The sequence below is a fragment of the Streptomyces sp. NPDC036764 genome (assembly GCF_055609385.1).
In genome coordinates, this window is sequence record NZ_JBVJPT010000001.1 from 171975 (window position 1) to 286180 (window position 114206).

General features: G+C 70.9%; 97 protein-coding genes and 3 pseudogenes (2 of these 100 cut by a window edge). 57 read left to right on the forward strand and 43 right to left on the reverse strand.

Going from position 1 to position 114206, the window contains the following annotated elements:
• Together ACZ69Q_RS00715 and ACZ69Q_RS00720 are read left to right on the forward strand one after the other, a co-directional pair.
• A protein-coding gene (locus ACZ69Q_RS00715; RefSeq protein WP_471033959.1) for a class I SAM-dependent RNA methyltransferase crosses the window boundary here: on the forward strand, window positions 1-272 show its 3' portion. Its footprint begins 1057 nt before the window's first position; the window shows 272 of its 1329 coding nt (coding positions 1058-1329); its start codon lies off the left edge, out of view; the stop codon is at window positions 270-272.
• 24 nt (window positions 273-296) lie between these two features.
• Window positions 297-440: an RICIN domain-containing protein gene (locus ACZ69Q_RS00720; RefSeq protein WP_471039962.1), complete on the forward strand. Its 144-nt coding sequence runs from the start codon at window positions 297-299 to the stop codon at window positions 438-440.
• 104 nt (window positions 441-544) lie between these two features.
• On the opposite strand, the gene ACZ69Q_RS00725 is transcribed toward ACZ69Q_RS00720, so the two are convergent.
• Both ACZ69Q_RS00725 and ACZ69Q_RS00730 read right to left on the reverse strand, forming a co-directional pair.
• The gene (locus ACZ69Q_RS00725) at window positions 545-2278 is read right to left on the reverse strand and encodes a SpoIIE family protein phosphatase (protein WP_471033962.1); all 1734 of its coding nucleotides are present in this window, start codon (window positions 2276-2278) and stop codon (window positions 545-547) included.
• Between the two features lie 150 nt (window positions 2279-2428).
• Entirely contained in the window at window positions 2429-2701 is a 273-nt protein-coding gene (locus ACZ69Q_RS00730; RefSeq protein WP_471039963.1) for a hypothetical protein, read from the reverse strand.
• Window positions 2702-2970: 269 nt separating this feature from the next.
• Here ACZ69Q_RS00730 and ACZ69Q_RS00735 point away from each other — a divergent pair, with 269 nt between their 5' ends.
• Window positions 2971-3972, forward strand: a complete 1002-nt coding sequence (locus ACZ69Q_RS00735; RefSeq protein WP_471033963.1) for an acyl-CoA desaturase — start codon at window positions 2971-2973, stop codon at window positions 3970-3972.
• Between the two features lie 43 nt (window positions 3973-4015).
• On the forward strand, window positions 4016-4414 hold the full coding sequence (locus tag ACZ69Q_RS00740) for a DUF5994 family protein (RefSeq protein WP_471033965.1): 399 nt from the start codon (window positions 4016-4018) through the stop codon (window positions 4412-4414).
• A gap of 49 nt (window positions 4415-4463) precedes the next feature.
• On the opposite strand, the gene ACZ69Q_RS00745 is transcribed toward ACZ69Q_RS00740, so the two are convergent.
• On the reverse strand, window positions 4464-4946 hold the full coding sequence (locus tag ACZ69Q_RS00745) for a DUF5994 family protein (RefSeq protein WP_471033971.1): 483 nt from the start codon (window positions 4944-4946) through the stop codon (window positions 4464-4466).
• A 419-nt stretch (window positions 4947-5365) separates the two neighbouring features.
• On the opposite strand from ACZ69Q_RS00745, the gene ACZ69Q_RS00750 reads away from it, so the two are divergent.
• The 4 genes from ACZ69Q_RS00750 (at window position 5366) to ACZ69Q_RS00765 (ending at window position 7564) form a co-directional block, all read left to right on the forward strand.
• Window positions 5366-5965, forward strand: coding sequence for a DUF5994 family protein (locus ACZ69Q_RS00750; protein WP_471033973.1), 600 nt, complete (start codon window positions 5366-5368; stop codon window positions 5963-5965).
• Window positions 5966-5970: 5 nt separating this feature from the next.
• A complete protein-coding gene (locus ACZ69Q_RS00755; RefSeq protein WP_471033976.1) occupies window positions 5971-6228 on the forward strand; it encodes a hypothetical protein in 258 nt (85 codons plus the stop codon).
• Between the two features lie 287 nt (window positions 6229-6515).
• Window positions 6516-6887 carry an STAS domain-containing protein gene (locus ACZ69Q_RS00760; protein WP_471033981.1) on the forward strand — a complete coding sequence of 124 codons (372 nt, stop codon included), beginning with the start codon at window positions 6516-6518 and terminating at the stop codon, window positions 6885-6887.
• Entirely contained in the window at window positions 6884-7564 is a 681-nt protein-coding gene (locus ACZ69Q_RS00765; RefSeq protein WP_471033985.1) for a hypothetical protein, read from the forward strand. The genes ACZ69Q_RS00760 and ACZ69Q_RS00765 overlap by 4 nt, the downstream gene beginning before the upstream one ends.
• 74 nt (window positions 7565-7638) lie before the next feature.
• Here the strand turns inward: ACZ69Q_RS00765 and ACZ69Q_RS00770 are convergent, their stop codons facing one another.
• The 3 genes from ACZ69Q_RS00770 to ACZ69Q_RS00780 form a co-directional block, all read right to left on the reverse strand.
• Window positions 7639-8256, reverse strand: coding sequence for a VOC family protein (locus tag ACZ69Q_RS00770; protein ID WP_471033988.1), 618 nt, complete (start codon window positions 8254-8256; stop codon window positions 7639-7641).
• Window positions 8257-8327: 71 nt separating this feature from the next.
• A complete protein-coding gene (locus ACZ69Q_RS00775) occupies window positions 8328-9089 on the reverse strand; it encodes an SDR family oxidoreductase (protein ID WP_471033989.1) in 762 nt (253 codons plus the stop codon).
• Between the two features lie 191 nt (window positions 9090-9280).
• The gene (locus tag ACZ69Q_RS00780; RefSeq protein WP_471033992.1) at window positions 9281-12565 is read right to left on the reverse strand and encodes an AfsR/SARP family transcriptional regulator; all 3285 of its coding nucleotides are present in this window, start codon (window positions 12563-12565) and stop codon (window positions 9281-9283) included.
• 263 nt (window positions 12566-12828) lie between these two features.
• Here ACZ69Q_RS00780 and ACZ69Q_RS00785 point away from each other — a divergent pair, with 263 nt between their 5' ends.
• Together ACZ69Q_RS00785 and ACZ69Q_RS00790 are read left to right on the forward strand one after the other, a co-directional pair.
• Window positions 12829-13710: an NAD(P)-dependent oxidoreductase gene (locus ACZ69Q_RS00785; protein WP_471033995.1), complete on the forward strand. Its 882-nt coding sequence runs from the start codon at window positions 12829-12831 to the stop codon at window positions 13708-13710.
• A 213-nt stretch (window positions 13711-13923) separates the two neighbouring features.
• Window positions 13924-14130: pseudogene (locus tag ACZ69Q_RS00790) on the forward strand (hypothetical protein); the annotation flags it as partial.
• A gap of 202 nt (window positions 14131-14332) precedes the next feature.
• Here the strand turns inward: ACZ69Q_RS00790 and ACZ69Q_RS00795 are convergent.
• A complete protein-coding gene (locus tag ACZ69Q_RS00795) occupies window positions 14333-15316 on the reverse strand; it encodes an amidohydrolase family protein (RefSeq protein WP_471033998.1) in 984 nt (327 codons plus the stop codon).
• Between the two features lie 238 nt (window positions 15317-15554).
• Here ACZ69Q_RS00795 and ACZ69Q_RS00800 point away from each other — a divergent pair, with 238 nt between their 5' ends.
• The 3 genes from ACZ69Q_RS00800 to ACZ69Q_RS00810 all read left to right on the forward strand — a co-directional run bounded on the left by ACZ69Q_RS00800 (window position 15555) and on the right by ACZ69Q_RS00810 (window position 17723).
• The gene (locus ACZ69Q_RS00800) at window positions 15555-15842 is read left to right on the forward strand and encodes a hypothetical protein (protein WP_471034000.1); all 288 of its coding nucleotides are present in this window, start codon (window positions 15555-15557) and stop codon (window positions 15840-15842) included.
• A 488-nt stretch (window positions 15843-16330) separates the two neighbouring features.
• Window positions 16331-16528 carry a hypothetical protein gene (locus ACZ69Q_RS00805; RefSeq protein WP_471034002.1) on the forward strand — a complete coding sequence of 66 codons (198 nt, stop codon included), beginning with the start codon at window positions 16331-16333 and terminating at the stop codon, window positions 16526-16528.
• 190 nt (window positions 16529-16718) lie between these two features.
• Window positions 16719-17723: an RNA polymerase sigma factor gene (locus tag ACZ69Q_RS00810; protein ID WP_471034005.1), complete on the forward strand. Its 1005-nt coding sequence runs from the start codon at window positions 16719-16721 to the stop codon at window positions 17721-17723.
• 123 nt (window positions 17724-17846) lie between these two features.
• Here ACZ69Q_RS00810 and ACZ69Q_RS00815 read toward each other — a convergent pair whose 3' ends face one another.
• On the reverse strand, window positions 17847-18299 hold the full coding sequence (locus ACZ69Q_RS00815) for a DUF6174 domain-containing protein (RefSeq protein ID WP_471034008.1): 453 nt from the start codon (window positions 18297-18299) through the stop codon (window positions 17847-17849).
• A 103-nt stretch (window positions 18300-18402) separates the two neighbouring features.
• Complete coding sequence (locus ACZ69Q_RS00820; RefSeq protein ID WP_471034012.1) at window positions 18403-18885, reverse strand: MarR family winged helix-turn-helix transcriptional regulator; 483 nt, start codon at window positions 18883-18885, stop codon at window positions 18403-18405.
• A gap of 126 nt (window positions 18886-19011) precedes the next feature.
• Here ACZ69Q_RS00820 and ACZ69Q_RS00825 point away from each other — a divergent pair, with 126 nt between their 5' ends.
• Entirely contained in the window at window positions 19012-19530 is a 519-nt protein-coding gene (locus tag ACZ69Q_RS00825; RefSeq protein ID WP_471034015.1) for a YceI family protein, read from the forward strand.
• Here ACZ69Q_RS00825 and ACZ69Q_RS00830 read toward each other — a convergent pair.
• Together ACZ69Q_RS00830 and ACZ69Q_RS00835 are read right to left on the reverse strand one after the other, a co-directional pair.
• Window positions 19508-21202, reverse strand: a complete 1695-nt coding sequence (locus tag ACZ69Q_RS00830; RefSeq protein WP_471039965.1) for a hypothetical protein — start codon at window positions 21200-21202, stop codon at window positions 19508-19510. The genes ACZ69Q_RS00825 and ACZ69Q_RS00830 overlap by 23 nt on opposite strands.
• A 111-nt stretch (window positions 21203-21313) precedes the next feature.
• Window positions 21314-25327, reverse strand: coding sequence for a molybdopterin-dependent oxidoreductase (locus ACZ69Q_RS00835; protein ID WP_471034017.1), 4014 nt, complete (start codon window positions 25325-25327; stop codon window positions 21314-21316).
• Window positions 25328-25582: 255 nt separating this feature from the next.
• On the opposite strand from ACZ69Q_RS00835, the gene ACZ69Q_RS00840 reads away from it, so the two are divergent.
• The 4 genes from ACZ69Q_RS00840 to ACZ69Q_RS00855 all read left to right on the forward strand — a co-directional run bounded on the left by ACZ69Q_RS00840 (window position 25583) and on the right by ACZ69Q_RS00855 (window position 28360).
• On the forward strand, window positions 25583-25972 hold the full coding sequence (locus tag ACZ69Q_RS00840; RefSeq protein ID WP_471034020.1) for a cell division protein SepF: 390 nt from the start codon (window positions 25583-25585) through the stop codon (window positions 25970-25972).
• Window positions 25973-26057: 85 nt separating this feature from the next.
• Window positions 26058-27356: an AAA family ATPase gene (locus tag ACZ69Q_RS00845; protein WP_471034022.1), complete on the forward strand. Its 1299-nt coding sequence runs from the start codon at window positions 26058-26060 to the stop codon at window positions 27354-27356.
• Window positions 27353-27679, forward strand: a complete 327-nt coding sequence (locus ACZ69Q_RS00850; protein ID WP_471034025.1) for a nucleotide pyrophosphohydrolase — start codon at window positions 27353-27355, stop codon at window positions 27677-27679. The genes ACZ69Q_RS00845 and ACZ69Q_RS00850 overlap by 4 nt, the downstream gene beginning before the upstream one ends.
• Before the next feature lie 198 nt (window positions 27680-27877).
• Complete coding sequence (locus ACZ69Q_RS00855) at window positions 27878-28360, forward strand: DUF6099 family protein (protein WP_471034028.1); 483 nt, start codon at window positions 27878-27880, stop codon at window positions 28358-28360.
• A gap of 110 nt (window positions 28361-28470) precedes the next feature.
• Here ACZ69Q_RS00855 and ACZ69Q_RS00860 read toward each other — a convergent pair whose 3' ends face one another.
• Window positions 28471-28647, reverse strand: a complete 177-nt coding sequence (locus tag ACZ69Q_RS00860; RefSeq protein ID WP_471034030.1) for a hypothetical protein — start codon at window positions 28645-28647, stop codon at window positions 28471-28473.
• A 244-nt stretch (window positions 28648-28891) separates the two neighbouring features.
• Here ACZ69Q_RS00860 and ACZ69Q_RS00865 point away from each other — a divergent pair, with 244 nt between their 5' ends.
• From ACZ69Q_RS00865 to ACZ69Q_RS00875, 3 genes are all read left to right on the forward strand, one after another.
• Entirely contained in the window at window positions 28892-29812 is a 921-nt protein-coding gene (locus ACZ69Q_RS00865) for an LLM class F420-dependent oxidoreductase (RefSeq protein ID WP_471034033.1), read from the forward strand.
• Between the two features lie 199 nt (window positions 29813-30011).
• Window positions 30012-31496, forward strand: coding sequence for a 3' terminal RNA ribose 2'-O-methyltransferase Hen1 (locus ACZ69Q_RS00870; RefSeq protein WP_471034036.1), 1485 nt, complete (start codon window positions 30012-30014; stop codon window positions 31494-31496).
• Window positions 31493-34033 carry a polynucleotide kinase-phosphatase gene (locus ACZ69Q_RS00875; RefSeq protein ID WP_471034038.1) on the forward strand — a complete coding sequence of 847 codons (2541 nt, stop codon included), beginning with the start codon at window positions 31493-31495 and terminating at the stop codon, window positions 34031-34033. The genes ACZ69Q_RS00870 and ACZ69Q_RS00875 overlap by 4 nt, the downstream gene beginning before the upstream one ends.
• 3 nt (window positions 34034-34036) lie before the next feature.
• Here ACZ69Q_RS00875 and ACZ69Q_RS00880 read toward each other — a convergent pair whose 3' ends face one another.
• Both ACZ69Q_RS00880 and ACZ69Q_RS00885 read right to left on the reverse strand, forming a co-directional pair.
• Complete coding sequence (locus ACZ69Q_RS00880) at window positions 34037-34936, reverse strand: hypothetical protein (RefSeq protein ID WP_471034042.1); 900 nt, start codon at window positions 34934-34936, stop codon at window positions 34037-34039.
• Window positions 34933-35997 (reverse strand): SPFH domain-containing protein, encoded by a 1065-nt coding sequence (locus tag ACZ69Q_RS00885; protein ID WP_471039967.1) that lies wholly within the window; start codon window positions 35995-35997, stop codon window positions 34933-34935. Before ACZ69Q_RS00885 ends, ACZ69Q_RS00880 begins: the two co-directional genes overlap by 4 nt.
• 123 nt (window positions 35998-36120) lie before the next feature.
• On the opposite strand from ACZ69Q_RS00885, the gene ACZ69Q_RS00890 reads away from it, so the two are divergent.
• Both ACZ69Q_RS00890 and argF read left to right on the forward strand, forming a co-directional pair.
• Entirely contained in the window at window positions 36121-37344 is a 1224-nt protein-coding gene (locus ACZ69Q_RS00890; RefSeq protein ID WP_471034043.1) for an arginine deiminase, read from the forward strand.
• A gap of 96 nt (window positions 37345-37440) precedes the next feature.
• Window positions 37441-38451, forward strand: coding sequence for an ornithine carbamoyltransferase (gene argF / locus ACZ69Q_RS00895; protein ID WP_471034045.1), 1011 nt, complete (start codon window positions 37441-37443; stop codon window positions 38449-38451).
• Between the two features lie 24 nt (window positions 38452-38475).
• Here the strand turns inward: argF and ACZ69Q_RS00900 are convergent, their stop codons facing one another.
• Window positions 38476-38928 carry an ATP-binding protein gene (locus ACZ69Q_RS00900; protein WP_471034049.1) on the reverse strand — a complete coding sequence of 151 codons (453 nt, stop codon included), beginning with the start codon at window positions 38926-38928 and terminating at the stop codon, window positions 38476-38478.
• Between the two features lie 339 nt (window positions 38929-39267).
• On the opposite strand from ACZ69Q_RS00900, the gene ACZ69Q_RS00905 reads away from it, so the two are divergent.
• Window positions 39268-40095: an enoyl-CoA hydratase family protein gene (locus tag ACZ69Q_RS00905; RefSeq protein WP_471034052.1), complete on the forward strand. Its 828-nt coding sequence runs from the start codon at window positions 39268-39270 to the stop codon at window positions 40093-40095.
• Window positions 40096-40098: 3 nt separating this feature from the next.
• The gene (locus ACZ69Q_RS00910) at window positions 40099-42492 is read left to right on the forward strand and encodes a bifunctional salicylyl-CoA 5-hydroxylase/oxidoreductase (protein ID WP_471034054.1); all 2394 of its coding nucleotides are present in this window, start codon (window positions 40099-40101) and stop codon (window positions 42490-42492) included.
• Window positions 42493-42606: 114 nt separating this feature from the next.
• Here the strand turns inward: ACZ69Q_RS00910 and ACZ69Q_RS00915 are convergent, their stop codons facing one another.
• Together ACZ69Q_RS00915 and ACZ69Q_RS00920 are read right to left on the reverse strand one after the other, a co-directional pair.
• On the reverse strand, window positions 42607-43419 hold the full coding sequence (locus tag ACZ69Q_RS00915; protein WP_471034057.1) for a PaaX family transcriptional regulator: 813 nt from the start codon (window positions 43417-43419) through the stop codon (window positions 42607-42609).
• A 15-nt stretch (window positions 43420-43434) separates the two neighbouring features.
• Window positions 43435-45048 (reverse strand): AMP-binding protein, encoded by a 1614-nt coding sequence (locus ACZ69Q_RS00920; protein ID WP_471034060.1) that lies wholly within the window; start codon window positions 45046-45048, stop codon window positions 43435-43437.
• A gap of 219 nt (window positions 45049-45267) precedes the next feature.
• Here ACZ69Q_RS00920 and ACZ69Q_RS00925 point away from each other — a divergent pair, with 219 nt between their 5' ends.
• Together ACZ69Q_RS00925 and ACZ69Q_RS00930 are read left to right on the forward strand one after the other, a co-directional pair.
• Window positions 45268-46467: an acyl-CoA dehydrogenase family protein gene (locus ACZ69Q_RS00925; protein ID WP_471034064.1), complete on the forward strand. Its 1200-nt coding sequence runs from the start codon at window positions 45268-45270 to the stop codon at window positions 46465-46467.
• On the forward strand, window positions 46464-46862 hold the full coding sequence (locus ACZ69Q_RS00930) for a RidA family protein (RefSeq protein WP_471034068.1): 399 nt from the start codon (window positions 46464-46466) through the stop codon (window positions 46860-46862). Before ACZ69Q_RS00925 ends, ACZ69Q_RS00930 begins: the two co-directional genes overlap by 4 nt.
• 19 nt (window positions 46863-46881) lie before the next feature.
• Here the strand turns inward: ACZ69Q_RS00930 and ACZ69Q_RS00935 are convergent, their stop codons facing one another.
• A complete protein-coding gene (locus ACZ69Q_RS00935) occupies window positions 46882-47079 on the reverse strand; it encodes a DUF5999 family protein (protein WP_471034072.1) in 198 nt (65 codons plus the stop codon).
• Window positions 47080-47316: 237 nt separating this feature from the next.
• Here ACZ69Q_RS00935 and ACZ69Q_RS00940 point away from each other — a divergent pair, with 237 nt between their 5' ends.
• Window positions 47317-47781, forward strand: a complete 465-nt coding sequence (locus ACZ69Q_RS00940) for a DUF6299 family protein (protein WP_471034075.1) — start codon at window positions 47317-47319, stop codon at window positions 47779-47781.
• Between the two features lie 128 nt (window positions 47782-47909).
• Here ACZ69Q_RS00940 and dmpG read toward each other — a convergent pair whose 3' ends face one another.
• From dmpG to ACZ69Q_RS00955, 3 genes are read right to left on the reverse strand one after another with little or no spacing between them, the layout of a single operon-like run.
• Window positions 47910-48929, reverse strand: a complete 1020-nt coding sequence (gene dmpG, locus ACZ69Q_RS00945; protein ID WP_471034077.1) for a 4-hydroxy-2-oxovalerate aldolase — start codon at window positions 48927-48929, stop codon at window positions 47910-47912.
• Window positions 48926-49936 carry an acetaldehyde dehydrogenase (acetylating) gene (locus tag ACZ69Q_RS00950; RefSeq protein ID WP_471034080.1) on the reverse strand — a complete coding sequence of 337 codons (1011 nt, stop codon included), beginning with the start codon at window positions 49934-49936 and terminating at the stop codon, window positions 48926-48928. Before ACZ69Q_RS00950 ends, dmpG begins: the two co-directional genes overlap by 4 nt.
• Entirely contained in the window at window positions 49933-50775 is an 843-nt protein-coding gene (locus tag ACZ69Q_RS00955) for a 2-keto-4-pentenoate hydratase (RefSeq protein ID WP_471034084.1), read from the reverse strand. Before ACZ69Q_RS00955 ends, ACZ69Q_RS00950 begins: the two co-directional genes overlap by 4 nt.
• A gap of 156 nt (window positions 50776-50931) precedes the next feature.
• Here ACZ69Q_RS00955 and ACZ69Q_RS00960 point away from each other — a divergent pair, with 156 nt between their 5' ends.
• Both ACZ69Q_RS00960 and ACZ69Q_RS00965 read left to right on the forward strand, forming a co-directional pair.
• Window positions 50932-51654: an IclR family transcriptional regulator gene (locus ACZ69Q_RS00960; protein ID WP_471039970.1), complete on the forward strand. Its 723-nt coding sequence runs from the start codon at window positions 50932-50934 to the stop codon at window positions 51652-51654.
• A gap of 66 nt (window positions 51655-51720) precedes the next feature.
• The gene (locus ACZ69Q_RS00965) at window positions 51721-53913 is read left to right on the forward strand and encodes an ATP-binding SpoIIE family protein phosphatase (protein WP_471034087.1); all 2193 of its coding nucleotides are present in this window, start codon (window positions 51721-51723) and stop codon (window positions 53911-53913) included.
• A 135-nt stretch (window positions 53914-54048) separates the two neighbouring features.
• Here the strand turns inward: ACZ69Q_RS00965 and ACZ69Q_RS00970 are convergent, their stop codons facing one another.
• Both ACZ69Q_RS00970 and ACZ69Q_RS00975 read right to left on the reverse strand, forming a co-directional pair.
• Entirely contained in the window at window positions 54049-55098 is a 1050-nt protein-coding gene (locus tag ACZ69Q_RS00970; RefSeq protein ID WP_471034091.1) for an amidohydrolase family protein, read from the reverse strand.
• Between the two features lie 200 nt (window positions 55099-55298).
• Window positions 55299-55922: pseudogene (locus ACZ69Q_RS00975) on the reverse strand (TetR/AcrR family transcriptional regulator); the annotation flags it as partial.
• Between the two features lie 152 nt (window positions 55923-56074).
• On the opposite strand from ACZ69Q_RS00975, the gene ACZ69Q_RS00980 reads away from it, so the two are divergent.
• Genes ACZ69Q_RS00980 through ACZ69Q_RS00990 form a run of 3 tightly spaced genes read left to right on the forward strand, consistent with a single transcriptional unit; the run spans window position 56075 to window position 59765 of the window.
• The gene (locus tag ACZ69Q_RS00980; protein ID WP_471034094.1) at window positions 56075-57898 is read left to right on the forward strand and encodes a bifunctional 3-(3-hydroxy-phenyl)propionate/3-hydroxycinnamic acid hydroxylase; all 1824 of its coding nucleotides are present in this window, start codon (window positions 56075-56077) and stop codon (window positions 57896-57898) included.
• Window positions 57895-58767: an alpha/beta fold hydrolase gene (locus ACZ69Q_RS00985; RefSeq protein ID WP_471034098.1), complete on the forward strand. Its 873-nt coding sequence runs from the start codon at window positions 57895-57897 to the stop codon at window positions 58765-58767. Before ACZ69Q_RS00980 ends, ACZ69Q_RS00985 begins: the two co-directional genes overlap by 4 nt.
• Window positions 58764-59765, forward strand: coding sequence for a VOC family protein (locus ACZ69Q_RS00990; protein WP_471034101.1), 1002 nt, complete (start codon window positions 58764-58766; stop codon window positions 59763-59765). The genes ACZ69Q_RS00985 and ACZ69Q_RS00990 overlap by 4 nt, the downstream gene beginning before the upstream one ends.
• A gap of 249 nt (window positions 59766-60014) precedes the next feature.
• On the opposite strand, the gene ACZ69Q_RS00995 is transcribed toward ACZ69Q_RS00990, so the two are convergent.
• The 3 genes from ACZ69Q_RS00995 to argG all read right to left on the reverse strand — a co-directional run bounded on the left by ACZ69Q_RS00995 (window position 60015) and on the right by argG (window position 63406).
• Window positions 60015-61544 (reverse strand): helix-turn-helix domain-containing protein, encoded by a 1530-nt coding sequence (locus tag ACZ69Q_RS00995; protein ID WP_471034103.1) that lies wholly within the window; start codon window positions 61542-61544, stop codon window positions 60015-60017.
• A 65-nt stretch (window positions 61545-61609) separates the two neighbouring features.
• Entirely contained in the window at window positions 61610-61807 is a 198-nt protein-coding gene (locus ACZ69Q_RS01000; RefSeq protein WP_093747609.1) for a DUF4236 domain-containing protein, read from the reverse strand.
• A gap of 144 nt (window positions 61808-61951) precedes the next feature.
• Window positions 61952-63406, reverse strand: a complete 1455-nt coding sequence (argG, locus tag ACZ69Q_RS01005; protein WP_471034106.1) for an argininosuccinate synthase — start codon at window positions 63404-63406, stop codon at window positions 61952-61954.
• Window positions 63407-63773: 367 nt separating this feature from the next.
• Here argG and acnA point away from each other — a divergent pair, with 367 nt between their 5' ends.
• From acnA to ACZ69Q_RS01020, 3 genes are all read left to right on the forward strand, one after another.
• Complete coding sequence (gene acnA / locus ACZ69Q_RS01010) at window positions 63774-66488, forward strand: aconitate hydratase AcnA (RefSeq protein WP_471034108.1); 2715 nt, start codon at window positions 63774-63776, stop codon at window positions 66486-66488.
• A gap of 146 nt (window positions 66489-66634) precedes the next feature.
• A complete protein-coding gene (locus ACZ69Q_RS01015; protein ID WP_471034112.1) occupies window positions 66635-66814 on the forward strand; it encodes a hypothetical protein in 180 nt (59 codons plus the stop codon).
• Window positions 66811-68307 carry a HAMP domain-containing sensor histidine kinase gene (locus tag ACZ69Q_RS01020; RefSeq protein ID WP_471034116.1) on the forward strand — a complete coding sequence of 499 codons (1497 nt, stop codon included), beginning with the start codon at window positions 66811-66813 and terminating at the stop codon, window positions 68305-68307. Before ACZ69Q_RS01015 ends, ACZ69Q_RS01020 begins: the two co-directional genes overlap by 4 nt.
• Window positions 68308-68398: 91 nt before the next feature.
• Here ACZ69Q_RS01020 and ACZ69Q_RS01025 read toward each other — a convergent pair whose 3' ends face one another.
• Complete coding sequence (locus ACZ69Q_RS01025) at window positions 68399-68890, reverse strand: GNAT family N-acetyltransferase (RefSeq protein ID WP_471034119.1); 492 nt, start codon at window positions 68888-68890, stop codon at window positions 68399-68401.
• Window positions 68891-69046: 156 nt separating this feature from the next.
• Here ACZ69Q_RS01025 and ACZ69Q_RS01030 point away from each other — a divergent pair, with 156 nt between their 5' ends.
• Together ACZ69Q_RS01030 and ACZ69Q_RS01035 are read left to right on the forward strand one after the other, a co-directional pair.
• Window positions 69047-69421 (forward strand): VOC family protein, encoded by a 375-nt coding sequence (locus ACZ69Q_RS01030; RefSeq protein WP_471034122.1) that lies wholly within the window; start codon window positions 69047-69049, stop codon window positions 69419-69421.
• 104 nt (window positions 69422-69525) lie between these two features.
• The gene (locus ACZ69Q_RS01035) at window positions 69526-70068 is read left to right on the forward strand and encodes a GNAT family N-acetyltransferase (protein ID WP_471034125.1); all 543 of its coding nucleotides are present in this window, start codon (window positions 69526-69528) and stop codon (window positions 70066-70068) included.
• Between the two features lie 33 nt (window positions 70069-70101).
• Here the strand turns inward: ACZ69Q_RS01035 and ACZ69Q_RS01040 are convergent, their stop codons facing one another.
• Complete coding sequence (locus tag ACZ69Q_RS01040; protein WP_471034128.1) at window positions 70102-70578, reverse strand: DUF1453 domain-containing protein; 477 nt, start codon at window positions 70576-70578, stop codon at window positions 70102-70104.
• Between the two features lie 71 nt (window positions 70579-70649).
• On the opposite strand from ACZ69Q_RS01040, the gene ACZ69Q_RS01045 reads away from it, so the two are divergent.
• Complete coding sequence (locus ACZ69Q_RS01045; RefSeq protein ID WP_471034130.1) at window positions 70650-71267, forward strand: TetR/AcrR family transcriptional regulator; 618 nt, start codon at window positions 70650-70652, stop codon at window positions 71265-71267.
• Between the two features lie 23 nt (window positions 71268-71290).
• Here ACZ69Q_RS01045 and ACZ69Q_RS01050 read toward each other — a convergent pair whose 3' ends face one another.
• Window positions 71291-71770, reverse strand: coding sequence for a nuclear transport factor 2 family protein (locus ACZ69Q_RS01050; RefSeq protein ID WP_471034132.1), 480 nt, complete (start codon window positions 71768-71770; stop codon window positions 71291-71293).
• A gap of 462 nt (window positions 71771-72232) precedes the next feature.
• On the opposite strand from ACZ69Q_RS01050, the gene ACZ69Q_RS01055 reads away from it, so the two are divergent.
• Together ACZ69Q_RS01055 and ACZ69Q_RS01060 are read left to right on the forward strand one after the other, a co-directional pair.
• On the forward strand, window positions 72233-73300 hold the full coding sequence (locus tag ACZ69Q_RS01055; RefSeq protein WP_471034135.1) for a lytic polysaccharide monooxygenase auxiliary activity family 9 protein: 1068 nt from the start codon (window positions 72233-72235) through the stop codon (window positions 73298-73300).
• A gap of 372 nt (window positions 73301-73672) precedes the next feature.
• Window positions 73673-76939 carry a GH92 family glycosyl hydrolase gene (locus ACZ69Q_RS01060; protein ID WP_471034138.1) on the forward strand — a complete coding sequence of 1089 codons (3267 nt, stop codon included), beginning with the start codon at window positions 73673-73675 and terminating at the stop codon, window positions 76937-76939.
• A 235-nt stretch (window positions 76940-77174) separates the two neighbouring features.
• On the opposite strand, the gene ACZ69Q_RS01065 is transcribed toward ACZ69Q_RS01060, so the two are convergent.
• Window positions 77175-80975: a GH92 family glycosyl hydrolase gene (locus tag ACZ69Q_RS01065; RefSeq protein ID WP_471034141.1), complete on the reverse strand. Its 3801-nt coding sequence runs from the start codon at window positions 80973-80975 to the stop codon at window positions 77175-77177.
• Window positions 80976-81329: 354 nt separating this feature from the next.
• Between ACZ69Q_RS01065 and ngcE the strand changes: the two genes are divergently transcribed.
• The 9 genes from ngcE to ACZ69Q_RS01110 all read left to right on the forward strand — a co-directional run bounded on the left by ngcE (window position 81330) and on the right by ACZ69Q_RS01110 (window position 93458).
• Entirely contained in the window at window positions 81330-82793 is a 1464-nt protein-coding gene (ngcE, locus tag ACZ69Q_RS01070; protein WP_471034143.1) for an N-acetylglucosamine/diacetylchitobiose ABC transporter substrate-binding protein, read from the forward strand.
• A gap of 57 nt (window positions 82794-82850) precedes the next feature.
• On the forward strand, window positions 82851-83777 hold the full coding sequence (locus ACZ69Q_RS01075; protein WP_030945807.1) for a carbohydrate ABC transporter permease: 927 nt from the start codon (window positions 82851-82853) through the stop codon (window positions 83775-83777).
• A 3-nt stretch (window positions 83778-83780) separates the two neighbouring features.
• Complete coding sequence (locus tag ACZ69Q_RS01080) at window positions 83781-84704, forward strand: carbohydrate ABC transporter permease (protein WP_471034146.1); 924 nt, start codon at window positions 83781-83783, stop codon at window positions 84702-84704.
• Between the two features lie 216 nt (window positions 84705-84920).
• Complete coding sequence (locus ACZ69Q_RS01085; protein WP_471039972.1) at window positions 84921-86120, forward strand: ROK family transcriptional regulator; 1200 nt, start codon at window positions 84921-84923, stop codon at window positions 86118-86120.
• Window positions 86121-86253: 133 nt separating this feature from the next.
• Window positions 86254-87357, forward strand: coding sequence for a substrate-binding domain-containing protein (locus ACZ69Q_RS01090; protein ID WP_471039974.1), 1104 nt, complete (start codon window positions 86254-86256; stop codon window positions 87355-87357).
• A 198-nt stretch (window positions 87358-87555) separates the two neighbouring features.
• Window positions 87556-88347, forward strand: coding sequence for an ATP-binding cassette domain-containing protein (locus tag ACZ69Q_RS01095; protein ID WP_471034149.1), 792 nt, complete (start codon window positions 87556-87558; stop codon window positions 88345-88347).
• Window positions 88344-89636 carry a sugar ABC transporter permease gene (locus ACZ69Q_RS01100; protein WP_471034152.1) on the forward strand — a complete coding sequence of 431 codons (1293 nt, stop codon included), beginning with the start codon at window positions 88344-88346 and terminating at the stop codon, window positions 89634-89636. Before ACZ69Q_RS01095 ends, ACZ69Q_RS01100 begins: the two co-directional genes overlap by 4 nt.
• A 227-nt stretch (window positions 89637-89863) precedes the next feature.
• Window positions 89864-91792 (forward strand): 1-deoxy-D-xylulose-5-phosphate synthase, encoded by a 1929-nt coding sequence (gene dxs, locus ACZ69Q_RS01105; RefSeq protein WP_471034155.1) that lies wholly within the window; start codon window positions 89864-89866, stop codon window positions 91790-91792.
• Between the two features lie 142 nt (window positions 91793-91934).
• A complete protein-coding gene (locus tag ACZ69Q_RS01110) occupies window positions 91935-93458 on the forward strand; it encodes an amino acid permease (RefSeq protein WP_471034159.1) in 1524 nt (507 codons plus the stop codon).
• Window positions 93459-93495: 37 nt separating this feature from the next.
• Here ACZ69Q_RS01110 and ACZ69Q_RS01115 read toward each other — a convergent pair whose 3' ends face one another.
• Both ACZ69Q_RS01115 and ACZ69Q_RS01120 read right to left on the reverse strand, forming a co-directional pair.
• Window positions 93496-93867 (reverse strand): PIN domain-containing protein, encoded by a 372-nt coding sequence (locus ACZ69Q_RS01115; RefSeq protein WP_471034163.1) that lies wholly within the window; start codon window positions 93865-93867, stop codon window positions 93496-93498.
• 109 nt (window positions 93868-93976) lie between these two features.
• Window positions 93977-94927: an NAD(P)-dependent oxidoreductase gene (locus tag ACZ69Q_RS01120; RefSeq protein ID WP_471039977.1), complete on the reverse strand. Its 951-nt coding sequence runs from the start codon at window positions 94925-94927 to the stop codon at window positions 93977-93979.
• A gap of 212 nt (window positions 94928-95139) precedes the next feature.
• Here ACZ69Q_RS01120 and ACZ69Q_RS01125 point away from each other — a divergent pair, with 212 nt between their 5' ends.
• Together ACZ69Q_RS01125 and ACZ69Q_RS01130 are read left to right on the forward strand one after the other, a co-directional pair.
• Window positions 95140-96156 carry a hypothetical protein gene (locus ACZ69Q_RS01125; RefSeq protein WP_471034166.1) on the forward strand — a complete coding sequence of 339 codons (1017 nt, stop codon included), beginning with the start codon at window positions 95140-95142 and terminating at the stop codon, window positions 96154-96156.
• 43 nt (window positions 96157-96199) lie between these two features.
• Entirely contained in the window at window positions 96200-96592 is a 393-nt protein-coding gene (locus ACZ69Q_RS01130) for a hypothetical protein (protein ID WP_471034169.1), read from the forward strand.
• 59 nt (window positions 96593-96651) lie between these two features.
• Here the strand turns inward: ACZ69Q_RS01130 and ACZ69Q_RS01135 are convergent, their stop codons facing one another.
• Entirely contained in the window at window positions 96652-98781 is a 2130-nt protein-coding gene (locus ACZ69Q_RS01135) for a 3-hydroxyacyl-CoA dehydrogenase NAD-binding domain-containing protein (protein ID WP_471034173.1), read from the reverse strand.
• Window positions 98778-99998 carry a thiolase family protein gene (locus tag ACZ69Q_RS01140; protein WP_471034176.1) on the reverse strand — a complete coding sequence of 407 codons (1221 nt, stop codon included), beginning with the start codon at window positions 99996-99998 and terminating at the stop codon, window positions 98778-98780. The genes ACZ69Q_RS01135 and ACZ69Q_RS01140 overlap by 4 nt, the downstream gene beginning before the upstream one ends.
• 271 nt (window positions 99999-100269) lie before the next feature.
• On the opposite strand from ACZ69Q_RS01140, the pseudogene ACZ69Q_RS01145 reads away from it, so the two are divergent.
• Window positions 100270-100365: pseudogene (locus tag ACZ69Q_RS01145) on the forward strand (carbohydrate ABC transporter permease); the annotation flags it as partial.
• Between the two features lie 42 nt (window positions 100366-100407).
• Here the strand turns inward: ACZ69Q_RS01145 and ACZ69Q_RS01150 are convergent.
• From ACZ69Q_RS01150 to ACZ69Q_RS01160, 3 genes are all read right to left on the reverse strand, one after another.
• Complete coding sequence (locus ACZ69Q_RS01150) at window positions 100408-101691, reverse strand: ribonuclease D (RefSeq protein ID WP_471034180.1); 1284 nt, start codon at window positions 101689-101691, stop codon at window positions 100408-100410.
• 218 nt (window positions 101692-101909) lie between these two features.
• Window positions 101910-102572 (reverse strand): response regulator transcription factor, encoded by a 663-nt coding sequence (locus ACZ69Q_RS01155; RefSeq protein ID WP_030967662.1) that lies wholly within the window; start codon window positions 102570-102572, stop codon window positions 101910-101912.
• Between the two features lie 231 nt (window positions 102573-102803).
• The gene (locus ACZ69Q_RS01160) at window positions 102804-103481 is read right to left on the reverse strand and encodes a DUF3000 domain-containing protein (RefSeq protein ID WP_471034187.1); all 678 of its coding nucleotides are present in this window, start codon (window positions 103479-103481) and stop codon (window positions 102804-102806) included.
• Between the two features lie 104 nt (window positions 103482-103585).
• On the opposite strand from ACZ69Q_RS01160, the gene hemE reads away from it, so the two are divergent.
• Window positions 103586-104641, forward strand: a complete 1056-nt coding sequence (gene hemE, locus ACZ69Q_RS01165; RefSeq protein ID WP_471034191.1) for a uroporphyrinogen decarboxylase — start codon at window positions 103586-103588, stop codon at window positions 104639-104641.
• Between the two features lie 6 nt (window positions 104642-104647).
• Here the strand turns inward: hemE and ACZ69Q_RS01170 are convergent, their stop codons facing one another.
• Entirely contained in the window at window positions 104648-105472 is an 825-nt protein-coding gene (locus ACZ69Q_RS01170) for a rhomboid family intramembrane serine protease (RefSeq protein WP_471034195.1), read from the reverse strand.
• Window positions 105473-105606: 134 nt separating this feature from the next.
• Between ACZ69Q_RS01170 and ACZ69Q_RS01175 the strand changes: the two genes are divergently transcribed.
• Window positions 105607-105939 carry a hypothetical protein gene (locus ACZ69Q_RS01175; protein ID WP_471034201.1) on the forward strand — a complete coding sequence of 111 codons (333 nt, stop codon included), beginning with the start codon at window positions 105607-105609 and terminating at the stop codon, window positions 105937-105939.
• Window positions 105940-106011: 72 nt separating this feature from the next.
• Here the strand turns inward: ACZ69Q_RS01175 and ACZ69Q_RS01180 are convergent, their stop codons facing one another.
• Complete coding sequence (locus ACZ69Q_RS01180; protein ID WP_471034204.1) at window positions 106012-107418, reverse strand: FAD-dependent oxidoreductase; 1407 nt, start codon at window positions 107416-107418, stop codon at window positions 106012-106014.
• Between the two features lie 27 nt (window positions 107419-107445).
• Window positions 107446-108438 (reverse strand): DUF4349 domain-containing protein, encoded by a 993-nt coding sequence (locus ACZ69Q_RS01185; protein ID WP_471034206.1) that lies wholly within the window; start codon window positions 108436-108438, stop codon window positions 107446-107448.
• Between the two features lie 161 nt (window positions 108439-108599).
• Here ACZ69Q_RS01185 and hemG point away from each other — a divergent pair, with 161 nt between their 5' ends.
• Window positions 108600-110060: a protoporphyrinogen oxidase gene (hemG, locus tag ACZ69Q_RS01190; protein WP_471034208.1), complete on the forward strand. Its 1461-nt coding sequence runs from the start codon at window positions 108600-108602 to the stop codon at window positions 110058-110060.
• Between the two features lie 4 nt (window positions 110061-110064).
• On the forward strand, window positions 110065-110796 hold the full coding sequence (gene hemQ / locus ACZ69Q_RS01195; protein WP_471034210.1) for a hydrogen peroxide-dependent heme synthase: 732 nt from the start codon (window positions 110065-110067) through the stop codon (window positions 110794-110796).
• A gap of 66 nt (window positions 110797-110862) precedes the next feature.
• Here the strand turns inward: hemQ and ACZ69Q_RS01200 are convergent, their stop codons facing one another.
• The 3 genes from ACZ69Q_RS01200 to ACZ69Q_RS01210 form a co-directional block, all read right to left on the reverse strand.
• Window positions 110863-112509 carry an alpha/beta hydrolase gene (locus tag ACZ69Q_RS01200; RefSeq protein WP_471034213.1) on the reverse strand — a complete coding sequence of 549 codons (1647 nt, stop codon included), beginning with the start codon at window positions 112507-112509 and terminating at the stop codon, window positions 110863-110865.
• A 123-nt stretch (window positions 112510-112632) separates the two neighbouring features.
• Window positions 112633-113430, reverse strand: a complete 798-nt coding sequence (locus ACZ69Q_RS01205) for a TIGR04222 domain-containing membrane protein (RefSeq protein ID WP_471034216.1) — start codon at window positions 113428-113430, stop codon at window positions 112633-112635.
• Window positions 113431-113532: 102 nt separating this feature from the next.
• Window positions 113533-114206: the 3' portion of a DUF4142 domain-containing protein gene (locus tag ACZ69Q_RS01210; protein ID WP_471034217.1), read on the reverse strand. Its footprint extends 130 nt past the window's final position; 674 of the gene's 804 nt are visible here — the last part of the coding sequence; its start codon lies beyond the right edge, outside the window; its stop codon occupies window positions 113533-113535.

Genomic DNA, 114206 nt, shown 5'->3' on the forward strand with positions numbered 1-114206 from the left:
TGCTGCCGCGCACCGGCATCACCGAGGTCGACCTGATCGTCCTGGACCCGCCGCGGGCGGGAGCGGGCCGCAAGACGGTCGAGCACCTGGCGTCGCTGGGCGCGCGCAGGATCGCGTACGTGGCGTGTGATCCGGCGGCGTTGGCGCGGGATTTGGGGTACTTCCGGGATGGGGGGTATCGGGTGCGGATGCTGCGGGCGTTCGATCTGTTTCCGATGACTCATCACGTGGAGTGCGTGGCGATCCTGGAGCCTGCTGCCAAGGGCTCCTGACCTGCAGTTTTGCTCGTGCGCATTATGTGGGGCGCGTACCGGCTCGTCCACCGGCACAGCGGCAAGGTGCTGGACAACGGCAACCTGGACGCGGACGGGGCCACGGTCATCCAGTGGTCCGCCAACGGCGGCTCCCCGCAGCAGCGGAACATGACGAAGATCGGATGAGTGCACCGGGGGGCGTGCCCTTCGGGTCGCCCCCCACGCCCTCGCCGGCCGCTCGCCTGCCTGTGGACGCCGACCATGCACGACGACTGGTCGGGCCCCCTCCGTCACAGCTCCGGCAGGCGCAGGGCGAGCAGGGCCACGTCGTCGGTGCTGCCGGGCGGCATACGGGCGAGCAGTTGGTCGCACAGCGTGTCCAGCGGTGCGTCGGCGAGCGCGAGGGCGTGGTGACGCAGCCGGTCCAGGCCGGTGTCGAGGTCGCTGCCGGGGATTTCGATCAGGCCGTCGGTGTAGAGCAACAGGGTGGAACCCGGCGGCAGCGGGTGCGTGGCGTCCGGCCGGCCCACGGGGGTGTCCACGGGGGCGCCGAGGACGAGTCCCTGTCCGGCTTCGAGGTACTGCGCGTGTCCGCCGGGAGGCAGGAGGAGCGGCGGCGGATGTCCGGCGCTGGTCCACCGCAGCGTCCATGGGCCGGTGTGCGGGTCTCCCTCGACCTGTGCGAGGACGAGGGTGGCCATGGGGACGGTGGTGATGGCGGGCATGGCGTCGTCGAGGCGGTCGACGACGGCGCCGGGCGGTCCGGTGTGGTCCCAGGCCAGGGACCGCAGGATGCCGTGCAGTTGGGCCATCCCGGCGGCCGCGGTCAGGTCGTGGCCCACGACGTCGCCGATGACCAGCGCGAGCGTGCCGTCCTTCAGCTCGAACGCGTCGTACCAGTCGCCGCCGACCTGGGAGCCGGCGGGGGCGGGCTGGTAGCGGGCGGCCAGCCGCAGACGGCCGGGCTGGGGCAGTGGGGCGAGCAGGTTGCGCTGCATGGCCTCGGCGACGGCGCGCTGGCGGCCGAACCGCCGTGCGTTGTCGATGACCAGACCGACCCGGCGGCCGATGTCGCTCACCACCTCCAGGTCGGCGGCGTCGAAGGGGTGCTTCGCAACGGTGCGCACCACCGTCAGGGCGCCGGTGATCTGCCGACTGGATCCCAGCGGGACCGTGATGGCGGACGTCGCGCCCACCGTCCGCAGGAAGTCGCTGTGGGCGGCGGCCAGGGGCGAGCCGGGCGCTGCGGTCGTCTCCGCCTCGTTCTGCGTGTCCTGCTCGTTCTGCAGCACGGGATCACCTCCGTGCAGCACCCGGACAAGAGCCGAGCCGTCCGCCTCCCCGGCCTCGGGTAGGCGCTCGCGCCCGCCCTCCAGCCCGGTGTTCCGTCCCGTGGGGCCGGTCACCGCCACCCGGTGGACCTGCCCGGAACCGGTCCGGAGGTCCACCGCCGCCCAGTCGGCGAGGCGAGGAACCAGCAGGCGGCCCAGCCGGACGAGGGCATCGTCGGTCTCCAGTGTCTGCCCCAGGACGTCGGTGATCTCCGCGACCAGCGTCAGCCGCTCGTTGAGGTCCTCCAGAGCACTCGTATAGTCCGCACGCTCCCGGCGCACGCTGCGGTCGCCGGTGATGTCGGTGAACAGCACGGCCATGCCCTTGACCGCGCCGCCGTCCGTCAGGGGAGAAGCGGACCACGAGATCGTGACCAGGCGACCGTCACCGCGCACGTAGCTGTCGCCCTCCCCGCGCGCGGCGGTCCCCTCGGTCAGCGCCCTGAGCAGCGGGCACTGCTCGCGCAGGAGCGTGCCGCCGTCCGTGTCCCGGTGCAGCAGCTCGTGCGCGTCCTTCCCGCGTATCGCGTGGGTGGCTCGGCCCAGCAGCCGTTCGGCGGCGGAGTTGACGGCGAGGATCCGGCCGGCCGGATCCACCACCATCAGGGCTGTGCTCAGTTGCTCGACGACCTGCCGCCAGAAGTCCGGCCCGGCCGCCGGCCACGACCGCCCCTCACCTCCCGCACCGGGCACCGCATCCTCCACCACGCCGCCCTCCGGCCATGGCAGCCTCCACCGAAGACCGCGGGCGCATCAGGGGAACCGACACATCAGTATCGATGGTCCCCTGACGGGTGCCCGCTCGCACGGCCGACACGAGATCCTGCCTTGGTCCCCGACGGGTCAGCCGTGTTCCTCCTCCTCGGCCTCCATGAGCCGTATCCCCTGATGTGTCAGCGTGACCGTCGCGGGTGTGTCTCCATGGGCCCAGCGGACCGTGACGAGTCCTTCGCCCACCAGATAAGTGCAGGCCGCGGCCAGATCCTGCTCAGGGATCGCCAGATCGTCACGCAGCTCGGCGCCGGCGACATCAGGAAGGCCCCTGCCCTCCATACGCTCGTACAGGATCTTCATGATCGCTTCGCGGTAGTTCTTCCGCTGCTGCAGTGTTGCCATGGTTGCCACCGCCCGTCCCTGTCCGTGTGAACGCGATGCCGCTTCCGAAACAGCCGTGGTTGTCGCCCGGGGGAGTACGGTGGACGGGACGCGGACTTTTCGTATGCCGGAATTCCGATGCCGGATTGCGACCGGTCCTGGACCGTCGTCTGTCGTCGTGTGTTCCGTGGTGATCCGGTCCATGTGCCTTCCACGGCACGCCACCGTCCTTCACATGGGCAGCCCGTGACCCCGGCCGCGCCATCCGCATCCAGGCCGAGGAGCCAGGAATGCCATTCAGTCCGAGCACGTCCACGACGGTCAAACGGTCGGATTCCGCCCCGCCGCCCCAGGGCTACGACGGGACGTCCCCCTTCCCGCCGGACGGCCCGGCGCCCGCCCGCGACCGCGGTGAGCGGCTGTACGTCACGGTGACGGCGGTGATCGTCGTCCTGCCGTTCGTGGCGATCGGTCTCGCCGGCTGGCTGCTGTGGGGGAGTCTCATCCATCCCGCCGACATCGTGATCGCCGCCGTCCTCTACACGATCACCGGCCTCGGCGTCACGGTCGGCTTCCACCGCGGCCTCACCCACGGCGGCTACCGGGCCGTCCGCCCCGTGCGCATCGCGCTCGCGGTCGCCGGTTCGATGAGTTTCCAGGGCGACGTCATCGGCTGGGTCGCCACCCACCGCCGCCACCACGCCTTCACCGACCGGCCGGGGGACCCGCACTCCCCCTACCGCTACGGCACGCATCTGCGCGGCCAGTTGCGCGGGCTGCTGCACGCGCACGTCGGCTGGCTGTTCCGCAACGACCGTACGCCGCCGGAGCGCTACGCCCCCGACCTCCTCGCCGACCGCGACATCCGTGCCGTCGCCCGCGCCTTCCCGGCGCTGTGCGTCCTCACGCTCGCTCTGCCGTTCGCGGTGGGCTGGGTCATCGGCGGTACGTGGCTGTACGGCGTAACCGCTCTGCTGTGGGCGGGACTTGTGCGCATCGCGCTGCTCCATCACGTCACCTGGAGCGTGAACTCCCTCTGTCACCTGATCGGTGAGCGCCCGTTCCGCACCCGGCGCCACGACCGGGCCACCAATCTGTGGCCCCTCGCCCTGCTCTCGTTCGGCGAGAGCTGGCACAACCTCCACCACGCCGACCCCACCAGCGCCCGTCACGGCGTCGACCGCGGCCAGCTCGACCCCTCCGCCGCCGTCATCCGGCTCCTCGAACGCCTCGGCTGGGTGCACGACGTGCACTGGCCGACTGCGGAACGGGTCGCGGCCCGCCGCGCCTGACGCCGGCCATTCAGTCCCTCACGGCAGTTGGCAGGAGCCTTTCATGACGACCGCACTGCAGCCCCCGCCTCCCTCCCACCCCCTCCTCCGGCTGCGTCTCGCATCCCGCAACGGCATGCCCCGGCCCATCGACGGAGCGTGGTGGCCCCGTTCGTACGACCTGCTCGCCGAACTCCCCGGGCTGCTCGCCGGGTTGCCGCGCGCGTGGGGTCACGTCACCAGCGTCACCGTCAACGGGGCGACGTGGTCCGCGGTGCCGGGCCGGATGCTCGTCTTCAACGAGTTCGTACGACTGCGCAGGACCGTGGCGGTATCCGCCCCGCACACGATCGTCCTGCTCGCCCCCGGCCGGGGGCGCTGGGACCTGCTGGTCGTGCCGCCGGATACGACCGAGGAGGCCGCGGAACCGCTCATGGCAGCCGCCGCAGGCGATCACCTGTGACGGGACCCGCCCCTGCGCTGCCCGGCTGCGGCGGGCGACGCGCGTGCCATCACATCCCGACAGTGCGTTGCTTACTCCGGCCGTGCGACGAGAGGGCACCGCCGCTCCCGTCCTTCCCGGCGCGCGCCCTGCTTCCGTGGTGGGCCCGTTCCGCCGTCATGAGCGTGGTCGCGGTCCTGGGCGGACCGGAGTCCGCGCTCGCGGCGGCCATCAGCCGGGCGGCCGAGGAGGCGCCGGTCTCCGGGGGGATCACCAGGAGGTCCCAGCGGCCCGCGGTGTAGGACAGCAGAGTGATCCCGTGCGGATCCAGCTCAGAGGTGAACCAACCGATCTTCACCACATGGCCGTTGACGAAGATCCTGGGCGGGAGGATCGGCCAGTGGCGGGGGCTGACCGCGATGCGGGTGATCCGCCCCCACAGCGGATCCAGCACGTCCGCCAAGGCGGAGAGCTCGCTTGACAGGTCACGTGAACGGGGCCACCAGGCGCCGTCCAAATCGGCCGGTCCTCCGCAAGAGCTCTCGGATCTCAACGCCAGGCGCGCGGTCGGCGACCTGAACGGAACGGACCGTAGCGGGGGGTGAGAGGTGGTCGCGGACATCGCGCAAACCCGTCTCCGGACTCCTGCGCGGGAACAGCGGCCCGGTGTCGTCGCTCACCGGGAACGGCACCGGCATCGGAGCCGATGTGCGAAATGCTCCCGATGACTTCACGCTACTCCCCGAAGGAGCCGGGCGGACCGGACGGCGTGAGGCGTTGCCTCTGGGGCGTAGGCCCAGTGCAGGGACGCATGGGGCCGTTTCTCCATTGGCCGTACGGTCCGTTGGGTCTTTCCGAGGAGTAGGCTGAAATCACCGAGGATATTTCGCGCACAGGCTTCCAGGCTCGTGTCGTTTTCGGCGATTGAATACGCCGGGCCGGTCATGACCGGCCCGGGGCAGGGTTCGCGTCATGACTGCGACCATTTCCCTCCCGCCGACAGCCGAAGCCGATGAACCTGCGTTCTCCTCGCCCTCTCTCCGTCTGTCGCTCGCTCCCACCGGCCCCGCACCGGCTCTGCTGGACGGCGCATGGTGGCCCCGCTCCCGCGATCTCGGGGCCGAACTCCCCTCCCTCACGGCCGTGTTGGATCCGTTGTGGGGGCGGATCACCCGGGTCACGGTGAATCCCACCCACTGGCCGGTCGTTCCGCGCAAGGTGCCCGTCGCCGGGCACGTGGTGAAGGTGGGCTGGTTCGCGGCCGAGCAGGACCCGCACGAACTGCTCTTGCTCTCGTACCGCACGGGCCGCTGGAACCTCTTGGTCGTCCCGCCGCAGACGACTCCCGTCTCGGCCGCCTGGCTGATGGCCGCCGCGAGCGACCCACTGGGCAAGTCGACCGCGAGCCGGTTGATGCAGGAGGCGGCGCGCCTGCGGACGGTGTCCGAGACGGACCGGGCCGTGGAAGCGGTCTGGGACTCCGAAGGAGGCCATGAGGCCCACGATCCGGCCGCACGTCCCCGGATCCCGACCGTGACCGCCGCGCTGCCGCATCAGCCGATGGGGAGGTGAGGACCGTGCAGACATTCGTGACCGTGGTCGTGATCCTCGCGATGATCGCCTTCGGAGTCCTCCTCATCCACTTGCTCAACTTGCAGCACAGTGAGCGCATCCCCGCCTTCCACTACGGCCGTTCCGGGATACCGGTCCCGGGACCTGACCCGTTGGCTCCGCGGAAGGCCCACGGCCGGGTGGGAGCGAGCGGCACCGCACGCCGCAGCGCCCCTCGTGCGGACGGCCCGAGCCGACCGAACACACCGAGCCGACAGAGCTGACAGCACCGAGTGAACTGACGGCACCGACCGAACTGAAAGCACCCACCGCAGCCCAAGACCCCGGCCGCCGCACCGCACATGACGGGCCGGGGTCTTCTCGTGTCCTGTGCCTCCGACCCTTTCAGGACACGATGCCCGCCGGGCGTGGACCTTCCGTTCGATCCCATGGCACGCATCCCGGACGACCGGTCCGCCATCCGCCGGCGCGCTCGCCGGCCCCCGTTGCCGGACCGGCCCTGCCACGCGGCACTCTCCGACAGGTACTTCGTACGTCGAACCGAGGAGCCATGTCCCACCCACAACTGAACGTCCACCGGCACGACCGCGCCACTCGCGCGCTGATCACCCTCGCAGGAGAGATCGACCTGGCCACCGCCCCGCTCGTGCGCGCCGCACTGGCCGCTTGCCTGCGCGACGGCATCCGCACCGCCGACGTCGATCTCACGGCGGTCACCTTCTGCGACGCCAGCGGACTCAACGCCTTCCTCATGGCATCCCAGCTCGCCACGGAGGCCGGCATGACCCTCCAACTGCACTATCCGCCACCGGCCTTGGCCCGCATCATCGAGATCACCGGCTCCGGCTTCCTGCTCCATGAGCTCCATGCGGTTCGACCACCGTCACGCCGGGTTCCCGCTGCATCGGGCGGTGCACCGTGAAGGGGCCGCTCCGCCGGGAGCCGACAGGGGTCGGGGCAAGCACATCGACTCCCGACCACGCGGTGCGTCTGCGCCGGCTGAACCGCTGGCAGGCCGAGACCCTGCGGGAGGACCTGGCCGACCTGTACGTGGAGTCCTCGCGCGTGCGGGCAGGCCAGGAATACCGAGGCCGGGAGGCGTTTCTGCGGCGGCTCACCGGCGACATCCGGCGGGCCGGATTCGCCCTGCTGATCGCGGAGGACACGGCCTTCGCCGGGTGTGCCTACGGATTCCCCGTACCGCGTGAGGGGACCTGGTGGAGGGGGTTCGACGGGCCCGTTCCGCAGGGCGTCGAACAGCTCACCGCGTCCGGCCACGTCTTCGCGATCACCGAGATCGTGGTGCATCCCCATACGGACGACCACGGCCTCGCCCGCAGGCTCCAGGAACGGCTGCTCGCCGACCACCACGCCTCGCTCGGGGCGACACTGGTCGACCAAGCCGACGCTGCGGCCCTGGGTGCCTTCCTGTCGTGGGGATGGCACGACATCGGGGCGATCCGGCGGCCGTCGGATTCCATGGTCCACCGCCCGTCGACCCCTGTGCTGCTGCGGGCCCTGGTCCTTCCTCTCGGCCCACGCACGCCTGCCCGCCCGGACGGCCTGGCTCACGAGAACCGCACCCAACGGCCCGACTGACGACCAACGCGCGGCCGGGCCGGGGGACGGCAGGGTTGTCGTGCGCGTGGGGGCCGGCTGTGAGCTTCAGGGGCTCACTGCGGCGGTTCTGTTCCCGCCTGCTCGCTGACCATGTACCGCGCGTACCAGTCCGGCCAGTTGGGGTCCTCCGCGCCGGTGCGGGCCTCGTGTTCGCCATGGGCCGCCGCGGCCCGGCGCAGGGCGCTCGCCAGGTCCTCGGCGGAGGCGAACGCCGTGGTGGCGGGGTCCAGCCGTCCAGGGAGCCTGTTGGTGATCTCCTGCAGCAGCCAGCCGTTGCCGTCCGGGTCGCTGAACGACAGGAACGAGCCGTAGCTGTTGCGCTTCGGGTCGGGTCCGGGGACCCGAGCGTCGGTGCCGCCGTGGTGGAAGACGCCGCCGGCGTCGTGGAACACATCGCTCGGGTCGGCGCCGTTGCGCTTCAGCTCGGCGTGGGCGGCCTCGATGTCGTCGACCACCAGGTGCAGGCCGCGAGCCGAGCCGGGCGCCTGCTCCGTGACGGACGTGCCGAAGATGACCGATGCCGGTGAGCCCGCAGGGGTCATCTGGACCACCCGGAAACCGGCATCCGGGGCGACGTCCGCGTCGAGCCTCCAGCCCAGCGCCGTGTAGAAGTCCTTGGCCCGGTCGACGTCGGCCACCGGTACCACGACGACCTCCAGTTTCATGTCCATGGGTGTGGCTCCTCGTCCAGGAGGGTGGCTCAGGAGGCGGATGGCAGCGTCCTCGGCCGGTCGTCGGGCGATCAGTGCGCGACGAGCTGCTGGCCGCCGTCGATGTCGTAGGTGGCGCCGGTCAGGGCGCCGTTGGCCATGATGTGCAGTGCCAGGGCGGCGATGTCCGCCGGACCGACCACGCGGCCGATGGGCAGAGTGCTCCGCAACTGCTCCCGGCGAGCGTCGAGTCGGTCGCCGAGGAGGGAGGCCGACAAGGGTGTGTCCACGAAGCCGGCCGCGATGAGGTTGACCCTGACCGGGGCCAGCTCGAGGGCCAGGTTGGCGGTCAGCGCCGGCAGTGCCGCGGTGAGAGCGCCCGTGACGGCCATTCCGAGGGCGGGTCGTCGGGCGCCGGTTCCGCCGATGAACAGCAGTGTTCCTCCGGCCCTGACCTTGTTCCGGCTCGCCCGCGCCGCCGCAAGCAGCATCGCGAGACGCCCGCCGAAGTCCCGTCCGCCTGCGGTCAGGTCGAGGCCGGCCAGGGGCGTGTACTGCGGGCTGCCCGCCGTTACCAGCACATGGTCGATCTGTCCGGGAAGGTCGAGCAGAAAGCGCTCCAGGCGATCGGGGTCCATGGCGTCGAACGCGGCCGTGCTCAGCGGGCTCAGCTCGTCCGCCGCCTGCTTCAGACGCTCGGCGTTCCGCGCCGTGAGCACCACCTCGCCACCGGCGCCACGCACCTGTCGCGCGGTCTCCAGACCGATTCCCGAACTGCCGCCCACGACCACGACCGTCTGCCCGGCCAGTCCTGCGGATGCCGGAGGGGCGCCACCCTCTTCGCTCGCGGTCACAGGAGGTCACCACCGTCCGAACGTGGTTTGTGGGCGTACTTGCGTGCCCCCTCGGCTGCGGCGCGAGACAGTCCCGCATCCTCCGCCACGGGCCGCCGCCCCCGCCCGAGACCTCAGTCTGTCACCCGTCCGGGCGAGGCGCACCCGGGCTCGGCGCGCCCCGCCGGGGCGACCCCGTGGCCCGCAAGGGATCACGGCGCTCCCTGGTGCGGCGACCCCGGCGACCCCGGCGACTCCGGCGACTCCGGCGACTCCGGGAGCTCCTCTGCGACCCGGGACTCGTGGTCCGTCTCGGTGCCGAGGGCGAACTCGCGCGCGTAGCCGCCCTCGTCGATCGTGTCGCGCAGGCGAGTGGAGATGCGCTCCACGTCGCCCTGCTCCGCAGGAGGGTGCGGAGCGCCCGCGCGCTCCCTGGTCGCCGCCGCCGTGCCGAGCAGGCCGATCGCCCGCTGCGGGGACCCGGCCAGGGAGTACGCGCCCGCCAGGCCTTCGAGGGCCAGGGCGACCGAGCGGGGGTCCTTCGTCGTCGCGGCGGCCTTGAGTCCGTCGCGGTGGTGGGCGAGGGCGCGGTCGGCGTCGCCGCGCTGTTCGGCGATGAAGCCCAGCTCGGCCAGGACCAGCGCGAGGCCCGGGCCGTCGCCCCGTCGGCGGTTCCAGGCGAGCCAGGGCCGCAGCCACTCCTCGGCGGCGGCGAGCCGGCCCTGGCGTCGGGCGCTCAGCGCCAGGCCCAGCGCGGCGAACTGCTCGGCGGGCTGGTTGCCCTGTTCGGCCGCGATCCGCAGGGCACGCGTGTGCAGGTCGTCGGCCTCGTCACCGCGCTGGGTGAGCAGGGCGATCCTGCCGAGACCCGACAGCTTCGCCGACATCTCGGGCCACATCTCCAGGGCCTGGGTGATCCGCAGGCTCTCCCGGTGCAACTGGGCCGCCAGGTCGTAGTCGCCGTTGATCTCGGCGAGCCTGCCGAGCAGGTCGGCCGTCTTCAACCGGCCCCACAGGTCGCCCAGTTCGGCGAAGTGGGCGCGGGCCTCCTCGGCGTTGCCGCGCAGCCCCTCCAGGTCGCCGCGCGCCAGGGCGAGGCAGGCGCGCGTGGTCAGCGAGGCGGCCATTCCCCACGCGTCGCGCAGGGTGCGGAAGCGGACCAGGACATGCTCGACCCGCCGTTCGCCCTCGGCCAGCGCCCCCACCGTCCACTGCGCGTGCGCCAGGAACCACTGGGCCCTGGTCGACTCCGGGCTGGACTCGGGTGGGTACTCCTCCAGCGCGTCGCACTCCCGGTCGTGCTCGCCGAGCAGCAGGCGGATGCCCGCGTACCAGAAGACCGCCTCCACGCGCTCCTCGGGCGCGGCGTCGCCCGGCGTGTCCAGTGCCGTCGCCAGCGCTCTGCCGGCCTCGCCGAGCCGGCCCCGGACGTACCAGTACCAGGTCAGCGAGTTGACCAGGCGCAACGCTTCCCGCGCTGCCCCGGCCCGGGCCGCCTCGGCCAGCGCGCGCTGCACATTGGCCGCCTCCGGATCGAGGTACTGGAACCAGCGGGCCTGCTCCCGCTCGTGCAGATGCGGCCGGGCGCGCTCGGCGAGGCGGACGTAGTGGCGCAGATGCCGGGCGGCGGTCCCGGCGTACTCACCGGACTCCGCGAGCCTGTCACGCGCGTAGACCGCGACCGACTCCAGCAGCCGGTAGCGCGGACCACGGGGTCCCTCGGTGCGGAGGGCCAGAGAGCGCTCTACGAGCAGGCTCAAGGCGTCCAGGACGTCCGCGGGGGACACCCCGCCACCGGAGCACACCTCCTCGGCGGCCTTGAGTCCGCATCCCTCGCCGAACACCGACAGCCTGCGCAGCACGGTCTGTTCCCGGACGTCGAGCAGGTCCCAGCTCCAGTCGAGCGTGGCCTGGAGCGTCCGGTGCCGTGAAGGGGCGTCCCGGTAGCCCCTGTTGAGCACTCTGAACCGGTCGTCGAGGCGGTCGTGCAGCTCCCCGATGCCCAGCGTCCGCACGCGGGTGGCGGCCAGTTCCAGCGCGAGCGGAATCCCGTCCAGGCGGCGGCACACCTCCGCGACGAGCGGGGCCGTGGTGGCGTCGAGCACGAAGTCGGGGTCCGTCGCGGTGGCCCGGTCCATGAAGAGACGTACGGCGCCCGCACTCGCCAGCGCTTCGAGGTCCGGCCCGTCCACCGGGGGCAGCGCCAGCGGAGCCACCGGGTACACCGTCTCGTCCCGGGTGCGCAGCGGTTCCCGGCTGGTCGTCAGGATGTGCAGATACGTCGCCCGGCTCAGCAGCAGACCGGCCAACCGGGCGACGGCCTCCACGACATGCTCGCAGTTGTCCAGCACGAGCAGCAGCCGCCGGCCTGCCAGCGCTTTCGCGAGGCGGTCCGCCGGGCCCTTGCGGTCGTCGTCCGGGATGTTCTGCCGGATCCCCAGCGTCGCCATGACCTGCTCGGCCAGCGCCTCCACGCCGGCGAACCGCTCCAGGCCCCCGGTGTCCGCGAGCTCCACCAGATGGGTGCCCTCGGCGAACGAGCCCGTCATGCTCTGCGCCGTGGCCTGCGCGAGACGGGTCTTGCCGACCCCTCCCGGGCCGGTGAGCGTCACCAGACGGCGCCGGGAGAGCAGCGTCCGGATCGCCCGTACGTCGTCGTCGCGGCCCACCAAGGGGGAGGCCGAACCGGTCGGTTCCGGCGCCACCGCCACCGCCGCCATCGGCTGCGCGGACGGCTCCGGGCGGGCCAGGACCGGGTCGTGACGCAGGATGGCCTGTTGCAGCGCCGCCAGCGGCGGGTCGGGCGTGAGGCCGAGCTCCTCGTCGAGCCGGCGCCGCACATCGTTGAAGTGGTCGAGCGCGTCGGACGAGCGGCCCGCCTGGTACAGCGCCCGCATCAGCGCGCCCCGCAGCCCCTCGCGCAACGGGTGCTGCTCCACCAGCTCGGTCAGCTCCCCGACCAGCAGGCTGTGCTCACCCAACTCCAGCCGCACCCCGGCGTGTTCCTCCACCGCGGTCAGGCGCTCCTCCTCCAGGCTCGCCGCCGTCGGCCGCACGCACGGCTGATCCGCGAACTCGGCGAAGGCGGGGCCGCGCCACAACGCCAGCGCCTCGGTGTACAGCGCCGCCCGCTTCACGGGGTCCACGACGGCCCTGGCCCGGGCGACCAGTTCGCGGAACCGCCCGGCGTCCAGCGCGCCGGCGGGGATGTCCAGCACATATCCGGGCGGCCGGTGCGCGACCAGTTCGCGGGCACCCGGCTCGGCGTCCTCCAGGGCGCGACGGAGCTGGGACACCTTGGCCTGGAGCGAGGCGGTGGGCCGGGCGGTGAACGTCGAGCCGCCCCACAGGTCCTCGATGAGCCGGCCCGCGGGGACGACCTGCCCCTGGTGGGCGAGCAGGTCCGCGAGGAGCATGCGGACCTTGGCTTCGGGAACCCGCACGAGACGGGCCTCGTCCGTGCGCACCTCCAGCGGCCCCAGCACCCCGAATTCCATGATCTCAGCGTAACCGGCCGCCGGACGGCGCGACTTGTGACGAAAAAGGGCTCGGCCATCCCCTCCGAAGTGCGTTCCCGCAGCATTTCCGAAGTCGCCCGAAGCGAATCCGAAGCGGCGTACGCCAGCCTTCCCGGAGGAATGCGGTTCGGCGGCGGTGCGGAAGGCGGGGGCAGGCAGCCCGCTCAGGACCGTTTTCCCACCGGCGCGTCCCGCGTGCCGGTCCGTGCAGCACAACACTTCCGTACTGGAGGAACTGATTCATGGGTGACAACCACACCTCGGTGCTCGGCCTCGGCCTGATGGGGCAGGCCCTGGCCGCCGCCTTCCTGAAGGCGGGTCACGCCACCACCGTGTGGAACCGTTCGGCGGACAAGGCCGACGGCCTCGTCGTGGACGGCGCGGTCCGAGCCGCGAACCCCGCCGACGCCGTCGCCGCGAGCGACCTCGTGGTCGTGTGCGTGTCGACGTACGACGTGGTGCACGACGTCATCGGCTCGCTGGGCGACACCCTGCGCGGCAAGACCGTCGTCAACCTGACCACGGGCTCCTCCGAGCAGGCCCGGCGGACCGCCGAGTGGGCGCAGAAGAACGGCGCCGAGTACCTCGACGGCGCCATCATGATCACCCCGCCCGGCATCGGCGCCGAGACCTCCGTCCTCTTCTACGCCGGTGACAAGGCCGTCTTCGACGCCCACGAGCCCGTGCTGAAGCTCCTCGGCGGCGGCACCACCTACCTCGGCACCGACCACGGCAAGCCCGCCCTGTTCGACGTGTCGCTGCTCGGCCTGATGTGGGGCGCCCTCAACAGCTTCCTGCACGGCGTCGCCATCGTGGAGACCGGCGATGTGAAGGCGCAGGAGTTCCTGCCCTGGGCGCACATGTGGCTCGACGCCATCAAGATGTTCACGGCCGACTACGCCGCGCAGATCGACGCCGGCGACGAGAAGTTCCCGGCCAACGACGCCACCCTGGAGACCCACCTCGGCGCGCTCAGGCACCTCGTCGAGGAGAGCGAGGCGCTCGGCGTCGACGCCGAACTGCCCAAGTACTCCGAGGCGCTGATGGAGGGCATCATCGCCCAGGGCCACGCCAAGAACAGCTACGCCAGTGTCGTGAAGGCATACCGCCGCCCGAAGAAGTGACCGCGTCCGGTATTCGCGTCACCCCCTGACGAAGGGGCCGGTTCCGAATCCCCCTTCGGAACCGGCCCCTTCCACATGCCCGGACACCGGAGTCAGGTGGGAGACCGTCGACGAGCGCCCCGCGACTACGAGCTGCTGCGCATCGACCCCTGGCGCGTTCAGGTCCTGCGCGGTTCGGTCCCGAGCAGCCGTATTTGGGCGGTCGATCCCCGGCTGTTTCTCAACGCCTTCGCGATCCCGCCGGCGGGCACCCTCACCTGGGCCGGATCTCGCGACACCTTCTGGCTCGCGTGCCTGCTCACCGCGAGCCTTCTCGGCACGGGGCCGGCGAGGATCGTCCATGCCCGCGCCGCCTACCGCCGCATCACCGCAGGCGCAGCGCGGCCGACGGCAGGGTCGGGCGACTGGCGCGACACCTGAACGAGCGGCCGGTCGTGAGCCGGTGCGCGTTCATCGAAACGCCGATAGGCCGGCCGCCTTCGCCGCTTCCGCCGGCGCGGGGAAGGGCTGCTGACCTTGTACTCGGTCAACCACGTGGGACGACATCGCCCGGCTGCTGCATGAACTGACGCCCCTGCCGGTGGCGTTGAGGGACGCCCTGAGGACGGCCGCCACTCCGCGGTCACGGCACGGGCGTCCGGGCCAGGCGGGGGATGAGGAGTTCGGCGTTGCCGCGGTTCACGGCGTGGAGCCGGCCGGGCTCCCAGTGCGGGTAGGCGCCCAGCGCGGTGTCGAAGCCGGCGCCCCAGTCCTCGGGGAGCATGGGGAAGTCGCTGCCGTACAGGATGTGATCGGGCGTGGCGAAGGCGAGCAGCGCAAGCAGGGTCGCCGGTCCGGTCGAGATGGCGGTGTCGAAGTAGAAGCGCCGCAGGTCCGTCAGGAAGTCCTCCGGTGTCGTGCCGCTCCCGTCGACGGTCGCGTCCGTGTGCAGGCGGGCGGCGAGGGCGAAGCGGTCGGCGGCGTACGGCAGGAAGCCGCCGGCGTGGGGGAGGATCATCCGCATCCGGGGGTACCGCCGTGGCACGCCCCGCATGGTCATGTGCAGGGCGGCGCGGGTCGTGTCGTAGGGGAAGTCCGCCAGCGGCGGGGGCACGTCCGGGAGCGGGGCGCCGGGCGGCGCGGTCGGGTGGACCAGGACCACGGCGGAACGGGCGTCGAGTTCGGCCCACAGCGGATCGAACGCCGGGTCGCCGAGATAGCGGCCGTGCACGTTGGACAGGACCACGACGCCGTCCGCGTCCAGTTCGTCCAGGGCGTGCGCCGCCTCGGCGAGCGCGCCGTCCACGTCCGGCAGGGGGAGGGCGGCGAAGTGACCGAAGCGGTCGGGCCGGTTCTTGACCAGCTCGGCCGTGTACTCGTTGACGCTCCGGGCCACTTCGCGTGCGGCGGCGGGGTCCTCGGGGCCGGCGAGCGGTGCGGCGTACGACAGCAGTCCGGTGGCGATCTCGCGCCGGTCCATCATGGCGAGCGCGCTTGGTTCGTCCCAGGCGGGCGCGGGCCAGCCGACGGCCGCGGCACGGCCGGCCATGGCCTGTCCGTGGGCGGGTGGGATGACGTGCTGGTGGACGTCGATACGTCCCGGGTTCGTGCGTGCAGGATCTGCCATGCCCGTCCGAGCCTCCTTGCGGCCGTACCCCCACAACGACGCCACAAATGGATCCTAACCGGGCAATTGAGTTCCTTCCATCGGAAGGGAGCGGGGCCCCCGCTCGGGCGGTGTGAGCGGGCGGAGATCACAAAACCCGGCGCGTCAAAGGATGATTTGGGTCATTTCTCACTAATCTCCGTTTTCGGCAAGGAGTCGCCCTCCTCGTATCGCATCCACCCGCTTCACCGGAGATGACATGCACAAGCTTCGTAAGGCCGCCGTCCTGTTCGCCGCCCTCAGCAGTGTCGGAGTCCTGACCGCCGGTTCCGCCCACGCCGCGGGCATGGACGGCGACGGCCGGGGCAACGCCTACAAGGTCCAGCAGAGCACCCAGTGCAAGTCCCACGACCTGAACATCGACATCCTCGGTGTGGTCGGCATCCTCAACGGCGTGCTGGGCAACGGCCTCAACGGTGAGGGCGACGCGGCCAGCCAGAGCACCCACCTCGGCTCGACGATGGGTTGCAACAACACCGCCTTCTGAGACGCGTCCTACGTCGCCACAGGGGCAACAGGCGGCCGGCGCACTGCGCCGGCCGCCTCTCTGTTGGTGAAGCCGAAACGGTGCACATGCGCGGCGGTCGCGATCTCCAGCGCCTCGTCCCAGCCGATCCGGACCAGCCCGCCCCCGCCGCGCGTCGGCTGACAGCGGCGCCGCTTGTCCGGATCAACGGAAGATTTCCACCAGCACAAGCAACCGGCCTGCCGAGAGGAGCCGTTCGGCCGCCTCCGCGCCGCGACCTGTTCCATGCTTGCCCTGCCACGTCCCGTGCCGCGAAGGCAAGGATGCGCCTCGCGGACCGGCTTCACTGATCACTCTCAGGCCGCCTTGATGTATCTAGAAACTATTTCTGATTCTCTTTGCGAACGCCATCGCGGCGTTTCGGCCGGGTGAGTGGGAAACGGATGTTCGGTGTGGATGAGGGAGGTGTGAGGGGGAGGGGCGGCGCGGATGTGCAGGCGGGAGTGTCCATGGGTAATCGCCGCATCCTGATTTCCGCCGAATGCGGTGCCGGCGAAGATCACGGGAACAGCGAGATACGTAATCTGCCTTCGCCCAGTTTTATTGCCCACGCCCCCGAAACCCTCGTCAAGCGCGAGGTTCATCACAGCGAAACGTGGCTCCTCGGCGGCCTTCTGCGGGAGATTCGCGGTGGTAGCCTCGAATGAGTGAGCAGTCGATTCGTCGTCAAAGGTGCCCCGCGGCACAATCTCCGCGGTGTGTCCGAGGAATTTCCCGGAGACACCACGTGGAATCGCTGTCCGCGTATGCATGGCAATTCCTCGGCCGGCTCGACCAGCCCGATGTCGACCGGAAGACGCCCGGCCGGCACCTGAACGCGCTGCGGAGGGAGGCCAGATGAGCGTGCTCGAACGGGACGGCGTACCCGCGGCGCCGCCATCGCCGCAGGACGACGAGACCGACGGCCCGCCGCCGCAGCTCCCGGGGCAGGGCGGCAGCACCGACCCGGTGAAGGACTATCTGCGCATCATCGCCCGGGTCCGGCTGCTCACCGCGGAGGAGGAAGTGGATCTCGCCAGGCGCATCGAGGCCGGTCTGTACGCCGAGCGGCTCCTGGCCGAGGGGCGGCACGGGCACCGTGCGGAGGAGCTGGCATCCGTCGTCGAGGACGGCCGGCGGGCCAAGGCGCACCTCACCGAGGCCAACCTCCGGCTGGTCGTCTCCGTGGCCAAGCGCTACACAGGCCGTGGGCTGGACTTCCTGGACCTCGTCCAGGAGGGCAACGCCGGGCTCATCCGGGCGGTGGAGAAGTTCGACTACGCCAAGGGCTTCAAGTTCTCCACGTACGCGACCTGGTGGATCAAGCAGGCCGTCACCCGGGCCCTGGCCGACCAGAGCCGCACCATCCGGATCCCTGTGCACACCGTCGAGATCATCAACCGGGTGGCCCGCGCGCGCCGGGAGCTGATGCAGGACACGGGCATCGTCCCGACGCCCGAGGAGCTCGCGGCGAGGGTCGAGATCCCGGTGGAGCGGCTCGTCGAAATCGACGCCTACACCAGGGAACCGGTCTCCCTGCACGCCGCCCTGAGCGAGGACGGCGACGGCGAGTTCGGCGACCTCATCGAGGACACCGACCTTCCCTCACCCTGGGAAGCCGTCACCCACCATCTCCTCCAGGACGCCGTCCGCGACCTGCTGACCGGCATGACCGCCCGCGAGGCCGGCATCATCGCCCTGCGTTACGGACTCACCGACGGCCGCCCCCGGACCCTGGAGGAGATCGGCCACGTCTACGGCGTGACCCGCGAGCGCATCCGCCAGATCGAGACCAGGACGATGAGCAAGCTGCGCCACCCGTCCCGCTCCCAGGTGCTGCGGGACTACCTCGACGACCTCTGACATGACGCCGGGTCAGCCGTCTCGCCGCCGCTCGCTCCGGACGGCGGACACGACGTGGCCGCCACGGTCGCGCCCGTCCCGTTCCGCGCGCGCCGGCCATGCTCGCCGACGCTCACCCTCACGTCACCTGGCCGGCTCGAAGTCGCCGATGACATAGAGGGCTTCGTCGTCGATCGCGTTCTCCATCCAGTCCAGCGAGATCCGCACCGGGTGCCCGTCGCGCGCGTACTCCACCTCGGCCGTGTCCGCGTCGTCCCGCCGTGCCTGCTCCCACTCGTCCAGGAGCTCCCCGATGGTGGGCACCGCGTCGGGGGCGTCGTCGACGACGCGTCGGCCGCTGTCGTCGAGGCCCAACGCCTGCACCACGGCTCCGTCGCGGACGGTGATCCGGAACGCCCCGATCAGGCTCCGCTCCCCTTCGCTCGACCGGAGCGTGTAGGTGTACGAGTCGGGCTCCTGCCAGGAGGCGGCCGTCGCCTCGGGCTCGGGCTCGTCGGCGCAGCCGGCCGCGCACACCAGCCCTCCGACCAGTACGGCACGGAACACGACGCGGGCGCTGACGGGTACGGCGGTCATGGCGGCACTCCCTTCGAGGATCGGTACCGCTATGACGGCGTTCGCACCGGGAACGTTCGACGGACGCGCTCCGTCGGCCTGCGCACGTCCCGGTCGCCCGGGACTACTCCGGCGCCGGCTCTCCGACGAAGTCGGGCATCAGTGCGCACATCGCCTGGCGCTGGGTGGGGCCCATGAACCGCGTCAGCCCCTCCTTGACCGTCTCGGCGAGGGCCGCGGACGCCTCCTTGAGCAGGGTGCGGGCCTTCTCGGTGAGGGCGACCTCGACTCCGCGCTTGTCGCCGCAGACCGACTTGCGGGTGACCAGGCCGGCGTGCTGGAGGCAGGCGATCTGGTAGGTGAGACGGGTCTTGGGGCGGCCCAGGAGCTCGGCGATCCGCGTCATGCGCAGGGCCTGGCCGGGGTCCGCGGCGAGCAGGCACAGGACCAGGAACTCGTCGTGCGAGACGTCCAGCCGGTCCTTGACGACGCTGCGCAGCTCCTGCTCGACGGCTCCTGTCGCGGCCAGCATCAGCATCCAGGCGTGCAGCTCGACGGGCAGCAGGCTGTCGCCGGAGGCGGAGGGGCAGTCGGAGTGGTCGGCCATGAATTCGAGTGTATCTGTTGTTCAAATTTGGAGTATCGACTAGCGTGGTGTCGTCCAAATTTGGATTACACATCCCGGCAGACCTACCCCCAGTGATGCCGCCCCGATGCTCAGGAGTGAAAGATCATGACCGTCGCCGTCGAAACCGGAACCTGGCAGCTAGACAGCACCGCCTCCGCCGTCGCCCTGCGGCACAAGACCATGTGGGGCCTGGTCACCGTGAAGGGCGCCTTCGCCGCCGTCGCCGGCGACGGCGAGGTGCGGTCCGACGGCTCGGCCGTCGGCACGATCACCCTGGACGCCGCCTCCCTGGACACCCGCAGCGCCAAGCGCGACGAGCACCTGCGCTCCGCCGACTTCTTCGACACCGCCAACCACCCCGACATCACCTTCTCGGTCCGCAGCGCCGAGCTGCGCGACGGCGACGAGGTGCACGTCGTCGGTCAGCTCACCGTGCGCGGCATCAGCCGCCCCAAGTCCGTCACCGCCCGCCTCGTCGGCGCGGACGACAGGTCGCTCACCCTGGAAGCCGAGTTCACCGTGGACCGCGAGCAGTTCGGCATGGGCTGGAATCAGCTCGGCATGATGCGCGGCCTCACCACGGTCACCGGCACGCTCCGCTTCACCCGGACGACCGGAGCGTGACGTAGGCGCTCGACAACGTCTGCGGTACGGCCGTGAAGGCCCGCAGCCGCACCCGCACACCCGGACGGGGCAGAGCGAACCTCCCCGCCGGCGGCCGCAGCTCGTAGCGCGCCGTCGCCCGGGCGGGCAGCTCGGCCGGGCCCCTTACGACCGTCCAGTACTGGCTCATGCCCTGGCCCGTGGTGAGCGTGAAGTGGGGCGCGAGGGCGACGGCGCCCGTGTTGGTGACCTCGACACCGAGGCCGGCCACGGCCGTCGGCGTCGCCCGGCGCACCGACGCCACCCGCATGGCCAGCGGAGGCGTCCCGCTCGCCGCCCAGGCCGCGCTCGCCACGGCCGGCGCGAGCAGGAGCACGGCCGCGGCGATCCGTGCCGGGCGCCGGGACAGCACCCGCGGGCGCGGCTGCCAGGCGGTGGCGAACTCGGAGGCGGGCGCGGTGACCGCCGCCGCCAGCCACAGCGGCGTCATCATCAGGTAGTAGCCGTCCTGGGAACGCGTCGCCACGAAGAACGCGCACCACGGCAGGACGGTCGCCGCGGGCCCCAGTTGCCGTACGAACAGCACGACCAGTGCGAGCAGCCCCGCCGCCAGCAGAATGCCGGCGTGCGCGTACCAGTCGAGCCGGTCGCTGCCGTCGGTGAAGTACAAGGAGATGCCGACCACGCCCTGCCCGTGGATCACCGCACCCTGCGTCAGCGGCAGCGCGATGCCCCGCACCCAGGTACCCGGTTCGCTCACGACGAAGTACGTGTTCACCAGCAGCCACACGACCCCGGCGGCACCGGCGAACCGTGCCACCACCAGCGCCGCCGCCCGCGCGCCCAGCTCCCCGCGCCGCACGGCGTAGATCCCCGCGAGCAGGAACGGCGCGAGGAACCACGGCAGTTGCTGCGCCGCGCACGCCGCCCCCAGACACGCCGCCCGCACCAGCCCGCCGGTGCCGACCCGCCCGCCCCGCCCGATCCGCGGCCACCGCACCACCACCGGGACCAGCAGCGCCAGCGCCACGATCGCCGGATAGCCGAGGCGGGCGTACGACGGCAGGAGGCCGAAGCCGAGACAGGTCATGGTCGCCGCCGACCGCCACGGCGTGGGCAGCATCCGCCACAGCGTGACGGTCCCGGCCAGGAGGGCCGTCGTGCTGACCACCGTCGCGGGCAGGGCCCCGTGCCCCAGCCACAGCAGCGGCGCGGTCAGCAGCGGTGCCAGCGGCGGATAGCCGTACGTGAAGTCGTAGCCGCCCGTCACCGTCGGGGTGAGCGCGACGCCGTGGCCGAAGAGCCAGGGCCAGGGCTGTCCGTACACGGGGTGCCCGGCGACCAGCTCACGGGCGGCCTGGGTGGTGAGGATCGCCTCGTCGCTCCCGCCGTGGTTCATCGCCCACCCGCACAGCGTCAGCGTCACCGCGGTGACCAGGACGCAAAGGTCCAGCCGGGCCAGCGACCGCGCCCGCCGCACGGTCAGTGCCAGCACGCCGCACGCCAGGATCGAGGCGTAGCAGAGCGAGATGGCGGCGGCCACGACGAGACGGTGGCTCGCCGCCTGCGTCCAGATCGCGCGCGTGCCGATGAAGAGGCTGATGTCCGCGAGGAGCGTCAGGACGCGATGCCACTGGGCGGGCGGATCCGGGTCCGCCTTGACAGACGGCCGCGTCCACTGAAGCGGTGTCACCTTCTGCTGTTCTGCCGACTGCACGCCACCGGACGGTAATCAGCCCTGGTGAGCGGGGCGGCGAGGGAGGTGAAGAGTCCGGTGTGAGGCGGGTGAGAAGACCCGCCGGGGTCAGTAGATGTCCCGCACGTACCGCTTCGCCGCCGCAAGTTGCTTCACATACGCCGACGCCTCGGCCTCCTCCAGCCCGCCGTGCGCGACCGCGATGTCCCGCAGCGCCCGGTCCACGTCCTTGGCCATGCGCGAGGCGTCGCCGCAGACGTAGAAGTGGGCGCCGTCCTGCAACCAGCGCCACAGCTCGGGGCCGTGCTGGCGCATCCGGTCCTGGACGTACACCTTGTTGCGCTGGTCGCGGGAGAAGGCCGTGTCGAGACGGTCGAGGGTGCCCTCGCCGAGCAGTGCGGTCAGCTCCTCCTCGTAGTAGAAGTCGCTGGCCCGGTGCTGTTCGCCGAAGAACAGCCAGTTGGGCGCCCGGTGCCCGAGCGCCCGCCGCTCCTGGAGGAAGCCGACGAAGGGCGCGACACCGGTACCCGGGCCGACCATCACCATCGGTGTCGAGGCGTCCGCGGGTGGCCTGAAGTGCGCGGACCGCTGCACGAACACCGGCACCTCGGTGTCCGCCCCGGCGTCGGCGAGGAAGGGCGAGCAGACGCCGCCGCGCGGCCGCCCGTGCAGGTTGTCGTACCGCACCACGGACACCGTCAGGGAGACGCTGTCCGGGTCGACGAGCGGGCTGGACGATATCGAGTACAGGCGCGGCTGGAGCTTCTTCAGCACCCCGGCCCACTCCCCGGCGCCCGCCCGCACCGGGTGCTCGGCGGCGACGTCCACGGCCTGCCGCCCCCAACTCCACTGCGCCAGCCCGTCCTTGTTGTCGGGCCGCAGCAGCCTGCGCAGCTCCCGGTCGTCGCGGACGCGTTCGGCGACGAAGCGCAGCAGGTCCGGGGTGATCCGGGTGATGTCGAGGTGCCGGTGCAGGGCCTCGGCGAAGGAGGTCGCCCCGATGCCGTCCAGCTCCACCGTCGCCGAGCCGTCGACGCCGGTGACCGCGAGCCACTCCTCCACCAGCGCGGGTGAGTTGACCGGCCGTATGCCGAGCGCGTCGCCCGCCTCGTACGTCAGCGAGGTCCCGCTCGTGTCGAAAGTGAAGCGGCGCACCTCCTTGCCCGCGCCGGGCCCGCTGAGCAGCCGGTTGCCCACCAGGCGGGCGGTGGTGGGAGCGGGCCTGGGCTCGGACCTGGGGCGTTCGGCAGCGGGAGCCTCGGCGCCGCCCAGCGCCGTGAGGACCTGGTCGAGCCAGGCCCCGGCCGACGGCTCGTAGTCCGGCTCGCAGTCCGTGCGCGGGGCCAGCCGCACCCCGCCCAGCTCGTCGAGCCGTGCGTCGAGACGGCGCCCGTGCCCGCAGAAGTCGTCGTACGAGGAGTCGCCGAAGGCCAGTACGGCGTACCGCATCCCGTCCAGCCGGGGGGCACGCTCGTCGGTCAGCGTGTCCCAGAGGCCGGAACCGTTGTCGGGCGCGTCGCCGTCGCCGAACGTGCTGGTGATGAAGAGCAGGTCGGCCGTGCGGGCGAGGGAGCCGACATCGGCCTCGTCCATGCCGACCAGCGTGGCCCGGTGCCCCGCCGAGCCGAGCCGCTCGGCGGTGGAGGTGGCGAACTCCTCGGCGTTGCCGGTCTGCGAGGCCCACAGCACGACGACCTCGCGGCCGGGCCCCTCCGGCGCGGCGGGGGCGCCCGCCGACCGTGAGTACATGCCGGCGAGGACGCCGTTGACCCACATCGCGTGCTCGGGGCTGAAGGGCGCGCCCGGCGGCAGGACAGGGATGCCGGGCGCGCCGGTCTCGATGCCGGCGAGGAAGCCGGTCAGATAGAGGCGTTCCTGGGCGGTCAGGACGGGCGGCGGCGCGGGTTCCAGGCCGAAGGGGCCGGCCGGGCCCGGGGTGACGGCCGTCGGCGTCAGCGCCGGCACCTCCGGCAGGGGCGCCGCGACCCTCGTCAGGGACACGGCGCACACCTTGAACTCCGGCTGGAAGGAGATCGGATCCACCGCGTCGCTGGTCACCGCGTTGACGCTCAAGTACTCCCCGAACAGGTCGTTCCAGTGGAACGGTGCGAAAGCGCCCCCCGGCCGCACCCGGTCGGTCACGACGGCCGGCAGCACCGCCCGCCCCCGCCGCGAGGCGACCTCCACCCGGTCCCCGTCGGCGATCCCCAGCTCCCGCGCGTCCCGCGGATGCACCTCCACGAACGGCCCCGGGTTCAGCTTGTTGAGCTTGGCGACCCTCCCGGTCTTCGTCAGCGTGTGCCACTGGTGCTGCACCCGCCCGGTGTTCAGCACGAACGGATAGTCGTCGTCCGGCATCTCGGCGGGCGGCAGGTGCGGACGCGCATGGAAGGCGGCCCGCCCGCTCGCCGTCGGGAAGCGCAGCCCGCCCTCCGCGTCGACGTACCGGATCGGATTGCGCTCAGGACCATCCACCTCGGCGGCCGGCCACTGCACGGGCGTGGCCCGCAGCCGCTCGTACGTCACCCCGCGCAGATCCCAGCCCGTCACCGGGTTCCAGGCCCGCCGTATCTCCTCGAAGACGTCCTCGGCGCTGTCGTACGAGAACCCCTTCTCGTACCCCATCGCACACGCCACGGCCGCGATGATCCGCCAGTCGGCCATCGCCTCGCCCGGCGGGTCGGCCACCGGGCGGGTCAGCGTGAGGTTGCGCTCGCTGTTGACGAACACGCCCTCGCCCTCGGTCCACATCGCGCCGGGCAGCACGACATCGGCGTAGGCGTTGGTCTCGGTCTCGCCGAACACGTCCTGTGTGACGACGAACTCGGCGGCCTCCAGCCCCTCGATGACCGTACGGCGGTTCGCGACCGAGGCGACCGGGTTGGTGCCGATGATCCAGCAGGCCTTGATCTCGCCGTCGGCCATCTTCTGCAACATCTCGACGGTGCCCCGGCCCACCCCGTCGGCGCGCAGCGTCCCCGGCGGCAGCTCCCACAGCTCCTCGACGAAGGTGCGCTCGGCCTCGACGAGCACCGACCGCTGCCCCGGCAGCCCCGGCCCCATGTAGCCCATCTCGCGCCCGCCCATGGCGTTCGGCTGCCCGGTCAGGGAGAAGGGACCCGAGCCGGGGCGGCAGATGGCGCCGGTCGCCAGATGCAGGTTGACCAGGGCGTTCGTGTTCCAGGTGCCGTGCGTGGACTGGTTGAGCCCCATCGTCCAGCAGCTCATCCACTCGCCCGCCTCGCCGATCAGCCGGGCGGCCTCGCGGATGTCGTCCTCGGCGAGACCGGTGATCTCCGCGACGGCGGCGGGCGCGTAGTCGGCGAGGAAGCCGGGCATCGCCTCCCAGCCCTCGGTGTGCGCGGCGATGAAGCCGGGGTCGGTGTGACCGTTGTCGACGAGCAGCCGCAGCAGACCGTTGAGCAGCGCGAGGTCGGTGCCCGGCTCGATCTGCAGGAAGAGGTCGGCCTTGGCGGCCGTGGCGGTGCGCCGCGGATCGACGACGACGAGCTTGGCGCCCGCCTTGACCCGCTCCATCATCCGCAGGAAGAGGATCGGGTGGCAGTCGGCCATGTTCGAGCCGATCACGAGGAAGACATCCGCACGGTCGAAGTCGTCGTACGACCCGGGCGGCCCGTCGGCCCCCAGCGACAGCTTGTATCCCGCGCCCGCGCTCGCCATGCAAAGCCGAGAGTTCGACTCGATCTGGTTCGTCCCCACGAACCCCTTGGCCAGCTTGTTCGCCAGGTACTGGGCCTCCAGGCTCATCTGCCCCGAGACGTAGAAGGCGACCGCGTCCGGTCCGTGCTCGTCGATGATCGCGCGGAGCCGGCGCGCGGACTCGGCCACGGCGTCGGCCATCGGGGCGGGCTCGGGCTCCTCGCCCCGCTCGCCTCTGACCAGCGCCGTGGTCAGCCGGCCGGGCGCGGCCAGCATCTCCGCCGTCGTCGCGCCCTTCGTGCACAGCCGGCCCGCGTTCGCCGGATGCGCCTTGTCGCCGGCCGCCTTCAGGACCGTACGCCGCCCGTCGGACCCCATCCCGACATCCAGCAGGATTCCGCAGCCGACCCCGCAGTACGCGCAGACCGTCCGGACCTGGGACGTGGAGGTGGTCGAGGTCACGCGTTGCCCTTCTCCGACTGCCGGGGTGCTGCCTGGAGCGTACGAATTGCCCGTTACGTCGATGTCACATCGCTTGATCATGAGGAGTTACGTCGGCCACACAGCCGCCCGTCGTGCGATGTGAGGGGCTTGCGGTGGCGCGATGTGGGGCGTGTGAGGCGGTCGCGGACCGTGTCGCTGTTGGGCCGAACGGGTGACTTGGCGTAAGAATTGGCCGGTGCAGGAATTGAAGGCGAGTCAAGGCGGGGGGAGCCGGTGAACAGCCACGACGTCACCGATGAACAGTGGGAAGGGCTCGCCCAGGTCGTGCCGCTGCGCGGCCGCGACGCCTGGCCGTCGGCGGTGGACCATCGTGCGATGCCGGAGGCGGTGACAGAGCCCCGCCGCCGCTTCGTCGTCCTGCGGGTCAATGTGTTCGGCGACGCCCGTGAGGTCGCGGAGACGCTGATGGCGGGGATCCCGGTGCTGCTGGATCTGACCGGGGCGGAGAACGAGGTCGCCAAGCGCGTCCTCGACTTCAGTACAGGGGTCGTCTTCGGCCTGGGCAGCGGGATGCACCGGGTGGACCGGAACGTGTTCCTTCTCACGCCGCCGGGGACCGAGGTGAGCGGGCTGATGGAGGGGGCCGGGGTTCCCGGTACCTGACGGCACGGCGGGGCGGTCGCCCGATCGTAGGAAGGGCTCCCGGCCGGAACGGTTCGCCCGCCGGCCGTGGGCCTACGGTCCGGACATGGTCGTGTCGTTCGTGTCTGGTGCCGATGCCGTGCCGTTGCCCCTTCAGGGGCGCCGGGCGGGTGATCCACCTGCGGAACGCGGGGTGGGTGATCCGCCTGCGGAAGGCACGGCGGGTGATCCGCATTCGGAACACAGGGCGGGTGAGTCCGATACGTCCCGCCCCGCGGGCGGCGCGGCGCAGCCCTCTCGGCCCCGGCTTACCGAGCTGCGGCTGTCCGCGTTCGCCCGGCATCGGCGGGCCGCGTTCCCGCTCGGGCCGCTCACTCTCCTCGCCGGGCCGAGCGGGTGCGGGAAGACGAGTGCGCTGCGGGCGTACGAGGCGCTGGCGCGGCTCGGCGGCGGCGCCGAGGCCGGTGAGGCATTCCCGGACCCGGTCGCGTACGTCCCGGAGCGGGCGCGGCCCGATGCCCAGCGCCGGCGCGGATTCCGTATCGGGTGCACGGCCGATGGCCCCGAGGGGCCGGTCCGGCTCGATGTCGCCGTGCAGGCCGAGCCCGAACTGCGGATCGTGGGGGAGCGGTTGAGCGCGGGCGGCCTCGTCCTGCTGGAGACGGCCCTGCGTGATCCGAGCCGCCCCTACGTGCAGGCCGCCTGGCACACGGCCGGTCAGTCGCCGGTGACACGGGCCCCGTTGCCCGACGACCGGCTCGGTACCGCGCTGTTGCCGTTGCGCGTGGCCGGCAAGACGGACGGGCAGCGGCGGGTGCTCGCCGCCGCGGAACAGATGGTGGTGGCGCTGCGGTCGGTCTTCGCCTGTGACCCGCGGCCCGAGCGGATGCGGGCCGCGGTGCCGGTCGGGTCCGGGCGTCTGCTCGGGGGCTGCGACAACCTCGCCGAGGTGCTGTGGCGGACGCGCGCCGAGTGCGGACAGCGGCATGCGCTGCTCGTGGCCGCGGCCCGGGCGGGCTGCGCGGGGAGCGTGGCGGACGTGATCGCCGAGGTGCTCGGGGACGGGACGGTACGCGGCGTGCTCGACCGGGGCGACGGAGTGCGGACCGAGCTCGGCAGGCTGGGGGACGGCGAGCTGCGCCATCTCGCGCTGTCGCTGGTCCTGTTGACCGGGCCCGGCGTGCTGGAGGTCGACCCCGCGGGGGAGGTACCGGCGGCGATGCAGACGCTGACCGTGCTGGCGGACGGGCTCGACCGGGGGCTGGATCCCGCGCAACTGCGGGAGTTGACCGCGCTGGCTGCGCGGATGTGCGAACGGGGGCACATCCGGCTGGTCGGGGCCGTGAGCGACGCGTCGGGGCTGGCCGGGGCGGGCGGGGTCACGGTGGTACACCTGGAGCCGTGACCGAACCCCTTGACGTGGCCAAGCTCCAGCGCAGGCTGGCCGAGTTCGCCGCAGCGCGCAACTGGCAGCAGTACCACACACCGAAGAACCTCGCCGCGGCGCTCAGCGTCGAGGCGTCCGAACTCGTGGAGATCTTCCAGTGGTTGACGCCGGAGGAATCGGCGCGGGTCATGGACGAGGCGGACTCCGCGGCGCGCGTGACGGATGAGGTCGCGGATGTGCTGGCGTATCTGCTGCAGCTCTGTGAGGTGCTAGGGATCGATGTGCTGGCTGCGCTGGACGCGAAGATCGACCGGAACGAGCGCCGGTTTCCCGCGCCCTAGCGAAGGCGGGCGTGCGCCCCGAGAAGGTGGTCGTCCGCTTTAACTCTCCGTATCCGTTCAGCAGACCGCAACCGAAAAGTTGTCCGCAGATTTCCGTCTTCCTCTGGCTTTTCGTCTCAGGGCCCTTCACGCTGGGTAGTGAACAAGGGAGTTCAGGCGGACGCGTGGGCAGCGCGTCCAGACAGACGGGGACTGCGGATGGACGCGGTGCGGCTCATCGTGACGAGCAGGCGTGCGCTGGCGGGAAGTGGGGGCGCGCCGGAAATCATGACCGAGGTGTGGCAGGCGCAGGCCCTGGCTCAGGCGATCGGCAGCCGGTTCGCGGTCTTCGGTCCACCCGAACTGCGCGGCGAGGCGCTGGGGTTGACGGAGCTGGCCGGGCGCGGCTGCGGCGTCCTGGACACCCCGGAACTGGCCGACGGCGACTTACGCGCGGCCCAGCTCACGGAGCTGGGCGACGCGCGGCAGGCGCTGCTGAATCTGGGGAGCCTGCTGGGTGAGGCCGGCATCGCCCTCGTCGGCCTGGCCAGCGCCGCGGACGACGAGGCGACGTACTGGCAGTGCATGGAGGCCATCGACGCGGCCGACGAGTCCCGGGACCGGGTCCTGGAGATGCTGCGCAGACTTGCCGACCGGGATCAGGTACTGGCGGAGCGGGAGGCGGGGCAGGCGGCGTCCTGACGAGGTCCGTTCAGAGCGGAGCGGGTCTGGGAGGGCTGAGGAGCGCGGCAGCCCCCGGCACGACGACCACGACAGCGCCGAGGGCCTGGTCAGCCGCAGCGGCAGGCCGGTCAGCCCGCCTCGCCCTCCTGCCGCTGGCCCCGCCCGGGGCCGCCGGTCGCCTGCAGATCCGCGTCCAGCGCCGACAGGTCCGCGTTGAGGGCTGCCATCAGCTCCTCCATCTGCTGGAGCAGCCCCTTCGGCCGGCCGCTCCCGTCGCTCTGCTGTGGCGCGAATTCCTCGGACATGACGGCCTCCTCGGGCCTCCGGCCCCCCCAGTGGCAGTGGGCCGACACGGTGACGCTCCGGCGCCGACCGGCCGGGGCGAGGGCCGGGCGGTCCGGCTCCGACCGAGCCAACGATCACCGTCGGGGGCGGTCACTGGCCCGGGCTGACGCCGCCTTCGGCGTTGACGGAATTCACTCGACCGGGTTTGCGGGGGCCAGGGGGACCGGTGCGGTCGGCGGGGGTCACGGCGTGCAGGATGGAGTCATGGATCTTCGCATCTTCACCGAGCCCCAGCAGGGGGCCACCTACGAGACCTTGCTCACCGTGGCGAGGGCCACCGAGGACCTCGGATTCGATGCCTTCTTCCGGTCCGACCACTATTTGAAGATGGGTTCCGGGGACGGTCTTCCCGGGCCCACCGACGCATGGATCACGCTCGCCGGCCTCGCCCGTGAGACCAAGCGGATCCGCCTCGGCACCCTGATGACGGCAGGCACCTTCCGGCTCCCCGGCGTGCTCGCCATCCAGGTCGCGCAGGTCGACCAGATGTCCGGCGGCCGGGTCGAACTCGGCCTCGGCGCGGGCTGGTTCGAGGAGGAGCACAAGGCGTACGGCATTCCGTTCCCGAAGGAGAAGTTCGCGCGGCTGGAGGAGCAGCTCGCCATCGTCACCGGGCTGTGGGCGACCGAGGTCGGCGAGACCTTCGACTTCCACGGCTCCTACTACGACCTGACCGAGTCGCCCGCCCTGCCCAAGCCCGCGCAGGACAGGATTCCGGTGCTGATCGGCGGCCACGGCGCCACCCGTACGCCGCGGCTGGCCGGCCGGTACGCCGACGAGTTCAACATGCCGTTCGCCTCGATCGAGGACAGCGAGCGTCAGTTCGGCCGGGTGCGGGGCGCCGCCGAGGAGGCCGGCCGCAAGGGCGACGACCTCGTCTACTCCAACGCCCTCGTGGTGTGCGTGGGCAAGGACGACCAGGAAGTCGCCCGTCGTGCCGCCGCGATCGGACGTGAGGTGGACGAGCTGAAGGCCAATGGGCTCGCCGGCTCCCCGGACGAGGTCGTCGAGAAGATCGGCCGCTACCAGGAGGCGGGCTCGCAGCGGATCTACCTCCAGGTCCTCGACCTGGACGACCTGGACCACCTGGAACTCATCTCCTCGCAGGTGCAGTCCCAGCTTTAGAGATGCCCCGCCCGCGGCCCCCGGGGAGTGTGTCCCCGGGGGCCGCGGTGTACGTCGCCCCCTGGCCGACCAGGAGATGACCGGGCAGCCCGCGGCGGGCGGGACGGGAGAAAAAGTGCAGGTGGTTCCGGTGTCCGCTCGGTAGGTTGTACGGGCGGCGCGCAGGCGCGGCGCAGAACCGATCCGAAGGCCGACCACCGTGTTCCTGACCATCACCACCACCGGGACCCCCGAACGCCCCGCGACCGATCTCGGTTTCCTGCTGCACAAGCATCCCGAGAAGGCCCAGAGGTTCTCCACCTCCTACGGCACGGCCCACGTCCTCTACCCCGAGGCGGACGCCCAACGCTGCACGGCCGCGCTGCTTCTGGAGGTCGACGCGGTGGCGTTGGTCAGGCGCGGCAAGGGCAAGGGCCGTGGCGGCGCCCCCGACGCGGCGCTCGCGCAGTACGTCAACGACCGCCCCTACGCGGCTTCCTCGCTGCTGGCCGTGGCGCTGAGTGCCGTGTTCTCCAGCGCGATGCGGGGTGTGTGCAACGCCCGTCCCGAGCGCGCCGCCGAGGCACTGCCGCTGCGTATCGAGGTGCCCTCGATGCCGGCCCGAGGCGGCCCGGAGCTCGTCCGCCGCCTGTTCGAGCCGCTGGGCTGGGCCGTGACCGTCGAGCCCGTGCCACTGGACGTGCAGTTCCCCGAGTGGGGCGACTCGCGCTATGTCCGGCTCGTCCTGGAGTCGCAGGCGCTGACGCTCGCCGAGGCCCTGCGGCACCTGTATGTCGTGCTCCCCGTCCTCGACGACGCCAAGCACTACTGGGTCGCCCCCGACGAGGTCGACAAGCTGCTGCGCGCCGGTGAGGGCTGGCTGCCGGACCACCCGGAGCAGAAGCTGATCACCAGCCGGTACCTCTCGCGCCGCTGGTCGCTGACCCGCGAGGCGATGGAGCGGCTGGAGCTCGTGCGGCTCGCGGAGGCCGACGACAGCGAGGTCGAGGACATCGACAACGCCGTCGAGGCCGACACCGAGGCGGAGGAGAAGCCGACCCCGCTCGCCGTGCAGCGCCGGGACGCGATTCTCGCCGCGCTCAAGGCGTCCGGCGCCACGCGCGTGCTCGACCTCGGATGCGGACAGGGGCAGTTGGTGCAGGCCCTGCTCAAGGACCCGGCGTTCACCGAGATCGTCGGCGTGGACGTGTCGATGCGGGCGCTCACCATCGCCGGGCGGCGGCTGAAGCTGGACCGGATGGGGGAGCGGCAGGCCTCGCGCGTGAAGCTCTTCCAGAGCTCCCTCGCCTACACCGACAACCGCCTCAAGGGCTACGACGCCGCCGTGCTCAGCGAGGTCATCGAGCACCTCGACCTGCCGCGGCTGCCCGCCCTGGAGTACGCGGTGTTCGGCGCCGCGCGGCCCCGGACCGTCCTCGTGACCACCCCGAACGTGGAGTACAACGTCCGCTGGGAGTCCCTGCCGGCCGGACACGTCCGGCATGGCGACCACCGGTTCGAGTGGACCCGCGAGGAGTTCCGCGCGTGGGCGGACAAGGTGGCAGAACGGCACGGGTACGGCGTGGAGTTCGTACCTGTGGGCCCCGACGACCCCGAGGTGGGGCCGCCGACACAGATGGCCGTCTTCGAAATGAGCACAGCCGTGACGACCGGTAACGACGAGAAGGAGGCGAAGGCCGCATGAACCAGGCAACGAACGGGCGTGTCCTGCCCGTCACCGACCTCTCCCTCGTCGTCCTCGTCGGCGCCTCCGGCTCCGGCAAGTCCACCTTCGCCCGACGGCACTTCAAGCCCACCGAGGTGATCTCCTCCGACTTCTGCCGCGGCCTGGTCTCCGACGACGAGAACGACCAGAGCGCGACCCGGGACGCCTTCGACGTCCTCTACTACATCGCGGGCAAGCGCCTGGCCGCCGGCCGCCGTACCGTCGTCGACGCCACCAGCGTGCAGCAGGACTCCCGCCGCCGGCTCATCGAGCTCGCGCGGGAGTACGACGTGCTGCCGATAGCCATCGTGCTCGACGTCCCCGAGGAGGTGTGCGCCGAACGCAACGCGGCCCGCACCGACCGGGCCGACATGCCGCGCCGGGTCATCCAGCGGCACATCCGCGAACTGCGCAGGTCGATCAGGCAGTTGGAGCGCGAGGGCTTCCGCAAGGTGCACGTCCTGCGCGGTGTGGAGGACGTCGAGAACGCCACCGTCGTCACCGAGAAGCGCTTCAACGACCTCACCCACCTCACCGGCCCCTTCGACCTCGTCGGCGACATCCACGGCTGCGCGTCCGAACTGGAGGCGCTGCTGGGCAAGCTGGGCTACGTCGACGGCGTGCACCCGGACGGCCGCAGCGCCGTCTTCGTCGGCGACCTCGTCGACCGCGGCCCGGACAGCCCCGGTGTGCTGCGGCGCGTGATGTCGATGGTGAAGTCGGGCAACGCGCTGTGCGTGCCGGGCAACCACGAGAACAAGTACGGGCGTTACCTCAAGGGCCGCAAGGTCCAGCACACGCACGGACTCGCCGAGACGATCGAGCAGATGGAGCACGAGAGCGAGGAGTTCCGCGCGGAGGTGCGGGAGTTCATCGACGGGCTCGTCAGCCACTACGTCCTCGACGGCGGCAAGCTGGTGGTGTGCCACGCCGGTCTGCCGGAGAAGTACCACGGCCGTACGTCGGGGCGGGTGCGCTCGCACGCGCTGTACGGCGACACCACCGGCGAGACCGACGAGTTCGGGCTGCCGGTGCGCTACCCGTGGGCGGAGGACTACCGGGGCCGCGCGGCTGTGGTGTACGGCCACACTCCGGTCCCGGAGGCCACCTGGCTGAACAACACCATCTGCCTCGACACCGGCGCCGTCTTCGGCGGCAAGCTGACCGCGCTGCGCTGGCCGGAGCGCGAGCTCGTCGACGTACCCGCGGAGCAGGTCTGGTACGAGCCGGCGAAGCCGCTGCGGACCGAGGCGCCCGGCGGACAGGACGGCCGCCCGCTCGACCTGGCGGACGTGCACGGACGCAGGGCCGTGGAGACCCGGCACCAGGGCCGTGTCGCGATCCGCGAGGAGAACGCGGCGGCGGCCCTGGAGGTCATGAGCCGGTTCGCGGTCGACCCGCGGCTGCTGCCGTACCTCCCGCCGACCATGGCACCGACGGCGACCTCGCACATCGACGGCTACCTGGAGCACCCGGCGGAGGCCTTCGCGCAGTACAAGGAGGACGGCGTCGAGCGGGTCGTGTGCGAGGAGAAGCACATGGGTTCGCGGGCCGTGGCCCTGGTGTGCCGGGACTCGGAAGCCGCGCGCAAGAAGTTCGGCGTGGACGGTCCGACGGGATCGCTCTACACCCGCACCGGCCGCCCGTTCTTCGACGACGAGTCGGTGACGGAGACGATCCTCGACCGGATCCGCAAGGCGGCCGGCGAGGCCGGGCTCTGGGACGAACTGGAGACGGACTGGCTGCTGCTCGACGCCGAGCTGATGCCGTGGTCGCTGAAGGCGTCCGGTCTGCTGCGCTCGCAGTACGCGGCCGTCGGCGCCGCCTCCGGGGCGGTGTTCCCCGGTGCCGTGGCCGCGCTGGAGGGAGCGGCGGCGCGCGGCGTCGACGTCTCGGAGCTGCTGGAACGCCAGCGCGAAAGGGCCTCGGACGCCTCCGCGTTCACGGAGGCGTACCGCCGCTACTGCTGGACGACGGACGGCCTGGACGGCGTACGCCTCGCCCCGTTCCAGCTCCTGGCGGTCCAGGGCCGCAGCCTCGCCGGGCTCCCGCACGACGAGCAGCTCGCGCTCCTGGACCGGCTGGTGGAGCACGACGGCAGCGGTCTGCTCCAGACCACCCGGCGCCTGTACGTCGACACCGGTGACCCGGAGTCGGTCCGGGCCGGCGTCGACTGGTGGCTGGAGATGACGGGCCGCGGCGGCGAGGGCATGGTCGTCAAGCCGCTCGGCGCGGTGGTGCGCAGTCCCCAGGGCCGCCTGGTGCAGCCCGGCATCAAGTGCCGGGGCCGTGAGTACCTGCGGATCATCTACGGCCCGGAGTACACGCGCCCCGACAACCTGGCCCGCCTGCGCAACCGGTTCCTCAACCACAAGCGGTCCCTCGCCGTCCGCGAGTACGCGCTGGGGCTCGAGGCCCTGGACCGGCTGGCGGAGGGCGAGCCGCTGTGGCGGGTGCACGAGGCGGTGTTCGGGGTGCTGGCGCTGGAGTCGGAGCCGGTGGACCCGCGCCTGTGACCGTCAGTTGACGAGCCGCAGACGGTCCCGGCACACGCCGACCCGGACCGTCTGCCCCCAGGTCAGCTCGACCGCGTCCGTCTCCATGCCGTCCCCGAAGGCCACCAGCCGCTCGGACTCGACGGTCAGGCGCAGCCCGGTCGCGGCGGCGAGTTCCCCGGCCACCAGTGACGTACCGGTGGCCGGGGAGGGCCAGGCCTCCCGGACGAACCACAGCAGGCGTTCCTCGGTGGGGGAGGGCAGCGGCAGCCGCCCTCCCCGCTCCTGCCACACCGACCGGATCCAACCTGTCGCCCCCGTCCCGGTGCCGATCAGCACCCCGGACGAGGCCTGGGCCTCGACGACACCCCCGTCGCCCTCCAGGCCCAGGCGGTATCTGGCCGTCTGGTGACCGACGGCGCCCAGGTAGATCTCGTTGAGCGCCACCAGACGCTGTGTGTCGTCGGCGACGGCCTCGACCATGGTGAGTTCGTCGACGTCCCCCCTTGCGGATTGCGTGGACGCGAACAATCCGGCCGCGTCCGCGGGACGGTGCCGCACCAGGACGCCCGGGTTGCGGCCGGGGTCGGCGTCGATGCCCAGCACCAACTGTCCGGCGAGGTACTTGGCCACGTTCGCGACCAGGCCGTCCTGCCCGACCACGACCACCACGTCCTCCGGCCCGAACAGGAACCGGTCCAGGTCGGCCCGCTCCACCCGGCTCTGACGCCAGGTCAGCGGGATCGCGGAGGTCACCTCCGTCAGCGCCCGGCGCGTACGGCGGTGGCGTTCGGCGACCTCCTCGATGTCCCGGCCCCGGGACGAGAGGAAGAAGGCGGCCTGGCCGTGCGTGCCGTGCCGGGCCACCAACTCCTCGTACTCCGTGGTGCGATGGACGAGGACGACCCGCGGGGCGAGGCTCACTCCCGCGCTCCCAGCCTGGTGAGCAGCCCGGTCAGCACATCCGGCGAGACGGTCACACTGTCGATCCGCGGCAGGTTCTCCGCGAGCCGCGTCCCGGTGAGGGCGTTGAGCGTCGCCACGTCCACCTCCGCGTGCACCCGCAGCCAGGCCGCCTGCGCCTGCGCCCGCGCCTCGCCGACCTCACGCGCACCCTCGGCCTCGGCCTTGGCCAGCCGTACGGACCGGGTGGCCTCCGCCTCCGCGAGCCGTACGGTCCGTGCCGCCTCCGCCTCCGCGAGTCGTACCGTCCGCGCGGCCTCCGCCTCGGCCCTGACCGCGTCCGCGGCCGCGTGCTCCTCGGCCTCCCGGCGCGCGTTCGTGCCGCGCTGGTCCACCAACTGCTCCTCGCGGCGGGCGAGTTCGATCTGGCTGGCCAGTTCGTTCTCGGCGATGGCCCGCTCCCGCTCGACGGCGACCGCCCGCCGCTCGTAGGTCGCCCGGTCCGCCTCCTGCTGGATCTGCTCACGGGCCGGCGTGCGCAGCGCCCGCTCCACCTCCGGTTCGGGGCGCAACGCCACGACGCGTACGGCGACCACCTCGATGCCGGTCGCGGGCAGCCGGGGCTCCGAGCCGAGGCCCTGCGCGATCCGCTCCCGTACCGCCGTCACGCCGTCGACCAGGGCCGCCGACAGCGGGGTACGGGACAGGACGTCCAGCGCGTGCTGCTGTGCGGTCTCGGTGAGCAGGGTGCCGAGCTGCTCCAGGGGCGCGGCGCGCCAGGACCCCGAGTCCGGGTCGATCGAGAAGTCGAGGCGGGCGGCGGCCACGGCCGGGTCGCTGATCCGGTAGGTGACCGTCGCCTGGACGGCCACGTCCTGGAAGTCGGAGGTGCGGGCGTGGAAGGTCATCGCCAGTTCCCGGTCGTCGACCGGGACCTCGGAGATCGCCGCGGTCAGCGCACGGAACCAGAAGCTGAGCCCGGGGCCGTCGTGCAGCAGTTTGGCGCCGCGGTGGTGGCGGATGTGCGCCGTGGGCGCGCCGCGCAGATGGCGCCAGCCCAGGCGCCGGGTGATGTCGGCCATGAAGACCCCCCTCTTTTTCGTCATGTAGACGATAATCGTCCGGGCTGTTTGTCGTCAAGGGGACGAAAAGAAGATGGTGGCAAGCAGGGGGTGAACCGGCCCCTCGGTGGTCAGGATGGAGACATGGGATTCCATGTCGACTCCGAGGCCGGGCGGCTGCGCCGCGTCATACTGCACCGGCCCGATCTCGAGCTCAAAAGGCTCACCCCCAGCAACAAGGACGCCCTGCTCTTCGACGACGTGCTGTGGGTGCGCCGGGCACGCGCCGAGCACGACGGGTTCGCCGACGTACTGCGTGACCGCGGGGTCACCGTCCACCTCTTCGGCGACCTGCTCACCGAGGCCCTTGAGATCCCGGCGGCCCGCGAGCTCGTCCTGGACCGGGTCTTCGACGAGAAGGAGTACGGGGTGCTCGCCACCGGCCACCTCCGCGCGGCCTTCGAAAGCCTGTCGGCGCCCGAGTTGGCCGAGGCCCTCGTCGGCGGCATGACCAAGCGGGAGTTCCTGGAGGCGCACCTGGAGCCGACCTCGGTGCGCTTCCACGTCATGGAGCTCGACGACTTCCTGCTCGCGCCCCTGCCCAACCACCTCTTCACCCGGGACACCTCGGCCTGGATCTACGACGGTGTCTCCGTCAACGCCATGCGCTGGCCCGCCCGCCAGCGCGAGACCGTGCACTTCGAGGCGATCTACCGGCACCATCCGCTGTTCCGCGAGGAAACGTTCCACTTCTGGTCCGAGGGGCAGGCCGACTTCCCCTCCACCATCGAGGGCGGGGACGTCCTGGTGATCGGCAACGGCGCGGTGCTCATCGGTATGAGCGAGCGGACCACTCCGCAGGCCGTCGAGATGCTCGCCCACAAGCTGTTCGCCGCCGGCTCGGCGCACACGATCGTCGCGCTCGACATGCCCAAGAAGCGTGCGCTGATGCATCTCGACACCGTGATGACGATGGTCGACGGCGATGTCTTCACCCAGTACGCCGGGCTCGGCATGCTCCGCTCGTACACCATCGAACCGGGCACCGGCGACAAGGAGCTGAAGGTCACCGACCATCCGCCGGAGCACATGCACCGCGCGATCGCCGCCGCCCTCGGGCTGAGCGAGATCCGCGTCCTCACCGCGACCCAGGACGTCCACTCCGCCGAGCGCGAGCAGTGGGACGACGGCTGCAACGTGCTGGCCGTGGAGCCGGGTGTCGTGGTCGCCTACGAACGGAACTCCACCACCAACACGCATCTGCGCAAGCAGGGGATCGAGGTGATCGAGATCCCCGGAAGTGAGCTGGGCCGGGGCAGAGGCGGGCCGCGGTGCATGAGCTGTCCGGTCGAGCGTGCGGCCGTGTAGAGCCGTAGGAAGACCTGCGGAAACGTGGCTGTATAGAAATGCCTATGGTCGTATAGACTTCCAGGGTCCCTGTTCACGTACCTCTGGAGCGCCCTCATGGCGACTGTCCCGAACGCCCTCGCCGGCCGCCACCTCCTCAAGGAGCTCGACCTCACCGAGCAGGAGTTCCTGGGGCTGATCGAGCTGGCCGCCGAGCTGAAGGCCGCGAAGAAGGCCGGGGTCGAGATGCAGTACCTGCGGGGCAGGAACATCGCGCTGATCTTCGAGAAGACCTCGACACGGACGCGCTGCGCGTTCGAGGTCGCCGCCGCCGACCAGGGTGCCTCCACGACCTACCTGGACCCCTCGGGCTCGCAGATCGGCCACAAGGAGTCCGTGAAGGACACCGCGCGCGTGCTCGGCCGCATGTACGACGGTATCGAATACCGCGGGGACAGCCAGGCGAAGGTGGAGGACCTGGCGGTGTACTCGGGCGTGCCCGTGTACAACGGCCTGACCGACGACTGGCACCCCACCCAGATGCTCGCCGACGTGCTCACCATGACCGAGCACGCGGACAAGCCGCTCAAGGAGATCGCCTTCGCGTACCTGGGCGACGCCCGCTTCAACATGGGCAACTCGTATCTGATCACCGGCGCGCTGCTCGGCATGGACGTACGGATCGTCGCGCCCGAGGAGTACTGGCCGAACGACGGCATCGTGGCGCGGGCGCGCAAGCTGGCCGAGGACAGCGGCGCCGTCATCACGCTGACCGAGGACGTCGCCGACGGTGTCCGTGGCGCCGACTTCGTCGCGACCGACGTCTGGGTCTCCATGGGGGAGCCCAAGGAGGTCTGGGCCGAGCGGATCGCGGCCCTCGGCCCCTACGCGGTGACCATGGACGTCCTGCGTGCCACCGGCAACCCGAACGTCAAGTTCCTGCACTGCCTGCCCGCCTTCCACGACCTCGGCACGAAGGTCGGACGCGAGATCTTCGAGCAGCACGGGCTGGAGTCGCTGGAGGTCACGGACGAGGTCTTCGAGTCGGAGCACTCGGTGGTCTTCGACGAGGCGGAGAACCGGATGCACACGATCAAGGCCGTCCTGGTGGCCACGCTCGGACGCTAGCCGCGGAGCGTGGCCGCCCCGGCCTCACACCGGGCGGCGCTGGGCCGGCACGACCGGCAGCCGGAACCATACGGCCTTGCCGGAGTCCGTCGGGCGGTGGCCGCAGGACGAGCTGAGGGTGCGGATCAGAAGCAGACCGCGGCCGTGCTCCTGCCAGGGGTCGGGCTCGCCCGGGGTGGGGCGGGTCAGGTTGCCCGGCGGGGCCGGGTCCGGGTCGTGCACCTCGACCTGGCAGCCGGACGGCAGCAACTCCACCACGAGCTCTATCGGGCCGCTGCCCGCGGTGTGCTCCACGGCGTTCGCGACCAGTTCCGCCGTCAGCAGCTCCGCCGTGTCGCAGTCGGCGGCGAACTCCAGCTCGGCCAGCGCCGTACGGACCAGTGCGCGGGCGACAGGCACCGCCGCGGTGGTGTGCGGCAGCGCGATACGCCATGAGGCGGAGGCGGGGGAGCGATCGTGCAAGGCGGGTCCGTTCATGAGCAGGCTGTCCTGCTTTCAACCTTATGAATGGTACGGCGCCACCCAGCGGGACCGCTCGTCGGGCGCCGTTCGGGACCTGCGGCCCCGACTGACATGCGGCTTACCCGGATGAACGGTCGGCCGCGCACGGCCGATCCCGCCGTTACGCGGGTGTCGCCGAGCCGTGACGGATGTGACGCGGCCAGGTCACGGCACTCCGGTAGGCAGGTCGCGGCACTCCGGCTATCGCGTGGTCGTGACGACAGTCAAAGTTGGGTGATAACTTCGAAGGGAAGAGCTCGAAGGGTAGAGCTCACTGAGCCAGTGCCCGCCGTCCGCCCGAGGAGGCCGCACGTCATGAGTCCCTTCACCGGCTCCGCCGCCCGCACCCCCGACTGGAAACACCTGCGGGTCGAGCACGCCGACGGGGTCGTCACCGTCACCCTCGCCCGCCCCGAGAAACTCAACGCGCTCACCTTCGGCGCCTACGCCGACCTGCGCGATCTGCTCGCGGAGCTGTCCCGGGAGAAGGCGGTACGGGCGCTGGTGCTGGCCGGCGAGGGCCGCGGCTTCTGCTCCGGCGGCGACGTCGACGAGATCATCGGCGCGACCCTGGCCATGGACACCGCCCTGCTCCTCGACTTCAACCGGATGACCGGGCAGGTCGTGCGGGCCGTACGGGAGTGCCCGTTCCCGGTGATCGCGGCCGTGCACGGGGTGGCGGCCGGTGCCGGTGCCGTACTGGCGCTCGCGGCCGACTTCCGGGTCGCCGACCCCACCGCCCGCTTCGCCTTTCTCTTCACCCGGGTCGGCCTGTCCGGCGGCGACATGGGCGCCGCCTATCTGCTCCCGAGGGTCGTCGGCCTCGGCCACGCGACCCGGCTGCTGATGCTGGGCGAACCGGTCCGGGCACCCGAGGCCGAGCGGATCGGCCTGATCAGCGAGATGACGGACGAGGGCAAGGTGGATGAGGCCGCGCAGGCACTCGCCCGCCGCCTGGCCGACGGCCCGGCACTGGCGTACGCCCAGACCAAGGCGCTGCTGACGGCCGAGCTGGACATGCCGCTGGCGGCGGCCGTGGAGATGGACGCGTCGACGCAGGCCCTGCTGATGAACGGCGAGGACTACGCCGAGTTCCACGCGGCCTTCACGGAGAAGCGCCCGCCGAAGTGGCGAGGGAGGTAGGGCATGCTCTCGACCGAGGGGACCGGGTCAACCCCAGGGGCGCGGGGCTGTGTTGAATCTGCGGCTACCGCCGCGCGGGCGCGACCAGCCACAGACGACCCGCAGCCGCCGACGAAGACCAGCCACCCGCTACGAGTCGCAATCATCGGCGGCGGTCCCGGCGGCCTCTACGCGGCGGCGTTGCTGAAACGCCTCGACCCCGCCCGCGAGATCACCGTCTGGGAACGCAACGCCCCCGACGACACCTTCGGCTTCGGCGTCGTCCTCTCCGACGAGACCCTCGGCGGCATCGAGCACGCCGACCCCGTGGTCTACGAGGCGATGCAGAAGGACTTCGTCCGGTGGGACGACATCGACATCGTGCACCGAGGAACCCGGCACACCTCCGGCGGCCACGGCTTCGCCGCCCTCGGCAGGCGCCGCCTCCTGGAGATCCTGCACGACCGCTGCCGTGACCTCGGCGTGGAGCTCCGCTTCCGCACCGAGGCCACCGACCCGGCCCTGCTCGCCGACAAGCACGACCTGGTCATCGCCGCCGACGGTGTGAACAGCGCCACCCGCGAGGCCTACACCCATGTGTTCCGCCCACATGTGGCCACCCACCACTGCCGCTACATCTGGCTCGCCGCGGACTTCGCCTTCGACGCCTTCCGCTTCGAGATCGCCGAGACCGAGCACGGCGTGATGCAACTGCACGGCTACCCGTACGCGGACGACGCCTCCACCGTGATCGTCGAGATGCGGGAAGAGGTCTGGCAGGCCGCCGGATTCGCGGAACTCGACGAGCAGGGATCCGTCGACCGCTGCGCCAAGATCTTCACGGAAGCGCTGGGCGGACGGCCGCTGAAGTCGAACAAGTCGGCCTGGACCACCTTCCGCACGGTCGTCAACGAGCGCTGGTCGCACGGCAACGTCGTCCTGCTCGGCGACGCCGCCCACACGGCCCACTTCTCCATCGGCTCCGGCACCAAGCTCGCCGTCGAGGACGCCCTCGCCCTCGCCGCCTGCCTGGAGGAACAGCCCTCCCTGGAGCAGGCGTTGGCGGCGTACGAGGAGGAGCGCAAGCCGGTCGTCGCCTCCACCCAGCGGGCCGCCCGCGCCAGCCTGGAGTGGTTCGAGAACCTCGGGCTCTACCTCGACCAGCCGCCCCTGCAGTTCGCCTTCAACCTGCTCACCCGCAGCCGCCGCGTCACCCACGACAACCTGCGCATGCGTGACACCCACTTCACCGAGGCCGTGGAACGCGACTTCGGCTGCCCCACCGGCACACCCCCGATGTTCACCCCGTTCCGGCTGCGCGGCCTGACCCTGCGCAACCGGGTCGTGGTGTCCCCCATGGACATGTACTCGGCCACGGACGGCGTCCCCGGCGACTTCCACCTCGTCCACCTCGGCTCCCGCGCCCTCGGCGGCGCCGGCCTGGTGATGACCGAGATGGTGTGCGTCAGCCCCGAGGGGCGCATCACCCCCGGCTGCACCGGCCTCTACACCGGCAGGCAGGCCGACTCCTGGAACCGCATCGTCCAGTTCGTGCACACCCAGGCACCCGGCACCGCGATCGGGGTGCAGCTCGGCCACAGCGGGCGCAAGGGCTCGACCAAGCTGATGTGGGAGGGCATGGACGAGCCGCTGGACGACGGCAACTGGCCGCTCGTGGCCGCGTCCCCGATCCCCTACAAGCCGGACAGCCAGATGCCGCGCGAGCTCAGCCGCTCCCAGCTCACCGACATCCGCGAGCAGTTCACGTCCGCCGCCTGGCGCGCCGCCCGCGCCGGCTTCGACCTGCTCGAACTGCACTGCGCGCACGGCTATCTGCTCTCCGGCTTCCTCTCCCCGCTCACCAACCGGCGCACGGACGCCTACGGCGGCACCCTGGAGAAACGACTCCGCTTCCCGCTGGAGGTCTTCGACGCCGTACGGAGCGTATGGCCCGAGGAGCGGCCCATGACCGTCCGTATCTCCGCCACCGACTGGGCCGGGGGCGGCACCGGCGCCGAGGACGCCGTGGAGATCGCCCGCGCCTTCGCCGCGCACGGCGCCGACGCGATCGACGTGTCGACCGGGCAGGTCGTGGCCGACGAGCGGCCGGAGTTCGGGCGGTCGTACCAGACGCCGTACGCGGACCGGATCCGCCGCACCACCGGCCTGCCGGTGATCGCGGTCGGCGCGATCTCCTCCTGGGACGACGTCAACTCCCTCATCCTGGCGGGCCGTACGGACCTGTGCGCCCTCGCCCGCCCCCACCTCTACGATCCGCACTGGACCCTGCACGCTGCCGCCGAGCAGGGCTACGACGGCCCGGGCGTCGTCTGGCCGGCCCCGTACCGGGCGGGCAGCCGCCGACCGCAGACCGGACGCACCGACGCCCCCAAGCCCCGCCTGAAGCTGGGGACTTGAGTGCGTTGCGGCACGCAGTCGAGGACCTCCACGCGGTGTCCCTCGGTCGTCAGACGGTCTGCGAGCAGCCGGGCGATCGTGGTCTTGGCCCAGTGGCGCCTGGTGGGCCCGAGGTCACAGGCCGGCGTAGGTCGCTCCCGCGTCCCGAAGGCGCTCGTGCAGTCCCCGGAAGACGGCCGCCGAGCGCGCGCCCGGCCAGCCCTCGGGGAGCAGCCGGGAGGGCAGCCCGGGGTCGGTGTAGGGGAGGTGGCGCCAGGAGTCCAGGGCGAGGAGATAGTCGCGGTACGCCTCCTCGGGCGGGGTGTCGTCGCGCCGCTCCCAGGCGTGCAGCACGGGCGCGTGCCGGTCGAGGAACGCGTCGTGCTCCTTGCTGATCGCCGCCAGGTCCCACCAGCGGGCCACGGCCTCGGCGGTCGGTGTGAAACCGAGGTGCTCGCCGCGGAAGAAGTCGACGTACTCCTGAAGGCGCAGTCGCTGAAGGACGTGCCGCGCCTCCTCGTAGAGCCGTGCCGGCGCGATCCACACGCCCGGCGCCGCCGACCCGAAGCCGAGGCCGGCCAGCCGTGAGCGCAGCACATGCCGCTTCTGCCGTTCCGACTCCGGGACCGAGAACACCGCGAGCACCCAGCCCTCGTCGTCGGGCGGCGTGGTGGTGTAGATGCGGCGGTCGCCGTCGTCGAGCAACTGGCGGGCGTCCGGCGACAGTTCGTACCCGGCCGCGCCCTGCGCCGTCCGGGCCGGCAGCAGCAGCCCGCGCCGCTTCAGCCGGGACACCGACGAGCGCACGGACGGGGCGTCCACCCCGACCGCGGCCAGCAGTCTGATCAGCTCCGCGACCGGCACGGGGCCGGGCATATGGCGGCCGTAGGCGCCGTAGAGCGTGACGATGAGAGACCGTGGTGCATGCTGGTCGGACACGTTGATCATCTTAGGTCGTACGGATCACTGCCGGTCACCCCGTGGGTCACCGCCGTCGCGCAGCCGGAACCGCTGGAGCTTGCCGGTCGCGGTGCGCGGCAGCGCGTCCAGGAAGACGATCTCACGCGGGGACTTGTACGGCGCCAACTCCTCCTTGACGAACGCGCGCAGTGCCTCGGCGTCCCGTCGCGCACCCTCCCTGAGCACCGCGTATGCCACGACGACCGCACCGCGCGCCTCGTCGGGCCGCCCCACCACCGCCGCCTCAAGGACATCCGGATGGCGCAGCAGGGCCTCCTCGACCTCCGGGCCCGCGATGTTGTAGCCGGCCGAGATGATCATGTCGTCCGCGCGGGCGACGTAGCGGAAGTAGCCATCACTCTCCCGGACGTAGGTGTCGCCGGTGACGTTCCAGCCGTGGCGGACGTACTCGCGTTGCCGCGGGTCGGCCAGGTAGCGGCAGCCGACGGGGCCGCGCACCGCCAGCAGACCGGGCTCCCCGTCGGGCAGGTCCCGGCCCTCGTCGTCCACCACGCGCGCGTGCCAGCCGGGGACCGGCACGCCCGTCGTCCCCGGCCTGATGTTCTCGTCGGCGGCCGAGATGAAGATGTGCAGCAGTTCGGTGGCGCCGATGCCGTTGATGATGCGCAGCCCGGTCCGCTCGTGCCAGGCCCGCCAGGTGGCGGCGGGCAGGTTCTCGCCCGCCGAGACACAGCGGCGCAGGGAGGAGATGTCGTTAGAGTCGAGCTCGTCGAGCATCGCGCGGTACGCCGTCGGGGCCGTGAACAGCACCGACACCCGGTGCTCGGCGATCGCGGGCAGAAGCTGCTTGGGGTGGGCCTGTTCGAGGAGCAGGGCGCTGGCGCCGGCCCGCATCGGGAAGACGACGAGCCCGCCGAGTCCGAAGGTGAAGCCGAGCGGGGGACTGCCGGCGAAGACATCGCCCACATGTGGTTGCAGCACGTGCTCCGAGAAGGTGTCCGCTATCGCGAGCAGATCCCGGTGGAAGTGCATACAGCCCTTGGGCCGTCCGGTGGTCCCGGAGGTGAAGGCGATGAGCGCGACGTCGTCGGACGCGGTGTCGGCGGCCGGGTACGGCGTGTCGGGCGCCGGGCGGCGCAGCAGGTCGTCAGGGGCGTCGCCGCCGTACGTCGTGATGCGCAGGTCGGGTATCTCGGCCTTGGCCAGGTCGTCCACGGCACGGATGTCGCACAGCGCGTGCCGTACCTGGGCGATCTCGCACATGGTCCGCAGCTCGTGCGGGCGCTGCTGGGCCAGCACGGTGACGGCGACCGCGCCCGCCTTGAGCACCGCCAGCCAGCAGGCGGCCAGCCACGGTGTGGTCGGGCCGCGCAGCAGCACCCGATTGCCCGGGACGACGCCGAGGTGGCTGGTGAGCACATGGGCGAGCCGGTCCACGCGGGCACGCAGTGTGCCGTACGTCCATGTGTCGCCGGACGGGGTGTGGAACACGGGCCGCTCGTCATCGGGGCCGTCGAGCAGTTCGGCCGCGGCGTTGAGCCGTTCGGGGTAGCGCAGTCCCGGCAGGTCGAAACGGAGCTCGGGCCACTGGTCGAGCGGTGGCAGATGCTCGCGGGCGAAGGTGTCGACGTGGGCGGAGCGGTGCAGACCGGCCATGGCGGTTCGCCCCCTTGCCTTGTGGGCTGCCTAACGGGCGTCGTGCTTGTGGGCGTCGTGGTGGGCTCGCACAGGGAGCGTATCGTGTTGGTGACGACAGTCAATGGGGCGCGATATCGTCGAGGAGATCCGCCAAGCGGTCCGTTAAGAGGTCCGTCGAGAGGCCGTCGAGAAGGTTCGTCGAGTGGGTCGTCGCGGACGGCCCCAGGGAGGTCGGCAATGCCCGCATTCTCACTCGATCCGTCACAGACCGCCTGGTGTGCCGAACTGCGCGACCTGGCCGCCGAACGACTGCGCCCGCTCGCGGACAAGGGCGAACCGGGGCACGTCAACCGCCCTCTGGTCGCAGAACTCGGGAAGCTGGGGCTGCTGGAGCGGCTCTTCACCGCCGGTGCGTTCGACCTGTGCCTCATGCGGGAGTCCCTCGCCTACGCCTGTACCGAGGCCGAGACGGCACTCGCCCTCCAGGGGCTGGGCGCGCATCCCGTCCACGCCTACGGCACCGAGGCCCAGCGGGAGCGCTGGCTTCCCCGGGTGGCCGAGGGGAGCGCGGTGGCCGCCTTCGCACTGAGCGAGCCGGGGGCGGGATCGGACGCGGCGGCACTGGAACTGCGCGCGGAGCCGGAAGCCGGGGGGCCGGGTGCCGCGGGGCTGGATGCCAGGAGGTCGGAACAGACGCCGGTCGCCGAGTCCGACGGTCCCGCGCGCTGGCGGCTCACCGGTGAGAAGTGCTGGATCTCCAACGCCCCCGAGGCCGACTTCTACACCGTCTTCGCCCGCACCACCCCCGGCGCCGGCGCCCGCGGCGTCACCGCCTTCCTCGTCCCCGCCGACCGTCCCGGCCTCACCGGCACCGGCCTCGACATGCTCTCCCCGCACCCCATCGGCAGCCTCGTCTTCGACGCCGTCCCCGTCACCCCCGACGACCTGCTCGGCGAGCCCGACCGCGGTTTCCGGGTCGCGATGGGCACCCTCAACCTCTTCCGGCCCAGCGTCGGCGCCTTCGCCGTCGGCATGGCCCAGGCCGCCCTTGACGCGACCCTTGCCCACACGGCCGAACGGGACGCGTTCGGCGGCAAGTTGAAAGACCTGCAGACGGTCGCCCACCAGGTCGCCGAGATGGCCCTGCGCACGGAGGCGGCCCGCCTCATGGTGTACGCGGCGGCCACGGCGTACGACGAGAAGGCCCCCGACGTGCCGGGGCGCGCGGCGATGGCGAAGCTGCTCGCGACGGAGAGCGCGCAGTATGTCGTCGACTCGGCGGTCCAGTTGCACGGAGCCCGTGCCCTGCGCCACGGCCACCTGCTCGAACACCTCTATCGCGAGGTGCGCGCCCCGCGCATCTACGAGGGCGCCAGCGAGGTGCAACGCGGCATCATCGCCAAGGAGTTGTACGCGACCATGGAGGCCGGCCAGTGAGTACCGAGCGCGTCAACCCGCCCGAGCTCTCCCCGCCCACCGGCTTCTCCCACGCGGTCCTCGCCACCGGCTCCCGCGTCGTCTTCCTGGCCGGGCAGACCGCGCTCGACTCCGACGGCAAGGTGGTCGGGGAGACACTGCCGGAGCAGTTCGAGCGGGCGCTCACCAATCTGCTGACCGCGCTGGCGGCGGCCGGCGGAACACCGGCCGACCTCGCCCGGGTCACCGTCTACGCCACCGACGTGGCGGCCTATCGTGCCCATGCCGCCGAACTCGGCCGCGTCTGGGGCCGGTTGGCGGGCCGGAACTATCCGGCGATGGCGGTCGTCGAGGTCGTGCGCCTGTGGGACGAACAGGCCCGGGTGGAACTCGACGGCTTCGCCGTACTGCCGTAGGGCTCGCTGTGCGTCTGGCTCACGCCGCCATCGCGAGGCGCTCCGCCGGCACTCGCTGCGGGGCGATCACGCGGCCGTCGGGCAGCAGCTCACCGCTGTCGTCGAACACGATGGCGCCGTTGCACAGCAGGGTCCAGCCCTGCTCGGGGTGTGCCGCCACCACATGGGTGCTGAGGGCGTCGGAGGAGGAAGGGCACGAGGGCTGGTGGGAACACATGGCGCACCTCCACATAGGGCGGACGAGCCGTGTGGGTCGTCCATATGGGTAGACCATGCTCCTGCTGCGAACTCATCGGAACGGCCCGCTGTGAACCGTGACAACACGCGGACAACTCTCTGACCGATCCACGAAGACCGGGGCGGACTCGCCACCGAAGGGGTGACGATCACGCCCGCGGGCGCACCCGCCGGGTACCCCTGGAAGGCCCCACTCCGCTCACCGGGAGGTCATCCCATGCCCCTGCGCCCCGCTCTCGCCGTCGCCGCCGGCGCCGCGCTGCTCCTGCTGGTCGCCGCACCCTCGGCCCCCGCCGACACCGACAACACCACCGAGGCCAAGGAGGCCGTGACCGAGTCCGTGACCGTCGACGCCCCGGCCCGGATGACCGCGGACGGCAATGTCACCGTCTCCGGCACCTACCGCTGTGTCGACAGCACGGGACCGACGTTCGTGAGCTCCTCCATCGGCCAACAGACGTCCACCAACCGGTACGCCATCGGCGGCACGGTGGCCACGTGCGACGGCAAGAAGCACCGCTGGGAGAACAAGAGCAAGCCCGCACCGTCCACCCTCAAGCACGGCAAGGCGGACGTCGAGGCCACCATCGTGGAACTGCGTCCCATGGAGGGGCTGGGCGGCCTGCCCCTGCCTCACTTCCACGCGCTGCTGAAGAAGAACGTCACCCTGTCGAAGGCGTGACGGCGGCCCGCCGCATCGTTCCCGGCCGCGTCGCTCCCCGCCGTACGGGCCACCCACCCGCACGTCGCACACGTGGCGACCACCACGCGCCCCGCCCTCCCCGACCGGAAGGGCGCGGCGCGTGCGGGTCAGGACCGGACCCGCGCACGGGCGACCAGGTCCAGCGCGATGTCCGTGATCATGTCCTCCTGCCCGCCGACCATCCGCCGGCGCCCCGCCTCGACGAGGATGCTGCGGGTGTCGAGGCCGTGGCGGGCGGCGGCCGTCTCGGCGTGGCGCAGGAAACTGGAGTACACGCCCGCGTAGCCGAGGCTGAGGGTCTCGCGGTCGACCCTGACCTCGCGGTCCTGCAAGGGCCGTACGAGATCGTCGGCCGCGTCCATGAGGGGGAACAGATCACACATGTGGTCCCAACCCATGAGGTCGGCGACCGCTATGAAGGCTTCCAGGGGACAGTTGCCGGCGCCCGCGCCCTGTCCGGCAAGTGAGGCGTCCACCCGTACCGCGCCGCTCTCCACGGCGACGACCGTGTTGGCCACCCCCAGGGCGAGGTTGTGGTGGGCGTGGATGCCCAGCTCGGTCCCCGGGTCGAGGACGTCGCGGTAGGCGCGGAAGCGGTCGCGGACGCCGTCCATGGTGAGGCGGCCGCCGGAGTCGGTGACGTAGACGCAATGGGCGCCGTACGACTCCATCAGCTTGGCCTGACGGGCCAGTTCGGCTGGTTCGGCCATGTGGGACATCATCAGGAACCCGGCGACGTCCATGCCCAGCTCCCGCGCCGCGGCTATGTGCTGGGCGGCTATGTCGGCCTCGGTGCAGTGTGTGGCGACGCGCACCGAGCGGATGCCCAGGGTGTGTGCCTGCCGCAGGTCGTGCAGGGTTCCGATGCCGGGCAGCAACAGGGTCGTGGGCACCGCGTGCTGTGTGGCGTCCACCACGGCCTCGATCCACTGCCAGTCGGTGTGGGCGCCGACACCGTAGTTGATGCTGGAGCCGGCCAGGCCGTCGCCGTGGGCGATCTCGATCGCGGCCACCCCGGCGGCGTCCAGCGCGGCGGCGATGGCACGGGCCTGGGCGACGGTGTAGCGGTGCCGGACGGCGTGCATGCCGTCCCGCAGGGTCACGTCCTGCACGTACAGACGGGTCATCGCGGCGCCACCTCCGGGGCGATGGGGGTCCCCCCGCTCATGGGGGTCCCCCCGCTCGAGTGAAGCCGGGAGTGGGGGAGAAGCCGGGAGTTGGGGAGGGCGGCCATGCGTTCCGCGGTGCGCAGCGCGGCCGAGGTCATGATGTCGAGGTTCCCGGCGTACGCCGGCAGGTAGTGCGCGGCGCCCTCGACCTCCAGGAAGACGGAGACCTTCAGCGCCTCGCCTGCGCCGGGTGCGAGGGTGCGCAGCGGGTCGTCGGACGCCACCCGCTCGAACTGCACCTTCTGCTTGAGCCGATAGCCCGGGACGTACGCCTGCACCCGCCCGACCATCGCCTCGACCGACGCGGTGACCGCCTCCGTCGCGCAGTCCGAGACCAGGCAGTGCACGGTGTCCCGCATGATCAGCGGGGGTTCGGCCGGGTTGAGGACGATGATCGCCTTGCCGCGCGCGGCACCGCCGACCCGCTCGACGGCGGCGGAGGTCGTCTCGGTGAACTCGTCGATGTTGGCGCGGGTGCCGGGGCCCGCGGAGCGGGAGGCGATGGAGGCCACGATCTCGCCGTAGTGAACCGGGGTGACGGAGTTGACGGCCGCGACGATCGGGATGGTGGCCTGGCCGCCGCAGGTGACCATGTTGACGTTCGGGGCGTCGAGATGGGCGTCACCGTTGACCGGCGGGACGACGTACGGGCCGAGGGCGGCCGGGGTGAGGTCGACCAGGGTGCGGCCCAGCGGGCGCAGCACCTCGTCGTGGTGGCGGTGGGCGCCGGCCGAGGTCGCGTCGAAGACGATCTCCACTTCGGCGAACTCGTCGAGCGCGACGAGCCCTTCGACGCCGCCGTGGGTCGTGGCGACCTTCAGCCGGCGGGCGCGGGCGAGGCCGTCGGAGGCGGGGTCGATGCCGGCCATCGCCACGATCTCCAGCGACTCCGACAGCCGCAGGACCTTGATCATGAGGTCGGTTCCTATGTTGCCGGAACCTATGACGGCGACCTTGGTGCTCACAGTTCGCCTGCTTCCTTGGCGAAGCCGACCCGCACAGAGCCCAGCCCCGAGATATGTGCCTCGAACACATCACCCGGCGCGGCGGGCACCATCGGGCCGAGCGCGCCCGTCAGGACCAGGTCGCCCGCGCGCAGCGGATCGCCCCGCTCGGCGAGCGCGCAGGCCAGCCACACCGCCGCGTTGAGAGGGCTGCCGAGACAGTCGGCGCCGGTGCCCTCGGAGACGGTCTCGCCGGCCCGCGTCATGGTCATCGTCACGCTGCGCAGGTCGACGGCGGTGAGCGGTACGGGGGTCGTGCCCAGGACGTACAGGCCGCAGGAGGCGTTGTCCGCGACCGTGTCGACCAGGGAGATGTCCCAGCCCCGCACCCGGCTGTCGACGATCTCCAGCGCGGGCAGCGCGAAGTCCACGGCCCGCAGTACGTCGACGACCGTGCACGCGCGGTGCGGCAGATCCCGCCCGAGGACGAGCGCCACCTCTGCCTCCACCTTGGGCTGGAGCAGCCGCCCGGCCGCCACCTCACCGCCGTCCGGCACGGCCATGTCCGCGAACAGCGCCCCGAAGTCGGGCTGGTCCACGCCGAGTTGGCGCTGTACGGCCACGGAGGTCAGGCCGATCTTCCGGCCCACGATCCGGCGGCCGGCGTCCAGGCCACGCCGGACGTTGAACTGCTGCACGGCGTACGCGGTCTCCAGATCGCCGCCCCTCTCGAACACCTCACGTACCGGAGAACAGGCGGCCCCGGTACGCGCGGCCTCCGCCAGCAGATCGGCGGCCTTGACGACGGGCGGCGGGGCGGCGTCCGGGCGGGGGCGGACGCCGTCGAGTGAGGTCGGCATGAGGTACCTCCAGGGAGGGGAAAGTGGCGGTTGACGTCGATCGAGACCGTCGTAGATCGAGGCGCGCCCTCGATCGTGGCCCGCCCTCGATATAGACAGGCCCTCCCCGAAAGGGCCAAGCTCTGTTCCGTGACACGGAACAATGCAGGCGGCAGCATGCTGGAGAAGGCCGCGGTCATTCTCGACTGCTTCAGCCCGAGCGGCGGACCGTACCGTCTGTCGGAACTCTCGGTGCGCACCGGCCTGCCCAAGCCCACGGTGCACCGGCTGGCCGCGGACCTGGTCCGGCTTGGCTGGCTGGAGCGCTCGGGCACCCAGTACCGGCTCGGGGCGAAGCTGTTCGAGCTCGGCTCGCTCGTCCCGCACCGGCTCGATCTGCGCGAGGCGGCCCTGCCGTTCCTCCAGGACTTGTTCGAGGCCACCCGCGAGACCGTGCACCTCGGGATCCGGGACGGCATGGAAGTGGTCTACCTGGAGCGCATCCACGGCCACGAGGCACTGCGGCTGCCCTCCCGCATCGGCGGCAGCCTGCCGCTGACCTGCACCGGCGTGGGGAAGGCTCTGCTGGCGTTCTCCGGCGCGGAGCTGTCCGAGGAGGTGCTCTCCCGTCCGCTGCCGAGCCTGACACCCCACTCGATCACCGACCCGGACCGGCTGCGCATGGCCCTGGAGAAGACCCGGGTCTCCGGCCTCGCCTACGAGGAGCAGGAGGCCGCGGTCGGCGTGAGCTGCATCGCGGCCCCGGTCTTCGAGGGCGGCAGTGCGGTCGCCGCCCTCTCGGTGGCGGTGCCCCGCTCCCGCTTCAGCCCCGCCCAGCTCGCGCCCGCGGTAAGGACGGCGGCGCTGGGGCTGTCGCGGGTCCTGCGCGGTGGTCGCTGACGGCGTTCGGTGCCCGTTCGCCCGCTGGGTCTGAGCCGTCCGGTCGACCGGCGTACCGTCGTGAGTGTGGAGCCCACGGTCGGCCGTCTTCTGGAGCGCGCCGCGCAGCAGCTCGGCCTGCGAACGGACGAGCTCGCCGCCGACGTGGAACAGCGCCTGCGGCGCGAACTGCCGGTGCTGTGGGAGGACCCGGAGGCGGCCCGGATGGCCTCCGAGAACGTCGCCGAGCACATCGACGCCGCTCTGTACGGGCTTCGCAACGGCATCCCTCCGGACCGGATCGAGCCGCCCCCCGCCGGCGTGGATCGCACGCGGGCACTGGCCCGGCGCGGCGCACCCGTGAGCGTGACGCTGCGGGCCTTCCGACTGGCGCAGGGCATCGTCAACGACCGGCTGCTCGCGGAGCTGCTCCTGCTGAGCGACGACGTCGAGCAGGTCGGCGCGGCGGCGCGGGAGCTGATGCTGATGTCGACCACCTATGTGGACCGGTTGTCGGAGCAGGGCGTCATGGCGTTCCAGGAGGAGCGGGACCAGCGGTTTCGGTGGCGGTCGGCGATGGTGAACGAGGCCAGCAAGTGCATCGGCACCACCCTGGACATCGCCCGCACCACCCAGGAGCTGGCGGACTTCGCCTCCGAGCAGTTCGCCGACCTGGTCACCGTCGACCTGCTCGAGGCCGTGCTGCGCGGACGGAACACCGCGCGGGAGGGCCCGCTGATGCTGCGCCGGATGGCCAAGGGACCGAATGCGGACGGGCCCGTGGCGGAACCGCCGATCGAGCCGCAGCAGCTCCACACCTGCCCGGAGGGGTCGCCGTGCGCGGACGCCCTGAGCAGCGGGCGGCCCAGCCGGCAGCAGCACGGCAGCGCGCCGGGCGTCCCGCGGGCCCACTCGACCCTGGTCGTGCCGCTGCGCGCCCGGGGCACCACGCTGGGCGTCGCCGAGTTCCACCGCTACGGCACCGTCCAGCCCTACGACGACGAGGATCTGCTCCTCGCCCAGGAGATCGCCGCGCGGGCGGCGGTCGCCGTCGACAACGCCCGCCGCTACACCCACGCCCGCGCCACCGCCGTCACCCTCCAGCGCAGCCTGCTGCCCCGGGAGGCGCCGCAGCAGTCGGCCGTGGACGTCGCCTACCGCTATCTGCCGGCCGGCTCCGAGGCCGGGGTGGGCGGCGACTGGTACGACGTCATCCCGCTGTCCGGCGCGAGGGTGGCCCTCGTGGTGGGCGACGTCGTCGGTCACGGCATCCGCGCCGCCGCCACCATGGGCCGGCTGCGGACCGCCGTACGCACTCTGGCCGACATCGATCTGCCGCCCGACGAACTCCTCACCCACCTCGACGACGTCGTCATGCGCCTGGCCACCGAGGCATGCACGGACCGGGACGCCGACCCCGAGGCGGACGTCGGCCGGGACAACGGCGCCACCTGCCTCTACGCCGTCTACGACCCCGTCTCGTGCTGTTGCACCCTGGCCCGCGCGGGGCATGTGCCGCCGGCCGTGGTGGTCCGTGACGGCACGGCGGACGTCGTGGAACTGCCCGCCGGCCCGCAGCTCGGCCGGGGCGGCCTGCCGTTCGAGACCGTGGAGGTCGACCTGCCCGAGGGCAGCCTGATCGCCCTGTGCACCGACGGTCTGATCGAGGCGCGCGCCCCCGCGAAGCCGACCGGGGAACGCTCCTCCGCTCCCGGCGCCCACCCCCCCGACATCGACGCCGGCCTCGCGACGCTGCGGCAGATCCTCGCGCGGCCGACCCCCTCCCTGGAAGCGGCCTGCGACACCGTGCTGGAGGCCCTGCTGCCCTCCCGGCCGGACGACGACGTCGCCCTGCTCCTCGCGCGCACCCGGGCCCTCGGCGCCGACCGGGTCGCCACCTGGGAGTTGGAGGCCGACCCGGCGGTCGTCGCGCGAGCGCGTTCGGACGTGTCCCGGAAGCTGGCCGACTGGGGGCTCGGAGAACTCGCCTTCGTCGCCGAGCTGGTGGTCAGCGAGCTGGTCACCAACGCCATCCGCTACGGCAGTTCCCCGATCCGGCTGCGCCTGATCCATGACCGCTCCCTCCTGTGCGAGGTCTCCGACGCCAGCAGCACCACCCCGCATCTGCGCCGGGCCCGGGTCTTCGACGAGGGCGGGCGCGGTCTGCTGCTGGTCGCGCAGTTCGCCGGGCAGTGGGGCACCCGCCACGCCCGGCGCGGCAAGACGGTCTGGGCCGAACTGAGCGAGACGACGGAGTTCGCGGACCTGGCCTTCGAGTAGGCCGGGCCCGCGGAACAGCGCCGCCCCGAGGACGCGGCGATCAGGGGCGATGCGGACAGGTTCACTACGTCATTCAGGGGCGATGCGGACAGGTTCACTACGTCATTCAGGGACGATGCGGACAGGCTCACACCGTCATCTGGCGCCGGGCTGCACGAGCTTGAAGAACAGCCGGGCGCCGGCGCGCTGCGCGGACTGGCGCAGCCGTACCGGGACCGGCCGGGACGCAGTCGGCGCCGGGGTGCCCTGGGCCAGACGGGGGAAGAGTCTCTCGGCGTTGGTGCGGTTGATCGCCGCGAGGGCGCCGGGGTCGACGCCGTCGTCGAGCCCGTTGGCGAAGTACTGACCCGCCGCGGCCGGCGCGAACGGCCAGTCGCTGCCGAACAGGACGTGACCGGGCCGGGCGAACGCGAGCAGCGTGGGCAGGGCGGCCGGGCTGGAGGACAGCGCGGTGTCGAAGTAGAAGCCCCGGAAGTCCTCCAGGACGTCGCGCGGACTGCGCCCGATGTCGGCGGCGATGGCGACGGCCATGCGATGGGAGGCGTACGGCACGAAGCCGCCGCCGTGGCTGAGGACGAACCGGATGTTCGGGTGGCGGCGCGGGACGCCGCTGCGGACCAGCAGGTAGGCGGCACGGGTGGTGTCGAGGAGGAAGTCCGCCGCGAACGGCGGGATGCCCTCGACGGTGGGCGCGGGGAGGTCGGCCGGGTGGACGAGGACGACACCGCCGTGCTCGTCGAGGACGCGCCACAGGGCGTCCTGCCCCTCGGCGCCCAGATAGGAGCCCTGGTTGTTGGCGAGCAGGGTGACGCCGTCGGCGCCCAGTTCGCCCAGCGCCCGCTCGGCCTCCCGGGCCGACGCGGCGACGTCGGGCATGGGCACCGTGGCGAACCAGCCGAAGCGGGCCGGGTGTTCGGCCGTGAGAGCGGCGGAGAAGTCGTTGAGCCGCCGAGCCAGGTCGGCTGCCTCGCCCGGATCGCCGAGGAACCCGGTGCCGGGGGTGGACACGGACAGGATCGCCGTCTCGGTGCCCAGCAGGTCCATTTGCTCCAGAGCCGCCCCGGGGCTCCAGTCGGGCAGGGCACGGCCCCCCGCCTCGACGATGCCGTGCTTGGCGAGGGCATCGCGGTAGTGGGGCGGGACGAGGTGCTGGTGGACGTCGATCCGGCGGGGTGCGGTGGTCATCGGTGCGGCCCTTCGGCGTTGACGGGGGAGTGGGCGTAAGACGGCCTCGGTGTGTGTGCCGCCGGCTGACGGCCGACGAAGCCCGGCAGCGGGGCGGACGCGGGTCGATCGGCGCCGCCGCGTGGCGCTCGGCCTCGCGCGTCGTCCGGCCGGCCTCCTCGCGCCGTGCGCGGGTCAGGGGCATGCGGTGCCCCAGGGCCGCTCCCGGCCGCAGCGCGGGCGGCGGCCTCGTACACGAGCCGCGCGTGCAGCTCGAACATCGCCGCCAGGTCGACGCGGTCGCCGCCGATCTCACGGTGCACGAACAGGCCGTCGGCGCCGGCCATGGCGTAGGCCGTCAGCGTGCGGACGACGTCCTCGTCCAGGGACGGGAACAGGGCGCGGATCATGTCCGTGATCCGGTGCCGGGAGATGTCGCGGACCTGGAGGAACACCGTCCGCCCGCGGGGCTCGGCGGGGCGCCGCTCCAGGGCGAGCATCAGTCCCAGGCGCAGGAAGTCCGGCGCGTCGACCAGTGACTTCGCCACGTTCGCCGCCATCGCCGTCACCCGCTCCAGCGGGGTTCCGGTCGCCTCGCCGGGCAGTTCGACGGCCGTCAGCCAGGCCGCGAAGCTGCGCTCGATGACCGCGGCGATCAGGTCGTCCTTGCCGTCGAAGTGCCAGTAGATCGAGCTCGCGGGCAGCCCGCACTTGGCGCTGACCGCCGCGATCGACGTGCCCTCGTAGCCGCGCTCGCCCGCGATCTCGACGGCGGCGTCGAGGATGCGCTGCCGCGACTCCACGCCGTTCGCACGCTTTCTGCGGGCCGTCCGTGGCCTGGTCATGAGGGTGCCCTTCCCGTCGTTCCGGCACTTGACCGCCCCTGACACCGAGCTTACCGTAGCGTCCATTCCAATTGGAATGAACGCTACAGCAACAGCCGTGACGAGCCGTGACGAGCTGCGAAGAGCCGCGACAGGGACAGTGAGGTGGCCTGATGAGTGAGATCAGCACCGGGGCCGGAGCCGACGACGGGGACGGCGACGCCGCGTACGACGTGGCGGTGATCGGGTACGGCCCCACGGGGGTGACCGCCGCGAATCTGCTGGGCGCGGCGGGCCTGCGGGTCGTCGTCCTGGAACGCGACGCCGAGATCTACTCCCGGGCCCGGGCGATCTCCACCGACGAGGAGGTCATCCGGATCTGGCAGCGCGTCGGCCTGGCCGACCGGCTGAAGCAGGACATGCTCGCCGACCGGCCGCTCGACTTCGTCGACGCGCGCGGCCGCACCTTCCTCAGCGCGCACCCCACGCCGCGCGGCCACGGCCACCCGCCGCAGATGTTCCTCTACCAGCCCGCGCTGGAGCAGGTCCTGCGCGACGGAGTCGACCGCTACCGAGGCGTCGAGGTGTGGCTGCGGCACGAGTGCCTACGGCTGCGCCAGGACGCCGACGGAGTGGAACTGACCGTCGTGGGCACCGCCGACGACTCCGTACGACGACTGCGCGCCCGCTACGTCATCGCGGCCGACGGCGGCTCCAGCCTCACCCGAGCACAGCTCAACGTGGGCTACGAGGGACGGACGTACGAGGACCGCTGGGTCGTCATCGACACCAGGATGCTCAAGCCGTGGCCCGACCACGACAAGCTGCGCTTCCGCTGCGACCCGGCCCGCCCCGCGGTCGACTGCCCGACACCTCTCGGACACCACCGCTGGGAGTTCCCGATCCTGCCCGGCGACGACGAGCGGCATCTGACGACCGACGAGGCGATCCACGCGATGGTGTCCCGGTACGGGATCGGCCCCGACCAGATCGAGATCCTGCGCGCCACCGTCTACAGCCACCACGTCCGCTTCGCCGCCCGTTTCCGGGTGGGCCGGGTCTTCCTCGCCGGTGACGCCGCCCACGCGATGCCGCCGTGGATCGGCCAGGGCATGGCCGCCGGGGTGCGCGACGTGGCGAACCTGTGCTGGAAGCTCGACTCCGTGCTGCGCGGGGAACTGCCCGAGTCGGTGCTCGACAGCTACGAGGCGGAGCGCAAACCGCACGTCAAGGAGGTCACCGGGCGGGCGGTGTTCGTCGGCCGAATCATCACCGAACGGCGGCTCGCGGTCACCCGTGTCCGCGACTCCGTGCTCCCGCACCTGAACCGGATACCGGGCTTCGGCGGCTGGCTCCAGGACTCCAACTGGATCCCCGTCGCCCACTACGCCGACGGCTTTAAGGCCCACCCCCGCACCAGGGCCTCCGGCATCACCGCCCGTACCCGTGCCTCCCGCACCAGGGCCTCCGGCATCACCGCCCGTACCCGTGCCTCCCGCACCAGGGCCTCCGGCATCACCGCCCGTACCCGTGCCTCCCGCACCACGGCCCCCGGCCACCAGATCCCCCAACCCTGGGTCACCACCCCCGACGGCACCCGGGTCCGCCTGGACGACGTGCTCGGCGGTCGCTGGCTGCTCCTGCACGGCGCGGCGCCGAGCACGCAGCCCGCGTGGGAGCGCTGCGGCGTCCCCTCGCTCACCGTCCTGCCGGCCGGCTCACGTCCGGCCGAGGGCGCGGTCGTCGACTGCGACGGCGTGCTGCGGGCCTGGATGACCCGCCACCGCGCCACCACCCTCGCCCTGCGCCCCGATGCCTACGTCTACGCGGCCGCCCCCGCCGGCGTCCCGCTCCCACCGCCCCCGAACGGATTCGCCCCGACCCCTCGCACGACCGCCGGGGCCGCCGGAACTGCCGGGACCGCCGGAAGCTCGGGGACCGCCGAAACCGCAGCGCCCCCCGCGCCCACCTGGCCCGCACCCCAAGGAACGCCATGAGCACCCCCACCCCACCGCCGCCGATGCACGAGTCGCTGGTCGACGTCCTGGGCAAGAAGATCTTCGTCGCGGAGACCGGCGAAGGCCCGCCCGTACTGCTGCTGCACGGCGGCGGCCCCGGTGCCTCCGGCGTCTCCAACTACGCCCGCAACATCGCCGCCCTGGCCAAGGACCACCGGGTCATCGTCCCCGACCTGCCCGGCTACGGCCGCAGCACCAAGGGTGTGGACGGCGCCGACCCCTTCGGCCACCTCGCCGCCGGCATCCGCGGCCTGCTCGACGAACTCGGCCTGGACCAGGCCCACCTGGTCGGCAACTCCTACGGCGGTGCCTGCGCCCTGCGCCTCGCCCTGGACACCCCCGACCGGGTCGGCCGTATGGTCCTGATGGGCCCCGGCGGCGTCGGCACCACCCGCGCGCTGCCGACCTCCGGCCTCAACAGCCTGCTCGACTACTACTCCGGGGACGGCCCTTCGCGGCCGAAGCTGGAGAAGTTCATCCGCACCTACCTCGTCTTCAACGCCGCCGACGTCCCCGACAGCGTCATCGACGCGCGCTACCACGACAGCATCGACCCGGAGGTGATCGCCGCCCCGCCGCTGCGCCGCCCGTCCGGCCCGAACGCGCTGCGCACGCTGTGGCGGATGGACTTCACCCGCGACGCCCGTCTCGCCCGCCTGCCCGTGCCGACCCTGGTGCTGTGGGGTGCGGCCGACAAGGTCAACCGCCCCTCCGGCGGCCGGATGCTGGCGGACCGCATGCCCGACTGCGATCTGTACGAGGTCGCCAACACCGGGCACTGGGTGCAGTTCGAACGCGCCGAGCTGTTCAACCGGATCTGCGCCGACTTCCTGGCGGGCCGCCGATGAACACGAACGTCTTCGGCGCGGTACACCTGGGCTACGTCGTCATCGAGACCAACCGCTTCGCGGACTGGCGCCGCTTCGGCACCGACGCCATCGGCATGCACCACGACGACCTCGACACCGGCCTGATGCGCTTCCGCCTCGATGAGCAGGAGTGCCGCTTCCTGCTGCGGCGCGGGCCCGCCGAGGACGTCGTGGCGACCGGTTGGCACATCGACGACCACGCGTCCTTCGAACAGATCGAGGCCCGCATCCGTGCCCATGGTGTCCCCGTCGTGCAAGGGTCCGCCGAGGAGGCGAGGATGCGCGGCGTCGAACGCCTGCTGCGCTTCCCCGGCCCCAAGGGCATCACCCAGGAGATCTACACCACGCCGGTGATCTCGCCGCGGCCCCTGAACATGCTCGCGTCCGGTTGGGTCACGGGCGACTCGGGCATGGGCCATGTCGCCATCACCTCCGCCAAGCCCGCCCTGATGCGCGGCTACTTCAACACCGTCTTCGACGCCCGCCTCACCGACTACATCGACGAGACGATCAGCGGCGTCAAGCTCAGGATCCGCTTCCTGCGCGTCAACGAACGCCACCACTCCATCGCCGTCGCCGCCGTCCGTGGCCTGCCCATCGACCCCGTTCGCACCCGCGTCCAGCACCTCAACATCCAGGCCGCCTCCCTCGACGACGTCGCCCGCAGCTACCAGCGCGTGCACGAACTCGGCTTCGGCATGGCCCTGTCGGTCGGACAGCACACCAACGACAAGGAACTCTCGTACTACGCCCGCACCCCCTCGGGCTTCGAGTGGGAGGTCGGCTGGAACCCCGTCGTCATCGACGAGACCACCTGGCAGCCCAGCACCCACCAGGGCATCAGCGTCTGGGGCCACACCCCCGTCGGGCAGACCATCGTCGACAAGCTCGAGCGGTTCCGCCTCGGCGCCCGCTCCCTCGCCCGCCCCGAACAGACGGTCCCCGCCCTCAGCGGCACCGGCATCCCCGACGACTGACCCGGCGAACCACGGCCGGGAAACGCAACGAGCCCGTCCGCGCACTGCGCGAACGGGCCCGTGATCGAGCGCCGGGCAGGCCTTGCACCTGCATCTCCCCACAGGAAGTGGGGCGTCTTTCCTTGGACCACCAACGCAACACCAGCCACCCGGACTTGCGGCGACCAGCTCAGGACCAAGCTTAACCCACACGGCCCCGACTCCCGCACGCCGGGACCGCGCCGCAAGGCCCGACTCGGCCCGCCCGGGTCAGATGTCCCGGAAGATCTCGATCTGCGCCCCGATGGAGTTCAGGCGCTCGGCCAGATCCTCGTAACCCCGGTTGATGACATACACGTTCCGCAGTACGGAGGTGCCCTCCGCCGCCATCATCGCCAGCAGCACGACCACGGCCGGCCGCAGCGCGGGCGGGCACATCATCTCGGCGGCTCGCCAGCGGGTCGGGCCCTCGACCAGGACGCGGTGCGGGTCCAGCAACTGAAGGCGGCCGCCGAGGCGGTTGAGGTCGGTGAGGTAGATCGCGCGGTTGTCGTAGACCCAGTCGTGGATCAGGGTCTTGCCCGACGCGACGGCGGCGATGGCCGCGAAGAACGGGACGTTGTCGATGTTCAGGCCCGGGAACGGCATCGGGTGGATCTTGTCGATCGGCGCCTCCAGCTTGGAGGGCCGGACGGTGAGGTCCACCAGCCGGGTGCGGCCGTTGTCCGCGAAGTACTCGGGCGTGCGGTCGTGGTCGAGGCCCATCTCCTCGAGGACCGCCAGCTCGATCTCCAGGAACTCGATGGGAACGCGACGCACCGTCAGTTCCGACTCCGTCACCACCGCCGCGGCCAGCAGGCTCATCGCCTCGACCGGGTCCTCGGAGGGGGAGTAGTCGACGTCCACGTCGATGTTCGGTACGCCGTGCACCGTGAGCGTCGTCGTGCCGATGCCCTCGACCCGGACGCCGAGCGCCTCCAGGAAGAAACAGAGGTCCTGGACCATGTAGTTGGACGACGCGTTGCGGATGACCGTGACGCCGTCGTGCCGGGCGGCGGCCAGCAGCGCGTTCTCGGTCACGGTGTCGCCGCGCTCGGTCAGCACGATCGGCCGGTCGGGGCGTACGCCGCGGTCCACCACGGCGTGGTACTGGCCCTCGGTCGCAGCGACGTCCAGGCCGAAGCGGCGCAGCGCGATCATGTGCGGCTCGATGGTCCGCGTACCGAGGTCGCAGCCGCCGGCGTACGGCAGCTTGAAGTGGTTCATGCGGTGCAGCAGCGGGCCGAGGAACATGATGATGGAGCGGGTGCGTACGGCGGCCTCGGCGTCGATCGCTCCCATGTCCAGCTCGGCCGGCGGCACGATCTCCAGGTCGACGCCGTCGTTGACCCAACGGGTGCGCACGCCGATGGAGTTGAGCACCTCCAGCAGGCGGTACACCTCCTCGATCCGGGCGACCCGGCGCAGCACCGTGCGCCCCTTGTTGAGCAGCGAGGCGCACAGCAGGGCCACGCAGGCGTTCTTGCTGGTCTTGACGTCGATCGAACCGGACAGCCGACGTCCGCCGACAACCCTCAGATGCATCGGACCGGCGTAACCCAGCGACACGATCTCGCTGTCCAGGGCTTCACCGATTCGGGCGATCATCTCAAGGCTGATGTTCTGGTTGCCGCGCTCGATGCGATTGACGGCGCTCTGGGAGGTGCCGAGCGCCTCGGCAAGCTGCGCCTGTGTCCAGCCACGGTGCTGCCGGGCGTCACGGATGAGCCTGCCGATGCGTACGAGGTAATCGTCTGCCATGAGGTTGAGGTTATCTCAGATATGAGATGGCACATTCGTAGGGGGGCCATTCGGGTGACGTGCCGTCACCGCCGCCTGGCGGTACGGGTGCGACGCCACCCGAAAGGTCCGGGCAAATCCATCGATGTCGTACGACGTCCGGTGCTGCTGTGGGTGTGTCGCGGACCGTTCCTGCCGCCCGTGGTGATGGACCAGGAGCGTCGGTTGATGTTCAGCCGCACTCCCGGAAGGATCCGGAAGCTCTTGCGGAATGTGAGGGGCACGAGTGCCTCCCTTCGGAGTCGAGTGCGTGTCCCTCGGTTACCCCGAAACGGCGAACTGATGGCATGTCGGAAAGCCGGAAGGGCCGGCTCGACGCTCATGGCGTCGAGCCGGCCCTTGCGGTGGTCCGTCCTCTGTTCGGCCGGTCAGTCCGTGCCGGACTCCATCGCGGCGCGGTCCAGGAGCGCGTCCTCCTCGGAGACCTCGCCGCGGGAGGCGATGGCCTCGGCGCCGCCCTCGGGCAGCTCCGGCATGGTGCCGATCAGGCCGGTCGCGGCCGCCTGGGAGGCACCGACGGTGGGGCTGCCGGTGCCGATCAGGCCGAGGCCGACGTACTGCTCCAGCTTGGCGCGGGAGTCGGCGATGTCGAGGTTTCGCATGGTGAGCTGGCCGATCCGGTCCACCGGGCCGAACGCCGAGTCCTCGGTGCGCTCCATGGAGAGCTTGTCCGGGTGGTAGCTGAACGCCGGTCCGGTCGTGTCGAGGATCGAGTAGTCCTCGCCGCGCCGCAGCCGCAGCGTCACCTCGCCGGTGACGGCCGCGCCGACCCACCGCTGGAGCGACTCGCGGATCATCAGCGCCTGCGGGTCCAGCCAGCGGCCCTCGTACATCAGACGGCCCAGACGCCGGCCCTCGTTGTGGTACTGGGCGAGGGTGTCCTCGTTGTGGATCGCGTTGACCAGGCGCTCGTACGCGGCGTGCAGCAGGGCCATGCCCGGCGCCTCGTAGATGCCGCGGCTCTTGGCCTCGATGATCCGGTTCTCGATCTGGTCCGACATGCCGAGGCCGTGGCGGCCGCCGATGGCGTTGGCCTCCATCACCAGGTCGACGGGGGAGGCGAACTCCTTGCCGTTGACGGTGACCGGCCGGCCCTGCTCGAAGCCGATCGTCACGTCCTCGGGGGCGATCTCGATGGACTGGTCCCAGAACTTCACGCCCATGATCGGCTCGACGGTCTCGACGCCGGTGTCCAGGTGCTCCAGGGTCTTGGCCTCGTGGGTGGCGCCCCAGATGTTGGCGTCCGTGGAGTACGCCTTCTCCGTGGAGTCCCGGTAGGGCAGCCCGTGGGTGAGCAGCCACTCCGACATCTCCTTGCGGCCGCCGAGTTCGGTCACGAAGTCCGCGTCCAGCCAGGGCTTGTAGATCCGCAGGTTCGGGTTGGCGAGCAGGCCGTAGCGGTAGAACCGCTCGATGTCGTTGCCCTTGAAGGTCGAGCCGTCGCCCCAGATCTGGACGTTGTCCTCGAGCATCGCGCGCACCAGCAGCGTGCCGGTGACGGCACGGCCCAGCGGCGTGGTGTTGAAGTACGCCCGCCCGCCGGAGCGGATGTGGAACGCGCCGCACGTCAGCGCGGCCAGGCCCTCCTCGACGAGGGCGGCGCGGCAGTCGACCAGGCGCGCGACCTCGGCGCCGTAGGCCTTGGCGCGGCCGGGCACCGAGGCGATGTCGGGCTCGTCGTACTGGCCGATGTCAGCGGTGTAGGTGCACGGGACGGCGCCCTTGTCGCGCATCCAGGCGACCGCGACCGAGGTGTCGAGACCGCCCGAGAAGGCGATGCCGACGCGCTCGCCGGTGGGCAGGGAGGTGAGGACCTTGGACATAGGAAGAGTATGCATCATGACGCATGATCATGCAAAGCCCTTCCGTGAAGGCGTGTGAACGCTGCCGGAGTGCGGGAAATGGCAGGTCCGGGCGCGTGTGGCGGGGTGATCGGGTGTGGGGGCGCGGGCGGGTGTGCGGAACGACACTGTTGGAAGGCGCGCGACAAGGAGGCCGGGCATGACCAGCCCGGCCCCATGTACTAGAGTTATCTCGACATCGAGATATCTGCCGAGGTGCACCGCAGCCGCGCGGCACCACCGGTCCAGCGGTAAGGGCTACCTAACTTAGCCTTACCTTAGCGGATCGGCCGGGATGCCGTGGCGGCAGGATCGTGGTGGTACGCGCACATCAATGAAGGAGACTGTCGTGTCGGCGAACAGCTTCGACGCCCGCAGCACGCTGCGCGTGGGCGACGAGTCGTACGAGATCTTCCGGTTGGACAAGGTCGAAGGCGCCGCGCGCCTCCCCTACAGCCTGAAGGTGCTGCTGGAGAACCTCCTCCGCACCGAGGACGGCGCGAACATCACCGCCGACCACATCCGCGCCCTCGGCGGCTGGGACTCCCAGGCCCAGCCGTCGCAGGAGATCCAGTTCACGCCGGCCCGCGTGATCATGCAGGACTTCACCGGCGTCCCCTGTGTCGTGGACCTCGCCACCATGCGTGAGGCCGTGAAGGAGCTCGGCGGCGACCCCGCGAAGGTCAACCCGCTCTCCCCGGCCGAGCTGGTCATCGACCACTCCGTCATCGCCGACAAGTTCGGCACCAACGAGGCCTTCGCGCAGAACGTCGAGCTGGAGTACGGCCGCAACAAGGAGCGCTACCAGTTCCTGCGCTGGGGCCAGACCGCCTTCGACGACTTCAAGGTCGTCCCGCCGGGCACCGGCATCGTCCACCAGGTGAACATCGAGCACCTCGCTCGTACGGTCATGGTCCGCAACGGCCAGGCCTACCCCGACACCCTGGTCGGCACCGACTCGCACACCACCATGGTCAACGGCCTCGGCGTCCTCGGCTGGGGCGTCGGCGGCATCGAGGCCGAGGCCGCCATGCTCGGCCAGCCGGTCTCCATGCTCATCCCGCGCGTCGTCGGCTTCAAGCTGACCGGTGAGCTCACCCCCGGCACCACCGCCACCGACCTCGTGCTGACCATCACCGAGATGCTGCGCAAGCACGGCGTTGTCGGCAAGTTCGTCGAGTTCTACGGCGAGGGTGTGGCCGCCACCTCCCTCGCGAACCGCGCCACCATCGGCAACATGTCGCCGGAGTTCGGTTCCACCGCCGCGATCTTCCCGATCGACGACGAGACCATCAAGTACCTGAAGCTGACGGGCCGCGACGCCCAGCAGCTCGCGCTCGTCGAGGCGTACGCCAAGGAGCAGGGTCTCTGGCTGGACCCGGCCGCCGAGCCCGACTTCTCCGAGAAGCTCGAGCTGGACCTGTCGACGGTCGTGCCCTCGATCGCCGGTCCGAAGCGCCCGCAGGACCGCATCGTCCTCGCCAACGCCTCGCAGCAGTTCGCCCAGGACGTGCGCAACTACGTCTCGGACGACTCCGAGGCGGGCAAGGAGTCCTTCCCGGCCTCCGACGCCCCGGCCGTCTCCAACGGCGTCCCGTCGAACCCGGTCACCGTGACCGCCCCCGACGGCTCGACGTACGAGATCGACCACGGCGCCGTCACCGTCGCCGCGATCACCTCCTGCACCAACACCTCGAACCCGTACGTGATGGTGGCGGCCGCCCTCGTCGCGAAGAAGGCCGTGGAGAAGGGCCTGACCCGCAAGCCGTGGGTCAAGACCACCCTCGCCCCGGGCTCGAAGGTCGTCACCGACTACTTCGACAAGGCGGGTCTGACCCCGTACCTCGACAAGGTCGGCTTCAACCTCGTCGGCTACGGCTGCACCACCTGCATCGGCAACTCCGGCCCGCTGCCGGAGGAGGTCTCCAAGGCCGTCAACGACCACGACCTCGCGGTCACCTCGGTCCTCTCCGGCAACCGGAACTTCGAGGGCCGTATCAACCCCGACGTCAAGATGAACTACCTGGCCTCCCCGCCGCTGGTCGTCGCGTACGCCCTCGCGGGCTCCATGAAGGTGGACATCACGCGCGACGCCCTCGGTGTGGACCAGGAGGGCAAGCCGGTCTTCCTGGCCGACATCTGGCCCTCCGAGGCCGAGGTCAACGACGTCGTGGCGAACGCCATCGGCGAGGACATGTTCAACAAGTCCTACCAGGACGTCTTCGCGGGCGACGCCCAGTGGCAGGCCCTGCCGATCCCGACCGGCAACACCTTCGAGTGGGACGCGGAGTCGACGTACGTCCGCAAGCCCCCGTACTTCGAGGGCATGACGATGGAGACCACCCCGGTCTCCGACATCGCCGGTGCCCGCGTCCTGGCCAAGCTGGGCGACTCGGTCACCACCGACCACATCTCGCCCGCCGGCGCCATCAAGGCCGACACCCCGGCCGGCAAGTACCTCACCGAGCACGGTGTGGAGCGTCGTGACTTCAACTCCTACGGCTCGCGCCGAGGCAACCACGAGGTCATGATCCGCGGCACGTTCGCCAACATCCGCCTGCGCAACCAGATCGCGCCGGGCACCGAGGGCGGCTACACCCGCGACTTCACCCAGGCCGACGGCCCGGTGGGCTTCATCTACGACGCCTCGCAGAACTACCAGGCCGCCGGCATCCCGCTGGTCATCCTGGGCGGCAAGGAGTACGGCTCCGGCTCGTCCCGCGACTGGGCGGCCAAGGGCACGGCCCTCCTCGGCGTCAAGGCCGTCATCACCGAGTCGTACGAGCGCATCCACCGCTCGAACCTCATCGGCATGGGCGTCCTGCCGCTGCAGTTCCCGGCCGGCCAGAACGCCGACTCGCTCGGCCTGACCGGCGAGGAGACCTTCTCCATCACCGGCGTGACCGAGCTGAACAACGGCACCACCCCGAGCACGGTCAAGGTCACCACCGACACGGGCGTCGAGTTCGACGCGGTCGTCCGCATCGACACCCCCGGTGAGGCCGACTACTACCGCAACGGCGGCATCATGCAGTACGTGCTGCGCAGCCTGATCCGCAAGTAGGCGGTCAAGCAAGCGGTACGGCACGGCAGTTGAGGGCCGCATCCCCGATCACCGGGGATGCGGCCCTCGCCGCTTTCGTCCCGTCACATCGCCTGAGCTCAGCCGGAACACAGGGTTCCCTCAGCCTGCGGGGACAGGATCGGGACATGACCGGCACCACAGGGTTCCGAAACGGGCGCGTCCGTGTGCTCACCGACGGCGACGAGCCCGCGCTCACCTCGACCGTGCGCGGCGCGCGTCCTCCGACGGCGGCGCCGACCCGGTGGAGGATCCGCACGGTGCGCGGACTCGGCTGCTCCATCATGCCGGTGGAGGACGGCAGATGAGCGCCCGGCGGCGCCTTCGCTCCCTGCGCACCCGCCTGGTCGTGTTCATCGGCCTGACCCTCGTCGCCGTGTGCGCCGCGATGGCGCTGACCACCATGTTCGTCCAACGCGCCTATCTGCTGGGCAACCTGGACGACCGGGTCCGCAACGCCGCCGAGCGCAGCCTGGGCGCGGCGCGGCTCCACCCCGAGCAGGCGGAACACCTGAGCTTCCTCATGGAGAGCGGACACCCGACCGGCATGCTCGCCGCCCGGCTCGACGCCGACGGCGACATCCTCACCGCCGGGGTCGTACGCCAGGACGCCCCGCCCGGCGCCCTCACCGACGCCCAGCGCGGAGCCCTCGCGGGCGTGGGAACCGACGCTGCGACGCACACCGCGACCGTCCCCGGCCTCGGCGCCTACCGGGTCACCGTCGCCGAGAGCGACGGGATCCGCGTCCTCGCAGGGCTTCCGATGGACGAGGTACAGCACATGATCAGCGGCATGGTCGTGGTCGAGGTGGTCGTCGCGACGGCCGGCCTGGCCGTCGCGGGCGGCCTGTGCGCCGTGGTCGTACGACGCCAGCTACGGCCCCTGGGCCGGGTCGCCGCCACCGCGGCCGAGGTCTCCCGCGCTCCGCTCGACCACGGCGAGGTCCCCGGCCTCACCCGCGTCCAGGCCGGGGACATCGACCCCGCCAGCGAGGCAGGCCAGGTCGGCGCCGCTCTCAACCGCATGATCGACCACGTCGAGTCCTCGCACACGGCACGCCGGCGCACCGAGGAACGCATGCGCCGCTTCCTCGCCGACGCCGGCCACGAACTGCGCACCCCGCTCGCCTCGATCACGGGCTACGCCGAACTCATGAACCGGGGCACCGGCCGCGTCGAGCCGTTGCTCGCCTGGCGCCGCGTCTCGGCGGAGTCGGCGCGCATGACGGGCCTGGTGGAGGATCTGTTGCTGCTGGCACACCTGGACGAGGGACGGCCCCTCCAGTCCGCCGAGGTGGATGTGGCGGCCCTGGTCGCGGAAGCCGTGTGGGACGCGCGGGCCGCCGGGACCGGACACGACTGGCAGCTCGAACTCCGCCTGGACGACGTGCCGTTGGTCCTCGGCGACCCGGCACGACTGCACCAGGTGGTGGCCAACCTGCTGGCCAACGCACGGGTGCACACGCCCGCGGGCACGAGGGTCTTTGCGGTCGTGGAGGCAGGGGGCGACCGGTGCGTCGTACGCGTCCGTGACGACGGCCCGGGCATGCCGCCCGCGCTGGTCCCGACGGTCTTCGACCGCTTCACCCGCGCCGATGCCTCCCGCACCCGAAGGGGCCCGCACGACGGCGGATCCGGGCTTGGCCTCGCCATCGTGGCGGCGATCGTGTCGGCGCACGGCGGGCACATCGAGGTCGAGAGCGAACCGGGCCGCACGGAGTTCACCGTACGACTGCCCCTCGCGGTGACGCTTCCGGCGGTACGGTCCCCGGACGCGGCGACGGCGGCGCAGCGCGTCTGAGACTTCACCGACGCCGGCGGCCCGGTGGCCCCCGGCCGTGTCGCGAGGCTCGGGCAGAAGGGGGGACACCCGGGACTCGTGAGCGCTCCGATCAGTCGGCCCGGACGAGTTCCTTGTCGTAACAGATCTCCACATACGGACCCGTGCGGTACGCCGGGATCTCGCGGTAGCCGTGGCGTGCGTAGAGCGAGCGGGCCTCGATCAGGTCGAGGCGGGTGTTGAGGACCATCCGGGAGGCACCGAGCAGCCGGGCCTCGTCCTCCAGCATCTCCATCAGGAGGCCGGCGCCCTTCTTGCCGCGGAAAGCCGGGCGTATGTACACGCGGGTGAGCTCGGCGCGCCCGGAATCCAGCATCAGCAGCCCGCCGCAGGCGGCGGCCTCGCCGTCGAAACGGCCCACGATGAACTGCCCCGTGGGCGGGGTGAGCAGTTCCGCGCCGTCACCGGCCAGGCCCTCGTCGATCTCCTCGGAGGTCGCGGGCCGCTTCCAGTAGCGGCTGGCGACCTCGTCGTAGTAGTCGCGGCGCAGGCCGGTCGCGTCCGCTGTGTCGAAGGGTTCGGGAGCCAGGTGCCAGGAGGTCATGAGACCCGTATAGCCGGGGTGTGAGGCCGTCACCAACTGGTTTTGACAGGCGCGGTGGACAGGGCGGCTCCGCGTGCGACCGGGGGAGGGGAAAGTTTCCGGGAGCTCAGTTCGGGGAGTTGGTGGGAAACGGCCGATGATCGAGGAGTGCCGCAAGTGATCCGAAAGCTGCAATCGGTCGCGCTGGACTGTGCCGACCCGGTACGGCTCGCCGAGTTCTACGCGGATCTGCTCGGCGGCCGGGTGGTCGTGGACCCTGAGGATCCCGACTGGATCGAGGTGCACGGGTTCGAGGGGACACCGCTGGCCTGCCAGCGGGTGGACGGCTACCAACCGCCCGAATGGCCGGGCCAGAAGCGCCCGCAGCAGCTCCACCTGGACTTCGACGTGGACGACCTCGACGCAGAGGAGAAGCGGGCGCTCGCCCTCGGCGCGACCCTGCTGGAGCGGACGGACCAGCTCCGCCCGGAGGCCAACTGGCGGGTCTACGCGGACCCGGCCGGCCACCCGTTCTGCCTCTGCGTCCACTGAATTCATCGGCCGGCTGCCCGACTCCATGGCCACCGCCGCTACGCCGGCTGACCTCGAGTCCTATTCGTTTGCCGCAGCCCGGCCCGGTCGGATAGGAAGCCTGCATGCTGAAGGGCAACAAGGTCGGGCTGAGGGCCCGGCACGAGGACGACATACCGGTCCTGCGGGCGGAGCTCTACGACGACGTGGTCAACTCCTCGCGGGCCGAAGGCGGGCCGTGGCGGCCGATCACCCCCGGCTCGAAGGATCCGCGGCTCGTGGTGGACGACAAGGAACAAGGGCACGTCCCGTTCTCCGTGGTGGAGCTGGACGGCGGCACGCTGGTCGGCACCGCGACGCTGTGGGGCATCGACAACCACAACCGGTCCGCGCACATCGGGCTGGGACTCCTGCCGTCCGCACGGGGCCAGGGCTACGGCACCGACGTGGTCGCGGTGCTGTGCCACTACGGCTTCGTCGTGCGCGGCCTGCAGCGGCTGCAGATCGAGACGCTGTCGGACAACACCGCGATGCTGCGCTCCGCCGAGCGCAACGGCTTCGTCCGCGAGGGCGTGCTGCGCTCTTCGGCCTGGGTGATGGGCGAGTTCCTGGACGAGGTGCTGCTGGGGCTCCTTGCCCGGGACTGGAAGCAGGACTCGAAGGGCTAGGAACCACAGTTCGGGCACGGGTACGGCACTGACTCAGCGGGCACGTGCCGGGGCGAACGGGATGCCCGAGGCCAGGCCGCGGCGGCCGACCATGAGGGACTCGCCGAGGAAGCTCATGCCGATGGAGAGCTGGAGGGGGCGTGCGTTCTCGTGCATGCCCATCTTCACCGCCAGGACGCCGAAGCCGACCGAGACCGCCAGGGTGCCGATCACGGCGAGGAAGGTGCGGGCCGTGTACCGCTGCCACAGGACGCCTCCCCTGTCGACGAGTTGAACGGTGGCGCCGCGCAGTGCGCCGAGTGCCGCGCCGAGGACGGCGCCCGTGACGACCCAGGTGAGGTCGGTGCCGGTCAGATCCGTCATCTTGACGAGGGACAGGACGCCGATCCCGGTCAGGATCGCGGGGGCCGCGAAGAGGTCCCTCGCATTGACCGGTTCACCGATCATCCGCTTGATCACGACCGCGATCACGACCACCGCGACGATCGCGGCGAGCAGCCAGGGGTTCACGCAGATACCACCCATCTTTATGGCACGACTGAGCTAAAACGATGTTAGCTCAGTCGTGCTATAACGGCCATGTGCCAAAGATCGTCGATCCCGTGGCCCGCCGCAGGGCGGTGGCGCAGGCCGTCCTGTCCGTCGTCGCCCGGCATGGGCTGGAGCATGCGTCACTGCGCAACGTCGCCGATGAAGCCGGACTCGCCATCGGCTCGGTCCGCCACTACTTCGCCGACCACGACGAGTTGATGACCTTCACGATGAGGGAGCTGAGCCGGCGCATCGGCGACCGCATCCGCACCCACGCCGAGCGGCTCCTGGCTCCCGACGGCGGCATCGACCGCCGGGTCGCAACAGAAGAGCTCCTGGCCGAGTTCCTCCCCCTGGACGAGGCCCGCCGCCAGGAGGCCGAACTCTGGCTCGCCTTCGCCGCCGCAGCACACACCCGCCCCCAACTGCGGCCCTGCGCAGCCGAGATGCAGGCCGACCTGCACACCCTGATGGTGCGCGTGCTGCACGAAGCCCAGTGCGTCGGCGGGCTGCCGGCCGGCACGGACCTCGAACTGGAAAGCACGCGCCTGGCCGCCCTCCTCGACGGACTCACCCTTCAGGCGACGCTGCTGCCGGACCGCTATCCGCCGAAGCTGCTCCGGAAGGTACTGCGGCGACACCTGGACGCCCTCAAAGCCGGCAACTGACCTCCGGCCAACGCGTGCCCGCCCTAGGCCGCGCGGGCCGGGGTGATTTCGTCCGGCGGCTGCGGAGGAGAGCCCTGGGTCCACACCACCTGCAGTGTTGAGGCGGAGATCCGCCAGCCGTCGGCCGTCCTGGCGGGTCCGGTGTCGGCATGGCCGGCAGAGACGAACACGCTGTCCGAACCGTCTGCCAGGACGTGGGTGCCCAACAGGGCGCCACGGGCAGTGGCCTGGTCACCGTCGATCTCGATGACGGCGTTGGTGCCCAGATGCACGGTTCGGTCGAACAGTGCCATTCCTCGCCGGATATGGGCCGGCAGGGCATCGCGGCCGTGGACGGTGCCGACGGGCATCTCCGCGGTGACGTCTTCGGTGTGGAACGCGCGAGCCCACTCCTCGTCGAAGACTCCGTCGTCCAGAGAACGCAGGTAACGGTCCATGAGGTCGGTGATCTCGGCGCGGTCGGTCAGGGCCTGCGACTGTCGCCGCATCTCTTCGCTGTCCATGGTGGAAGACTCCCCCCCCTCAAGCGCACTTGAGGTCAACGCGTCCGCCCCGGCCCAACCGGCCGGGCATATGGATCGATCGCCACGGCCGACCGGTCACAGTCACGGCTGCCGCGCGGCCACAGTCATTCGACTCCGAGCGTGACCGCCCGGACAGTTTCTGTTCACCGTCCGCGACCGGGCAACCGACAAGACGCTCGCGTGAGGCGTTTACAACCACGCCTCACGGCGCTACCTTCCGCAACAGACGGGGTGGGAGCGCTCCCATAGGCGGCGGACCGGAACCCGCCACCCCGGGACTGCTCCCGCCCCGCGCTCACCCGCAACCGCACCCCGCACGCTCTCCCCTCCCCATGCAAGCAGTCTCAAGGCCCGTACCTGAAGGAACGGAGCTCGACTGTCATGATCCTGACAAGTAGCGCAGGCGTAAACGCAACCTCAACCCCACACCCGATCACCCCCATGCCCCCACCCCGCCGATTAACCCTCCCCACCCGCACCAGGGCCCTCTTCCTCGTCCTGATCTCCCTGCTCGCGACCATTCCCGCCGTCACCCTCGTCATGACCACCGGCGGCAAGGCGGAGGCCCACGGCACCCCCATGAAGCCCGGCAGCCGCACCTTCCTCTGCTGGCAGGACGGACTCACCGACACCGGCGAGATCAAGCCCGTCAACCCGGCCTGCAAGGCGGCCCAGCAGGTCAGCGGCACAACCCCGTTCTACAACTGGTTCTCCGTGCTGCGCTCCGACGGCGCCGGCCGCACTCGTGGCTTCGTGCCCGACGGCGAGTTGTGCAGCGGCGGCAACACCAACTTCACCGGCTTCAACACACCCAGCAAAGACTGGCCGCTCACCCACCTCACCTCGGGCGCGACCGTCGACTTCTCCTACAACGCCTGGGCGGCACACCCGGGTTGGTTCCACGTCTACATCACCAAGGACGGCTTCGACCCGACCCGCCCCCTCACCTGGAACGACATGGAGGCCCAGCCCTTCCTCAGCGTCGACCACCCGCCGCTGAACGGCTCCCCGGGCACGGTCGAGGCCAACTACTCCTGGACCGGAAAGCTGCCTGACGACAAGTCCGGCCGCCACATCGTCTACATGGTCTGGCAGCGCTCGGACAGTGCCGAGACCTTCTACTCCTGCTCCGACATCGTCTTCGACGGCGGCCACGGCGAGGTGACCGGCATCAAGGAGCCCGGCAACCCGACCGACCCGGTGCCCGGTGAGTGCTCCGCGACCCGCCGTACGACCGGCAGTTGGTCCGGCGGCTACCAGTCCGAGGTGACCGTCACCAACACCGGCGACGTCCCGATGCTCGGCTGGATGGTCGACTGGACGCTCCCGGCCGGCCAGAAGGTCGACAGCCTCTGGAGCGGCAACGCCACCTACACCGGCCAGGACGTGATGGTCCACAACGCCGACTGGAACGGCTCCCTCGATCCGGGGGAGAGTGCGACCTTCGGCTATGTCGTCACCGGATCCGGCGGCGACAGTACGACGGCGCTGCCCTGCCGAGTGGGCTGAACCGTCGCTCCGGGCGGACCCGGTGGGCGTGAGTGGCCGTCCACCGGGTCCGCGAGCCGGACGAGCCCGAGGGGGGGAAGTGGGACCGTCCGGTGGGTGAGTGGCTTGTGCGAGGTTGCGGTGCGACAACGTTGTCGAATGGTCTGCCGCATGACTCTACCGCTTCAACGGACAACGATGTCAAGCCAGTTGGACGTCAAGTGACCTTCGGCATCCCGCGGATCCGGCCGATCGGCTGGCCCATCCAGGTGACGGCCACTCGCGCCCCGCCTCGGAACGCGCCCTTCCGTGGTACCGGTGACACACGCTACTGTCCCTGCGGCTTGTGCGACCTGTGGTGCGCGACCCGTCCGAAGGAGGAGGGGCCGCGTCATGCGTTTCCGTCCCATGTCCCTGCTGCTGGCCGCCGTGCTCGCGGTCGGCAGCGTCACCCCCGCCCTCGCGGCGCCGACAGCACCCCCGGATCTGGTCAAGGACCCGACCTCGTACGTCGATCCACTGATCGGCACCAAGAACGGCGGCAATGTCTTCCCGGGGGCCGTCACCCCGTTCGGCATGCTGTCCTTCAGCCCCGAGAACACCAGAGGCGACGCCACTCGCACCGCCGCGCCCGGCGGTTATCACTACGACGCCACCCGCATCCGCGGCTTCAGCCTGACCCACATGTCCGGCACCGGATGCGCGGGCGGCAGCGGTGACATCCCGTTCTTCCCGTACGCCGGTGAGGTCACCTCGTCGCCCGCGAGCGACACCAAGGACGCCGTCTACGCCTCCGACTTCAGCCACGCCGACGAGACCGCCGAGCCCGGCCGCTACCGGGTCCGCCTCGCGTCCGGCGTCACCGCCGACCTCGCCGCCACCGCCCGTACCGGCTCGGCGCGTTTCACCTTCCCGGCCGACAAGCCCGCCTCACTGCTCGTCCGCAGCGCCAACTCCGAGGTGGGCTCGACCGATTCGACGGTCCGGATCGACCCGGTGAAGCGGACGATCTCGGGGTCCGTCACCTCCGGCAACTTCTGCGGCTACCTCGACCCGGAAGGCCAACGCTCCTACTACACCGTCCACTTCACCGCTCGCTTCGACCGCGCTTTCAAGGCGACCGGCACCTGGAAGGACGAGCAGCTAGACCCGGGGTCCACCGCCGCGAGCGGCGGCACGGGCGGGTTCAGCGGCGGCGGGCGGCCCGTCGCGGGCAAGGGCGCCGGCGGATACGTCGAGTTCGCGCCCGGCACCGGACCGGTGAACGTCAAGGTCGGCATCTCCTACGTCAGCCAGGCCGGCGCCGAGGCCAACCTCGCCGCGGAGAACCCGCCGCACCGCTCCTTCGACGCCGTGGCGGACGCGGCACGCCGTGCCTGGCGCGACCGCCTGTCCGCGATCCGGGTCGGCGGCGGCACCGACGCCGAGCGCACCACCTTCTACACCGCGCTCTACCACGCCCTCCTCCACCCGAACGTCATCAGTGACGCCGACCGCGGCTACCGGGGCTCCGACGGTCGGGTCCACGTCGTACGCCGCGGCCACGACGCCCAGTACGGCACCTTCTCCGGCTGGGACGTCTACCGCGGCCAAGTGCAGCTCCTCACGCTCCTCGATCCACGTGTCGGCTCGGACATCGCCCAGTCGCTGTACGAGCTGGCGGAGCAGAACGGCGGTGTCTGGGACCGCTGGTTGCACGGCGCGAGCGGCACGCACGTCATGAACGGTGACCCCTCGCCCATCGCGCTGGCCGGCATCCGCGCCTTCGGCGGCACGGACTTCGACCTGCGCGGGGCGCTGCGGTCGCTGGTGAAGGCGGCGACCGTCCCCACCGACAAGGACCTGTCGCCGGCCGGGAAGCCGGTGCTGTCCGTCGGGCAACGGCCCTCCCTGGACAAGTACTTGAAGCACCGGTACATGCCGTCGGTGTCGAACGCGTGGGGCGGCGCCGCCGAGACGCTGGAGATGTCCGGCGCCGACTTCGCCCTCTCCCAGCTCGCCGCCGAGGCCGGGCAGCAGGGCACGGCGAAGACTTTTGCCTCTCGCTCCCAGTGGTGGCAGAACAACTTCAACGTCGCCGCCACGCAGACCGGCGGCTACATCGCCAACCGCAAGGCCGACGGGAGCTGGGTCACCGGCTTCACCCCGGCCACCGGCAACGGGTTCGTGGAGGGGACGGCGGCCCAGTACACCTGGATGGTCCAGCACAACCCAGCGGGACTCTTCGCCGCCATGGGTGGCCGTGACGCGGCCGTGAAGCGCCTCGACACCTTCTTCCACGACGCCGACGGCGGCTGGGCCTTCACCGGCAGCGGCGGCGACAAGTCCGAGCTGGACAACGAGCCGTCCATCAACGTGCCCTACCTGTACGCCTACGCGGGCGCCCCGTACAAGACGCAGGAGACGGTCCGCGCGGCGATGCGTGCCCTGTGGTCCACCGAGCCCGGCGGCATCCCCGGCAACGACGATCTCGGTGCCATGTCGTCCTGGTACGTCTTCTCCGCGCTCGGCATGTACCCCCAGGTGCCGTCCCGCGCCGAACTGGTCCTCGCCTCTCCGCTGTTCCCGCGCGTCGAGATCGACCGCCCGGGCGGCGGCGACATCTCCGTGCGCGCGGAGGGGGCTGCCGCCAACGCCCCGTACGTCCACTCCCTGAAGGTCAACGGCCGTACCGGCGAACGCCCTTGGCTCCCGGCTTCCTTCGTGCGCGACGGCGGCCGGCTGGACTACACCCTGTCCGCCACGCCCGATGCCAACTGGGGAGCGGCCGAGGCGCCGCCGTCCTTCCGGGCGGGCGAGCAGCCGTACCAGATCGGCGTCGGCCCGACCACGGCGACCGTCGCGCCGGGCGGAAGCACCGAGGTCGGCATCCGCGCCCTGTCGATGAGCGGGGGAGAGGGACCCGACGTGCGCTTCCGGGTCGACACGCCCGACGGGATCACCGCGACGCCCGCCGAGGGCACGGTGACCGACGGCTCGCAGGAGATCACGCTGACCTCCGCCGAGGGCACGAGACAGGGCTTCTACGCCGTCGAGGTTACCGTGACCTCGGGCGACACCTCTTACGCCCAGCCCGTGTCCCTGACCGTCGCGGCGCCGGGCACCCTCCTCGCCGCCTACAACAGCACCGGCATCTCCGACGACGCCGGCGACCACGACGAGGCCGACTTCGACGGGGGCGGCTGGAGCTACTCCCGCCAGGCCCTCGCCGGCGCCGGTCTGACGCCGGGCGAGCAGGACACCGTGGGCGGCCTCGCCTTCACCTGGCCCGACTCGCCGAACGGCCGCCCGGACAACGTCTCGGCAGCGGGCCAGAGCATCGAACTCGCCGCTCCTGCGAGCCGGTTGTCCTTCCTCGGCAGCGGCGTCAACGGCAACCAGCAGTCCAAGGCCACCGTCACCTACACCGACGGCGGCACCGACACGATCGACCTCGCCTTCACCGACTGGACCGTCGGCGGCGGCGCCGGCACCGTCCAGTACGGCAACGAGGTCGTCGCCAGGGCGGCCTACCGGAACGTGGCGGGCGCGGACCGGGACCCGGTCGACACCTACGTCTTCGCCACCAAGCCGTTCACGGCGCCGGCCGGCCGGACGATCGCCCGGGTGAAGCTGCCCGACGACACCGACCTGCACGTGTTCACGCTGGCCGTGGACTGACCGCCGACAGCTCCAACGCCGTCGCCCGGCCCGGGGTCGCGTATGACACGACCACCGAACCGGGCGACGGCCTGCGCCGCTTCCCCGTGCACCGTCTGCTCCCGCGGACCCGACCCCAGGATCAGCGTCCGCCGGGAGCCGAGGGCCCGGAAGGCGTCCGGCCGCAGTCAGGCCGGGTCGACGCCCTCGGGGAGGACGGGCACGGGAAGGGGCACGGGGCTCCCAACCGCACTGCTCAGCCGATCAGTTCGACCTCCGCCACGGTCGCCTCACCGTCGAGGACCAGGCGGTACTTCCCGTACGTACCCGGTGACCCCACGGAGAACGCCCGTGTCTGGCGGTCCCATGCGAAGGACTGCCCGGAGCGCTCGTCGAGCGTGCGCCATGTGGTGCCGTCCTTCGACGCCTGGAGCTTCCAGCCGGTCGGCGCCTTCGTCCGGTCCGATGGTGACGTCAGGGTGTACTGCACGGCCCTGGCGTCCTCGGCCACCGGCAGGTCGACCGAGGTGACGCTCCCCTGGGTCGCCGAGGTGTTGTCGAACAGCGCCCCGTCACCCTTCAGCACGTCCGCCCGCGGCGTCGGCACCTTGTCGTCCCGGGTGATCGACACGGGCGCCGCGTTCTTGCCGGTGCCCCACGAGGAGGGCCGCGACCCCATGTCGAACTCCAGCACGCCGCCCTTCGCAATGAGCGAGTGGGGGAGCGAAGTCGACTTCCACGGCACGCCGTTGACCTTCAGGCCCTGGACGTACACATTGCTCGTACTGTTCTTCGGCGCCTTGACGACCAGCTTCCGGCCGTTCTCCAGATGGACCGTCGCCTTGGTGAACAGGGGCGAGCCGATGGCGTACTCGCCGCTGCCCATCACCAGCGGATAGAAGCCCAGCGAGGAGAAGAGGAACCACGCCGACTGCTCGCCGTTGTCCTCGTCGCCGTGGTAGCCCTGCCCGATCGCGCTGCCGGTGTAGAGCCGCGACAGCACCTCACGGACGCTCTTTTGCGTCTTCGACGGCTGCCCGGCCGCGTCGTACATGTAGAGGGCGTGGTGGGCGACCTGGTTGGAGTGGCCGTACATGCCCATCCGCACGTCCCGCGCCTCCGTCATCTCGTGGATGACACCGGGGTACGAGCCGATGAAGTCGGGCGAGGCCGTCTCCGGGGTGGCGAGGTACTCGTCGAGCTTGTCCGCGAGCCCGCCGCGGCCGCCGTACAGGTTGGCGAGGCCGCGGCTGTCCTGCGGGGCGGTGAAGGCGTAGCCCCAGCCGTTGGTCTCGGTGTAGTCGTAACCCCACACGCGCGGGTCGTACTTGGACGACTCGACCCGCCAGTCGCCCTTGGCGTCCCGGCCCTGGAAGAAACCGGCCTGGGAGTCGAACAGGTTCACATAGTCCTGAGCGCGGTTGAGGAAGTACTCCGACTCCTCCTTGTACCGCTTCTCGCCGGTCTCCTCGTACAGTTTCCGGCCCATCTGAGCGATGCCGTAGTCGTTGAGGTAGCCCTCCAGCGCCCAGGACAGACCCTCGTGCGTCTCGGTGCTGGTGTAGCCGAGGAACGGCGAGGTGTCCATGCCCTTGCGGCCGACTCCCGACGAGGGCGGCACGACCGTGGCGTTCTTCACGGCCGCGTCGTACGCCGACTTCGCGTCGAAGTCGACGCCCTTGACGTAGGCGTCGGCGAAGGCGACGTCCGACGAGGTGCCCGTCATCAGGTCCGCGTAGCCGGGGGAGGACCAGCGCGAGGTCCAGCCGCCGTCCTTGTACTGCTGCACGAACCCGTCGACCATCTCACCGGCCTGACTCGGCGTCAGCAGCGAATAGGCCGGCCAGGTCGTCCGGTAGGTGTCCCAGAAGCCGTTGTTGACGTACACCTTGCCGTCGACGATCTTCGCGCCGGTGTGCGTCGGCGTGTCCGGGTTCGGCATCGGCGAGAACGGCGAGGCGTACTGGTACTTCCCACCGACCTTCTCGAAGCCGGAGTTCGGGTACAGGTACAGCCGGTACAGGCTGGAGTACAAGGTGGTGAGCTGGTCCGGCGTGGCGCCCTCGACCTCGACCTTGCCGAGCAGTCGGTCCCACTGGCGCTGGGCCCGATTCTTCACGGCGTCGAAGGAGGTGCCGTCCGGGACCTCCTGGCGCAGGTTGTCCTTCGCCTGGTCGATGCTGATCAGGGAGGTGGCGATCCGCAGCGAGACGGTCTTGTTCTCCGGCTTGAACCGCAGATAGCCCTTGACCCCGCTCGACGACCCATCCTCCACCGGCGCGTCGAACACGCCGTACACGAACAGCCGGGTCGCCCCCGTCGACAGCCCCGACTTGACGTCGGAGTAGCCGGTGAACGTCCCGGTCTCCTTGTCGAGCGTCAGCCCCGCCTGATCCGTGACGTTGTCGAAGAGCACGCTCGCGTCGTCGCCGGGATAGGTGAAGCGCATGACGGCCGCGTGGTCGGTCGGCGCCATCTCCGCCTTGAGACCGTTCTCGAACCGCACGCCGTAGTAGTACGGCCGTGCCGTCTCGTTCTCGTGCCGGAAGGCCAGCGCCCGTGCCTCACGGCCCAGGTCGGGCGTGCCGGACGCGGCGGACGGCATCACCTGGAAGGTCTGCCGGTCGCCCATCCAGGGGCTGGGCTCATGGCTCGCGCTGAACGCCTGGATCGTCGGCAGGTTGTCGGCGTTGTTGGCCCGTGCGTAGTCGTAGAGCCAGCTCAGCGAACCGGCGTTGGTCACCGGCGTCCAGAAGTTGAAACCGTGGGGTACCGCCGTCGCGGGGAAGTTGTTGCCGCGCGAGAAGCCGCCGCTGGAGTTGGTGCCGCGGGTCGTCAGCGCGTAGTCCGACAGATGGGCCTTCGGCTTCTGTTGCGGTACGGCCTTCAGCGCCACGTCGTCCAGCCAGCCCCGGAACTTCGCCGGGCCCTTGGGCGAGTCGTACGCCACCAGGATCCGGTCGACGGTCCTGCCGGCCGCGACCGACCCGATCCGCGAGGCCACGTCGTTCCACTGGTTGACGTAAAGGATCTTGGCGGCGCCCTGCCCCTGCGGGGTCAGCGGGAACCCGTGCTGGTCGGTCGCCTTCAGGTCGCTCAGATACGTCCCGTCGGTGAAGGCGAGGTCGACGGAGACGTTCGTGGCGTCGTAGTCCCGGTCGCCGTCCGCCATCGACGGGAAGATCCGGTACGAGAGCTGGGTGTCGCGCCCGACGGCCACATCGACGTCGAAGACCTTGTTGTACGAATACGCCCGTCCGTCGCCGGTGTGCCGTCCGGCGTAGCGCAGCGCCCGCTTGCCGGTGAAGCCGGCGCCCGACTTCGCCGTCGGCGAGCCGCTCGGGCCGCGGTCGACGAGCGAGAGCATGTCCTGGGGAATCGGGTCGGCGCCCCCGCCCTTGGAGAACTGGACGTCGGCGAGCTGGAGTATGTCCCCGCCGTTGTTCTTGGTGATGTCGATCCTGAAGTGCCGGTATTCGGCCGGATCGGCGATCTCGTACGTCTTCGTCTGGAACGGCTCGGAGAAGGACTCGCCGGTGCGGGTGTCCAGGGTGGTCCAGTTCGTGCCGTCCGTGGAGCCCTTCAGGGTCCAGTCCTGCGGATTGCGTTCGTCGTGGTCGTTGGCCGACGTGAGCGCGTAGGTGACCACCTTGACCGGTGTGGCCAGCTCGAACTCCGCCCATCCGGTGGGGGCGAACGTCAGCCACTTGGTGCTCGGCTCGACGTCGACGAGGTTCTCCTTCACCTCGCGCGCGCCGGTGTTCTCGCCGCTGGCCCGGACGTCCGTGACCTGGTCGGTCACATTGCCCGGGATGCCGGTGCTGTAGCCGCCGTCCACGCCCGAGGCGCGTTTGCCGCCGTCCGGGGCGGTGTCGACGGTATTGAGCCAGTCGGGTGCCGGGTCGCCCGCCTCGAACGAGGACGAGAACTCCCGGTCGGCCGCGGCGGGCGCCTCCGGCAGGGCGACGGCCACCCCCTGCGAGGCTACTGCCATGGCAAAGGCGGCCGCCGACACGACCGCCCTTCCACCCCATCTGTGCCGAGCTCTCTGCTGCATAAGCCGGTACCCTCCCTGCGCACGGGACAACGTTGTCAACTTCGCTGCGCAAGGATCAGTTGTGGCTCAAGTGCCAAGTATTGTCAAGGGTGTTGGCTGTGGCATTCGGGGCTTATGTCGCGGATTTTTCGGGCAAGCGACGCACAGGCCACTCATATTTCCGTGAGGTCTCAACTCGGAAAAGACCATTGGCCAACCTTGCATTCGATCTTGCTCCGCTGGCGGGAAGTGGACTATACCTGTCGGCACTTCACATGATTCCGCACTTCCTGCACGACCCCAGCTTGACCCGAACGCGGTGCCGGGGGTGATCCGGTTCACCGCCTGAGTCCTGGAGAAGGCGAGGACTTGAGCATGGGATCCACTTCCGCCCAGAACCCTGAGTACAACGGCTCCGCACGTGTCGGACGTCGCGATCTGATCAAGCGGTCCGCCGCGCTCGGCCTGATCTCCGTGCCCACGATGAGCTTCCTGTCCGCGTGTGCCAGCAGCGGGGGCGGCGGCAACGGGGACAAGGCCAAAGAAGGCAAGAAGACCGCGAAGAACCCGCTCGGCGTCAATGACACCGCGCAGATGGAGTTCGTGCTGTTCGACGGCGGCTTCGGCAAGGAATACGCCGAGGACGCCGTGAAGATCTACGAGAAGAACTTCCCCGAGGTGACGGTCAAGTTCTCCGCCACCCAGAAGATCCAGTCCACGCTCCAGCCGCGTTTCAACCAGGGCACCCCGCCGGACCTCATCGACAACTCCGGTGCCGAGCAGATGGACATGGGCGTCCTGGTCGGCAAGGACCAGCTCGCCGACCTCACGCCGCTGCTGGACGCCCCGTCGTACGACGACCCGAACAAGAAGGTCCGCGACACGCTGCGCCCCGGCATCGTGGAGATGGGCCAGTTCGACGGCGACCCGGTCTGGATCATGTACTACGCGTACACGGTCTACGGCGTCTGGTACTCCCAGAAGGCCCTGGACTCGCTCGACGAGCAGTACCCCGAGACCTGGGACCAGATGCTCGCGGTGTGCGAGAAGGCCAAGAAGAAGGGCATGGCGGGCTGGACGTACGCGGGCAAGTACCCGTACTACCTCCCCTTCTCGCTCTACCCGATGATCGGCAAGGTCGGCGGTGTCGAGGTCCTCGACGCCATCGACAACCTGGAGCCGAACGCCTGGAAGCACCCGGCGGTCAAGGCCTGCTTCGAGGCCTACTACGAGCTCTACAAGAAGGGCTACGTCCTCAAGGGCACCCCGGGCCTGGACCACATCCAGTCGCAGACCGCGTGGGCCCAGGGCAAGGCGCTGTTCATCCCGAACGGCTCCTGGGTGGAGAACGAGTCGGCGAACGTCATCCCCAAGGACTTCGACCTCGCCGTCTCCGCGCCGACCGGCATCGACTCCTCCGACAAGATGCCCTTCGGCACGATCTGGGCCTCCGGCGGTGAGCCCTTCATCGTCCCGGCCAAGGCGAAGAACACCGCGGGCGGCATGGAGCAGCTCCGCATCATGCTGAGCGAGGCGAGCTCCAAGAACTTCACCAGCAAGGTCAAGTCGCTCACCGCCTACAACGGCGGCACCGACGGCATCACGCTCACCCCGGGTCTGAAGTCAGGCGTCGCGGCGCTGGACAAGGCCGGCCAGAACGTGGTGAACCCGCGCCTGCAGGACTGGTACGTACAGCTCCAGAAGGAGAAGATCGGTGTCTCCGGTCTCGGCGAGATGATGGCCGGACGCCTCACCCCGGCCGAGGCCATCAAGAAGATCCAGGGCTTCGCCGACGAGGCGGCCAAGGACACGTCGATCAAGCACTACAAGCACCAGTAGTCCGGTGAGGATCCGTCACCAGCGGCGGCACCCGCGCGCAGATCGGGGTCGATAGCAATGCAGCACGGCAAGTACAAGTTCATCGTGGGGTTCCTCGCGGTGCCCCTGGGGCTGTACGCGCTCTTCGTCGTCTGGCCGTTCATCCAGTCCATCTACTACTCGTTCACGGACTGGACCGGGCTGAGCCCCGAATTCAAGATGGTCGGCTTCGACAACTACGAGAGGATGCTCGACGACGACATCTTCTGGAAGTCGTTGCAGCACAGCCTGCTGTTCGCGTTGTTGCTGCCGCTGGTGACACTCAGTTTCGCGCTTTTCCTCGCCTTCATGATCAATGTGGGCGGGCGGCGCAGAAAGGGCGGCCCGGCGATCACCGGTGTCCGCGGTTCCTCGTTCTACAAGATCGTCTATTTCTTCCCGCAGGTCCTGTCGATCGCGATCGTCGCGCTGCTGTTCGCCTTCGCGTACAACCCGGACAGCGGCGCGATCAACTCGATCCTGCGCGGAATCGGCCTCGACAGCGTCCAGCCGCTCTGGCTGGGCGACCCCAATCTCGCCCTGTGGGCCGTGATGGCGGTGATCGTCTGGTCCACGGTCGGCTTCTTCGTGGTCCTGTTCTCCGCCGGTATGGCCTCCATTCCGGCGGATCTGTACGAGGCGGCGCTGCTCGACGGAGCCGGCCGCGCCAGCACGTTCTTCCGGATCACCCTGCCGCTGCTGTGGGACACCGTGCAGTCCGGCTGGGTCTACATGGGCATCCTCGCCCTCGGCGCCGAGTCGTTCGCGGTCGTACACATCATGACGACCGGACCCGGTGGCCCCGACTACTCGACCACGGTCATGGTCCTGTACGTGTACCAGAAAGCGTTCCGTGACGGGCAGGCCGCCTACGCCACCACGATCGGTGTGGCCCTGCTCGTCGTCACGCTGGCCTTCGCCGCGGTCGTCATGCGGCTGGGGCGTCGCGAGCGGCTGGAGTTCTGACAGATGAAGACGACCGAGACCACCGCTCCCGTACCGGCCGAGTCCGGGATGCCCATCACCAAGACCGGGGTACCGGCAAAGGCGCCGGCCAAGGAGAAGAAAGAGGGCACCGTCCTCAACGTCTTCTCCCACGGCGTTCTCGTCATCTGGGCGTTCATGGTCGCCATGCCGCTGCTGTGGGCGGTGATGACGTCCTTCAAGGACGACGCCTCGATCTTCGGCTCGCCCTGGTCGCTGCCGGACAAACTGCACTTCTCGAACTGGTCGCGGGCCTGGACCCAGGCCAATATGAGCGACTACTTCCTCAACACCATCCTGGTGGTGGGCGGTTCGCTGATCGGCACCCTGGTGCTCGGTTCGATGGCGGCCTACGTCCTCGCCCGCTTCGACTTCCCGGGCAACCGCTTCATCTACTTCCTGTTCATCGGCGGCATGAGCTTCCCGATCATGCTCGCGCTGGTCCCGCTCTTCTACGTCGTGAACAACATGGGACTGCTGAACACGATCCACGGACTGATCCTGGTCTACATCGCGTACTCGCTGCCGTTCACCGTGTTCTTCCTCACGGCGTTCTTCCGCACACTGCCGACATCGGTGGCCGAGGCGGCCTTCGTCGACGGTGCCTCGCACAGCCGTACGTTCTTCCAGATCATGCTCCCGATGGCCAAGCCGGGACTGATCAGCGTGGGCATCTTCAACTTCCTGGGCCAGTGGAACCAGTACATGCTGCCCACGGTCCTCAACACCGATCCCGACAAGCGGGTCCTCACCCAGGGCCTGGTGCAGCTCGCCGTCAGCCAGGGCTACAAGGGCGACTGGTCCGGCCTCTTCGCCGGCCTGGTGATGGCGATGCTGCCGGTGCTCGCGGCCTACATCATCTTCCAGCGTCAGGTGGTGGCCGGGCTGACGGCAGGGGCTCTGAAGTAGTCCCGTTCCGCACCGTGACGTAAGCCGAAGGTAGCGCTCCGAAACCGCCCGCGTGCACGCCGTTCCCCTCCTGGGGGCGGCGTGCACAGGTGTGTGCACGTACCCGGATCCGGTTCAACCTCTTGACGGGAGGCAACCCGAACGGCTCAGCTTAGAGTTCACTAGTTGGACACGAACGGGGCCTCGTCGATGCGGTCCCGCGCGCAGGAGGTCGTCGTGGAGACTCCGGGGTCGCAGTCGTCGCTGCACCGAGCCAATCTGGAGCGGGTCGTGCGGGCCGTACGGCTGGCCGGATCTCTCACCCAGGCGGAGATCGCGAGGACCACAGGTCTGTCCGCGGCGACGGTCTCCAATATCGTCCGTGAACTCAAGGACGGCGGAACCGTCGAGGTCACGCCCACTTCGGCGGGTGGCCGCCGGGCCCGCAGCGTCTCGCTGAGCGGGGACGCCGGCATCGTCATAGGGGTCGACTTCGGCCATACCCACTTGCGGGTCGCGGTCGGGAACCTCGCCCATCAGGTGCTGGCCGAGGAGTCCGAGCCGCTGGACGTGGACGCCTCCTCGACGCAGGGGTTCGACCGAGCCGAAGAGCTGGTCAACCGGCTGATCGCGGCGACCGGCGTCGACCGTTCCAAGGTCGCCGGCGTCGGCGTCGGCGTGCCCGGCCCGATCGACGTCGAGTCCGGCACCCTGGGCTCCACGGCCATCCTGCCGGGCTGGACCGGCACCAAGCCCGCCGAGGAGCTGCGCGACCGGCTCGGGGTGCCCGTGCACGTGGACAACGACGCCAACCTGGGCGCCCTCGGCGAGCTGGTCTGGGGCAGTGGGCGGGGCGTGCGGGATCTCGCGTACATCAAGGTCGCCAGCGGTGTCGGCGCCGGTCTGGTCATCAACGGCAAGATCTACCGGGGCCCGGGTGGCACAGCGGGAGAAATCGGGCATATTACTCTTGATGAATCCGGCCCGGTCTGCCGCTGCGGAAACCGGGGCTGCCTGGAGACCTTCGCGGCCGCGCGCTATGTGCTCCCGCTGCTCCAGTCCAGTCACGGCACCGATCTGACCATGGAAGGCGTCGTGCGGCTGGCCAGGGACGGAGACCCGGGCTGCCGTCGTGTGATCGCCGACGTCGGCCGACACATCGGCAGTGGAGTCGCCAATCTCTGCAACCTCCTGAACCCGAGCCGCGTGGTCCTCGGCGGTGATCTCGCTGAGGCCGGTGAGCTGGTCCTCGGGCCCATCCGGGAGTCCGTCGGCCGCTACGCCATCCCCAGCGCCGCGCGCCAACTGTCCGTTCTCCCCGGGGCACTTGGCGGTCGTGCGGAAGTGCTGGGAGCACTCGCTCTCGCGCTCAGCGAGATGGGTGATTCAACCCTTTTGGACAGCACGCTCCATGCGGCCACCCCTGCCTTCACTTAGAGAACGGATGGCACCGTTGCCAACCCGTTAAGGATTTACTTCTTGACGTCGCACGTGTGGCCGAGTTGACTTCCAGCCACCTCGGCCGCAAGGACGCGGCCTCGTCAGGGAGGTTTCTGAAGTGAACACGCGTATGCGTCGTGCCGCCGTTGCCATTGCCGCTGGTGCGATGGCCGTCTCGCTGGCTGCCTGTGGCAGCGCCGAGGAAGCCGGTGGCGACAACGACTCCACCGCCAGTGCCGCCAAGGGCAACGACATCAAGGTCGGTCTCCTGCTCCCGGAGAACCAGACCGCGCGGTACGAGAAGTTCGACCGGCCCCTGATCGAGAAGAAGATCAAGGAGCTGACGGACGGCAAGGCCACGATCGACTACAACAACGCCAAGCAGGACGCCAACCTGCAGGCGCAGCAGGTCGACACCATGATCACCAACAAGGTGGACGTCCTGATCCTGGACGCCGTCGACGCCAAGGCGATCAAGAACTCGGTCCAGAAGGCCGTGGACGCGGGCATCAAGGTCGTCGCCTACGACCGCCTGGCCGAGGGCCCGATCAGCGCCTACACGTCCTTCGACAACGTGGCGGTCGGCAAGACCCAGGGTGAGGCCCTGCTGAAGGCCCTGGGTGACAAGGCCACCAAGGACTCCAAGGTCGTCATGATCAACGGTTCGGTGACCGACCCGAACGCCGCGATGTTCAAGGAGGGCGCGCACTCCGCCCTTGACGGCAAGGTCACCATCGCCAAGGAGTACGACACCAAGGAGTGGAAGCCGGAGAACGCCAACTCCGAGATGGAGGCGGCGATCTCCGCGGTCGGCAAGAACAACATCGCCGGCGTCTACTCCGCCAACGACGGCATGGCCGGCGGTATCATCACCGCCCTCAAGGCCGCCGGCATCAACGTCCCGGTCACCGGTCAGGACGCCGAGCTGGCCGCCGTGCAGCGCATCGTCACCGGCGAGCAGTACATGAGCGTCTACAAGCCGTACGCCCCCGAGGCCGACGCCGCCGCCGAGATGGCCGTCGCGCTCGCCCAGGGCAAGTCGCTCGACTCCATCGCCAAGGACAAGGTCGACAGCGGCAGCGAGAAGGGCATCCCGTCCGTCCTCGTCCCCGTCACCTCGCTGACGAAGGACAACATCAACGACACCGTCATCAAGGACGGCGTCTACACCGCCGATGAGATCTGCACCGGCAAGTACAAGGCCGCTTGCGACAAGGCCGGCGTCACCGGCTGAGCCGTATCGGCGAAAGCAGCCTCAGGTCCCTTTCCAGGTGCGGGAATTCGTCCTTGAATTCCCGCACGGGACATGACTGCACAAGACTCCTCCGGCGCCCCGCGATACGTCAGCCCCGCAAGCTCGGCGCGGGGTGCCGGACGGAACCCCCCAACTTTTCTCTGCACAACCCTTCCGCCGGGTCAGGCGGCGAAGGAGATGGTTCACGTGTCCGCTACGCCCGTGCTGGCGTTGCGCGGGGTCTCCAAGCGGTTCGGTGCCGTTCAGGCGCTCACCGACGTAGAGCTTGAGGTCCACGCCGGTGAAGTGGTCGCCCTGGTGGGCGACAACGGCGCCGGAAAGTCCACGCTGGTCAAGACGATCGCCGGCGTGCACCCCATCGATGAGGGCGTCATCGAATGGGACGGCAAGGCCGTCTCGATCAACCGGCCGCACGACGCCCAGAACCTGGGCATCGCGACGGTCTACCAGGACCTCGCGCTGTGCGACAACATCGACGTCGTCGGCAACCTGTACCTGGGCCGTGAGGTACGCAAATGGGGTGTCCTCGACGAGGTCGAGATGGAGCGTCGCTCGCGCGAGCTGCTCCAGACGCTGTCGATCCGCATCCCCAGCGTGCGCATCCCGATCGCCTCGCTCTCCGGCGGCCAGCGCCAGACCGTGGCCATCGCCCGCTCCATGCTCGGCGAGCCCAAGCTGGTCATCCTGGACGAGCCCACCGCCGCCCTCGGCGTCGAGCAGACCGCCCAGGTCCTCGACCTCGTCGAGCGGCTGCGCGAGCGCGGGCACGCCGTGATCCTCATCAGCCACAACATGGCCGACGTGAAGGCCGTCGCGGACAAGGTCGCCGTGCTGCGCCTGGGCCGCAACAACGGCGTCTTCGAGGTCAAGACGACCTCGCAGGAGGAGATCATCTCCGCCATCACCGGCGCCACCGAGAATGCCGTGACCCGCCGTGCGGCGCGCACGAACGGGGAGGGTTCCAAGTGAGCATCGACAAGACCTCCGCCACGGCGCAGGACCACGAGGTCCTCAACACCGAGGCCGCCGCGGCCGCGGTGACCGCCGTCGACCCGCGCCTGCTGGTGCAGGAGCAGGGCCTGGCCGGCTACCTCACCGAGTTCCGGCGCAAGCTGAAGGCCGGTGAGCTCGGCTCCCTGCCCGTCATCCTCGGCCTGGTCGTCATCTGCGTCATCTTCCAGAGCCTGAACTCCGCCTTCCTGTCCGCGCAGAACATCAGCGACATCACCGTCACGATGGTCGGCACGGGCATGATCTCCGTCGGCATCGTCTTCGTGCTGCTGCTCGGCGAGATCGACCTGTCCGTCGGCTCGGTCAGCGGCGCGTCCAGCGCGATCGCGGCCGTCCTCGCGGTGAACCAGGGCTGGCCCGAGTGGGCGGCCGTGCTCGTCGCCGTCGCGGCGGGTGCCGTCATCGGCGCGGCGCACGGCTTCTTCTTCGCGGTGCTCGGCGCTCCGGCGTTCGCCGTCACGCTGGCCGGTCTGCTGTTCTGGCTCGGCTTCATGCTCCAGACGCTGGGCGAGAACGGCACGATCAACCTCGACAGCGACGGTCTGATCGGCAAGCTGACGACGTACTTCTTCACGGACGTGGCGGCCGCGTACGGCCTGGCGGCCGTGGTGACCGTGGTGTTCTTCGTCACCTCGTTCCTCGGCAACCGCCGCCGCGAGACCGCGGGCATCCCGTTCCGGCCGCTGAGCGACACCATCCTGCGGACGGTGCTGCTGGGCGTCGTCTCCTTCGCCGCGGCGATCATGTACAACCAGTACAAGGGCCTGCCGATGGCCACGGTGATCTTCCTGGTCTTCCTGGTCGCCACCGACTTCGTGCTGCGGCGTACCTCGTACGGCCGCAAGATCTTCGCCCTCGGTGGCAGCGTCGAGGCCTCGCGTCGTGCGGGCATCAACGTGACCATGGTACGGATCACCGTGTTCGCCATCTCGGGTGGGTTCGCGGCGATCGGCGGTCTGTTCCTGGCCTCGAAGATCGCGTCGGCCAACCAGAGCGCCGGTACCGGTGACCTGCTGATGAACGCCATCGCGGCGGCCGTCATCGGTGGTACGTCACTGTTCGGTGGCCGTGGCCGCACCTGGAACGCGCTGCTCGGTGTGCTGGTGATCGTCTCGATCCAGTACGGCCTCCAGCTCGAGTCCATCGCCGAGCCGGTGAAGTACATGATCACCGCCGGTGTTCTGCTCACGACGGTTGTGATCGACTCCATCACCCGTAAGACGCAGAAGACCGCGGGTCGCGCATAGACCTAGCGCGCAGCGCCCCAGGGGCGTGGGTAACTGGCGGGTGCCGGTCCGATGTGGCCGCTCTCGCAGTTCCCGCGCCCCTTTGCGGCGTTGTAGCACAGTGCGTTGCCGGGTAGAGCCGAATGCGTGACGTACGACGGGTGGGCCGGGAACCTTCCGCCAAGGCGGAACATTAGACTCGACAAGCCCGGCAACAGCTCGAACAGCTCTACTGCAAGGAGGCACGGGTGCCGCTGCTGACCCGCATCACGGGACCGCGCGATCTGGACCGGCTCAGCCCTGAGCAGCTCGTCCAGTTGGCAGAGGAGATCCGGACCTTCCTCGTCGAGGCGGTTTCCAAGACCGGCGGCCACCTCGGCCCCAACCTCGGTGTGGTCGAGCTGACCATCGCCCTGCACCGGGTCTTCGAGTCGCCGAAGGACAAGGTTCTCTGGGACACCGGCCACCAGTCCTACGTCCACAAGCTGCTCACCGGCCGTCAGGACTTCAGCAAGCTGAAGATGAAGGGCGGCCTGTCGGGCTACCCCTCGCAGGCCGAGTCCGAGCACGACGTCATCGAGAACTCGCACGCCTCGACCGTCCTCGGCTGGGCCGACGGCCTCGCGAAGGCCAACCAGCTTCGCAAACGGGACGACCACGTCGTCGCCGTCATCGGTGACGGCGCGCTGACCGGCGGCATGGCCTGGGAGGCGCTGAACAACATCGCCGAGGCCAAGGACCGCCCCCTCGTCATCGTCGTCAACGACAACGAGCGGTCGTACGCGCCCACCATCGGCGGCCTCGCGAACCACCTGGCGACGCTGCGCACCACCGACGGCTACGAGCGTTTCCTCACCCGCACCAAGGAGATCCTCGACCGCACCCCGGTCGTCGGTAAGCCCCTCTACGAGACCCTGCACGGGGCAAAGAAGGGCCTCAAGGACTTCATCGCCCCGCAGGGCATGTTCGAGGACCTCGGCCTGAAGTACGTCGGCCCGATCGACGGACACGACATCGAGGCCCTGGAGTCGGCGCTCGCCCGCGCCAAGCGCTTCGGCGGCCCGGTCATCGTGCACATCCTCACCGAGAAGGGCCGTGGCTACCAGCCCGCCCTCCAGGACGAGGCCGACCGCTTCCACGGGATCGGTCCCATCCACCCCGACACCGGCCTGCCCATCAAGGCCTCGGGCGCCGACTGGACGTCGGTCTTCGGCGACGAGATGGTCAAGCTCGGCAAGGAGCGCGAGGACATCGTGGCCATCACGGCGGCGATGCTGCAGCCCGTCGGCCTGAAGAAGTTCGCGGACACCTTCCCGGACCGCATCTTCGACGTCGGCATCGCCGAGCAGCACGGCGCCGTGTCGGCCGCGGGCCTCGCCCACGGCGGGGTGCACCCGGTCTTCGCCGTGTACGCCACCTTCCTCAACCGCGCCTTCGACCAGGTCCTCATGGACGTGGCCCTGCACAAGTGCGGCGTCACCTTCGTGCTCGACCGCGCCGGTGTCACCGGCACCGACGGCGCCTCCCACAACGGCATGTGGGACATGTCGATCCTCCAGGTCGTGCCCGGCCTCAGGCTCGCCGCCCCGCGCGACGCCGACCAGGTGCGCGCCCAATTGCGCGAGGCCGTCCAGGTGAAGGACGCGCCGACCGTCGTCCGCTTCTCCAAGGGTGCCGTCGGCCCCGCCGTGCCCGCCGTGGGCCGGGTGGGCGGCATGGACGTCCTGCGCGAGCCGGGCACCGACACCCCGGACGTGCTGCTGGTCTCCGTGGGCGCCCTCGCGCCGATGTGCCTGGAGATCGCCGGCCTGCTCGACAAGCAGGGCATCACCACCACCGTCGTCGACCCGCGCTGGGTCAAGCCCGTCGACGAGGCCATGGCCCCGCTCGCCGAGCGCCACCGCGTCGTCGTCACCGTCGAGGACAACTCCCGCGTCGGCGGCGTCGGCTCGGCGGTCGCGCAGGCCCTGCGCGACGCGGGCGTCGACGTCCCGCTGCGTGACTTCGGCATCCCGCCGCGCTTCCTCGACCACGCCTCGCGCGCCGAGGTCATGGCCGAGATCGGCCTGACCGCCCCGGACATCGCCCGCCAGGTCACCGGTCTCGTCTCCAAGCTGGACGGCCGGTTCGACCGTGCGGCCGCCGAGGTCGACTCGGTGGAGCCCGCGCGCGACTGACGGTTGCTGACGGCCGGATGGGCCGGTTTCACCACCCATGACGGTGGTGAAACCGGCCCATCTGTGTGAATCCGCCCATGCCGGGGCAGGCGTATCACGCCCCCTCTCGATCATGTCGAGGACGACAAGCGTGGGAGGAACCGTGAGCAGCACACTCTTCCGGACGAAGAGAGTCGAGCAGTCCATCCTCGATACCGAGGAGCCAGAGCACGCGCTCAAGAAGTCCTTGTCCGCGCTGGATCTGACCGTCTTCGGCGTCGGCGTCATCATCGGCACCGGCATCTTCGTGCTCACCGGCACCGTCGCGAAGAACAACGCCGGGCCCGCCGTGGCCCTGGCGTTCGTCGTGTCCGGCGTCGCCTGCGCACTGGCCGCGCTCTGTTACGCCGAGTTCGCCTCCACCCTCCCGGTCGCCGGGTCGGCGTACACGTTCTCGTACGCCTCCCTCGGCGAACTGCCGGCCTGGATCATCGGCTGGGACCTGGTCCTGGAGTTCGCGCTCGGCACGGCGGTGGTGGCCGTCGGCTGGTCCGGCTACATCCAGTCGCTCATGGACAACGCGGGCTGGGAGATGCCGGCCGCCCTGGGCAGCCGGGAGGGCGCCGACGTCTTCGGCTTCGACATCCTCGCCGCCGCGCTCGTCCTCGTCCTCACCTTCATCCTCGTACTCGGCATGAAGCTGTCCGCGCGGATCACGTCCCTGGTCGTCGCCATCAAGCTGGCCGTCGTCCTGACCGTGATCGTCGCCGGCGCGTTCCTGATCGACGGCGACAACTACGACCCGTTCGTCCCGAAGACACAGACGGTGGACGCCGGCAGCAGTCTCGACGCCCCGCTGATCCAGCTCATGTTCGGCTGGGCGCCCTCCAACTTCGGCGTGATGGGCATCTTCACCGCCGCCTCGGTCGTGTTCTTCGCCTTCATCGGCTTCGACGTCGTGGCGACCGCCGCCGAGGAGACCAAGAACCCGCAGCGCGACATGCCGCGCGGCATCATCGGCTCCCTGGTCATCTGCACCACGCTGTACGTCGCCGTGTCGATCGTCGTCACGGGCATGCAGCACTACAGCAAGCTGTCCGTGGACGCCCCGCTCGCCGACGCGTTCAAGGACACCGGGCATCCATGGTTCGCGGGCTTCATCAGCTTCGGCGCCGCGGTCGGACTGACGACGGTCTGCATGATCCTGCTGCTCGGCCAGACCCGCGTGTTCTTCGCGATGAGCCGCGACGGACTGCTGCCGCGCTTCTTCTCCCACGTCCACCCGCGGTTCAGGACCCCGCACCGGCCGACCATCCTGCTCGGCGTGATCATCGCGGTCCTCGCCGGCTTCACCCCGCTGACCGAACTCGCCGCCCTGGTGAACATCGGCACCCTGTTCGCCTTCGTGGTCGTGGCGATCGGCGTGATCATCCTCCGCAACACCCGCCCCGACCTGCACCGGTCCTTCCGCACCCCATGGGTGCCGTTCATCCCGATCCTGTCGGTGTGCGCCTCGCTGTGGCTGATGATCAACCTGCCCGCCGAGACCTGGCTCCGCTTCGCCATCTGGATGGTGGCGGGCTTCGGCGTGTACTTCCTCTACGGCCGCTCCCACAGCCGTCTCGGACGGCACGAGGAGACGAGCGAGGCCGAGGTCGAGAAGGGGAACGGCACAGGCACCGCGTAGCCCGACCCGACGAAACAGGGCCGCGCACGGCACCCGGCTACGGCCGGACCGTGCGCGGCCCCGCCACGTCCGCCCCCAACTCCGTCACGCGCCGCCGCAGTTCCCGGTCCGCGGTCACCACCAGGCAGGACCGTCCGGCGGCCCGCGCGACCAGCTCGACCATGTGATCGTCCCCGCTCCCGGTGGCGGACTCCACCCGCACCCCCGGCACGCTCTCCACGCCCCGAGCGGCCCCCTCCACGACGAGCACCAGCTCCACGGGCCCCGCATGGCCCGGCACCCCGTCCGCCGCCAGTCGGTCCCGCAGCCGCTCCGCGGCCCCCCGCCGGTCCCGCCACCACCCGTCGGGCACCGACCCGACGACGTTCGCGGCGTCGACGATCACGAGCAGGGGGACGTCAGCGTTCATGCGGCAAGGGTCGCACGGCACCCCGGGGAGGAGACCGGCCTGCTCGTTTCGCGCCCGTCGGCCGGAGTCGGCCGGCTCACTCCGCGCCCGTCGGCCGGAGTCGGCCCGCTCACTCCGCGGCCCCCTCCTCGAAGCTCGCGAAGTACGCCGCCGCCATGTCCTCGTCGCCGTGCCCCTGCGCCGCCGCCCGCTCGAAACGCTCCGCGCTCGCCGCCGCCACGTCCAGCTCCACGCCGTGCCGTGCGCCGGCCTCCACGATGAGCCGCGCGTCCTTCGCCGCCGTGCTCACCGCGAAGGAGGCCGGGGACAGCTTGCCGTTCAGCACCAGAGCCGTCTTGGCCCGCAGATACCCCATGTCGAGCGGCCCGCCGTCGATCACCTCGAAGAACCGCTGCGGGTCCACGTCGAGCGCCTTGGACAGCGCCAGCACCTCACCGGCGGCGTTCGTCACCGCGAGCACCCAACTGTTGGCGACCAGCTTCAGACGGGTCGCGGTCCCCGCCCCGCCGTCCTCGCCGGTCCACACCGTACGGGCGCCGACGGCGTCGAACACCGGCGTCACCGTCTCGCGGCCCTCGGCCGGACCCGCCGCCAGGACGGTGAGCTGACCGGCCTCGGCGGGCTGGCGGGTGCCGAGGACGGGGGCGTCGTAGAAGACGAGACTGTGCTCGGCGGCGAAGGAGGCCAGGCCGGCGACGGCGTCGATCCCGGCGGTCGTCGACTGCATCCACACGGCACCCGACCGTAGTGCGGGCGCCGCCTCACGCATGACGTCGAGCGTCGCGGGACCGTCGTACAGCATGGTCAGGACGACGTCGGCGCCCTCGACCGCCTCGGCGGGGGTGTCGGCGACGAAGGCGCCGTCGGCGGCCAGGGGCTCGGCCTTGGCCCGGGTGCGGTTCCAGGCGCGGACGGTGTGCCCGGCCTTCGCGAGGTTGCGGGCCATCGCGGCGCCCATGATGCCGGTGCCCAGGACGCTCACGGTGAGCTTGTCGGTCATGACGTCGAATTCCTGTTCTCGTGCGGACGTTGGTGCTGTGGTCCAGCTTGCCCGCCACACGCGGAGATGCCGCGGAACTCGCATCGTGCAGGACGGGACGATCCTCCGGGGGTCCGCGGACATGCGCCACGTGCGAAGGGGGCGGGGCGTGAACCCGCGTTCCGGCTCGTGGCGTTCCCCGACCGCTCGGGGCGCAACCGGCCGACCCGTTGCGTGCGCCGAGAAGCGGGGCCGGGACACGAGCACCGGCCCGCCCCGCATATGGTGATCCGGTGAACGGCGACTGGCTCATCCGCGGCCGTGACGGCCGCCTCAGCGTCTATCTGCCGACCGAGGACGCCGTCCTGTGCCGGGCGGAACTCGGCCCCGGCGGCCCCTGGGAACCTCCGCGCAAGGTCGGCGGCGACCAGCCGCTGCGCCCCGGCCCCGCGGTCGGCCAGGGCGCCGACTCCTATGCCCATCTGGCCGCTTGGCGGCCCACCAGGGCGGGCGAGGCGGGCCTGGTGCACTCCACCCACTTCCGGCCGCGGCTGGCCCCGCTGGACTGGACGTCCATCGGCCACCCGGACAAGGCCGGCGACCGCACCGGTACGCCCGCCGTCACGGTGGACGCGCAGGGGCGGGCGCATGTCTTCGTGCGCAACCGGGAGGGCGGCGTGAGCATGCGCGGCCAGAAGGAGGTGGGCGGCTGGGGTCCCTGGCGAGACCTGAAGGGGGCCGAGGTCGACGACCGACTGGCCGCGGTGACGGGGGAATCGGGGCGGGTCGAGCTGTACGCGGCCGTCCCCGGGGCCCTGCTGCACTGGCGGCAGGAGAAGCCGGGCAGCGTCCCGGTGCTGGAGGAGGCGATGGAGACGCCGGTGCGGGCGGGCACCCTGCACGCCCTGGCCACCTCCGCCGACCACACCACCCTCTTCTACGCCGACGACTCCGGCGACCTGTGCGCCTGGCGCCCCGGCACCAAGCCGGTGACCCTCCTGACGTCCGCCGGCCCCGGCCCGGTGACCGCGATCCGCTGTGAACTCGACGGCCACGACTGCACGTTGCTCGCCCAGCGCTCGGCAAGCGGCCGCGTCGCCTTCGCCGCGTACCCGACGGAGCAGGAGTCGGCGGGCGCGTGGTGGACGGAGTCGGGGCCGCAGCTTCCGGCGGACGCGGTGGTCGCCCTGGCCCTGGACGAGGACGAGCGGGTGGTCGCGGCCACGTTGTCGCCGTCGTCCGGGCAGTTGCTCGTCACCCGGCGCAAGGACGAGCCCGGGTTGGCGTTGGAGGCTTGGCGAGAGGTCTGAGCGTGCGTAATTCGCAGGACCGTTCGGGCACCTCTGCGCCAGGATGACCCTCATGGACACGGAAAGCCTGGTCGACGTCTGGCGGCGGATCCTGGCGCCCTCGGGGACCTCGTGGGTGCTCTTCGAGCACGGGACGTGCGTGGTGCTGAAGGAGCCCGTGGGAGACCTCGCGGGGCAGGCCTCCGAGATTCTCGGCGAGTTCGGGCCGGTGCACGTGGGCTCCCCGGCCGGTGACTTCAACGTGCTCACGCTCAAGGACGACCTGGGCTGGCTGGTCACCGGCCATCACCCGGACGTCGTCACCTTCGTCGCCCCCGACGAGCCCGTCGACCCGTCGCATCTGGCCATCGGCATCCACGGCCGCACCAAACGCCACCAGGACGGCACGGACCTGCGTGTCGCCCATGTCGAGGACCGACGCCCGCTCGACGGCTGAGACGCCGGTGCCCCGCACACCATCAGGCGTGCGGGGCACCGGCGTTCACTGCGAGGCGCTTACGCCGGGACGCTCGCCACGCCCGGCGCCAGGAACTTCTTGCCGTTCACGCGCTCGGAGACACCCTCGCGGTCCAGGTACGGCGTGATGCCGCCCAGGTGGAAGGGCCAGCCGGCGCCCGTGATCAGGCAGAGGTCGATGTCCTGGGCCTCGGCGACGACGCCCTCGTCGAGCATCAGGCCGATCTCCTGGGCCACCGCGTCCAGGACACGGTCGCGGACCTGCTCCTCGGTCAGCACGGAGTCGCCCTGCTTCAGCAGCGCGGCGACCTCGGGGTCCAGCTCCGGCTTGCCGGAGTCGTAGACGTAGAAGCCGCGCTTGCCCGCCTTGACGACGGCCGCGAGGTTCGGGGAGACCGTGAAGCGGTCCGGGAAGGCCCGGTTGAGGGTCTCCGAGACGTGCAGACCGATCGCGGGACCGACCAGCTCGAGGAGCACCAGCGGGGACATCGGCAGGCCCAGGGGCTCCACCGCCTTCTCCGCCACCTCGACCGGGGTGCCCTCGTCGATGACGTTCTGGATCTCGCCCATGAAGCGGGTGAGGATGCGGTTCACGACGAACGCCGGGGCGTCCTTGGTGAGGACCGCGGTCTTCTTCAGCTTCTTGGCGACGGCGAAGGCCGTGGCCAGCGCGGCGTCGTCCGTCTTCTCGCCGCGGACGATCTCGAGCAGCGGCAGGACCGCGACCGGGTTGAAGAAGTGGAAGCCGACGACCCGCTCGGGGTGCTGAAGCTTCGACGCCATCTCCGAGACGGAGAGGGAGGAGGTGTTCGTCGCGAAGATCGCGTGCGCCGGGGCGACCGCCTCGACCTCCGCGAACACCTGCTGCTTGACGCCGATCTCCTCGAACACGGCCTCGATGATGAAGTCCGCGTCGGCGAAGCCCTCGGCCTTGTCCAGGACACCGGTCACCAGGGCCTTGAGGCGGTTGGCCTTGTCCTGGTTGATACGGCCCTTGCCGAGCAGCTTCTCGATCTCGGCGTGGACGTAGCCCACACCCTTGTCGACGCGCTCCTGGTCGATGTCCGTGAGGACGACCGGGACCTCCAGGCGGCGCAGGAAGAGCAGCGCGAGCTGGGAGGCCATCAGACCGGCGCCGACGACACCGACCTTGGTGACCGGACGGGCCAGGTTCTTGTCCGGGGCGCCGGCCGGGCGCTTGCCGCGCTTCTGCACCAGGTTGAAGGCGTAGATGCCGGACCGCAGCTCGCCACCCATGATCAGGTCGGCGAGCGCCTTGTCCTCGGCGTCGTAGCCCTGCTGGAGGTCGCCGTTCTTGGCGGCGGCGATGATGTCGAGGGCGCGGTAGGCGGCCGGAGCGGCGCCGTGCACCTTCGAGTCCGCGATGAAGCGGCCCTTGGCGACGGCCTGGTCCCAGCCCTCACCGCGGTCGATGACCGGACGCTCGACCTCGACGTCGCCCTTGAGGACGTTCGCGGTCCAGATCAGCGACTGCTCCAGGAAGTCGGCGCCCTCGAAGATGGCGTCGGCGATGCCCAGGTCGAAGACCTGCTGGCCCTTGAGCTGCTTGTTCTGGTTGAGGCTGTTCTCGATGATCACCTGGACGGCCTTGTCGGCGCCGATCAGGTTCGGCAGGATCGTGCAGCCGCCCCAGCCGGGAACCAGGCCCAGGAACACCTCGGGGAGCGAGAAGGCGGGCAGCGCCTTCGAGACGGTGCGGTACTTGCAGTGCAGACCGACCTCGACGCCACCGCCCATCGCGGCGCCGTTGTAGTACGCGAAGGTCGGCACGGCGAGGGCCGACAGCCGCTTGAAGACCTCGTGGCCGCCCTTGCCGATGGCCAGCGCGTCCTTGTGCTCCTTCAGCAGCTCGACGCCCTTGAGGTCGGCGCCGACGGCGAAGATGAACGGCTTGCCGGTGATGCCGACGCCGACGATGTCGCCGTCCGCGGCCTCCTTCTCGACCTGGTCGATGGCGATGTTGAGGTTCGCCAGCGAGGCCGGGCCGAAGGTGGTCGGCTTGGTGTGGTCGAAGCCGTTGTCCAGCGTGATGAGCGCGAAGCGCCCGGCGCCGAACGGCAGGTCGAGGTGGCGTACGTGCGCCGACGTCACGACCTCGTCGGGGAACAGCTCGGCCGCACCCTTCAAAAGCTCAGCGGTGGTGCTCACTTGCTGCCTCCGTCGAAGTTCGGGTTCTCCCAGATGACCGTCGCGCCCATGCCGAAGCCGACGCACATGGTGGTCAGGCCGTAGCGGACGTTGGGCTGCTCCTCGAACTGGCGGGCAAGCTGCGTCATCAGACGGACGCCGGAGGAGGCGAGCGGGTGGCCGAAGGCGATGGCGCCGCCGTACTGGTTGACGCGCTCGTCGTCGTCCGCGATGCCGTAGTGGTCGAGGAAGGCCAGGACCTGGACGGCGAAGGCCTCGTTGATCTCGAACAGGCCGATCTCGGAGATGTCGAGGCCCGCCTTGGCGAGGGCCTTCTCCGTGGCCGGGATCGGGCCGTAGCCCATGACCTCCGGCTCGACGCCCGCGAAGGCGTAGGAGACCAGGCGCATCTTCACCGGGAGGTTGTTCTCGCGGGCGAAGTCCTCGGACGCGATGAGCGAGGCGGTGGCGCCGTCGTTCAGACCGGCCGCGTTACCGGCGGTGACCCGGCCGTGGACGCGGAACGGGGTCTTCAGACCGGAGAGGTTCTCCAGCGTGGTGCCCGGGCGCATCGGCTCGTCGGCGGTGACCAGGCCCCAGCCCGTCTCGCCGGCCTCGGGGTTCGTACGGCGCACGGAGATCGGGACCAGGTCGGCCTGGATCTTGCCGTTGGCGTACGCCTTGGCGGCCTTCTCCTGCGAACGCACCGCGTACTCGTCGGCACGCAGCTTGGTGATGTGCGGGTAGCGGTCGTGCAGGTTCTCCGCCGTCATGCCCATGAACAGGGCGGACTCGTCGACCAGCTTCTCGCTGACGAAGCGCGGGTTGGGGTCCACGCCCTCGCCCATGGGGTGGCGGCCCATGTGCTCGACACCACCGGCGATGGCGATGTCGTACGCACCGAAGGCGACCGAACCGGCGACCGAGGTGACGGCGGTCAGGGCGCCGGCACACATACGGTCGATGGAGTAGCCGGGCACCGACTGGGGCAGACCGGCGAGGATGCCGGCCGTACGGCCGATGGTCAGGCCCTGGTCACCGATCTGCGTGGTCGCGGCGATGGCGACCTCGTCGATCTGCTTCGCGTCGAGACCGGGGTTGCGGCGCAGCAGCTCCCGGATCGCCTTCACGACGAGGTCGTCGGCGCGAGTCTCGTGGTAGATGCCCTTCGGGCCCGCCTTGCCGAACGGGGTGCGGACGCCGTCGACGAAGACGACGTCCCTGACGGTACGAGGCACGATGGCTCTCCTCCAGAGGTGCGGGATCTGCACTGCTGCGGCACGCAAGCGCTGAGCGCGCGCTCAGGCCCATGCTACTTATGAGTAACGTAGCTGCACAGTCCTGGAGGGTGGAGCGGCGAAGGTCACACACGAGCGGGTGGTGGCCGAGCGCCCCGATGGGGGCGCGGGGAACTGCGCGACCGGCCACAACGCACCCGCAGCCCCGTACGCAACCTCACCGAACCGGCGCTGTGCACCCCGGCATGACGAGCCGCTAGGCCATCGCCCCATGCCCTCGGAAGATCTTGGCGTGATCTCGACGTCGCCGTTCCGCTTCACAGGACCGTTCGGCGCCCACTGGGAAACGATCTCGGCAGGAGCGGTCCCAGGAGCGACGCGTTGAGAACCCAGGGCGCGGGCGGCCCCGCTACTCGGCGGACAGGGCGGCCACCAGAACCGGCGTGACCTGCTCGACCTGCCAGGGACGAGCCCCGTGGCCGGCCAGCGCCTCGGCGACCGTCTCCGCGCTCACCTCCTTAGGCGGCTCCCAGCAGACCCGCCGCACGGTGTCCGGAGTGATCACGTTCTCCTGAGGCATGTTGAGCTGCTCGGCCAGCGTGGAAACCGCGGCCCGGGCGGCGGAGAGCCGAGCGGCGGCGGCCGGATCCTTGTCCGCCCACGCCCGCGGCGGAGGCGGCCCCGCAACGGGCTGCCCGGGCGCCGGCAACTGCGCCTCGGTCAGGGCCTTCGCACGGTCGACCGCGGCCTGCCACTGCTCGAGCTGGCGCCGCCCCATCCGGTGCCCGAAGCCGTTGAGCGCGGCCAGGGCATGCACATTGCCGGGCACGGCGAGCGCGGCCTCGACGATGGCAGCGTCGCTGAGCACCTTGCCGGGCGACACATCCCGCTTCTGGGCGATGCGGTCCCGCGTCTGCCACAGCTCCCGCACCACGCCGAGCTGCCGGCGTCTGCGCACCTTGTGCATCCCGGACGTCCGCCGCCAGGGATCCTTGCGCGGCTCGGCGGGCGGCGCGGACGCGATGGCGTCGAACTCCTGGCGGGCCCACTCCAGCTTCCCCTGCCGGTCGAGCTCCTTCTCCAGGGCGTCGCGCAGGTCCACGAGCAGCTCGACGTCCAGCGTGGCGTACCGCAGCCAGGGCTCCGGCAGCGGCCGGGTCGACCAGTCGACGGCCGAGTGCCCCTTCTCCAGGACGAACCCGAGCACGCTCTCGACCATCGCGCCGAGGCCGACCCTGGGGAAGCCGGCGAGCCGTCCGGCCAGCTCGGTGTCGAACAGCCGCGTCGGCACCATGCCTATCTCACGCAGGCAGGGCAGATCCTGGGTGGCGGCGTGCAGCACCCACTCCACTCCGGACAGCGCCTCGCCGAGGCCGGACAGATCGGGACAGGCCACGGGGTCGATCAGGGCGGACCCCGCGCCCGCGCGGCGCAACTGCACCAGATAGGCGCGCTGGCCGTAGCGGTAGCCGGACGCGCGTTCGGCGTCGACGGCGACGGGGCCCGAGCCCGCGGTGAAGGCGGCGATCACCTCGGCGAGCGCGGCCTCGTCGGCGATCACGGGCGGAATGCCCTCGCGGGGCTCCAGCAAAGGGATCGGCGCCTCCGTAACAGAAGATCCGTCGTCTTCCGGAGGGGCGCCTCCGGTGGTTCGCAGTGAACTGTCTGCTGCGGTTTCTTGGGCGTCGGTCACATGTCAAGGGTATCTGTGTATGGACAGCGCCCGCCGACGGAACGTTCCGTCGGCGGGCGCCCGAGGGTCGTAAACCAGTCAGTCAAGCGCAGGATCCGGCTCACGGTGGGTGGGGGACGAGGAGGGGATCAGCGGCCGATCCTGTTCACGTCAGTGAATGATCAAGCGTTGAATCGGTAGCGGCGGGTCTCGGTGGCGGCGGCTCGGTGGTGGCGGGCTCAGTGGATGATGCCGGTGCGCAGCGCCACGGCGACCATACCGGCGCGGTCGCCGGTGCCCAGCTTGCGGGCGATGCGGGCGAGGTGGCTCTTGACGGTCAGGGCGGACAGGCCCATCGAGACGCCGATCGCCTTGTTCGACTGGCCCTCCGCCACCAGCCGCAGTACCTCGACCTCACGGCCGGACAGTTCGCGGTAGCCGCCCGGGTGGCTCGGGGCACCCGGGTGGCGACGGTGCATACGGGCGGCGGCGGCGCCGATGGGAGCGGCACCGGGGCGGGTGGGGAGCCCGACGTTGGTGCGGGTACCGGTGACTACGTAGCCCTTCACACCGCCCGCGAGGGCGTTGCGCACGGCGCCGATGTCGTCGGCGGCGGACAGGGCGAGGCCGTTCGGCCAGCCCGCGGCACGGGTCTCCGACAGGAGGGTGAGGCCGGATCCGTCGGGCAGATGGACGTCGGCGACGCAGATGTCGCGGGGGTTGCCGACGCGGGGGCGGGCCTCCGCGATGGACGAGGCCTCGATGACATCGCGCACACCGAGTGCCCAGAGATGTCGGGTGACGGTGGAGCGGACGCGGGGGTCGGCCACGACCACCATTGCGGTCGGCTTGTTCGGGCGGTAGGCGACCAGGCTTGCGGGCTGCTCGAGGAGAACGGACACCGGGCCTCCTGGGGTGCGGGGACGGCTTTCAAGGTCACAGTCGTCTTCGGCACCAAACCTCTGGCCCTTTAGGGAAAGATCACGATTTAGTGAGTAACAATTGGGGCAATTCGGACACGTGGTCGATCGTTAGGTGAGTAAAACGCGTCGATCATGGACTATTTCCTGACCGAAAGTGGCCGTATCGACAAAGTGACGGTCAAGCTTCCGGCCGTCGAGTGCCGTGCCTGTTTACCGGGACTGAGGGTCGCGGCGCTGCGGCAGCGTCACCACCGACGCGTCCCCCGGGCCGGCCGGCGGCAGGCCCGCGATCTGGGCCAGCAGATCGCACCAGGACGCCAGATGGGCCGCGGTGTCCGGGACGCCGCCCAGGCCCTCGCGCGGGGTCCAGGAGGCACGGATCTCGATCTGCGAGGCCGCCGGACGCTCGGACAGGCCGCCGAAGTAGTGGGAGCTCGCACGCGTGACGGTGCCGCTCGGCTCGCCGTACGACAGCCCGCGCGCCTGGAGCGCGCCGGTCAGCCACGACCAGCACACCTCGGGCAGCAGCGGGTCGGCGGCCATCTCCGGCTCCAGCTCCGCGCGCACCAGCGTCACCAGCCGGAAGGCGCCCTGCCAGGCGTCGTGCCCCGCCGGGTCGTGCAGCAGCACCAGCCGGCCGTCGGCCAGGTCCTGGTCGCCGTCGACGACCGCCGCCTCCAGCGCGTACGCGTACGGGGCCAGGCGCTGGGGCGCCTTGGTCTGCTCCACCTCGATCTGCGGCCGCAGACGACTCGCCCGCAGCGCCTCGACAGCGGCCCGGAAAGCCGCTGGAGCCGTACTGTGCGAATGCCGGTCCCCCTCCCCGGCCTCCTTCGCGTCATCCATTCCGCCAGTGCCGTCCGACAGTCTTCCCTGAGCCGCAGCCATGCCGGGAAGATTAAGGGGAACGGCGGCTTCGTGCAGGGAGGGACACCCGGACAACACGGCAACCCCGGCGCTCGGGCCTTCGCGGCCGTGCGAGACTTGCCTCCGTGAGTGCCAACCAGACGCCGCCGTCAGCCACGTACGACTCCGCTTTCCTCAAAGCGTGCAGGCGCGAGCCCGTGCCGCACACGCCGGTGTGGTTCATGCGGCAGGCCGGGCGCTCCCTTCCCGAGTACCGCAAGGTGCGCGAGGGCATCGGCATGCTGGAGTCCTGCATGCGGCCCGAGCTGGTCACCGAGATCACCCTCCAGCCCGTGCGCAGGCACGACGTGGACGCGGCGATCTACTTCAGCGACATCGTCGTGCCGCTGAAGGCCATCGGCATCGACCTCGACATCAAGCCCGGCGTCGGCCCGGTCGTCGAGCGCCCCATCCGCACCCGCGCCGACCTGGCCCAACTGCGCGACCTCACGCCCGAGGACGTCTCCTACGTCACCGAGGCCATCGGCCTGCTCACCGGTGAGCTCGGCGCCACCCCGCTCATCGGTTTCGCCGGCGCGCCATTCACCCTCGCGAGTTACCTCGTCGAGGGCGGTCCGTCGCGCACGTACGAGAACGCCAAGGCGATGATGTACGGCGACCCGGAGCTGTGGGCCGACCTGCTCGACCGCCTCGCCGACATCACGGCGGCCTTCCTGAAGGTGCAGATCGAGGCCGGCGCCTCCGCCGTCCAGCTCTTCGACTCCTGGGCCGGCGCCCTCGCTCCCGCCGACTACCGCCGCTCGGTGATGCCCGCCTCCGTGAAGGTCTTCGACGCCGTCGCCGGGTACGGCGTCCCGCGCATCCACTTCGGCGTCGGCACCGGTGAACTGCTGAAGCTCATGGGCGAGGCCGGCGCGGACGTCGTCGGCGTCGACTGGCGCGTCCCGCTCGACGAGGCCGCCCGCCGCGTCGGCCCCGGCAAGGCGCTCCAGGGCAACCTCGACCCGACCGTCCTCTTCGCCACCACCGAGGCGGTCGAGGCAAAGACCCGCGAGGTGCTGGACGCCGCGGCCGGCCTGGAGGGACACGTCTTCAACCTCGGCCACGGCGTCATGCCGTCCACCGACCCGGACGCCCTGACCCGGCTCGTCGAGTACGTCCACACGCAGACGGCCCGCTAGAAACGCTCACCACGACTGCCGTGGCCGTGCCCGTCTGCCGAACAGCAGGCCGCGCGGCTCCGGCGGCGGCGGTGTCCCCGGCTTGAGCGGCCAGGCGAGCAGCATGCCCGCGAGGAAGCCGACGATGTGCGCCGCGTACGCCACCGTGCCCGCGTCGGAGACACCCTCGCCGGACGAGTACGCGGCCTGGAGCACGAACCAGAAGCCGAGCACCAGCCAGGCGGGCAGCCGCAGCGGCAGGAAGATCAGGAACGGCACCAGCACCCACACCCTGGCCTTCGGATACAGCACGAGATAGGCGCCCAGGACGCCCGCGATGGCCCCGGAGGCGCCGATCAGGGGGTCGGCCGAGTCCTCGTTGAGGAACGCGAAGCCGTACGAGGCCGCGTAGCCGCAGACGACGTAGAAGAGGAAGTACCGCACGTGGCCCATGCGGTCCTCGATGTTGTTGCCGAAGATCAGCAGGAAGAGCATGTTCCCCAGCAGGTGCAGCCAACTGCCGTGCAGGAACATCGCGGTGAAGACCGACAGGGTGGGGGACTTGTCGTAGTCCGGCGCGCCGATCACACAGCCGGGGCCGTTCGGGCCCACGGCGACGTCGCCCGTCGGGACCACCCCCGGCAACTGGTTGTGGATCAACTCCCGCGGCACCGCCGCGTAGTGGTCCAGGAACGCGTGCAGATGGCATAGCTGGGCCAGGTCGCTCTCACCGGACACGGAGCCGGCTATGCCGGGCGTGGACAGGAAGACGAGGACGTTCGCGGCGATCAGCGCGTATGTCACCCAAGGGGTGCGGCGCACCGGGTTCACGTCATGGACGGGGATGACCACGACTGGTATCTGCCCGGGATCCGTGCGGCGAATCGGTGTACGGGGTGAACGGGGGTGTGGCGGCTTGCGTATGTGTCGACAACCGCCCGCGGCACGGGGAAGGCGGGTCGCGGGGTCTACGTGAGGAACAGGCGATGAACGACCGAGTTAATCCTCCGATTCACGCGTTGCCCGACGGGGAGGCCGAGATCGCGTTGGTGGTGCGGCTGCCGTGGGAAGACGTGGCGCGGCTGGGGCAGGAGGCCGGACGGCTCGCGTCGCAGATGCAGCGGCCGGTGACGCTGGACGAGGCCGTGAGTCATCGGCTGCGGTCCGCTCGGCCGGCCGCGGCGCATGCGAAGCCGGCGGGGGAGCAGCCCGCTGCCGCCATGCCGCCGAGTGTGAGTGCGTCCGTTTCCTCGTTGCCGTCGCGGCCGCCGGCCGAGCAGGCTCGGCAGGCCATCGAGAGGATCAACGGATCCGCCTAGCCGCCGGGGGGGTGTGGGTCGTTCGGCGGGTGCGGGTCCGTTGTGGCTGGTCGCGCAGTTCCCCGCGCCCCTTCAGGTCGGCTGCTGTACCGCCTTCGCCGCCTTTCGGGCCGCTACCAGGACCGGGTCCCAGACCGGGGAGAACGGGGGCGCGTAGCCCAGGTCCAGGGACGTCATCTGTTCCACCGTCATACCGGCCGTCAGGGCCACCGCCGCGATGTCGACCCTCTTTGCCGCGCCCTCGCGGCCCACGATCTGCACGCCCAGCAGGCGTCCCGTGCGGCGTTCGGCGAGCATCTTGACCGTCATGACGGAGGCGCCCGGGTAGTAACCGGCGCGGCTCGTGGAGTCGATGGTGGCCGTCACGTACTGCAGGCCCGCCCTGCGCGCGTCCTTCTCGCGCAGGCCCGTTCGGGCGATCTCCAGGTCGCAGACCTTGCTGACGGCCGTGCCGACCACGCCGGGGAACGTGGCGTAGCCGCCGACGGCGTTCGTGCCGATGATCTGGCCGTGCTTGTTGGCGTGGGTGCCGAGGGGGACGTGGCGTTCCCGGCCGGAGACCAGGTCGAGGACCTCGACGCAGTCGCCGCCCGCCCAGATGTTCTCGTGGCCGCGGACCCGCATGGCGAGGTCGGTGAGGAGGCCGCCGTGGTCGCCGAGAGGGAGGCCCGCGGCCCGCGCGAGGGCGGTTTCCGGGCGGACTCCGATGCCGAGGACCACCACGTCCGCCGGGTACTCGGCGTCGTCGGTGACGACCGCGCGGACGCCGCCGTCCTCTCCGGTGAGGATCTTGGTGACCTCGGCGTCGTTGACCATGGTGATGCCGAGTCCCTCCATGGCCTCGTGCACCATGCGGCCCATGTCCGGGTCGAGGGTGGACATCGGTTCGCTGCCGCGGTTGACGACCGTCACCTCGTAGCCGCGGTTGATGAGCGCCTCGGCCATCTCCACGCCGATGTAGCCGGCGCCGACGACCACCGCGCGACGGCCACGCGTGCGTGCCAGCCGGTCGATCAGCCCCTGGCCGTCGTCGAGGGTCTGCACGCCGTGCACGCCGGGGGCGTCGGCGCCCGGCATGTCGGGGCGGATCGGACGGGCGCCTGTCGCGATCACGAGCTTGTCGTACGACGTCCAGGACTCGGCGCCGGAATCGACGTCACGCGCGCGTACCCGGCCGCCGGCCACGTCGATCTCCACGACCTCCGTCCGCATGCGCAGATCGATGTCCCGCGCCCGGTGCTCCTCGGCCGTACGGGCGATGAGCCGATCCCGTTCGGGTACTTCGCCGCCCACCCAGTACGGGATGCCGCACGCCGAGAAGGAGGTGAAGTGGCCGCGTTCGAAGGCCACGATCTCCAGCTCCTCGGCGTTCTTCAGGCGGCGCGCCTGCGACGCCGCGGACATCCCCGCGGCGTCGCCGCCGATCACCACCAGCCGCTCCCGCTTGCCCGGCACATCCCTCGCAGCGCTCATGTTCATGCGAACACGCTACGGGGGCAGGGAATTTCAGTCCTGCTCGCCGCTCTGCTCGTCTCCCGCGGGCGTGGGACGCGGTGCGGTGCGGGCCGTCGGCAGCGGGCCGAGCGCGGTGGTCGCGGGCGCGGTCGCCGGGCGGCGCGGCAGCCGAGGCCGCAGGACCTTCAGCCACAGCAGCACGATGAGCGCCGCGACCGCCGCGAACGGCAGCACCGCGCCGAGCGCCACCGCGATCCAGCGCAGCATCGTCACGAACGCGTTCCAGCCACCCGCGAGCGCGTCCAGGAAGCCCGGGTCGTCGTCCTTCGCGGCCTTCTTCACCGGCGTCTCGGAGAGGGTCAGCGAGATCGTCGCGAGGCTCGTGCGGTCCTTCAGGGACGCCTGCTGGGCCAGCAGCGACTCCAGGTCGGCCTGCCGGCGGCTCAGCTCGCCCTCCAGCGTCACCACGTCGCTGAGCTTGGTCGCCTGGTCCATCAGCTCGCGGATCCGGGCCACGCTGGCCTGCTGCGACTTGATGCGGCTGTCCACGTCCACGACCTGGTCGGTGACGTCCTGCGCCTTGGCGCTGCGCTCGATCAGCTTGCCCGCGCCCTCCAGGTCCGCGAGGACCTCGGCGTACCTGTCGACCGGCACGCGCAGCACGACGCGGGTGTGCTCGTGGCCCTCCTCGTCGCGGGTGGTGGTCTCGTTGCCGACGTAGCCGCCCGCGTTCTCGATGGTCGTACGGGCCCCGTCGAGGGCCTTCGGTACGTCCTTGACCTGCACGGTCAGCGAGGCGGTGCGGATGATGTGGGCGGCGGGGAGCTTGGCCGGCGCGGTGGTGGCCCGGCCCGCGTCGGAGCCGGTGCCGGGCGCGCCTTCCTTCGCGCCTCCGTCGGAGTCCGCCTGGGCGGCCTCGCCGGCGGCGGCCTTGCTGTCGCCCCCCGAGTCGTTCGCGGCGCTGCAACCGGTGAGCGCGAGGGCGCTGGCCAGCAGGAGGCCGGCCAGGGCTTGAACTGGTCGTGCGGAACGTCGTGTGCGCATGTGGGCGTACCCCCCGGGGGTCGTCGTGACGACTGATGCTTCTTCGACGCCGGGGTCGTGCGAAACGTTGGCGGGAAACGGTCCCGATGCGGTCACGGTCGGGACTCGTGAAGGACACCGGGGCGCGGAGGGTTGTCAGCGGGGTCTGAGAGGCTGTGGACATGCACGAAGTGGAGACGCGTACGGAAACGGGCCGGGTCGTCGTCATCGGGGGCGGTATCGCGGGGCTCGCCGCGGCCCATCGCCTGCTGGACGCCGGCCGGGACGTGACCGTCCTGGAGGCCTCGGACCGGCTCGGCGGCAAGCTGCTGCCCGGCGAGATCGCGGGCGTGCGTGTGGACCTCGGCGCCGAGTCGATGCTGGCCCGCCGCCCCGAGGCGATCGCCCTCGCGCGCGAGGTGGGCCTCGCCGAGCGCCTTCAGCCGCCCGCCACCGCGACCGCGTCGATCTGGACCCGCGGTGCTCTGCGCCCCATGCCCAAGGGGCATGTGATGGGCGTCCCCGGTACCGCCGTCGCGCTCGCCGGAGTCCTGTCCGACGAAGGGCTGGCCCGCATCGAGCGCGACGCCGAACTGCCGCGCACGGAGGTCGGGGACGACGTGGCGGTCGGCGCGTACGTGGCGACGCGCCTCGGCCGCGAGGTCGTCGACCGCCTCGTCGAGCCCCTGCTGGGCGGCGTCTACGCGGGCGACGCGTACCGCATCTCGATGCGCTCGGCGGTCCCGCAGCTCTACCAGGCCGCGCGGACCCACGACTCGCTCACCGAAGCGGTTCGCGAGATCCAGGCCAAGGCCGCCGCCAACCAGCAGACCGGGCCGGTGTTCATGGGCATCGAGGGCGGCGTGGGCGGGCTCCCGCTCGCCGTCGCGGAGTCGGTGCGCGCGCGGGGCGGCGAGATCGTGACCGGGGCGCCGGTGACCGAGCTGCGCCGCGAGGCGTCCGGCGGCTGGCGCGTCGTCGCCGGAGACCGGGTGCTGCGCGCCGACGCGGTCGTCGTCGCCGTCCCTGCCGCTGCCGCCGCCGCCCTGCTGCGCGCCGAGGTGCCCGGGGCAGCCGCCGAGCTGGCCGGCGTCGAGTACGCCTCCATGGCCCTGATCACCCTCGCCTACCGCCGCAGCGACGCCGGCCTCCCGGCGGGCAGCGGCTTCCTCGTGCCGCCGGTCGACGGGCGCACCATCAAGGCGTCGACGTTCGCATCCCAGAAGTGGGGCTGGATCGCCGACGAGGACCCGGACACGATCGTCCTGCGCACCTCCGTCGGGCGGTACGGCGAGACGGAGATCCTGGGCCGCGAGGACGCCGACCTCGTCGACGTCTCACGCCGGGACCTGAAGGAGGCCACCGGCCTCGACGCCACGCCCCTGGAGACCCGGGTCACCCGCTGGACCGACGGCCTGCCCCAGTACCCGGTCGGCCACCACGCGCGCGTGGCCCGCGTCCGCGAGCACATCGCCAAGGTGCCGGGCCTCGCGGTGTGCGGCGCGCAGTACGACGGCGTGGGCATCCCGGCGTGCATCGCGAGCGCGTACGCCGCGGTGGACCAACTGGACGGAGACCTGAGCGGCCTGCGGGAGCTCACCGCCAACCCGGTGCAGAGTCTGCACGGCGGAGCGGGAGAATAGGGGCATGAGTGACGACGCCTCCACCACCGAGTCCGGCAGGATCCCGAACAAGGGCAAGCTGGCCAAGGACCTCAACGAGGTCATCCGCTACACCCTCTGGTCCGTCTTCAAGCTGAAGGACGTGCTCCCCGAGGACCGCGCGGGCTACGCCGACGAGGTCCAGGAGCTGTTCGACCAGCTCGCCGCCAAGGACGTGACGATCCGCGGCACCTACGACGTGTCCGGCCTGCGCGCCGACGCCGACGTCATGATCTGGTGGCACGCCGAGACCAGCGACCAGCTCCAGGACGCGTACAACCTCTTCCGTCGCACGAAGCTGGGCCGCGCGCTCGAGCCGGTCTGGTCGAACATGGCGCTGCACCGCCCCGCCGAGTTCAACCGCTCGCACATCCCGGCGTTCCTCGCCGACGAGACGCCGCGCAACTACGTCAGCGTCTACCCCTTCGTGCGCTCCTACGACTGGTACCTGCTGCCCGACGAGGACCGCCGCCGCATGCTCGCCGACCACGGCAAGATGGCCCGCGGTTACCCGGACGTCCGCGCCAACACCGTCGCCTCGTTCTCGCTGGGCGACTACGAGTGGATCCTCGCCTTCGAGGCCGACGAGCTCTACCGCATCGTCGACCTCATGCGTCACCTGCGTGCATCCGAGGCCCGGATGCACGTCCGCGAGGAGGTGCCGTTCTACACCGGCCGCCGCAAGTCCGTGGCCGAACTGGTCGCCGGGCTCGCCTAGGCAGAGATACGACGAAGCCCCGCACCCTCGACGGGATGCGGGGCTTCGCCGCGTGGACCCTGCCGGCTACGGACGGGCCGCGCTCTCGTGCCGGTCCTTGTGCCGAGCCGCAGGCTTCTTCGCCTTGCGCTCGCCCGCCCGCTCCGGCTTGGGCTCGGGGTGCCCCTCGCACGAGGCGTGCCGCGCGGGCAGACGGCCCTCCAGCAGATACGCGTCGATGTGGCCGTTGACGCAGGCGTTCGGGCCGTACGCGATGCCGTGCGTTCCGGCGTCCCGCTCGGTCACCAGGACCGAGCCCGCGAGCCGCCGGTGCATCTCCAGCGCCCCGTCGTACGGCGTGGCGGCGTCCCGCTCGGCGGCCAGGATCAGCGTCGGCGGCAGCTCACCCGGACCGGTCCGCACGTCCACCGGCTTCTGCCGAGGGGCCTGCCAGAAGGCGCACGGCAGGTTCATCCACGCGTTGTCCCACGTCTCGAACGGCGCGAGGCGCGCGAGCCGGGTGTTGTCCCGGTCCCAGACCGCCCAGTCCGTGGGCCAGGGCGCGTCGTTGCACTCCACGGCCGTGTAGACCGCGTTCGTGTTCTCTTCCTCGGCCGCGGCCTCCGTCACCGGCGTGGCCAGTTCGACCAGCGGCTTCGCGTCGCCCTTCAGATACGCCGACAGCGCCTGCGCCCGCGAGGGCCAGTAGTCGTCGTAGTAGCCGGCCTGGAGGAACGCCTCCTGCAACTGCCCCGGCCCGATCTTCCCGCCGGCCGGCCGCGCCGCGAGCCGGGTGCGCACCTTCTCGTAGTTGGCCAGCACCTCGTCGGCGGTGATGCCGAGCCCGTACACGTCGTCGTGCTCGGCGACCCACTCCCGGAAGTCCGTCCAGCGCCCCTCGAACGCGGCCGACTGCGCGAGGTTGTTGTGGTACCAGATCTGCTTCGGGTCCGGGTTCACCGCGGAGTCGAACACCATCCGCCGTACGTGCTGGGGGAAGAGGTGCGCGTACAGCGCGCCGAAGTAGGTGCCGTACGACGCGCCCATGAACGTCAGCTTCTCCTCGCCCAGCGCGGCGCGCAGGACGTCCAGGTCACGGGCGTTGTTGAGGGAGTTGTAGTGCTGAAGAGCACTCCCGGCGCGCTTGGCGCAGCCGCGCGCGTACGCCTTCGCCCGGGCGACGCGCTCCTTCTTGTACGCCTCCGAGGGGAAAGTCGGCGCCTGCGAGGGCCCCTTGAAGTACTGCTTGGGGTCCTGGCAGGACAGCGGGGCGGAGGGCCCCACTCCGCGTGGGGCGTAGCCGACCAGGTCGTACGCGGCCGCGAGCCGCTTCCACGCCGGGATGACCCCGATCAACGGGAACTGCAGGCCGGAGGCGCCCGGCCCGCCCGGGTTGTAGACCAGGGCGCCCTTGCCCGGCACCCGGCGCTTGCTGTTGTGCGGATCCTTGTGCGTGGCCTGCGCCCGGCTGACCAGCAGCCGGATCTGCTTGCCGTCGGGGTGCGCGTAGTCCAGCGGGACGGACACCGTGCCGCACCGCACACCGCCCGGCAGGCCCTGCTCCTTGGGGCAGCGGCCGAAGGCGATGCCGGCCGCCTCGGCGCGCGCGACGGCCACCGCCGTGCCGTCCCGCTCGTCCGCCCCCGGGGCCGCCCCGGCGCTCTGGGCCGGGGCCAAGGACACAGCGGACAGGAGCATGGCCCCCGCGGCCGAGTAGAGGGCGGTAGCTCGCATGGCGTTTCCCTTCGGTGCACGGCAGCAACAAAAGGGATATTTGGTTCGTCTGTTGATGAAGGCAAGCACCGCCTCGCCGAAGTCGCCGCAATGCCCCCTATGCGTCACCGACTTCCGGCGCCGTCAGTCCCGCCGGTGCGTCGCCCCATGGTGCTGCTCGCGGTGCGCGAAGGCCGCGCGCAGGTCCGGCTCGCCGATCGCGCGCACGCCCCGAAGGGCCACGGAGGTGAGATACGTACGGTCGCCGCCGCCCCCGGAGTGCCGTACCAGGGCGCTGAGCAGCCGCTGCCCGGCCGGGGAGGCCCACCGCGCGTACGGCTGGATCTCGATGCGGGCGATGACGAGGCAGCTCAGGGTGAGCACGAACGGCAGCGCGAACCACAGCGCGACCAGATGTGCCGGCATGTCCGACTGTGCGGGCGCCAGCAGGGCGATGGCGCCGAGCGCGGCCACGACCGCCGCGGCGAACCGCACCTGACGGATCGAGGCGCCTACGCCGTCGCGCGCCCCGGCGGGCACGGCGAGGCCCGCGCTGACCAGCCGGTCGCCGAGGCTGCCCACCGCGTCGGCGGCGGCCGCGGCGTCCCGCACCGGCTCGATCAGGGACTGGCCCTCCGGCCCGATCGCGCCTATCACCGAGCGTTCCATCTCGTCGCGTCCGCGGGGGTCGACGACGGTCGCCCAGCCGGTGTGGGCGAGCAGCAGCCGCTGCTGTCGCGCCATGGAGACGAGGGTCAGATCGGCGACCCGTCGGGGGCCGCCGGACAGGAAGGCGGCCTCGTACAGCGTCAGATCGTGGTCCCGGGCCGCGGTCGCCTCTTTCCTGTCCATGGCCGCGGCGTGTACGGCGGCCAGGCACAGGCGCGTGCACGCCGTGCCCGCGACGGCCCAGGCCAGCAGCAGAAGAAGCACCCAGAACATGCCGCGTTTCTATGCCAAGGCTCTGTGCGACGCCATGCCTTGTTCACAATACGGACAGAGAGTTGCCGGGATGTGACGTTCCGGATCCTGTGGACGCGGGCGTCAGGACTCGCCGGAACTGCCTTCCGGGCGCGGGCTGGTGGCGGCCGACGGCAAGGTGTACGTCGGCGACGGGGGCGGCGTCATCGGTACGGCCGGAGCGGGGTCGGAGGTCGGACCGGGCGGGGCCGGGGGCGGGGTGAGCGGCGGGGTGCTGTCGGCGACCATGTCCCGTGCCAGGGCGTCGAAGTCGACGTAACCGGTGGCCTCCAGGACCGTGATGTGGTCCAGCACGGTGGTGTTGGCGTCGTCGGCGAGCTTGCGCACCAGGGAGTTGCGTGTACTGGCCCGGACCTGGGCGACGACGGAGAAGACCTTGCCGTGCGCCAGCCGCAGGATGTTGGCGAACCGGCTGTCGTACTCCACGCCTTGGGCGGCGTTCAGGGTCGCCAGCCACTCCTGCTGCTGGTCGGTGGGTTCGTTGGGCAGTTGGAGGCTGAGCTCGGCCGCGACGTCACGCACCCGCTCGTCCAGGAACGCGTGCCCCTCGATGAGGTGCTCGCCGGCGGTCCGTACGGCCGGGGTGGTGCCCTTCTGCCGGGCCTGCCGGCCGGCGGGCAGTTCCCACAGTCCGGCCAGCCGGACCTTCGTGATGAAGTCGCGGTCGAGGGCGGACAGCGGCCCGTAGCCGGTGGAGACGGTGTCGGCGTTCAGTACGTCGAGGCCCGTCCCGGACC

Bases quoted from the DNA above. Each gene is read 5' to 3' on its own strand.
- ACZ69Q_RS00925 (WP_471034064.1), top strand. From the start codon at position 45,268: ATGCCCGCATTCTCACTCGATCCGTCACAGACCGCCTGGTGTGCCGAA.
- ACZ69Q_RS00855 (WP_471034028.1), top strand. From the start codon at position 27,878: ATGGACGCGGTGCGGCTCATCGTGACGAGCAGGCGTGCGCTGGCGGGA.
- ACZ69Q_RS01095 (WP_471034149.1), top strand. From the start codon at position 87,556: ATGGTTCACGTGTCCGCTACGCCCGTGCTGGCGTTGCGCGGGGTCTCC.
- ACZ69Q_RS00905 (WP_471034052.1), top strand. From the start codon at position 39,268: ATGAGTCCCTTCACCGGCTCCGCCGCCCGCACCCCCGACTGGAAACAC.
- argG (WP_471034106.1), bottom strand. From the start codon at position 63,406: ATGTCCAAGGTCCTCACCTCCCTGCCCACCGGCGAGCGCGTCGGCATC.
- ACZ69Q_RS00875 (WP_471034038.1), top strand. From the start codon at position 31,493: ATGAACCAGGCAACGAACGGGCGTGTCCTGCCCGTCACCGACCTCTCC.
- dmpG (WP_471034077.1), bottom strand. From the start codon at position 48,929: ATGACCCGTCTGTACGTGCAGGACGTGACCCTGCGGGACGGCATGCAC.
- ACZ69Q_RS00810 (WP_471034005.1), top strand. From the start codon at position 16,719: ATGAGCGTGCTCGAACGGGACGGCGTACCCGCGGCGCCGCCATCGCCG.
- ACZ69Q_RS01020 (WP_471034116.1), top strand. From the start codon at position 66,811: ATGAGCGCCCGGCGGCGCCTTCGCTCCCTGCGCACCCGCCTGGTCGTG.
- ACZ69Q_RS01015 (WP_471034112.1), top strand. From the start codon at position 66,635: ATGACCGGCACCACAGGGTTCCGAAACGGGCGCGTCCGTGTGCTCACC.
- ACZ69Q_RS01160 (WP_471034187.1), bottom strand. From the start codon at position 103,481: ATGGCTGCGGCTCAGGGAAGACTGTCGGACGGCACTGGCGGAATGGAT.
- ACZ69Q_RS00730 (WP_471039963.1), bottom strand. From the start codon at position 2,701: ATGGCAACACTGCAGCAGCGGAAGAACTACCGCGAAGCGATCATGAAG.
- ACZ69Q_RS01035 (WP_471034125.1), top strand. From the start codon at position 69,526: ATGCTGAAGGGCAACAAGGTCGGGCTGAGGGCCCGGCACGAGGACGAC.
- ACZ69Q_RS00805 (WP_471034002.1), top strand. From the start codon at position 16,331: ATGGGTAATCGCCGCATCCTGATTTCCGCCGAATGCGGTGCCGGCGAA.
- ACZ69Q_RS00885 (WP_471039967.1), bottom strand. From the start codon at position 35,997: ATGGCCGACATCACCCGGCGCCTGGGCTGGCGCCATCTGCGCGGCGCG.
- ACZ69Q_RS01050 (WP_471034132.1), bottom strand. From the start codon at position 71,770: ATGGACAGCGAAGAGATGCGGCGACAGTCGCAGGCCCTGACCGACCGC.
- ACZ69Q_RS00980 (WP_471034094.1), top strand. From the start codon at position 56,075: ATGAGTGAGATCAGCACCGGGGCCGGAGCCGACGACGGGGACGGCGAC.
- ACZ69Q_RS00785 (WP_471033995.1), top strand. From the start codon at position 12,829: ATGGGTGACAACCACACCTCGGTGCTCGGCCTCGGCCTGATGGGGCAG.
- ACZ69Q_RS00795 (WP_471033998.1), bottom strand. From the start codon at position 15,316: ATGGCAGATCCTGCACGCACGAACCCGGGACGTATCGACGTCCACCAG.
- ACZ69Q_RS00935 (WP_471034072.1), bottom strand. From the start codon at position 47,079: ATGTGTTCCCACCAGCCCTCGTGCCCTTCCTCCTCCGACGCCCTCAGC.
- ACZ69Q_RS01060 (WP_471034138.1), top strand. From the start codon at position 73,673: ATGCGTTTCCGTCCCATGTCCCTGCTGCTGGCCGCCGTGCTCGCGGTC.
- ACZ69Q_RS00990 (WP_471034101.1), top strand. From the start codon at position 58,764: ATGAACACGAACGTCTTCGGCGCGGTACACCTGGGCTACGTCGTCATC.
- ACZ69Q_RS00735 (WP_471033963.1), top strand. From the start codon at position 2,971: ATGCCATTCAGTCCGAGCACGTCCACGACGGTCAAACGGTCGGATTCC.
- ACZ69Q_RS01055 (WP_471034135.1), top strand. From the start codon at position 72,233: ATGCCCCCACCCCGCCGATTAACCCTCCCCACCCGCACCAGGGCCCTC.
- ACZ69Q_RS00820 (WP_471034012.1), bottom strand. From the start codon at position 18,885: ATGGCCGACCACTCCGACTGCCCCTCCGCCTCCGGCGACAGCCTGCTG.
- ACZ69Q_RS00720 (WP_471039962.1), top strand. From the start codon at position 297: ATGTGGGGCGCGTACCGGCTCGTCCACCGGCACAGCGGCAAGGTGCTG.
- ACZ69Q_RS00815 (WP_471034008.1), bottom strand. From the start codon at position 18,299: ATGACCGCCGTACCCGTCAGCGCCCGCGTCGTGTTCCGTGCCGTACTG.
- ACZ69Q_RS00845 (WP_471034022.1), top strand. From the start codon at position 26,058: ATGGTCGTGTCGTTCGTGTCTGGTGCCGATGCCGTGCCGTTGCCCCTT.
- ACZ69Q_RS00900 (WP_471034049.1), bottom strand. From the start codon at position 38,928: ATGAACGGACCCGCCTTGCACGATCGCTCCCCCGCCTCCGCCTCATGG.
- ACZ69Q_RS00920 (WP_471034060.1), bottom strand. From the start codon at position 45,048: ATGGCCGGTCTGCACCGCTCCGCCCACGTCGACACCTTCGCCCGCGAG.
- ACZ69Q_RS00750 (WP_471033973.1), top strand. From the start codon at position 5,366: ATGACTGCGACCATTTCCCTCCCGCCGACAGCCGAAGCCGATGAACCT.
- ACZ69Q_RS00910 (WP_471034054.1), top strand. From the start codon at position 40,099: ATGCTCTCGACCGAGGGGACCGGGTCAACCCCAGGGGCGCGGGGCTGT.
- ACZ69Q_RS00780 (WP_471033992.1), bottom strand. From the start codon at position 12,565: ATGGAATTCGGGGTGCTGGGGCCGCTGGAGGTGCGCACGGACGAGGCC.
- ACZ69Q_RS01075 (WP_030945807.1), top strand. From the start codon at position 82,851: ATGCAGCACGGCAAGTACAAGTTCATCGTGGGGTTCCTCGCGGTGCCC.
- ACZ69Q_RS00770 (WP_471033988.1), bottom strand. From the start codon at position 8,256: ATGGACATGAAACTGGAGGTCGTCGTGGTACCGGTGGCCGACGTCGAC.
- ACZ69Q_RS01090 (WP_471039974.1), top strand. From the start codon at position 86,254: ATGCGTCGTGCCGCCGTTGCCATTGCCGCTGGTGCGATGGCCGTCTCG.
- ACZ69Q_RS00960 (WP_471039970.1), top strand. From the start codon at position 50,932: ATGCTGGAGAAGGCCGCGGTCATTCTCGACTGCTTCAGCCCGAGCGGC.
- ACZ69Q_RS01025 (WP_471034119.1), bottom strand. From the start codon at position 68,890: ATGACCTCCTGGCACCTGGCTCCCGAACCCTTCGACACAGCGGACGCG.
- ACZ69Q_RS01185 (WP_471034206.1), bottom strand. From the start codon at position 108,438: ATGCGCACACGACGTTCCGCACGACCAGTTCAAGCCCTGGCCGGCCTC.
- ACZ69Q_RS00825 (WP_471034015.1), top strand. From the start codon at position 19,012: ATGACCGTCGCCGTCGAAACCGGAACCTGGCAGCTAGACAGCACCGCC.
- ACZ69Q_RS00970 (WP_471034091.1), bottom strand. From the start codon at position 55,098: ATGACCACCGCACCCCGCCGGATCGACGTCCACCAGCACCTCGTCCCG.
- ACZ69Q_RS01175 (WP_471034201.1), top strand. From the start codon at position 105,607: ATGAACGACCGAGTTAATCCTCCGATTCACGCGTTGCCCGACGGGGAG.
- ACZ69Q_RS00860 (WP_471034030.1), bottom strand. From the start codon at position 28,647: ATGTCCGAGGAATTCGCGCCACAGCAGAGCGACGGGAGCGGCCGGCCG.
- ACZ69Q_RS00740 (WP_471033965.1), top strand. From the start codon at position 4,016: ATGACGACCGCACTGCAGCCCCCGCCTCCCTCCCACCCCCTCCTCCGG.
- ACZ69Q_RS01205 (WP_471034216.1), bottom strand. From the start codon at position 113,430: ATGTTCTGGGTGCTTCTTCTGCTGCTGGCCTGGGCCGTCGCGGGCACG.
- ACZ69Q_RS01080 (WP_471034146.1), top strand. From the start codon at position 83,781: ATGAAGACGACCGAGACCACCGCTCCCGTACCGGCCGAGTCCGGGATG.
- ACZ69Q_RS01115 (WP_471034163.1), bottom strand. From the start codon at position 93,867: ATGAACGCTGACGTCCCCCTGCTCGTGATCGTCGACGCCGCGAACGTC.
- argF (WP_471034045.1), top strand. From the start codon at position 37,441: ATGGCGACTGTCCCGAACGCCCTCGCCGGCCGCCACCTCCTCAAGGAG.
- ACZ69Q_RS01130 (WP_471034169.1), top strand. From the start codon at position 96,200: ATGACCCTCATGGACACGGAAAGCCTGGTCGACGTCTGGCGGCGGATC.
- ACZ69Q_RS00955 (WP_471034084.1), bottom strand. From the start codon at position 50,775: ATGCCGACCTCACTCGACGGCGTCCGCCCCCGCCCGGACGCCGCCCCG.
- ACZ69Q_RS00995 (WP_471034103.1), bottom strand. From the start codon at position 61,544: ATGGCAGACGATTACCTCGTACGCATCGGCAGGCTCATCCGTGACGCC.
- ACZ69Q_RS00890 (WP_471034043.1), top strand. From the start codon at position 36,121: ATGGGATTCCATGTCGACTCCGAGGCCGGGCGGCTGCGCCGCGTCATA.
- ACZ69Q_RS00865 (WP_471034033.1), top strand. From the start codon at position 28,892: ATGGATCTTCGCATCTTCACCGAGCCCCAGCAGGGGGCCACCTACGAG.
- ACZ69Q_RS00985 (WP_471034098.1), top strand. From the start codon at position 57,895: ATGAGCACCCCCACCCCACCGCCGCCGATGCACGAGTCGCTGGTCGAC.
- ngcE (WP_471034143.1), top strand. From the start codon at position 81,330: ATGGGATCCACTTCCGCCCAGAACCCTGAGTACAACGGCTCCGCACGT.
- ACZ69Q_RS01200 (WP_471034213.1), bottom strand. From the start codon at position 112,509: ATGCGAGCTACCGCCCTCTACTCGGCCGCGGGGGCCATGCTCCTGTCC.
- ACZ69Q_RS00940 (WP_471034075.1), top strand. From the start codon at position 47,317: ATGCCCCTGCGCCCCGCTCTCGCCGTCGCCGCCGGCGCCGCGCTGCTC.
- hemQ (WP_471034210.1), top strand. From the start codon at position 110,065: ATGAGTGACGACGCCTCCACCACCGAGTCCGGCAGGATCCCGAACAAG.
- hemG (WP_471034208.1), top strand. From the start codon at position 108,600: ATGCACGAAGTGGAGACGCGTACGGAAACGGGCCGGGTCGTCGTCATC.
- ACZ69Q_RS00915 (WP_471034057.1), bottom strand. From the start codon at position 43,419: ATGATCAACGTGTCCGACCAGCATGCACCACGGTCTCTCATCGTCACG.
- ACZ69Q_RS00800 (WP_471034000.1), top strand. From the start codon at position 15,555: ATGCACAAGCTTCGTAAGGCCGCCGTCCTGTTCGCCGCCCTCAGCAGT.
- ACZ69Q_RS01180 (WP_471034204.1), bottom strand. From the start codon at position 107,418: ATGAACATGAGCGCTGCGAGGGATGTGCCGGGCAAGCGGGAGCGGCTG.
- ACZ69Q_RS01065 (WP_471034141.1), bottom strand. From the start codon at position 80,975: ATGCAGCAGAGAGCTCGGCACAGATGGGGTGGAAGGGCGGTCGTGTCG.
- ACZ69Q_RS00760 (WP_471033981.1), top strand. From the start codon at position 6,516: ATGTCCCACCCACAACTGAACGTCCACCGGCACGACCGCGCCACTCGC.